At 54.1% G+C, this 86,978-nt stretch carries 87 protein-coding genes and 1 tRNA gene (1 of these 88 running past the window's edge); 28 read left to right on the top strand and 60 right to left on the bottom strand.

Going from position 1 to position 86,978, the window contains the following annotated elements; all coding sequences use genetic code 11:
• Positions 1-449 precede the first annotated feature (449 nt).
• Positions 450-1,667: an alanine transaminase AlaA gene (alaA, locus tag NMC31_RS11455; RefSeq protein ID WP_015963650.1), complete on the top strand. Its 1,218-nt coding sequence runs from the start codon at positions 450-452 to the stop codon at positions 1,665-1,667.
• Between the two features lie 77 nt (positions 1,668-1,744).
• Positions 1,745-2,344 (top strand): 5'-deoxynucleotidase, encoded by a 600-nt coding sequence (yfbR, locus tag NMC31_RS11450; RefSeq protein ID WP_253897984.1) that lies wholly within the window; start codon positions 1,745-1,747, stop codon positions 2,342-2,344.
• A gap of 114 nt (positions 2,345-2,458) precedes the next feature.
• Here yfbR and NMC31_RS11445 read toward each other — a convergent pair whose 3' ends face one another.
• From NMC31_RS11445 to yfbV, 4 genes are all read right to left on the bottom strand, one after another.
• Positions 2,459-4,291, bottom strand: coding sequence for an SLC13 family permease (locus NMC31_RS11445; protein WP_253897983.1), 1,833 nt, complete (start codon positions 4,289-4,291; stop codon positions 2,459-2,461).
• A gap of 85 nt (positions 4,292-4,376) precedes the next feature.
• A complete protein-coding gene (locus NMC31_RS11440; protein WP_253897982.1) occupies positions 4,377-5,036 on the bottom strand; it encodes a sugar phosphatase in 660 nt (219 codons plus the stop codon).
• 11 nt (positions 5,037-5,047) lie between these two features.
• Positions 5,048-5,542 carry a YfbU family protein gene (locus NMC31_RS11435; RefSeq protein WP_149462008.1) on the bottom strand — a complete coding sequence of 165 codons (495 nt, stop codon included), beginning with the start codon at positions 5,540-5,542 and terminating at the stop codon, positions 5,048-5,050.
• 82 nt (positions 5,543-5,624) lie between these two features.
• Entirely contained in the window at positions 5,625-6,080 is a 456-nt protein-coding gene (gene yfbV / locus NMC31_RS11430; protein ID WP_149462007.1) for a terminus macrodomain insulation protein YfbV, read from the bottom strand.
• Between the two features lie 337 nt (positions 6,081-6,417).
• Here yfbV and ackA point away from each other — a divergent pair, with 337 nt between their 5' ends.
• Both ackA and pta read left to right on the top strand, forming a co-directional pair.
• A complete protein-coding gene (gene ackA, locus NMC31_RS11425; protein ID WP_015963644.1) occupies positions 6,418-7,620 on the top strand; it encodes an acetate kinase in 1,203 nt (400 codons plus the stop codon).
• 78 nt (positions 7,621-7,698) lie between these two features.
• Positions 7,699-9,840, top strand: a complete 2,142-nt coding sequence (pta, locus tag NMC31_RS11420; RefSeq protein ID WP_149462006.1) for a phosphate acetyltransferase — start codon at positions 7,699-7,701, stop codon at positions 9,838-9,840.
• Between the two features lie 97 nt (positions 9,841-9,937).
• Here pta and yfcD read toward each other — a convergent pair whose 3' ends face one another.
• The 3 genes from yfcD to yfcF are packed head-to-tail and all read right to left on the bottom strand — an operon-like array spanning position 9,938 to position 11,797.
• Complete coding sequence (yfcD, locus tag NMC31_RS11415; RefSeq protein ID WP_015963642.1) at positions 9,938-10,489, bottom strand: NUDIX hydrolase YfcD; 552 nt, start codon at positions 10,487-10,489, stop codon at positions 9,938-9,940.
• A gap of 55 nt (positions 10,490-10,544) precedes the next feature.
• On the bottom strand, positions 10,545-11,096 hold the full coding sequence (gene yfcE / locus NMC31_RS11410; protein WP_015963641.1) for a phosphodiesterase: 552 nt from the start codon (positions 11,094-11,096) through the stop codon (positions 10,545-10,547).
• A 56-nt stretch (positions 11,097-11,152) separates the two neighbouring features.
• Entirely contained in the window at positions 11,153-11,797 is a 645-nt protein-coding gene (gene yfcF / locus NMC31_RS11405) for a glutathione transferase (protein WP_253897981.1), read from the bottom strand.
• A gap of 148 nt (positions 11,798-11,945) precedes the next feature.
• On the opposite strand from yfcF, the gene yfcG reads away from it, so the two are divergent.
• The 6 genes from yfcG to NMC31_RS11375 all read left to right on the top strand — a co-directional run bounded on the left by yfcG (position 11,946) and on the right by NMC31_RS11375 (position 15,499).
• Positions 11,946-12,575: a GSH-dependent disulfide bond oxidoreductase gene (gene yfcG, locus NMC31_RS11400; protein ID WP_253897980.1), complete on the top strand. Its 630-nt coding sequence runs from the start codon at positions 11,946-11,948 to the stop codon at positions 12,573-12,575.
• Between the two features lie 58 nt (positions 12,576-12,633).
• Complete coding sequence (folX, locus tag NMC31_RS11395; protein WP_149462003.1) at positions 12,634-12,996, top strand: dihydroneopterin triphosphate 2'-epimerase; 363 nt, start codon at positions 12,634-12,636, stop codon at positions 12,994-12,996.
• Between the two features lie 21 nt (positions 12,997-13,017).
• Positions 13,018-13,911, top strand: a complete 894-nt coding sequence (locus tag NMC31_RS11390; protein ID WP_253897979.1) for a TIGR01777 family oxidoreductase — start codon at positions 13,018-13,020, stop codon at positions 13,909-13,911.
• Between the two features lie 201 nt (positions 13,912-14,112).
• Positions 14,113-14,370 carry a hypothetical protein gene (locus tag NMC31_RS11385; RefSeq protein ID WP_253897978.1) on the top strand — a complete coding sequence of 86 codons (258 nt, stop codon included), beginning with the start codon at positions 14,113-14,115 and terminating at the stop codon, positions 14,368-14,370.
• Positions 14,371-14,373: 3 nt separating this feature from the next.
• Positions 14,374-14,937 (top strand): helix-turn-helix transcriptional regulator, encoded by a 564-nt coding sequence (locus NMC31_RS11380; protein ID WP_253897977.1) that lies wholly within the window; start codon positions 14,374-14,376, stop codon positions 14,935-14,937.
• A 55-nt stretch (positions 14,938-14,992) separates the two neighbouring features.
• Positions 14,993-15,499 (top strand): GNAT family N-acetyltransferase, encoded by a 507-nt coding sequence (locus NMC31_RS11375; RefSeq protein WP_253897976.1) that lies wholly within the window; start codon positions 14,993-14,995, stop codon positions 15,497-15,499.
• Positions 15,500-15,525: 26 nt separating this feature from the next.
• Here NMC31_RS11375 and hisP read toward each other — a convergent pair whose 3' ends face one another.
• The 23 genes from hisP to pdxB all read right to left on the bottom strand — a co-directional run bounded on the left by hisP (position 15,526) and on the right by pdxB (position 36,568).
• Positions 15,526-16,299, bottom strand: a complete 774-nt coding sequence (hisP, locus tag NMC31_RS11370) for a histidine ABC transporter ATP-binding protein HisP (RefSeq protein WP_015963634.1) — start codon at positions 16,297-16,299, stop codon at positions 15,526-15,528.
• Between the two features lie 7 nt (positions 16,300-16,306).
• Positions 16,307-17,023 carry an ABC transporter permease gene (locus NMC31_RS11365; RefSeq protein ID WP_149461998.1) on the bottom strand — a complete coding sequence of 239 codons (717 nt, stop codon included), beginning with the start codon at positions 17,021-17,023 and terminating at the stop codon, positions 16,307-16,309.
• Positions 17,020-17,706, bottom strand: a complete 687-nt coding sequence (locus NMC31_RS11360; protein ID WP_015963632.1) for a histidine ABC transporter permease HisQ — start codon at positions 17,704-17,706, stop codon at positions 17,020-17,022. Before NMC31_RS11360 ends, NMC31_RS11365 begins: the two co-directional genes overlap by 4 nt.
• 68 nt (positions 17,707-17,774) lie before the next feature.
• Positions 17,775-18,557, bottom strand: a complete 783-nt coding sequence (gene hisJ / locus NMC31_RS11355) for a histidine ABC transporter substrate-binding protein HisJ (protein WP_015963631.1) — start codon at positions 18,555-18,557, stop codon at positions 17,775-17,777.
• A gap of 232 nt (positions 18,558-18,789) precedes the next feature.
• A complete protein-coding gene (gene argT, locus NMC31_RS11350; protein WP_253897975.1) occupies positions 18,790-19,572 on the bottom strand; it encodes a lysine/arginine/ornithine ABC transporter substrate-binding protein ArgT in 783 nt (260 codons plus the stop codon).
• A gap of 294 nt (positions 19,573-19,866) precedes the next feature.
• Complete coding sequence (locus tag NMC31_RS11345; protein ID WP_253897974.1) at positions 19,867-20,436, bottom strand: UbiX family flavin prenyltransferase; 570 nt, start codon at positions 20,434-20,436, stop codon at positions 19,867-19,869.
• An 81-nt stretch (positions 20,437-20,517) separates the two neighbouring features.
• On the bottom strand, positions 20,518-20,766 hold the full coding sequence (hybG, locus tag NMC31_RS11340; RefSeq protein ID WP_253897973.1) for a hydrogenase maturation factor HybG: 249 nt from the start codon (positions 20,764-20,766) through the stop codon (positions 20,518-20,520).
• 12 nt (positions 20,767-20,778) lie between these two features.
• Positions 20,779-21,120, bottom strand: coding sequence for a hydrogenase maturation nickel metallochaperone HypA (gene hypA, locus NMC31_RS11335; RefSeq protein ID WP_149461991.1), 342 nt, complete (start codon positions 21,118-21,120; stop codon positions 20,779-20,781).
• Positions 21,113-21,604, bottom strand: coding sequence for a hydrogenase-2 assembly chaperone (gene hybE, locus NMC31_RS11330; RefSeq protein ID WP_253897972.1), 492 nt, complete (start codon positions 21,602-21,604; stop codon positions 21,113-21,115). The genes hypA and hybE overlap by 8 nt, the downstream gene beginning before the upstream one ends.
• Positions 21,597-22,091: a HyaD/HybD family hydrogenase maturation endopeptidase gene (locus NMC31_RS11325; protein WP_253897971.1), complete on the bottom strand. Its 495-nt coding sequence runs from the start codon at positions 22,089-22,091 to the stop codon at positions 21,597-21,599. Before NMC31_RS11325 ends, hybE begins: the two co-directional genes overlap by 8 nt.
• Positions 22,091-23,794, bottom strand: a complete 1,704-nt coding sequence (hybC, locus tag NMC31_RS11320; protein ID WP_253897970.1) for a hydrogenase 2 large subunit — start codon at positions 23,792-23,794, stop codon at positions 22,091-22,093. The genes NMC31_RS11325 and hybC overlap by 1 nt, the downstream gene beginning before the upstream one ends.
• A complete protein-coding gene (hybB, locus tag NMC31_RS11315) occupies positions 23,791-24,969 on the bottom strand; it encodes a Ni/Fe-hydrogenase cytochrome b subunit (RefSeq protein WP_015963623.1) in 1,179 nt (392 codons plus the stop codon). Before hybB ends, hybC begins: the two co-directional genes overlap by 4 nt.
• Positions 24,959-25,942 carry a hydrogenase 2 operon protein HybA gene (gene hybA / locus NMC31_RS11310; RefSeq protein ID WP_253897969.1) on the bottom strand — a complete coding sequence of 328 codons (984 nt, stop codon included), beginning with the start codon at positions 25,940-25,942 and terminating at the stop codon, positions 24,959-24,961. The genes hybB and hybA overlap by 11 nt, the downstream gene beginning before the upstream one ends.
• A gap of 2 nt (positions 25,943-25,944) precedes the next feature.
• Positions 25,945-27,063, bottom strand: a complete 1,119-nt coding sequence (gene hybO, locus NMC31_RS11305) for a hydrogenase 2 small subunit (RefSeq protein ID WP_015963621.1) — start codon at positions 27,061-27,063, stop codon at positions 25,945-25,947.
• 387 nt (positions 27,064-27,450) lie between these two features.
• Positions 27,451-28,968, bottom strand: coding sequence for an amidophosphoribosyltransferase (gene purF, locus NMC31_RS11300; RefSeq protein WP_108473563.1), 1,518 nt, complete (start codon positions 28,966-28,968; stop codon positions 27,451-27,453).
• A 33-nt stretch (positions 28,969-29,001) separates the two neighbouring features.
• A complete protein-coding gene (gene cvpA, locus NMC31_RS11295) occupies positions 29,002-29,490 on the bottom strand; it encodes a colicin V production protein (protein ID WP_015963619.1) in 489 nt (162 codons plus the stop codon).
• A gap of 265 nt (positions 29,491-29,755) precedes the next feature.
• Positions 29,756-30,457: a cell division protein DedD gene (dedD, locus tag NMC31_RS11290; protein WP_253897968.1), complete on the bottom strand. Its 702-nt coding sequence runs from the start codon at positions 30,455-30,457 to the stop codon at positions 29,756-29,758.
• Positions 30,447-31,715, bottom strand: a complete 1,269-nt coding sequence (gene folC / locus NMC31_RS11285) for a bifunctional tetrahydrofolate synthase/dihydrofolate synthase (protein ID WP_253897967.1) — start codon at positions 31,713-31,715, stop codon at positions 30,447-30,449. The genes dedD and folC overlap by 11 nt, the downstream gene beginning before the upstream one ends.
• A gap of 72 nt (positions 31,716-31,787) precedes the next feature.
• The gene (gene accD / locus NMC31_RS11280) at positions 31,788-32,702 is read right to left on the bottom strand and encodes an acetyl-CoA carboxylase, carboxyltransferase subunit beta (RefSeq protein ID WP_231828311.1); all 915 of its coding nucleotides are present in this window, start codon (positions 32,700-32,702) and stop codon (positions 31,788-31,790) included.
• A gap of 153 nt (positions 32,703-32,855) precedes the next feature.
• Complete coding sequence (locus tag NMC31_RS11275; RefSeq protein ID WP_149461982.1) at positions 32,856-33,515, bottom strand: DedA family protein; 660 nt, start codon at positions 33,513-33,515, stop codon at positions 32,856-32,858.
• A 28-nt stretch (positions 33,516-33,543) separates the two neighbouring features.
• Positions 33,544-34,356 carry a tRNA pseudouridine(38-40) synthase TruA gene (truA, locus tag NMC31_RS11270; RefSeq protein WP_015963614.1) on the bottom strand — a complete coding sequence of 271 codons (813 nt, stop codon included), beginning with the start codon at positions 34,354-34,356 and terminating at the stop codon, positions 33,544-33,546.
• A complete protein-coding gene (locus NMC31_RS11265) occupies positions 34,356-35,369 on the bottom strand; it encodes an aspartate-semialdehyde dehydrogenase (RefSeq protein WP_253897966.1) in 1,014 nt (337 codons plus the stop codon). The genes truA and NMC31_RS11265 overlap by 1 nt, the downstream gene beginning before the upstream one ends.
• Before the next feature lie 62 nt (positions 35,370-35,431).
• Positions 35,432-36,568, bottom strand: a complete 1,137-nt coding sequence (gene pdxB, locus NMC31_RS11260) for a 4-phosphoerythronate dehydrogenase PdxB (protein ID WP_149461980.1) — start codon at positions 36,566-36,568, stop codon at positions 35,432-35,434.
• A 111-nt stretch (positions 36,569-36,679) separates the two neighbouring features.
• Here pdxB and flk point away from each other — a divergent pair, with 111 nt between their 5' ends.
• Complete coding sequence (gene flk / locus NMC31_RS11255) at positions 36,680-37,684, top strand: flagella biosynthesis regulator Flk (protein WP_253897965.1); 1,005 nt, start codon at positions 36,680-36,682, stop codon at positions 37,682-37,684.
• A 46-nt stretch (positions 37,685-37,730) separates the two neighbouring features.
• Here the strand turns inward: flk and NMC31_RS11250 are convergent, their stop codons facing one another.
• On the bottom strand, positions 37,731-38,909 hold the full coding sequence (locus NMC31_RS11250) for an MFS transporter (protein WP_253897964.1): 1,179 nt from the start codon (positions 38,907-38,909) through the stop codon (positions 37,731-37,733).
• Positions 38,910-39,110: 201 nt separating this feature from the next.
• A complete protein-coding gene (gene fabB, locus NMC31_RS11245; protein WP_149461977.1) occupies positions 39,111-40,328 on the bottom strand; it encodes a beta-ketoacyl-ACP synthase I in 1,218 nt (405 codons plus the stop codon).
• Positions 40,329-40,488: 160 nt separating this feature from the next.
• Here fabB and mnmC point away from each other — a divergent pair, with 160 nt between their 5' ends.
• The gene (gene mnmC / locus NMC31_RS11240; RefSeq protein ID WP_253897963.1) at positions 40,489-42,489 is read left to right on the top strand and encodes a bifunctional tRNA (5-methylaminomethyl-2-thiouridine)(34)-methyltransferase MnmC2/FAD-dependent 5-carboxymethylaminomethyl-2-thiouridine(34) oxidoreductase MnmC1; all 2,001 of its coding nucleotides are present in this window, start codon (positions 40,489-40,491) and stop codon (positions 42,487-42,489) included.
• A 99-nt stretch (positions 42,490-42,588) separates the two neighbouring features.
• Here mnmC and NMC31_RS11235 read toward each other — a convergent pair whose 3' ends face one another.
• Genes NMC31_RS11235 through prmB form a run of 6 tightly spaced genes read right to left on the bottom strand, consistent with a single transcriptional unit; the run spans position 42,589 to position 47,136 of the window.
• Positions 42,589-42,864, bottom strand: a complete 276-nt coding sequence (locus NMC31_RS11235; protein ID WP_015963604.1) for a YfcL family protein — start codon at positions 42,862-42,864, stop codon at positions 42,589-42,591.
• Between the two features lie 26 nt (positions 42,865-42,890).
• Entirely contained in the window at positions 42,891-43,439 is a 549-nt protein-coding gene (locus NMC31_RS11230) for an elongation factor P hydroxylase (RefSeq protein ID WP_149461975.1), read from the bottom strand.
• Between the two features lie 3 nt (positions 43,440-43,442).
• The gene (locus tag NMC31_RS11225; protein WP_149461974.1) at positions 43,443-44,252 is read right to left on the bottom strand and encodes a sulfite exporter TauE/SafE family protein; all 810 of its coding nucleotides are present in this window, start codon (positions 44,250-44,252) and stop codon (positions 43,443-43,445) included.
• Positions 44,252-45,076 (bottom strand): penicillin-insensitive murein endopeptidase, encoded by an 825-nt coding sequence (gene mepA / locus NMC31_RS11220; protein WP_253897962.1) that lies wholly within the window; start codon positions 45,074-45,076, stop codon positions 44,252-44,254. Before mepA ends, NMC31_RS11225 begins: the two co-directional genes overlap by 1 nt.
• Positions 45,077-45,078: 2 nt before the next feature.
• The gene (gene aroC, locus NMC31_RS11215; RefSeq protein ID WP_253897961.1) at positions 45,079-46,164 is read right to left on the bottom strand and encodes a chorismate synthase; all 1,086 of its coding nucleotides are present in this window, start codon (positions 46,162-46,164) and stop codon (positions 45,079-45,081) included.
• A gap of 39 nt (positions 46,165-46,203) precedes the next feature.
• On the bottom strand, positions 46,204-47,136 hold the full coding sequence (prmB, locus tag NMC31_RS11210; RefSeq protein ID WP_041686401.1) for a 50S ribosomal protein L3 N(5)-glutamine methyltransferase: 933 nt from the start codon (positions 47,134-47,136) through the stop codon (positions 46,204-46,206).
• Positions 47,137-47,300: 164 nt separating this feature from the next.
• Here prmB and smrB point away from each other — a divergent pair, with 164 nt between their 5' ends.
• Positions 47,301-47,852, top strand: a complete 552-nt coding sequence (gene smrB / locus NMC31_RS11205; RefSeq protein WP_149461971.1) for an endonuclease SmrB — start codon at positions 47,301-47,303, stop codon at positions 47,850-47,852.
• A 109-nt stretch (positions 47,853-47,961) separates the two neighbouring features.
• Here smrB and sixA read toward each other — a convergent pair whose 3' ends face one another.
• The 4 genes from sixA to NMC31_RS11185 form a co-directional block, all read right to left on the bottom strand.
• Positions 47,962-48,447 carry a phosphohistidine phosphatase SixA gene (gene sixA / locus NMC31_RS11200; RefSeq protein ID WP_253897960.1) on the bottom strand — a complete coding sequence of 162 codons (486 nt, stop codon included), beginning with the start codon at positions 48,445-48,447 and terminating at the stop codon, positions 47,962-47,964.
• A gap of 209 nt (positions 48,448-48,656) precedes the next feature.
• Positions 48,657-50,807: a fatty acid oxidation complex subunit alpha FadJ gene (gene fadJ, locus NMC31_RS11195; RefSeq protein WP_253897959.1), complete on the bottom strand. Its 2,151-nt coding sequence runs from the start codon at positions 50,805-50,807 to the stop codon at positions 48,657-48,659.
• The gene (gene fadI, locus NMC31_RS11190) at positions 50,807-52,117 is read right to left on the bottom strand and encodes an acetyl-CoA C-acyltransferase FadI (protein WP_253897958.1); all 1,311 of its coding nucleotides are present in this window, start codon (positions 52,115-52,117) and stop codon (positions 50,807-50,809) included. Before fadI ends, fadJ begins: the two co-directional genes overlap by 1 nt.
• Positions 52,118-52,279: 162 nt before the next feature.
• Positions 52,280-52,564 carry a YfcZ/YiiS family protein gene (locus tag NMC31_RS11185; RefSeq protein WP_015963594.1) on the bottom strand — a complete coding sequence of 95 codons (285 nt, stop codon included), beginning with the start codon at positions 52,562-52,564 and terminating at the stop codon, positions 52,280-52,282.
• Positions 52,565-52,930: 366 nt separating this feature from the next.
• Between NMC31_RS11185 and fadL the strand changes: the two genes are divergently transcribed.
• A complete protein-coding gene (gene fadL / locus NMC31_RS11180; protein ID WP_149461966.1) occupies positions 52,931-54,256 on the top strand; it encodes a long-chain fatty acid transporter FadL in 1,326 nt (441 codons plus the stop codon).
• Positions 54,257-54,319: 63 nt separating this feature from the next.
• Here the strand turns inward: fadL and mlaA are convergent, their stop codons facing one another.
• Entirely contained in the window at positions 54,320-55,075 is a 756-nt protein-coding gene (gene mlaA / locus NMC31_RS11175) for a phospholipid-binding lipoprotein MlaA (RefSeq protein WP_149461965.1), read from the bottom strand.
• A 410-nt stretch (positions 55,076-55,485) separates the two neighbouring features.
• On the opposite strand from mlaA, the gene NMC31_RS11170 reads away from it, so the two are divergent.
• Both NMC31_RS11170 and NMC31_RS11165 read left to right on the top strand, forming a co-directional pair.
• Positions 55,486-56,415 carry a formate/nitrite transporter family protein gene (locus NMC31_RS11170; protein WP_253897957.1) on the top strand — a complete coding sequence of 310 codons (930 nt, stop codon included), beginning with the start codon at positions 55,486-55,488 and terminating at the stop codon, positions 56,413-56,415.
• Between the two features lie 75 nt (positions 56,416-56,490).
• Positions 56,491-56,565 (top strand) — tRNA-Arg (locus NMC31_RS11165).
• 31 nt (positions 56,566-56,596) lie between these two features.
• Here NMC31_RS11165 and pgtA read toward each other — a convergent pair.
• From pgtA to pgtC, 3 genes are read right to left on the bottom strand one after another with little or no spacing between them, the layout of a single operon-like run.
• A complete protein-coding gene (gene pgtA, locus NMC31_RS11160; RefSeq protein ID WP_253897956.1) occupies positions 56,597-57,844 on the bottom strand; it encodes a two-component system response regulator PgtA in 1,248 nt (415 codons plus the stop codon).
• The gene (gene pgtB, locus NMC31_RS11155) at positions 57,834-59,843 is read right to left on the bottom strand and encodes a two-component system sensor histidine kinase PgtB (RefSeq protein WP_253897955.1); all 2,010 of its coding nucleotides are present in this window, start codon (positions 59,841-59,843) and stop codon (positions 57,834-57,836) included. Before pgtB ends, pgtA begins: the two co-directional genes overlap by 11 nt.
• Positions 59,840-61,051 carry a phosphoglycerate transport regulator PgtC gene (gene pgtC / locus NMC31_RS11150; RefSeq protein WP_253897987.1) on the bottom strand — a complete coding sequence of 404 codons (1,212 nt, stop codon included), beginning with the start codon at positions 61,049-61,051 and terminating at the stop codon, positions 59,840-59,842. The genes pgtB and pgtC overlap by 4 nt, the downstream gene beginning before the upstream one ends.
• 413 nt (positions 61,052-61,464) lie before the next feature.
• On the opposite strand from pgtC, the gene pgtP reads away from it, so the two are divergent.
• The 3 genes from pgtP (at position 61,465) to NMC31_RS11135 (ending at position 66,139) form a co-directional block, all read left to right on the top strand.
• Positions 61,465-62,853 carry a phosphoglycerate transporter PgtP gene (gene pgtP, locus NMC31_RS11145; protein ID WP_253897954.1) on the top strand — a complete coding sequence of 463 codons (1,389 nt, stop codon included), beginning with the start codon at positions 61,465-61,467 and terminating at the stop codon, positions 62,851-62,853.
• Between the two features lie 266 nt (positions 62,854-63,119).
• Positions 63,120-65,525 (top strand): membrane-bound PQQ-dependent dehydrogenase, glucose/quinate/shikimate family, encoded by a 2,406-nt coding sequence (locus NMC31_RS11140; protein ID WP_253897953.1) that lies wholly within the window; start codon positions 63,120-63,122, stop codon positions 65,523-65,525.
• Between the two features lie 185 nt (positions 65,526-65,710).
• The gene (locus NMC31_RS11135) at positions 65,711-66,139 is read left to right on the top strand and encodes a DoxX family protein (protein WP_253897952.1); all 429 of its coding nucleotides are present in this window, start codon (positions 65,711-65,713) and stop codon (positions 66,137-66,139) included.
• 140 nt (positions 66,140-66,279) lie between these two features.
• Here the strand turns inward: NMC31_RS11135 and catA are convergent, their stop codons facing one another.
• From catA to NMC31_RS11075, 12 genes are all read right to left on the bottom strand, one after another.
• Complete coding sequence (gene catA / locus NMC31_RS11130) at positions 66,280-67,206, bottom strand: catechol 1,2-dioxygenase (RefSeq protein ID WP_253897951.1); 927 nt, start codon at positions 67,204-67,206, stop codon at positions 66,280-66,282.
• Positions 67,207-67,209: 3 nt separating this feature from the next.
• On the bottom strand, positions 67,210-68,538 hold the full coding sequence (locus tag NMC31_RS11125) for an MFS transporter (protein WP_253897950.1): 1,329 nt from the start codon (positions 68,536-68,538) through the stop codon (positions 67,210-67,212).
• Between the two features lie 20 nt (positions 68,539-68,558).
• Positions 68,559-69,059 (bottom strand): flavin reductase, encoded by a 501-nt coding sequence (locus NMC31_RS11120; protein WP_253897949.1) that lies wholly within the window; start codon positions 69,057-69,059, stop codon positions 68,559-68,561.
• 10 nt (positions 69,060-69,069) lie between these two features.
• Entirely contained in the window at positions 69,070-70,002 is a 933-nt protein-coding gene (locus NMC31_RS11115; RefSeq protein WP_253897948.1) for a PDR/VanB family oxidoreductase, read from the bottom strand.
• 9 nt (positions 70,003-70,011) lie between these two features.
• Entirely contained in the window at positions 70,012-70,752 is a 741-nt protein-coding gene (locus NMC31_RS11110; protein ID WP_253897947.1) for an SDR family NAD(P)-dependent oxidoreductase, read from the bottom strand.
• Between the two features lie 10 nt (positions 70,753-70,762).
• The gene (locus tag NMC31_RS11105) at positions 70,763-71,242 is read right to left on the bottom strand and encodes an aromatic-ring-hydroxylating dioxygenase subunit beta (protein WP_000186925.1); all 480 of its coding nucleotides are present in this window, start codon (positions 71,240-71,242) and stop codon (positions 70,763-70,765) included.
• Complete coding sequence (locus NMC31_RS11100; RefSeq protein WP_253897946.1) at positions 71,242-72,543, bottom strand: aromatic ring-hydroxylating oxygenase subunit alpha; 1,302 nt, start codon at positions 72,541-72,543, stop codon at positions 71,242-71,244. The genes NMC31_RS11105 and NMC31_RS11100 overlap by 1 nt, the downstream gene beginning before the upstream one ends.
• Before the next feature lie 11 nt (positions 72,544-72,554).
• Complete coding sequence (locus NMC31_RS11095; RefSeq protein WP_253897945.1) at positions 72,555-73,067, bottom strand: nuclear transport factor 2 family protein; 513 nt, start codon at positions 73,065-73,067, stop codon at positions 72,555-72,557.
• Between the two features lie 10 nt (positions 73,068-73,077).
• Complete coding sequence (locus NMC31_RS11090; protein WP_000081594.1) at positions 73,078-73,428, bottom strand: hypothetical protein; 351 nt, start codon at positions 73,426-73,428, stop codon at positions 73,078-73,080.
• Positions 73,429-73,448: 20 nt separating this feature from the next.
• On the bottom strand, positions 73,449-74,576 hold the full coding sequence (locus NMC31_RS11085) for an acyl-CoA dehydrogenase family protein (protein ID WP_253897944.1): 1,128 nt from the start codon (positions 74,574-74,576) through the stop codon (positions 73,449-73,451).
• 104 nt (positions 74,577-74,680) lie between these two features.
• Positions 74,681-75,802 (bottom strand): amidase, encoded by a 1,122-nt coding sequence (locus NMC31_RS11080; RefSeq protein ID WP_253897943.1) that lies wholly within the window; start codon positions 75,800-75,802, stop codon positions 74,681-74,683.
• Positions 75,803-76,134: 332 nt separating this feature from the next.
• Positions 76,135-76,608: a MarR family winged helix-turn-helix transcriptional regulator gene (locus NMC31_RS11075; RefSeq protein ID WP_149461940.1), complete on the bottom strand. Its 474-nt coding sequence runs from the start codon at positions 76,606-76,608 to the stop codon at positions 76,135-76,137.
• Between the two features lie 297 nt (positions 76,609-76,905).
• Here NMC31_RS11075 and hpaX point away from each other — a divergent pair, with 297 nt between their 5' ends.
• The 6 genes from hpaX (at position 76,906) to ypdK (ending at position 80,786) form a co-directional block, all read left to right on the top strand.
• A complete protein-coding gene (gene hpaX, locus NMC31_RS11070) occupies positions 76,906-78,279 on the top strand; it encodes a 4-hydroxyphenylacetate permease (RefSeq protein ID WP_253897942.1) in 1,374 nt (457 codons plus the stop codon).
• Positions 78,280-78,609: 330 nt separating this feature from the next.
• Complete coding sequence (locus tag NMC31_RS11065; RefSeq protein WP_253897941.1) at positions 78,610-78,855, top strand: histidine kinase; 246 nt, start codon at positions 78,610-78,612, stop codon at positions 78,853-78,855.
• Positions 78,856-79,017: 162 nt separating this feature from the next.
• Entirely contained in the window at positions 79,018-79,248 is a 231-nt protein-coding gene (gene yjdI / locus NMC31_RS11060; protein WP_015963563.1) for a 4Fe-4S mono-cluster protein YjdI, read from the top strand.
• A gap of 17 nt (positions 79,249-79,265) precedes the next feature.
• Positions 79,266-79,538: a GNAT family N-acetyltransferase gene (locus tag NMC31_RS11055; protein ID WP_015963562.1), complete on the top strand. Its 273-nt coding sequence runs from the start codon at positions 79,266-79,268 to the stop codon at positions 79,536-79,538.
• A gap of 173 nt (positions 79,539-79,711) precedes the next feature.
• Positions 79,712-80,053: a hypothetical protein gene (locus NMC31_RS11050; RefSeq protein ID WP_149461936.1), complete on the top strand. Its 342-nt coding sequence runs from the start codon at positions 79,712-79,714 to the stop codon at positions 80,051-80,053.
• 661 nt (positions 80,054-80,714) lie between these two features.
• On the top strand, positions 80,715-80,786 hold the full coding sequence (ypdK, locus tag NMC31_RS11045) for a membrane protein YpdK (protein ID WP_108473772.1): 72 nt from the start codon (positions 80,715-80,717) through the stop codon (positions 80,784-80,786).
• 49 nt (positions 80,787-80,835) lie between these two features.
• Here ypdK and alaC read toward each other — a convergent pair whose 3' ends face one another.
• A complete protein-coding gene (alaC, locus tag NMC31_RS11040) occupies positions 80,836-82,074 on the bottom strand; it encodes an alanine transaminase (protein WP_253897940.1) in 1,239 nt (412 codons plus the stop codon).
• A 386-nt stretch (positions 82,075-82,460) separates the two neighbouring features.
• Between alaC and NMC31_RS11035 the strand changes: the two genes are divergently transcribed.
• Together NMC31_RS11035 and NMC31_RS11030 are read left to right on the top strand one after the other, a co-directional pair.
• Positions 82,461-84,158: a sensor histidine kinase gene (locus tag NMC31_RS11035; RefSeq protein ID WP_253897939.1), complete on the top strand. Its 1,698-nt coding sequence runs from the start codon at positions 82,461-82,463 to the stop codon at positions 84,156-84,158.
• 12 nt (positions 84,159-84,170) lie between these two features.
• The gene (locus NMC31_RS11030; protein ID WP_149461930.1) at positions 84,171-84,908 is read left to right on the top strand and encodes a LytR/AlgR family response regulator transcription factor; all 738 of its coding nucleotides are present in this window, start codon (positions 84,171-84,173) and stop codon (positions 84,906-84,908) included.
• Between the two features lie 44 nt (positions 84,909-84,952).
• On the opposite strand, the gene glk is transcribed toward NMC31_RS11030, so the two are convergent.
• Positions 84,953-85,918 (bottom strand): glucokinase, encoded by a 966-nt coding sequence (gene glk, locus NMC31_RS11025; protein ID WP_015963537.1) that lies wholly within the window; start codon positions 85,916-85,918, stop codon positions 84,953-84,955.
• Between the two features lie 361 nt (positions 85,919-86,279).
• Here glk and NMC31_RS11020 point away from each other — a divergent pair, with 361 nt between their 5' ends.
• Positions 86,280-86,978, top strand: the 5' portion of a protein-coding gene (locus tag NMC31_RS11020) for an ion channel protein (protein WP_253897938.1). Its footprint extends 540 nt past the window's final position; 699 of the gene's 1,239 nt are visible here — the first part of the coding sequence; its start codon is at positions 86,280-86,282; its stop codon lies beyond the right edge, outside the window.

Here is an 86,978-nt window from a genome sequence, read left to right as displayed (position 1 = left end):
ACAATTCTTAATGATTACTTTGCAATTTAAAATAAAACATTAATGACCCTCAGAGCGGTTCATTAACAATGATTAACATTGAATTCACAGAGAAATGTATTAGTCATGATGTATATGTTTGATGAATTCATTCACAATTAATATTACTAAAGCATTGCTAAAGTATATCTCGACACTTTTTTTCGTCTGACTTAACTGTTTTGTTTTTAATCAGTCACAACCACTGAAAACCAACAACCACACAACACAAGAAGCTATAAAACCGTAAATTACCAACACATATAATCAGTAATTTCGCTGGATTATAGTTAAAAAGAATGTGCTGTAACATTTAAAATGACAAAATCTTCTCCTGTTGACCCTTCAAAACAGCGGTGATGCGGAGTACATTATTCCGAGCTGACTTCCATGGCTGGGAGTGGCGATAACAGCTAAAAGGTTAAAGGTTCATGTCTCCCATCGAAAAATCCAGCAAGTTAGACAACGTCTGTTACGACATCCGTGGCCCGGTTCTGAAAGAGGCCAAACGTCTTGAAGAAGAAGGCAACAAAGTTCTCAAGCTTAACATCGGCAACCCGGCCCCCTTTGGGTTTGACGCGCCGGATGAAATTCTGGTCGATGTGATCCGCAACCTGCCAACAGCGCAAGGTTATTGCGACTCCAAAGGTCTCTATTCCGCCCGTAAAGCTATTATGCAACACTACCAGGCGCGCGGCATGCGCGACGTGACGGTAGAAGATATTTATATCGGCAATGGCGTATCTGAACTGATTGTGCAGGCCATGCAGGCATTGCTGAACAGCGGCGATGAGATGCTGGTGCCGGCACCGGATTACCCGCTATGGACAGCAGCCGTCTCACTTTCCGGCGGCAATGCGGTGCATTATCTGTGCGACGAATCTGCCGGCTGGTTCCCGGATCTCGACGATATTCGCGCCAAAATCACCCCGCGAACCCGTGGCATTGTGATTATCAACCCAAACAACCCAACCGGGGCGGTCTATTCCAAAGAGCTGCTGCTGGAAATCGTCGAGCTTGCCCGCGAACACAACCTGATCATCTTCGCTGACGAAATCTACGATAAGATCCTCTACGATCACGCCCAGCACCACTCTATCGCCGCGCTGGCCCCAGACTTACTGACCGTGACCTTTAACGGCCTGTCAAAAACCTATCGCGTGGCGGGCTTCCGTCAGGGCTGGATGGTCCTGAACGGGCCGAAAAAACATGCGAAAGGGTATATTGAAGGGCTGGAAATGCTGGCCTCAATGCGCCTGTGCGCCAACGTACCGGCGCAGCATGCCATCCAGACGGCGCTGGGCGGGTATCAGAGTATCAGCGAATTTATCGTACCTGGTGGTCGCTTGTATGAGCAGCGTAACCGCGCGTGGGAACTGATCAACGAGATCCCTGGCGTCTCGTGCGTGAAGCCGAACGGCGCGCTCTATATGTTCCCGAAAATCGATGCTAAACGCTTTAACATTCACGATGATCAGAAAATGGTGCTTGATTTCCTGTTACAGGAAAAAGTGCTGCTGGTTCAGGGAACGGCGTTTAACTGGCCGTGGCCGGACCATGTGCGTATCGTCACGCTGCCGCGCATCGACGATCTGGAGATGTCGATTACCCGCTTTGGTCGCTTCCTCTCAGGTTACCGTCAGGCGTAAGACGTTGGCCGGATTTGCATCCGGCCCGCATCTCAGCGCACAATGACCTTTACTGATGTTACCGAGTAAGGGTCGCTATGAATCAGAGTCATTTTTTTGCCCACCTCTCCCGCCTGAAGTTAATCAACCGCTGGCCATTGATGCGCAATGTGCGCACGGAAAACGTCTCTGAACACAGTTTGCAGGTGGCGATGGTTGCCCATGCGCTGGCCGCGATTAAGAACCGCAAATTTGGTGGACAGGTCAATGCCGAGCGTATTGCACTGCTGGCGATGTACCACGATGCATCAGAAGTCCTGACCGGCGATTTACCGACACCGGTGAAATACTTCAACTCACAAATCGCCCAGGAATATAAGGCTATCGAGAAGATTGCGCAGCAGAAACTGGTTGAGATGGTGCCGGACGAGTTGCAGGATATTTTTGCGCCGCTGATTGATGAACATCAGTACAGCGACGAAGAGAAATCTATTGTTAAACAGGCCGATGCGTTGTGCGCGTATTTGAAATGCCTGGAAGAGTTATCGGCCGGGAATAACGAGTTTTTGCTGGCAAAAGGTCGGCTGGAGAAAACACTGTCAGAACGGCGTAGCGAAGAGATGGACTACTTTATGGAGGTGTTTGTGCCGAGCTTCCATTTGTCGCTGGACGAGATCAGTACTGACTCACCGCTGTAGTGCGGTCTGTTGTTGCCGGATGGCGCTGGCGCTTATCCGGCCTACAGGTGCATCCAACATTATCAACCCACGCAGGCCGGATAAGGCGAAGCCGTCATCCGGCTTTATCGCCACTCAAAACGGAAACAATACCGGTATCAGCAGCACGCTGACAATCATCACCAGAATGGTAAACGGTACGCCAATTTTCACAAAATCGCTGAAGCTATATTTTCCCGGCCCCAACACCAGCGTGTTCACCGGTGATGATACCGGCGTCATAAAGGCTGCCGAGGCCGCCATCGCTACTACCATGGCGAACGGATAAGGTGAAACCCCCATCGATTTCGCTGCCGCCAGCGCAATCGGTGCCATCAATACCGCCGTTGCTGTGTTGGAAATAAACAACCCGATAGTCGCGCACATCACAAACAGACAGCCCAGCATCAGGTAAGGCCCCTGCCCGCCACCGATATCCATCAGCCCTTTCACCACTAAATCAACGCCGCCGGTTTTTTGCAGCGCCAATGCGAACGGCATCATCCCCACAATCAAAATGATGCTCGGCCAGTGAATGGATTTATAGGCGCTTTGCGCATCAATACAGCGGAATTTCCCCATCAGCAGGCAGGCAATAATCGCCGCAATCGGGTTAGGAATTTCATCTGTCAGCATGAGGGCCACCATCAGTACCAGACAGAAAATCGCATGCGGCGCCTGGCTATGAGCGGGCGAGGCGTCGCTCACTTCAACCGGAAGATTAAGCACCACGAAATCGCGCCCTTTCTGCGCCAGCTGATTGATGAGTTTCCAGTTCCCTACCACCAGCACGATATCGCCAAGTTCCAGTGGGATGTCTACCACCGAGCCGTCCAGCGCTTCGCCGTTACGTTTCATCCCCACGACGTTCAGACCATAACGGGTACGAAACGCGATTTCGCGCACCGTTTTCCCCAGCAGTTCCGATTCCGGGATCAGCGACACTTCCGCCATCCCCACATCCAGCGCCTGATCGGCAAAGTATTCACCGCGCAGCACCATCGGCTCAAGCATCTGCTCGGCGCAAAAATCACGCAGATCAACGTCTGCGGCCGACATATCAATCAGCAACACATCGCGGGCGCGGAATTCAGATACCCCGTTCACATTCACAATCACCCGACGGAAACGGCGCCAGCGCTCCACGCCGATAACGTTCGCGCCGTAACGTTCACGCAGCTTCAGGTCATCGAGTCGCTGGCCAATCATTGGCGAGCCGGGGCGAATCGCCAGACGGCGCGCGCGTCCGGTTAGGCGATAAGCTTTAATCAGATCGCGAAACGTGCTGCGTTTACCGCCATCGCGAGACAATGACGGGTCTTCACCTTTGAACATGAAGCGCATCAGCAGCATATAAACAATACCGAGCAACAGCACGACCAGACCTATCGGGGTGACGCTGAAGAAGCCAAAGCCGTGTAGCCCTTCGCGAACTAATTCACTGTTGACGACCAGGTTTGGCGGCGTCGCCACCAGCGTCATCATCCCGCTGATAAGCCCGGCAAAACTGAGCGGCATCATCAGGCGAGACGGCGAGATATTCATGCGCATCGACACGCTAAGCACAACGGGAATAAAGATAGCTACCACGCCGGTTGAGCTCATAAACGCACCGAGACCGGCGACGGTGAGCATCAGATAGACCAGCATCTTGGTTTCGCTGCTGCCAGCAACCTGCACCAGCCACGCCCCCATCTTGGTGGCCACGCCGGTACGCACCAGGCCATCGCCGATGATAAACAGGGCGGCAATCAGAATAACGTTGGGATCGCTAAAACCTGAAAAGGCTTCGCTGAGGGTTAAGGTACCGCTTAATACAAAAGCGACAATCACTAACAGTGCGATAGCGTCCATGCGCACTTTGCCCATCGCGAACAGCACAACCGCGGTGGCCAGAAGAGAGAGCACCCAAATCAATTCACCGTTCAAAACACATCCTTGTCAGAAAGATAAGTGATAAGTATTGGCATGATGGCAGAAAAAAGCCCCGTGAATACGGGGCCAAATCATAAGATTATGCTTTTAATGTGACATCGACGATGCCGTCAGGCTGTTTAGCAATATTGAGCGCAGCAAGCGTCGTCAGCACAAAATCGGCTTCATTAAGACGTGGCGCATCTGCTGGCACGTTAACCGCTATCACATGACACCCTGCCGCCAGACCGGAGAGCACGCCCGCCGCCGCATCTTCCACGACGGTACAATCCTGCGGGGCGAGCCCTAACAGCTCCGCGCCCAGCAGATACGCATCCGGCTCTGGCTTGCCCCGTTTCACGCGCTCGGCGGTGACGAAGACTTCCGGCATCGGCAGCCCCGCCGCCTTGTGGCGCGCATGAGCAACCGGAATTGAGCCCGACGTCACTATCGCCCATGGAATGTGGTTTGCGTTCAGCGTTTCGAGCAACTCAAGCGCGCCTGGCAATGCGACCACGCCGTCCGTATCGCTGGCTTCAATCTGTTCAAGGCGGGTGAACTCGGCCTGGATCGTCTCTTCAGATTGCCCCGGCATAAAGTGGCGAAGCGAGGTGATCGCTTGTTTACCGTGGATAAAACCGAGGATCTCATCGTGCGGTATACCGAAACGATCGCCCCAACTGCACCATGAGCGTTCCACGACCGGCAGAGAATCTACCAGCGTACCGTCCAGATCAAACAGAAAACCTTTACACTGCACAGGCGCCTCCATCAGGCGTTGATGATTTGATTAATTTCGTTGCTGCTTAAATGATACTGGCGCGGGCAGGAGTGCCAGACGTTAAGCATGCGCTGATATTTTTCCCACATTGGGGTCTGGGCGTTAAAGCCGTGCGTTCCTGCGTCAAAATGGGTATAGCGACCTTCAACATTGACCATGAAGCGAACATAGCTCAGGAAGCGGGCTTCGGTCGCCGCATCAAAGCCAAGGAAGGTAACGCGACGTTCGTCGATAGTGTCGGCGTCTTTCAGATTGGTCCATGAAACGTGCAGCGCGTGATACATCTCCATGATGTCGATGACGATGCGGCAGGTTTCTTCTTTTAACTCACCGAAGTCGCGATCCAGTTCGCGCATTTGCAGGCCAAAACCGCGCTCAATGATGGTCTGCAGACGGCGATAGCGTTCCGCATTATCGGGATCAAGCATAGTCATCATTTTGTATTGGTTAGACAAAATCAGACGTTGAGCATGGGTCATTTCCATTTTTACGACTCCTGTTGCGCTTTGCAGCATAAAAAAAGACACAAACGTTGTGTCTTCTTTTATATGCGTTTTTGATGGTTAATTACAAATCATCAAGGAAAGTTTTATCCAGTTGTTTGAAGGCGCGCTTAAGCGTGTCAGCCAGAGCCTGATAATCGGGCTTTCCTTCTACCGGGGCGAGCGCCTGCCCGGCCTCCTGTAATTTGCCACGCACGTCGTAGAACCATTGCAAGGTGGATGGCGGTAGCGGCGTAACGGAGCGTTTACCCAACCACCATAGCCCCTGCATCGGCAGGCTCAGAGCAAACAGCGCGGTGGCAACGGCCGGGCCAAGTTGCCCACCCAGGGCAATTTGCCAGCACAGCGTAAAGACCGCTACCGGCGGCATAAAGCGGATAGCATAGCGAGTGATGCGGATCGCGCGGTTTTCGATAAACACCGGCGCAAGGCGTTTTTCCAGCGGCCACGTCTTAGAGTAGTGCTGCCCCCGGCGGAACAAACTAAAAAAACTGACCGAGCGATTTTCGGGCGTCGACATGGCTTACCTCAACTTCACATATAAAAATTAAAAAATTCGTGCAAATCCACAACTGGGTATGACAACGTTCAAAACATTTTGGCATACACCCTGCAATCGGGTATCCTGTGCCAGCCTGAGATGAGGGCTAGTCTATCTCGTCCAGTCCGTCAAATTATCGCATATTCTGCCATTGGCTGAAAAATATGCAAAATGACTTAGAATCAATATGTATTTCTTCCATCCTGCCTCAAAATCGATTCAGGCATGATGTTAATCATAAATGTCAGTCTCATCCTGCGCTACGCTTTGTGACTCCTGACGTTTTTTTAGCCACGTATCATAAATAGGTACTTCCATGTCGAGTAAGTTAGTACTGGTTCTGAACTGCGGTAGCTCCTCACTGAAATTTGCCATCATCGATGCACTGAACGGTGACGAGTACCTCTCTGGTTTGGCCGAATGTTTCCATCTTCCTGAAGCACGTATCAAATGGAAAATGGACGGCAGCAAACAAGAAGCGGCTTTAGGTGCAGGCGCCGCTCACAGTGAAGCGCTGAACTTTATCGTTAACACTATTCTGGCACAAAAACCAGAACTGTCTGCACAGCTGACTGCGATTGGTCACCGTATCGTACACGGCGGCGAGAAGTACACCAGCTCCGTTGTTATCGACGAATCCGTCATTCAGGGCATCAAAGACTCTGCCTCTTTTGCTCCGCTGCACAACCCGGCTCACCTGATCGGTATCGCCGAAGCGCTGAAATCCTTCCCGAATCTGAAAGACAAGAACGTGGCTGTATTCGATACCGCGTTCCATCAGACCATGCCGGAAGAATCTTACCTCTATGCTCTGCCGTACAGCCTGTACAAAGAGCACGGCGTTCGTCGCTACGGCGCGCACGGCACCAGCCACTTCTTCGTGACTCAGGAAGCGGCCAAAATGCTGAACAAACCGGTTGAAGAACTGAACATCATCACCTGCCACCTCGGCAACGGTGGTTCTGTTTCTGCAATCCGTAACGGCAAATGCGTTGACACCTCTATGGGTCTGACTCCGCTGGAAGGTCTGGTGATGGGTACGCGCTCTGGCGACATCGACCCGGCTATCATCTTCCACCTGCACGACACCCTGGGCATGAGCGTTGATGCTATCAACAAAATGCTGACCAAAGAGTCTGGCCTGCTGGGTCTGACCGAAGTCACCAGCGACTGCCGTTATGTTGAAGACAACTACAAAGAGAAGGCTGACGCTAAACGTGCAATGGACGTTTACTGCCACCGTCTGGCGAAATACATCGGTTCTTACACTGCACTGATGGACGGTCGTCTGGACGCCGTTGTCTTCACCGGTGGTATCGGTGAAAACGCTGCAATGGTTCGCGAACTCTCCCTGGGTAAACTGGGCGTTCTGGGCTTTGAAGTTGATCACGAACGTAACCTGGCTGCTCGTTTCGGTAAATCTGGCTTCATCAACAAAGAAGGCACCCGCCCTGCTGTTGTGATCCCGACCAACGAAGAGCTGGTTATCGCGCAAGACGCCTGCCGTCTGACCGCCTGATTCCACACCGCCAGCAATGCTGGCGGTGCTGTTTTGTGCCCGCCAAAATCGGCGGCAACGAGCAAAAGAGGATAAACCGTGTCCCGTATTATCATGCTTATTCCTACCGGAACCAGCGTCGGCCTGACCAGCGTCAGCCTGGGCGTCATCCGTGCTATGGAACGTAAAGGCGTTCGTCTGAGCGTCTTCAAACCTATCGCTCAACCGCGTACCGGTGGCGATGCGCCAGATCAGACCACCACTATCGTGCGTGCGAACTCTGCTATCCCGGCGGCAGAACCGCTGAAGATGAGCCACGTTGAGTCTCTGCTGTCCAGCAATCAGAAAGATGTGCTGATGGAAGAGATCATCGCTAACTACCACGCGAACACCAAAGACGCGGAAGTGGTTCTGGTTGAAGGTCTGGTGCCGACTCGCAAACATCAGTTTGCCCAGTCACTGAACTATGAAATTGCTAAAACGCTGAATGCCGAAATCGTCTTTGTGATGTCTCAGGGTACTGATACCCAGGAACAGATCAACGAACGCATTGAGCTGACTCGCAGCAGCTTCGGCGGCGCGAAAAACACCAACATCACCGGCGTTATCGTTAACAAACTGAATGCCCCGGTTGATGAGCAGGGCCGTACTCGCCCGGATCTGTCCGAGATCTTCGACGATTCCACCACTGCAAAAGTGATTAAAGTCGATCCTGCTAAATTGAGCTCTGCCAGCTCTCTGCCGGTTCTGGGTGCGATTCCGTGGAGTTTCGATCTGATCGCAACCCGCGCAATCGACATGGCGCGTCACCTGAATGCGACCATCATCAACGAAGGTGACATCAACACTCGCCGCGTGAAATCCGTGACCTTCTGTGCACGTAGCATTCCGCACATGCTGGAACACTTCCGTCCGGGTTCACTGCTGGTGACCTCCGCTGACCGTCCTGACGTTCTGGTTGCCGCCTGCCTGGCTGCAATGAACGGCGTAGAGATTGGCGCACTGGTTCTGACTGGCGGCTATGAAATGGACGCGCGTATCAGCAAACTGTGTGAACGTGCCTTTGCGACCGGCCTGCCGGTATTCATGGTGAACACCAACACCTGGCAGACCTCTCTGAGCCTGCAGAGCTTCAACCTGGAAGTCCCGGTTGACGATCACGAGCGTATTGAGAAAGTTCAGGAATACGTTGCTAACTACATCAACGCTGACTGGATCGAGTCTCTGACCGCGACCTCCGAGCGCAGCCGTCGCCTGTCTCCGCCAGCGTTCCGTTATCAGCTGACCGAGCTGGCGCGTAAAGCGGGCAAACGTGTTGTTCTGCCGGAAGGCGACGAACCGCGTACCGTTAAAGCGGCCGCTATCTGTGCTGAACGTGGTATCGCAACCTGCGTACTGCTGGGTAACCCGGATGACATCAACCGTGTTGCTGCTGCACAGGGCGTTGAACTGGGCGCTGGCGTAGAAATCGTTGACCCGGATGTGGTGCGCGAAAGCTATGTTGCTCGTCTGGTCGAACTGCGTAAAAACAAAGGCATGACCGAAACCGTTGCCCGCGAACAGCTGGAAGACAACGTGGTTCTCGGCACCCTGATGCTGGAACAGGACGACGTTGACGGTCTGGTTTCCGGTGCGGTTCACACCACTGCGAACACCATCCGTCCGCCGCTGCAGCTGATCAAAACTGCGCCGGGCAGCTCTCTGGTTTCCTCTGTGTTCTTCATGCTGCTGCCGGAACAGGTTTATGTTTACGGTGACTGCGCGATCAACCCAGACCCGACTGCTGAACAGCTGGCAGAAATCGCAATTCAGTCCGCTGATTCCGCAACAGCTTTCGGTATCGAACCGCGCGTTGCGATGCTCTCCTACTCCACCGGTACCTCTGGTGCAGGTAGCGATGTAGAGAAAGTTCGCGAAGCGACGCGTCTGGCGCAGGAAAAACGTCCTGACCTGATGATCGACGGCCCGCTGCAGTATGACGCCGCCGTTATGGCTGACGTTGCGAAATCTAAAGCGCCGAACTCTCCGGTTGCAGGTCGCGCTACCGTGTTCATCTTCCCGGATCTGAACACCGGTAACACCACCTACAAAGCGGTACAGCGTTCTGCCGACCTGATCTCCATCGGGCCGATGCTGCAAGGCATGCGCAAACCGGTTAACGACCTGTCCCGTGGCGCGCTGGTTGACGATATCGTCTACACCATCGCTCTGACCGCGATTCAGTCGGCTCAGCAGGACTAATACAGCCTGCCGCCCCGTCACCGGGGCGAAAAAAAATCCAGGGGGTTAACCTCTGGATTTTTTTATGGGCGCAACACGCCATCACATTTTCAGCACGCTACTCTTTGTCAGCAGTTTCCGGCTCGTGTGACTGATTCTTCGCATTGCGACTCATCCACAGAGCCAGCGCCTTCAGTGAATCTGCGGTAAATTCATCACAGCGTGCGGTGATCTCTTCCGGCGTCAGCCAGCACACTTCGCTGACCTCTTCTTCCTGCAACGCAAACGGCCCGTGAGAAACGCAGCTAAACAGGCTTCCCCAGACGCGGCAGTGCTTGTCTTCAAAGTAAAATTGCCCATGGTCGGCAAACGGCACGCCAGCAATGCCCAGTTCTTCTTCTGCTTCGCGACGCGCTGAGTCGAGCATCTGCTCATCAGACTGCACCACACCGCCTGCCGTCGCATCCAGCAAGCCAGGTTGGTAATCTTTGGTCTCGGTGCGACGCTGCACCAGTATTTTCCCCATACCGTCATGAACGACAATGTAGGTAGCGCGATGACGCAGACACTGAGCCCGCATCTGTTCACGGCTGGCCTGCGCGATTACTTCATTGTCTTCGTTGACGATATCTACCCATTCCGTGCTTGCCAAATGATTCTGCTCGACCATCAGAAAAGTTTCTCCAGGAGCGCTCTTGCGGCGCATTTTACGTTTGTCGGCTAAATTACGGGTTAATCACAACCTCTGCAATAACCTGTTGATCATTGAGTGCGAAAACTTGCAGTTTATCGCCGTCCAGCATGCCGTAACTGGCGACATTTCCGCCTTTCGGGATACTGACCGAGCCGGGGTTGAAAAGAAAAATCTCGCCGCGCTTCTCTGCTACCGGAAGATGCGTATGTCCGGACACCAGCACGTCACCTGCCGCCAGCGGCGGAAGGTTATCGGGGCCATAGAGATGACCATGTGTCAAAAACAGACGCTGATTTTCAGTCAGGATCTGCTGCCAGGGCGCGGTGATGGGAAAGTGCAACAGCATCTGGTCCACTTCGCTGTCGCAGTTGCCGCGAACGGCAATAATCTGGCTCGCCAGCGGGTTGAGGCGTTCGGCTACCTGAGCCGGTGCGTAGCCCTCAGGCAATGCATTTCGCGGCCCGTGATAGAGGATATCGCCAAGGATAACCAACCAGCGGGCACCGCTTTGTGCAAAGAGTGACAATACGCGTTCGGTCGCGGGCAGAGAACCATGAATATCCGATGCAAACATCAGCTTCATTTATCAAATCTCCACACATGAAAACCGTACTATCATAATGGATTCCGTTCGCGTTTTCAGCCTGCGCGTTTCGCTGAAAGCGCAACATAGCGCAGAACGGAAGAACGCTGCCACTGGAACTCGGCGTAGTCGGCAAGCGCCTGAGGAACATCATCTCCATTCAGCACCAGGCGATTAAGCATCAGTGCCAGATCCGTATCCGCGATACACCATTCACCAAACAAATTTTGCTGGCCGTGAGCCAGTAATGCGCTCGCCGTGTCAAACAGTTTAGCGGCGCTTGCTTCTCCTGCGCGGGTTAATGGCGTTTTTTTTACACCAGCAAATACCACATCCGTTGAGCGCTCTTCGCGAATCGGCATCAGGTCGCTGCGCAACCATGCCTGAATCTGCCGCGCTCTGGCGCGTTTTTGCATATCATGCGGATAAAGCCTCTCCCACTGCGGCGGGGCAAACCGCTCATCAAGATATTCGGTAATGGCCGATGACTCGCTCAGCTGGAAGTCGTCAATTTCCAGCAAGGGTACGCGTCGCGTCTGGCCATAGCCTTTCCAGCCTGACTGAAGATGTTCGCCGTTGTTCAGCGACACGGTTTTGAGCGTGAACGGCAGGCTTTTTTCCTGCAACGCCACGAAAACGGACAAAACATAAGGCGAGAAAAAATCGGAATCGGACCAAAGGGTAATAACCGGTTTGCTCATAACATGCTCACTGTCTGATGGCGATAAATCAACATATCCTGTCTTTTCATGCTTGTCACTTATCGCCGCCATGAGGATTTTGCATGTCATCCTCAAGTCGCAACAGAGGCCTATACTTAGGTAACAACCACCACGAATCGGAGAGACGATGATAGACCTCTACTATGCGCCCACCCCGAACGGCCACAAAATTACGCTCTTCCTTGAAGAGGCAGAGCTGCCCTATCGCTTGATTCGCGTCGATATCAATAAAGGCGAGCAGTTTAAGCCGCAATTTCTCGATATCTCACCGAATAACAAAATCCCGGCCATTGTTGATCATCAGCCGGAGGACGGCGGCGCCCCATTTAGCCTGTTTGAATCCGGGGCCATCCTGCTCTATCTGGCAGAAAAATCTGGCCAGTTGCTGAGCGGCGAACTACGTGAGCGTCATACGACGTTACAGTGGTTGTTCTGGCAGGTCGGCGGCCTGGGCCCGATGCTGGGACAAAACCATCACTTTAATCACTTCGCCCCGCAACCCGTTCCCTATGCCATTGAACGATATCAGGTGGAAACTCAGCGCCTTTATAGCGTGCTGAATCAACGCCTTGCCCATCACCCGTGGATTGCAGGCGATCGCTACAGCATTGCCGATATCGCCTGCTGGCCGTGGATAAATTCCCACGTGCGGCAACGTATCGATCTTGCCACCTACCCGGCGGTGCAAAACTGGTTTGAGCGCATCCGCCAGCGCCCGGCAACCGCGCGCGCCATGCAGCAGGCGCAGCCCCATTAAGTGGCCGATTGCTTTCGTGTATGATGGCTGGGAAAACGATAAAAGGGAGTAATCTGCAATGTCTCAGCCAGACGCTATTATCCGCATCAAAAATCTTCGCCTGCGCACCTTCATCGGGATTAAGGACGAAGAGATAGCCAACCGACAGGATGTGGTTATCAATATCGAAATTCGTTACCCGGCAGACCGCGCCCGCAACAGCGAAGATATTAACGATGCGCTGAACTACCGTACGATCACCAAAAATATCATTAGCCACATTGAGGGTAACCGCTTCTCACTGCTGGAGAAATTAACTCAGGATGTGCTCGATATCGCACGTGAACATCACTGGGTCACCTATGCTGAAGTTGAGGTCGATAAACTTCACGCGCTGCGTTATGCCGACTCCGTTTCCATTGCGATGAGCTGGCGACGTTAAGCGCTTCCTGACGGAGGTGGCATGAAGATTCTGATTACCGGAGGCACCGGGCTGATTGGCGGCCATTTAATCCCACGCCTGCTGGAGCTGGGTCATGCGGTGACCGTGGTTACCCGCAGCCCGGATAAAGCCCGACAGCATTTTGGCTCGCGAGTAGAGGTCTGGAAGGGGCTTGACGACAAACGCACGCTTGATGGCATAGATGCCGTCATCAATCTGGCGGGCGAGCCTATCGCCGATAAACGCTGGACCGATACGCAAAAACAGCGGCTGTGCGAAAGTCGCTGGCATATCACGGAAAAGATTAGCGCATTAATTCAGGCCAGCGAAACGCCGCCTGAAGTGCTGATATCAGGCTCTGCGGCGGGGTATTATGGCGATCTCGGTGAAGTTGTGGTGACCGAAGAAGAACCACCGCACAATGAATTCACCCACAAACTCTGTGCGAAGTGGGAACAGATTGCCTGCACCGCGCAAAGCGATCGTACCCGCGTTTGCCTTCTACGCACCGGCGTCGTGCTGGCCGCGAAAGGCGGTATTCTGGGAAAAATGCTGCCGCCGTTCAAACTTGGTCTCGGCGGGCCAATCGGTAGCGGCCGACAATATCTGGCGTGGATCCACATCGACGATATGGTCAACGGCATTTTGTGGCTGCTCGATAACCCGCTTCGTGGGCCGTTCAATATGGTTTCCCCGTACCCGGTGCACAATGAACAATTCGCCTATTCCCTTGGCCATGCGCTACATCGCCCCGCCATTCTTCGCGTACCCGCCACGGTCATTCGTCTGATGATGGGTGAATCGTCGGTACTGGTGCTTGGCGGGCAACGCGCCCTGCCGAAACGGCTGGAAGAGAGCGGTTTTGTCTTCCGCTGGCACGACCTTGATGAAGCGCTTGAGGATCTTTTAGCCTGAAACAGGGCACTCCTGTAAAGGGGAGTGCTTTCCTGAAGGCGCCTCGCATAACGTCACTATGCCTGGTTAACGACTTTCATCAACGTGAGGTCGCTTCCAACATCGTCAAAAAAGCTCTGTCATAACCCTCCCGTGATTATTTTATATCACAATCATGTTGACGAACGTCAACACCCTCTTCATACTCACGGGACCTCGCTGATGAAGGAACATCCAGATAAACATATCAGAGCAGCAATCCACTACGCGCTGGAACAAGGTTGGATATTTGTCGCTGGCGGTAAAAGCGCCCACTGTTTTGGCAGATTGAAATGCGGCACTCCCAAACATCAGGAACATATGATGAGCATCTGGTCTACACCTACCGTACCCGTACACCACGCACACCAAATTATCCGTATGGTGGAAAGGTGTAAGCCTGGCGTGATACTCATCCAAAACAACACAAAGGAGCAGTGAACAATGCCACTCTTTAATTTCACGTTAACGCTCTCTGGCGTCAACGCCAGCACACCCGGCCTTGAGGATGCGTTATATGCAGCAGGCTGCCAGGATGCGCTAGTCTGTTTTTACGGCACTTCCGTCTACATTGAATTTGACCGCGAAAGCCCCTCACTGGATGCTGCCATTTTATCCGCCATTCGTGACATCGAATCATCCACCTCGCTACATGCTCGTGTGGAATCCGTCGATTCTGCACTGGTTGGCTTAAGTGATATCGCCGGGTTAACCGGGCTGACCCGCCAGGCGGTTGCACTTTTAAAGGAAGGCGCGCGTGGTAGCGGTAATTTCCCTGGGCCTGTACAACGCATGAAAGGCAACTCCCCGCTCTGGCGCTGGAGCAGCATCGTTGACTGGCTGGTTTCTGAAGCACGCATTTCCGCTGATTCCCCGCTGGTCACCCAGGCACACATCATGGATAGTCTGAACCTTGCGCTACAGCTTCGAGCCTCACTGGAAAGCCAGACGGTGCTCAACTATTACCATGGTCTTAGCAGTCCCCACTCTGCGCTTAAGAGCCTGTAATCCCAAACGTTGAGGTGTTAAGGTAATCGCTTCTTTACCCGTTATGGCATTGAATATGATTATCCTCACCACGCCGCGTCTGTTGCTCTCATCCTTCAACGAATCTGACTGGCCTTTTTTCCTGCGACTCCGCCAGGATCCTCAGGTGATGCGTTACATGGGTGATGTATTGAGTGACGCAGCGTTGCGAACGGTTTTCGATGCGCGCTGCGCCGATAGTGGCGTATTCGTTATGCGTGAAAACAGCGGTGAGCCAATCGGTGATATTGGCTTACGTATTAGCAGCAAAAATCCACACGAAGCCGACGTCGGCTATGCGCTGTTGCCAGGCGCGCAGGGAAAAGGCTATGCCCGCGAAGCCCTGAGCGCTATCTGTCAGTACGGGTTTACTGAACTGGGTGTCAATGCCATCAATGCCTGGGTGTTGGGCGAGAACCGTAGCTCTTCGCGCCTGCTGGAAAAACAGGGTTTTGTGCGCATTCAGGTCCTGGAAAATGCCTATCATCTGAATGGTATCGATTACGACGACTGGGTCTATCGGCTGGAACGTCCAAACGAATAGCCCGGCAAAGAGCCGGGCTGAAAAGATTACTTCAGCGAACCTTTGAGGAACTGTTGCAATCTCGGGCTTTGCGGGTTATCGAACAGTTGTTCAGGGTTACCCTCTTCCTCAATTTTGCCCTGATGCAGGAAGATAACGTGTGACGAAACGTGACGAGCAAAGCCCATTTCATGCGTCACCACCACCATGGTTTTTCCCTCTTCCGCCAGTTGCTGCATGATGCGCAGCACCTCGCCCACCAGCTCCGGGTCCAGCGCGGAGGTCGGCTCATCAAACAGCAGAACTTCTGGCTCCATCGCCAATGCACGGGCAATCGAAACACGCTGCTGCTGGCCGCCGGAAAGATGCACCGGATATTTCGCCTGCTGACGCGCATCGATGCCCACCTTCGCGAGATATTTTTCCGCTCGCTCGCGCGCTTCCTGCTTGCTCAGGCCCAGCACCTGAATTGGCGCTTCCATCACGTTCTCCAGCACCGTCATGTGGCTCCAGAGATTAAAGTGCTGGAAGACCATCGTCAGACGGGTACGCAGCAGCCGCAGCTGATTTTTGTCAGCGACTTTCAACTGACCGTCTTTATCACGCACCAGCCCGATATTCTGGCCGCTCACCACAATCGTGCCTTCGCTGGGTTTTTCGAGGAAGTTAATGCAGCGCAGAAAAGTACTTTTCCCCGACCCGGACGAGCCAATAATACTTATCACATCCCCGGCGTCGGCCTTCAGTGATACCCCTTTCAGCACCTCGTGTTCGCCGTAGTGCTTATGCAGATCGATTACGTTTAATTTATTCTCAGGCATCGTGTTCTCAGTGCGAAGAAGAAGGTTTTACATGCTGCAACCAGCGTTTTTCCGCTTTGCGGAACAGAGAGATCAGCACATACGAGATAATCAAATAAAGCACCGCCGCAATCCCAAATGCCGTAAACGGCTGATAAGTGGCAGAGTTGATATCTCGGGCAATCTTCAGTAAGTCCGGCACGGTGGCGGTGAATGCCAGCGCCGTTGAGTGCAGCATCAGAATCACTTCATTGCTGTAAGCCGGCAGCGCGATACGCAGCGCCGACGGTAAAATAATGCAGCGGTAAAGCTTAAAGGAGGAAAAACCATAGGCGCGCGCCGCTTCAATTTCACCCGCCGGCACCGCGCGAATGGCACCCGCGAAAATCTCGGTCGTATAAGCGCAGGTATTCAGCGTTAGCGCCAGCACCGTACAGTTCAGGCCGCTGCGGAAAAAAGCGTTCAGCAGTTCGGTGCCTTTCACGATTTCGAGCGTATACATGCCGGAATAAAACACCAGCAGTTGCACATATAACGGCGTGCCGCGAAAAATATAGGTAAACAGCCACACCGGGAATCTGATGTATTTATTACTGGAGACGCGCGCTATGGCGAGAAACAGCGCCAGAATGCCGCCCATCACCACGGAAGAAATCAGCAGCCACAACGTAATGGCGACGCCGGTAAAGCGATAACCATCCGTCCACAGCAGGGATTGCCAGTATTCCTGAATAATCTCAATCACAGGTCAGCCCTCTTCACGCCCACGGAGTAACGGCGTTCGAGCAAGAGCAGCACACCATTGGAAACGGTTGTAAACACAAGATAAATCAGGCCACAGACGATGGCGAAGTAAAAGGGTTCCCAGGTACTTTTCCCGGCAAGCTGGGTGGCCTTCACCACATCTTCCAGCCCAAGCAGCGACACCAGTGCCGTCGATTTGAGAATAACCTGCCAGTTATTACCAATCCCCGGCAACGCGTAGCGCATCATCGCCGGGAACAGAATGCGGCGAAACGTCTGCCCGCCGGTAAAGCCAAAGGCGGTCGCGGCTTCAATGTGCCCTTTCGGCACCGCCATAAACGCGCCGCGGAAGGTCTCGGTAAAATAGGCGCCGTAGATAAACCCAAGCGTAATAATACCGGCGATCATCGGGTCGATGTCGAACTGGCTCAAACCGAGTGAATCGGTCACCACGTTCAGCGCCATCTGCAACCCATAGAAAATCAATAACATCAGCACGAGATCTGGCACGCCGCGAATCAACGTCGTATAGCCTTCAAATATCAGCGCCATCACGCGATTATTGGAAAGCTTTGCGCCAGCCCCAACCAGGCCGATAAGCACCGCCAGCACCACCGAACTGATTGCCAGCTCGAGGGTCACCAGCGCGCCCTGAAAAATGACTTGTGAAAACCCGTAAAGCATTCAGCCTGCCCTGTCTTATTATCACCGTCGCCCCATTCTGAGGCGGGGCGACGGGTGGTCAGCGAAAATTATTCGCCGTATACGTTAAAATCGAAGTACTTCTTCGCCAGCTTGTCGTACGTACCGTCGGCACGCATTTCAGCAAACGCTTTATTCAGCGCTTCACGCAGTTCGTTATCTTCTTTGCGCAGGCCCATACCGGTCCCCACGCCAAACAGTTTTTCATCTTTGATGGATGGGCCACCAAACGCGTAATCTTTACCAATCGGTTGTTTCAGGAAACCTTCGCTTGCCGCGACTTCATCCTGGAACGCCGCATCAATACGGCCCGCCGTCAGGTCAGAGTAGATGTTGTCCTGGCCCTGATAAGAGACAATCTCAACGCCTTTTGCCGCCCAGTGTTCATTCCCGTAAGTTTCCTGAGTAGTCCCCTGCAGCACGCCGACGCGTTTGCCTTTCAGCGTGGCGAGATCAGGCGTTACCGGGGAGCCTTTTTTCACAACCAGGCGAGAGTCTGCTGCATACAGTTTGTCGGTAAACGCGATTTCCTGCTGACGTTTTTCGGTGATCGACAGCGAAGACATAATGGCATCGATTTTCTTCGCTTTCAGAGAGGGGATCAGCGCGTCCAGCGGGTTCTCAACGAAGGTACATTGTGTCTGGATACGTTTACACAGCTCTTTTGCCAGATCGATATCAAAACCAATCAATTCACCCTTCGCATTCTTTGATTCAAACGGTGCATAGGTTGGGTCAGTGCCAATTCGTACTTTTTGTGGGATTGCTGCGAAAACACTCGAAGCGCTTGAAAGCGCCAATACCAGAGAAAAAGATAACGCCAGCTTTTTCATAATTATCCTCGACTGCCTTTGATTTCTGCGGGTTTGTCCAAAAAATCCTGAGCAGTTATCGTGCCACTTTTCAGCCCAGAATGGCAAAGCATTCTGCCCTGTCTGTTGGCTTTTTTCTCACTAATAATGCGTATTTATGCAGGAATGCACCACTTTTGTGCACAGGGTGCACAGCTTCGAAACATTGGCAGCATCAATGCACCATTTAAGTGCATTGATGCTGCCGGGGAAATTAATCCCCGTAGACGTTGAAGTTAAAGTACTTCTTCGCCATTTTGTCGTAAGTGCCATCGGCGCGGAGTTCAGAAAGCGCTTTATCAAACGCCTGCTTCAGCTCGACATCATCTTTACGCAGCCCAACGCCTGTGCCATCGCCAAAGAATTTTTTGTCCTTCACGGAAGGCCCGGCGAAGTCAAAATCCTTTCCGGCAGGTTGTTTAAGGAAACCTTCACTGGCGGCCACTTCATCCTGCAAAGCGGCATCCAGACGACCCGCCGCCAGGTCGGAGTAGATCAGATCCTGGTTCTGGTACGCGACGACATCAACGCCTTTGCTGCGCCAGTTTTGGTTAGCGTATGCTTCCTGAGTCGAGCCCTGCAATACGCCGACGTGCTTACCTTTCAACGAATCCAGCGTTGGCTGGATAGGCGAACCTTTTGCGGCAATCAGACGAGAATCTGCCGCGTAGAGCTTGTCGGAGAAGGCAATCTCCTGCTGACGTTTTTCGGTGATAGAGAGAGAAGAGATAATCGCGTCGATTTTCTTCGCTTTCATGGAAGGGATCAGGGCATCAAAATCACTGCCGACCCAGGAACACTTGACCTGCATGCGTTTGCACATTTCATTACCCAGATCGATATCAAAGCCGATGAAATCGCCTTTGGCATCTTTCGAGGAAAACGGTGCATAGGTGGTGTCGGTGCCGATACGGATACTTTCCGGGAGTGCGGCGAATGCGCTGGACACGCTGCCAAGACCGAGCAGTAAAGAGAGAGCCAGAACCGTCTTCTTCATACATACCCCTTTAAAAATCGTGATGCAGTGAGCTGCTATCTAATAGGTTGTGTTGTGTGTTGCAGACCAACAGTGCAGCTTTTATGCCATCTTTATCGTCAACGCGGACATTGACGTTAAATTTGTTAATAAAAAGATGCAATACGGTAACAAGATAGGAAGATAGCAGTTCGGACACATAATCCGCAGCAGTAAAACGCAAAATACGTGATTAAATATCGAGGATTTGATCGGCGTTACAAAATCGCCCTGCAACAGGGCGAAAAGCACAGATTAGCACCACATTGGTGCAGCTCAGGCACCTTGCCAGCGGGTAAAGAGATCCTGCGGCAGGTCGATATTGAAGAGATCGAGAACGCGGTTAACTGTCTGATTTATAATATCATCAATGGTTTGCGGCCGATGATAAAACGCCGGAACAGGCGGCATAATCACCGCGCCAATCTCGGCGGCCTGAGTCATTAAGCGCAGATGCCCCAGATGCAAGGGGGTTTCGCGCACACAGAGCACCAGCGGGCGACGCTCTTTGAGCACGACATCCGCCGCGCGCGTCAGTAACCCATCGGTATAGCTGTTCACAATGCCGGAAAGGGTTTTCATTGAGCACGGCAGAATCACCATGCCCATGGTTTTGAAGGACCCTGAGGAAATGCTGGCGGCGATATCGCGGGCATCGTGAACGACGTCCGCCAGCGCCTGCACCTCACGCAAGGAGAGATCTGTTTCCAGCGAAAGGGTTTGCCGCGCGGCCTGGCTCATCACCAGATGTGTTTCAATATCAGGTACTTCGCGTAAAACCTGAAGCAGGCGTACGCCATAAATTGCGCCGCTGGCACCGGATATTCCAATAATAAGTCGTTTCACTGTGACTGCCCTTTTTGCGTAATGCTGCAACTTAGCAGGATTATAGCCTCCTGGGCCAGTTCAACGAAATTAAACCGTTCCTTACGCTAACGTTTCGTCATACTCCATCTGCCGCAGCGCTGCCAGCGTCGCCTGCGCTTCGGCTTCATCAATAATGCTCATGGCAAACCCCACGTGCACCAGCACCCACTGCCCAACGAGGTCGGCGGTGTCGCCTTCGCAGATAAGCGCAATATTCACATCGCGCTTCACGCCACAGACTTCCACCTGCGCGAGCTGGTGAATATCTTCACCCACGGCCAGCACCTGGCCCGGTACGCCAATACACATAATTAACTCCGGTTATTCCACTTCAATACTTTTTACCCGCAACGAATCGCCCGTATCGACGCGCAAATTCGCACCATCACACTGCGGGCAACGCGCATCATGCTGGGTGATTTCAACCGCGCGGCTGCAATCCCAGCACCAGGCCTGCGCGGGGCGGTACTCAATATGCAATTCACAGCCTTGCGCGACGGTGTTCTGACAGACGATATCAAAGCTAAAGCGAACAGCGCGCTCTTCCACGCAGGAGAGCGCGCCGATCTCCAGCCATACGCCCGTTACGCGGTTAACACCGTGCTGCGCGGCCTGCTGCTGGATGATTTCCACTGCGCTCTGGCACAGCGACAGCTCATGCATCCGCGACACTCCGACGGCCAAACAGCAGCGAGCGACGGCTTGCCATACTCGGCGCATCCGGGTTACTTACCGGAAGAGAAAGCAGCATCCGCGCGCAATCATCCACCAGCCGAAGCCCTTCTTCCACCGAGAGCGTTTTAGGCAGCGGCGACATCAGCGAGCAAGAGAGATATTGCGAAACGCCTTCCAGTTCTCCGACCGTAAAGGTCATGGTGCCGTAAGGCAGTTGCAACCCCAGCTTTTCACTGAGGGTACGCAGCGGCCAGCGCTGGTCCGGGCCGGGAAAAATAACCGCACTCAGCATCCACGGAGTGATAACGCAGCCGGTCCATTGCCCTTCAAAGAGCGTGAAGTTCGACACGGAGACCGGCATTGACGGGTGCAGAAACGCCAGGTCATGCATTGAACGGCGAGCCACATCCTCAAACGCCGCCTGCACCAATAACTGCGGTGACGTTGAGAAACCGCTGATTTCTTCAGACATGCGTTCCCTCCCGGGCAATCACTTCAACCCCCGATTCGCGCAGCGCCAGCAGCACCTGCTCGAGCGCTGGCGTAATCATCGCCTCTATGGTTGGCGTTAAACCGATATGGGGCTCCAGCGATTCAGGGATTACGCCCACCAGGGTGAGTCTTTTCGGAAACTCGCCCGTGAAGCGCAGAGCCGACAGAACGTCGGCCAGCCCAAGCTGATGCGGGGAGATTTTATTGGTAAACAGCGCCGGTACCTCATCGTCGCGCAACACCATAATCGTGCCCGGCGTATTTTTGCGTGAGACGATAGCGTCAGCGATAATCAGATGATCGCGATCGGCCATATCGCCCAGTAGCTCCATGCCTGCCGTACCGCCGTCGAGCACCTCGACGTAATCCGGCAGGATGTAACGCTGCTCCAGAGCCTCCACAATACGCACGCCGATAGCCTCATCGGTGAGCAAAATGTTGCCAACGCCTAAGACTAAAATCCGCATCACAGCACCTTCACCGCGACAACATCATTGCCGTCGGCGTCCACCACATGCACCGCGCAGGACATGCACGGATCAAAGGAGTGAATCGTGCGTACCACTTCCAGCGGTTTTTCTGGATCGGCGACCGGCGTACCCACCAGCGAACGTTCATACGGGCCGACTTCGTCGTTGAAATTACGCGGGCCAGAGTTCCAGGTCGAAGGTACAACCGCCTGGTAGTTGCTGATAATGCCGTCTTTAATCACCATCCAGTGCGACAGCATACCGCGCGGCGCTTCGAGGAAGCCGACGCCTTTAAACTCACCGGTTGCCGGAATATTCGGTTTCACAAAGGTGGTATGGTCACCCTTGCCGATGTTCGTCACCAGCGCGCTGTACTGGTGCTGAAGAATATGTTGCAGTTCGCAGCAGTGAACGGTGCGCCCGATGATGCGACCAAGCGTTGAGTGCAGTTGTTCAACGCCCAGCGTTTTACCCGTCAGCTTAGTGTAAATGGCGATGATTTCGTTGAGCTTCGCGTGTGTTGATTCGCGTTTTGCCGCCAGTTTGCACAGCATATTCGCCAGCGGCCCCACTTCGACAGTTTTACCGTAGAAGGTCGGGGATTTCACCCAGGAGTATTTTCCGTCGTCTGACCAGCCGGTATAGTTCGGCACGGTAGTGCCCTCCCACGGCGCCTGTGGCGATTCGTCTTTATACCACGCGTGCTTCGCACTCTCCTGAATCCCTTTAATCAGGAATTCATCAGACTGAGAAGTGATAGGCCGATAGGTCGACAGGTCACTGTTGGTGATATAACCGCCCGGGAAGAGGAAGCTGCCGTTTTTACCGTCAGTCGGGAATTCCGGCGTTGCCAGATAGTTTACCGCCCCGCGACCGCGCTCCAGCCACTCCGGATAAAACGCCGCAATAACCGCCGTATCGACTTTATAAACCTGCTCCACAAAATCGCTCAGTTTGTCGATAAAGGATTTGATGTACATCAGGCGTTCAAGGTTCAGCACGCCCAGGCCATCCAGGTTGATCGGGTTCGCTACCCCACCGACAGCAAGATTCTGAATATGCGGTGATTTACCGCCCAGCAGCGCCACTACGCGGTTCGCGTCACGCTGGCACTCCAGCGCCTGTAAATAGTGCGCCACCGCAATCAGGTTCACTTCCGGCGGCAGTTTCATCGCCGGGTGCTCCCAGTAGCCGTTGGCGAAAATGCCTAACTGACCGCTGGACACCAGGTCCTTGATTTTGTTCTGGACTTTGGTGAACTCTTCCGCACTGTTCAGGTGCCAGCTTGAGACGCCGGTCAGCATCGCCGAGGCTTTCGCCGGGTCAGCTTTCAGGGCTGACGTGATATCCACCCAGTCGAGCGCTGAGAGCTGATAAAAATGCACAATGTGGTCGTGAGTGGTGTGCGCCGCCAGAATAATATTGCGGATATGCTGTGCATTCACCGGCACATCAATTTTCAGCGCGCTTTCCGCCGCACGCACAGATGCAATCGCATGCGTGGTGGTGCACACGCCGCAGATACGCTGCACAATCATCCAGGCATCACGCGGATCGCGATTTTTGACAATCTCTTCCATGCCGCGCCACATGGTGCCGGACGCCCAGGCCTTAGACACCACCCCATTTTCAATTTCGCAGTCGATGCGCAGGTGCCCTTCAATTCGGGTTACCGGGTCAATCGTAATTCTCTGGCTCATGCTTTACTCGCCTCATGACGCTTGTTGTCGTTTTGTTTTAAAGGGGGAAGTATCGGCAACAGACGAATGAGCAGGATGTATGCACAAATCTCAATTGCCACAAAACCCATAGAAATCAGCAGTTCTTCCCAGGTTGGGAAGTAGTGGTAGCCGCCACCGGGGTTGAATGCCACCAGCGAATAGGAGATACGCCAGGTCGCACAGCCCAGCAGCGCACTCAGTGCGGACAGGTAAAGCATGCGCGAATCATTGCGCAGTTTCCCGACGCGCAGTACCACCAGCGGGAAGAGCATCAGCAGCGCTTCCAGCCAGAACAGGAAGGAGTAGAAATCCCCCGCAAAGGCATACGACAGTTTGTGGCGATAAACCAGCTCGCCGACGCGCAATACCAGGAACAGCGCAAGCAATACGCTGGCGGTATTCATCAACTTCACAAACAGCGATTTCTCATCCGGCCCTCTTCCCCGTAACCCGGTTTGCACCAGCGAACCTTCAAACACCACAATGGCGAAGCCCATGATGAAAGCGGTCAAAACCGAGAAGAGCGGCAGCATCTCGTAGCTTTGCCACAGTGGATGCACTTTATAGCCCGCCGAGATCATCAATGACCCCATGGAAGACTGGTGCATGGTTGGCAGCAGCGCGCCAAGCGCAATGATGAAGAACATCAGTTTATTGAGGAACTTCAGCGGCACCTTCCAGCCCATCCGTTCCAGCAGCGCGGGCGCAAACTCCAGTGCCATTACGCCGATATAGATGGTCATACAGACGGCGGTTTCAAACAGCACCGAGTTAACGTTAAAGTGCCCCGGAATATAAAAGTACGGCAGGTTCCAGTAACGCCCAACGTCGATGGTGATCGACAGGCCGCCGAGCGAATAGCCAAACAGGCTGGCCAGCAGCGCCGGACGCACCAGCGGGTGATAACGCCCTTTGTTGAAGACATACACCGCCCAGGCCAGCGCCCAACCGCCGCAGGCAAAGCCGGTGCCGATCAACAAATCGAAGGCGATCCAGATCCCCCACGGGTATCCGCCGTTAAGATCCGAAACGGAACCCAATCCCCAGATCAGACGTTTAACGATCATGATCAGGCACAGTACTGCCAGCGGAGCGAAGATAATGATCGGCTTACTGATAATTTTCCCGCCCAGCGGTTTTGGATCATGACTCATGATCGTCTCCTCCGTCGTGAGGGCCGCTTTTGGTATTGCGACGCACCAGCACGGTTAACCCCGCCAGCAAAGCAAGCGGCAGCATCATGCCTTTATAAACGGTGTGTTGGACATGTTCAGAACGCGCCCCGGTAGAGAGCTCATCCAGCTTCGGCAAGCCCAGATTCTCATAAGGCACACCGGTCAACACCAGCACCTGCGTTCCGCCGCCCTCTTTCTCACCGTAAAGGTGTGGATGGTAGTTCGGTACCGTATGCAGGTAGGTATCCCCTGTTTTCAGGGTCTGACGCGGGTAGTGGTATTCGCTTCCCGGCTTGAGGGCCAGACGTTTTTTCGCCTCCGCCATCAGCTCTTCGCGTGTGCCAAAAATCACCGCACCCGCCGGACAAACAGAGACACAGCCGGGCAATCCGCCTTTATCTAAACGTTCAACACCCTTCTGATTACACAGTTCACATTTGTGAATCGCGCCAAACGGGTTGTTGTAATCGTATTTCGGCACGTTATAGGGGCATGCGACCATGCAGTAACGGCAGCCGGTGCAGACATCTTTGTTGTAATGCACAATGCCGGTTTTGGGGTCTTTTCGCAGCGCCTGGACCGGGCAAACAGAGACGCAGTTCGGGTCTACACAGTGCATGCACTGCTTTTTGATGTAGGCGTAGCCGTTCTCTTCCTTGTCTTTGTTGACACCTGTTCCGCTGCGCCACACCTGAATGATGTTATTGGTATAGGGCGACAGTTTGTCGTTATTGGACCAGGTTTGTTCGCCCTGCGGGTTGCGCGCCGGGAAGTTGATATTCTGACACTCGGTCACGCAGGCCTGGCAGCCGACGCAAAGCGTTGAGTCATATAACATCCCCAGCGAACCCGGAATCGGTGGGCGGTTTTCCGCCGCCTGAGCCACGGAAGGGGCAGCCCCCAGCAGCAAAGCGCCGCCGGAGGCAGCTTTAATAAAGTTTCGTCTGTTCACGGTTATTCTCCCCGTGAGTCAGTGTTATCTTTCTTCTGCTGACGCCCCAGCTCGCGAACGGCCATCACGCTGACGCCCGCCACCAGACCAACCACGCCTCCCAGTAAACCCACGGCGCCCGCTGAAATCTCGCCGCCCTCTTTCAGGTCTACATCGGGTTTTTCCGCGCGCGGTGTTTGATTTTCAACCGTTGCCAGTTGGTGGATACCTTTGTGGAAACCAACGCCCTCTTCATTACAGCCGTAACACGGATGACCAATCGCCACCGGCCATACGCCGCCAACATCGCAGAATTGCAGCGTTGAGCAGTTGCCGTACGTTTCCGGCCCTTTGCAGCCCAGGTGGTACAGACACCACCCCTGACGGTGACCTTCATCGCCAAACTCTTTGGCAAAGCGCCCTGCATCAAAGTGCGGACGGCGTTCGCAGTGTTCGTGGATCAAACGACCATAGGCGAAGGTTGGGCGATTTTTGGCATCGAGCTTCGGCGGTTTACCAAAGGTGATGATATGCGCGACGGTCGCGAGGAAGTTGTGCGGGTTCGGTGGGCAGCCAGGAATGTTGATTATTGTTTTGCCCGGCAAGGCTTCCTGAAGCCCTACCGCGCCGGTCGGGTTAACGCCCGCCGCCGCCACGCCGCCCCAGGCAGCGCAGGAGCCAATTGCAATAATTGCCGCAGCACCTTCTGCCGCTTTGCGGATATGGTCGATAATCGGCTCACCGGCGACCATGCAATAAATACCGTTATCTTTTAACGGGATCGAGCCATCGACCACCAGCACATACTGACCTTTGTATTTTTCCAGGGCATTGTGCTTGTTCTCTTCAACCTGATGGCCGAAGGCGGCGGAGAGCACTTCGTGGTATTCCAGAGAGATAGTCTCCAGCACGAGGTTTTCGACGGTGGGGTGCGTTGCGCGGAGCAGAGATTCCGTGCATCCGGTACACTCCTGCGCGCCAATCCAGATAACCGGCGGACGCTGCGGGCGGGTGATTGATTCGGCCATCTCGGCGGCCGCTTTACTACTGAGCCCCATCGTGGCGGCCAGTGCTGCACAAAGCTTCATAAAATCACGGCGGTTAACGCCATGAGAAGTGCTGAGGGTGTTATCTCCAGTCATCTTGTTGTTATTCCGTAACGAAGACTTGGGTTTCTTCTGCACCTCTCGCAGGTTGCAAAAGGCGCACCATTGACCACATTTATTTTATGGTTATTGGCAGCATACTACTCCGCCATATAGACAAAACGAAGGGTCGAGAGGGTTTTGTAACCAATGAAAGCAGTTTTTCTTACCACCTCATTAACCCCTAATTGGCATTATCCACACATTAAAAATGGTTAATGGACGCTACTATAAAATTTATGGCAGTGATGTTTATCCGGTTTGTTCACACTATTGAAAAACGGATTCTGAAAAATGTGAGGAAGACGAAATTACTGCGAAAAGAGAGGGATAGGATTGGGGGTATAGAAAAGAAAACGCCAGGTTTCCCTGGCGTTAGACGCGTTAACCTTCGTTATGCATCTCTAAGTTTTCCACTTCGTTCTGCAACTGCACCGCTTTGGCGTCGTCGTTACGTAGGGAATCGAGATAATCGAGGTACTGTTGATCGACATCTTTGGTGACGTATACACCGTTAAACACCGAACACTCAAACTGCTGAATATCCGGGTTTTCTGCGCGTACCGCGTCGATCAGATCGTCCAGATCCTGGAAGATAAGACCATCTGCGCCAATGATCTGGCGGATTTCGTCAACTTCACGACCGTGGGCAATCAGCTCGGTCGCAGTTGGCATGTCGATGCCGTACACGTTCGGGAAGCGAATTTCCGGTGCGGCTGACGCCAGATACACCTTCTTCGCCCCTGCTTCACGCGCCATCTCGATAATCTGCTCTGAGGTGGTGCCGCGCACGATGGAGTCATCAACCAGCAGGACGTTTTTATCGCGGAACTCGGCACGGTTGGCGTTCAGCTTACGGCGTACGGATTTACGACGCAGCTGCTGGCCCGGCATGATAAAGGTACGGCCAACGTAGCGGTTTTTCACGAAACCCTGACGATACGGTTTACCCAGAATACGCGCAATTTCCAGCGCGATATCGCAGGACGTTTCCGGAATCGGGATCACCACATCGATGTCCAGATCTTCCCACTCGCGGGCAATCTTTTCACCGAGTTTGGTGCCCATATTCACACGCGCGCTGTAAACGGAAATCTTGTCAATAAAGGAGTCCGGACGCGCGAAATAGACGTACTCAAACAAACATGGGTTGCTCACCGGGTTATCTGCACACTGGCGAGTAAAGAGCTGCCCCTTCTCGGTGATGTACACCGCTTCGCCCGGCGCCACGTCGCGCAGGAATTCAAAGCCCAGGGTATCGAGCGCCACGCTTTCGGAAGCGACCATATACTCGGTGCGGCCATCGCCAATATCGCGTTTGCCCAGCACCAGCGGACGAATACCGTTCGGGTCGCGGAAGGCGACCATGCCGTGACCGATAATCATCGCCACACAGGCGTAAGCGCCACGGATTTGGCGGTTAGTCGCGGCAATCGCAGCGAAGATGTTATCGGCTTCCAGCGGATAATGGCGGAAATTGTCGAGTTCGCTGGCGAAGATATTCAGCAGGATCTCGGAATCAGAAGTGGTGTTGATGTGGCGGCGCTTCTCTTCGAACAGTTTTTGACGCAGTTCGTGCGCGTTGGTCAGGTTGCCGTTATGGGCAAGCGTAATGCCATACGGGGAGTTGACGTAGAAAGGCTGCGCCTCAGACGCGCTGGAGCTGCCAGCGGTTGGGTAGCGCACGTGGCCAATCCCCATGTTGCCCTGCATACGCTGCATATGGCGAGCTTCAAAGACATCGCTGACCAGCCCGTTTGCCTTGCGTAAACGGAAGCAGTTGTTCGCATCAATGGTGATGATGCCCGCGGCATCCTGTCCACGATGCTGCAGCACCGTTAACGCATCATAAATCGACTGGTTGACCGGCATAACACCGGCGATACCGACAATACCGCACATACGTCTTTTCCTCGTTAAGCCACATCTCAGGACTTATGTCCTGGGCAAGAAACTTGACGAGCTTTGCAGATAGTCAAAGAACCATCTGATGATGAAACTGAACTGCGGAATAAGCTGCGATTTATGCCAGTCTTCGCTTTTCGCAACGCCCGTAAAGGTATCGAGGAAGAACAGAATGGCGGCGACGATTAACACCCCGCGCAGCGCACCAAAGCAGATGCCCAACACTCTGTCCGTTCCCGACAAACCGGTTTTTTCCACCAGTTGACCGATAACGTAGTTAACGATAGCGCCGACGATAAGCGTCGCGATAAACAGTACCGCGATAGCAATCCCGTTGCGAACCAGTTCATCATCAAAGCCCGTGAACCAGACGGACAGGTAAGTGTAGTAATGACTGGCGACAAAGAAGGCACAGCCCCATGTCACCAGCGATAACGCTTCACGAACAAAGCCACGGATAAGGCTAACCAGACAGGAAAAACCTATTACCGCGATAATGGCGTAATCAATCCAGACCATATGTGTCCCACGATGCTACGCCCTGTCATCCGGTTCGGGGCGCATTCTAACAGAAAAAGAAAACGTTTGCGTAGGGATTTCCTTTCCCTGCGAAAATAAAAAAGGCGCTGAAAAAATGTTCAACGCCATCGCTTCTGAAGGGGGTTTTTACCCCCTCACCCCGGCCCTCTCCCTCAGGGAGAGGGAGAAAGCACGCACCGAACTTTACATCGTGCTCGATCGGTTCCCTCTCCCTGAGGGAGAGGGTTAGGGTGAGGGGTCACCTTTAATTCGGCGAATACCCCATCACCACTCCGCTCAGCCCGGAGATCTGCTTAAGCTCGCCAAGTGAACCTTTCAGCTTATCTTTCGACGCATCAGGTCCCACCAGGATGCGGGTAATTTTACCCTGGACTGGCGTAGAAGGCGACGTGTAGACGCGATAGCCAGCACCGCGAAGCGAGGCGACAATCTCGTTTACTTTATCGGCGTTTTTCAACGCGCCAAGCTGCACAACGTACGCCTTCCCTTCCGGGGCCGGTTTTTCAGCAGGCGTCGGTTTGGCTGGCGGCGTTTCGGTCGCGGCAGCGATTTGCTCGCTGGCGACATCACGCGTTGGCTGCGGCTTCGGTTTCGGCGGTTCAACCGGTTTTGGTTTTGGCTTCGGTTGTTCCACCGGTTCCGGCGCAGGATCGATGCCGTTATTGTTTGCCGCGGCAAAACGCCCTGGATCGAGCGACGGTGCTGCCGCATCGCCAGCCCTCACCTCTTCCGCCGCGCCTTCCGGCGGCTGCGCAGGCAGCGCCTGCGTCGCCGTCGGCAGCATATCGGGCTCATCCCGGTCGCCCGGTTTTGGCACCAACGGGATCGCGGCAAACTCATCCTGGTAATGTTTTTTCTGCCCGTCGAGCAGCCCTGGCAACACGATGACGCCCAGCGCTACCAGTACAATTGTCCCGACTAAGCGGTTCTGAAACTTACTTGCCACCGGTTCTCCCCGCGTCTAACTCTTCCATTACATGCGCTACCGTGTGGAATGAACCACACACCAGCACCGTGTCTTCCGGCCCGGCATCGGCCATCGCCGCGTGCCACGCCTGCGCCACGCTGGCGTAGACGGTTCCTGCGCGTAAATGTTCCACCAGTTGTTCAGCGGTGGCCCCGCGCGGCCCCTCTAAAGGCGCACAATACCAGCTATCGACAATACCTTCCAGACACGCCAGCGTACCGGCGATATCCTTATCATGCAGCATACCAATAACCGCCAGAACACGCCCGGTTAGCGGCTCAGATTTGAGACGCCCGGCGAGGTACGCGGCAGCGTGGGGGTTATGCGCAACGTCCAGAATCACGCGTGGCGAGGTCTGGATAGTCTGAAAACGTCCCGGCAGAATCGCGCTGGCAATGCCTTCACGAATGGCCTGTTCGCTGACATTCAGTCCGCTGGCGCGCAGTGCCGCCAGCGCAGTGGCAGCATTCGGCTGCGGCACCTGTGGCAACGGCAGCGCGTCCAGGCGGCCTGTCGCATCGCTAAACCACCAGCTTTCAGCGCCCACGTCATACTGCCAGGCAATATCGCGTTGTAACAGCTGTGCGCCCTTTTCACGCGCCACATCAGCGATCGTCGTCGGCATATCCGGCTCACCTACGACGGCCGGACGCCCGGCACGGAAGATACCGGCTTTTTCACGGCCAATACTTTCGCGATCCGGCCCCAGCCAGTCGGTATGATCCAGCGCGATGCTGGTAATGACCGCCACATCCGGGTCCACCAGATTTGTCGCATCCAGTCGTCCGCCCAGCCCCACTTCAAGGATAACCACATCCAGCCCGGCCTGTTTAAACAACCACAGCGCCGACAGCGTGCCATATTCGAAATAGCTCAAAGAGATGTCGCCGCGCGCCTGCTCAATAGCGGCAAATGACGCCGTATGCGCGCTTTCAGCGAGCTCCGCACCCTGCACACGCACGCGTTCGGTATAACGCACCAGATGCGGAGAACTGTAAACACCCACCTTGTAACCCGCCGCCGTCAGCATCGCCTCCAGCGTCCGACAGGTGGTCCCTTTGCCGTTAGTTCCGGCAACGGTAAAGACAAATGGCGCTGGCTTTTGCACGTTCAGCCGGGCAGCCACCTCGCCCACACGCTCCAGGCCGAGGTCGATGGTTTTGGTGTGGAGGTGTTCCAGATAAGAAAGCCACGTAGCCAGGGGCGACGTGGCCTGAGGAATTAGTTTGTTGTCCATGGTGCCCGCGATTTCTTTAACGGTGATGAGAAGCAAAAAGGGCAGCGCCGTCTGGCCCTGCCCTTTGCATTATCAGGCCTCTGGTTCCTGATCCGGTACCGGCGGTACCACCACACTTTCGTGGGCTTCATCCGGATGTGGCGCCGGAAGATTCATGAGCTTCGCCAGGATGCTCGCCAGTTTCAGGCGCATTTCCGGACGACGAACAATCATATCGATTGCCCCTTTCTCAATCAGGAACTCACTGCGCTGGAATCCCGGCGGCAGTTTTTCACGAACGGTTTGTTCGATAACTCGCGGGCCGGCAAAGCCGATCAGCGCTTTCGGTTCAGCGATATTCAGGTCGCCCAGCATCGCGAAGCTCGCCGATACGCCGCCCATGGTTGGGTCGGTCAGTACGGAGATATACGGCAGACCGCGTTCCTGCATTTTCGCCAGCGCCGCAGAGGTTTTCGCCATCTGCATCAGCGACATCAGCGCTTCCTGCATACGCGCGCCGCCGGATGCAGAGAAGCAAATCAGCGGGCAGTTATCTTCCAGTGCCTGCTCAACCGCACGGACAAAACGCGCGCCGACTACGGAGCCCATCGAACCGCCCATAAAGGCGAATTCGAATGCCGCAGCCACCACTGGCATTTCGTGCAGCGTGCCTTTCATGACCACCAGCGCATCTTTCTCGCCCGTTTCTTTCTGAGCAGACGCCAGACGGTCTTTGTATTTCTTGGAGTCACGGAACTTCAGCACGTCTTTGGGCTCAAGCTCGCTTCCCAGTTCCACCAGTGAACCTTCATCCAGCAGGCTATGCAGGCGATTACGCGCTGACATACGCATGTGGTGGTCACACTTAGGGCAAACCTCCAGGTTACGCTCCAGCTCGGCGCGGTACAGAACCTGCCCGCAGCTGTCGCACTTGGTCCATACACCCTCAGGAATGCTCGCTTTGCGTGTAGGGGTGATGTTGCTTTTAATTCGTTCAATCCAGCTCATTGATAACCTTTCTGCCTGAACCTGGTCGATGCCAGTTTTGTCATAAGGGGCGCATGATGCCATTTTTGCCCCTTACAGACCATGAATGTTGCACATTAAAACATAACAGCCCGAAACTTTGGACAAAAAAGTGGTCGAACCGCGAATTCGCGCTTACTTCGCTTGTTTTGCCGCCGCGCGACGGTGGCGCACAATCTCGATGATACCCGGCAAAATAGAGACCACAATAATGCCGACAATCAATAACTTAAGATTATCCTGGATCATCGGAATCGTGCCAAAGAAGTAACCTGCATAGGTAAACAGCAGTACCCACAGCACCGCGCCAATCACGTTATAAGCGGCGAAATGACGATAGGACATATGCCCCATCCCGGCCACAAACGGCGCAAAGGTGCGCACAATGGGTACGAATCGCGCCAGAATAATCGTTTTTCCGCCGTGTTTTTCGTAAAACTGGTGCGTTTTATCCAGGTAGCTGCGGCGGAAAATTTTTGAGTTCGGGTTACTGAATAGCTTCTCACCAAACAGTCGCCCTATCGTGTAATTCACCGCATCTCCCGCAATCGCGGCAATCAACATTAATGCCACCATCAGATGGACGTTAATGTCATTGGTGCCCAGCGAGGCCAGCGCCCCGGCCACAAACAGCAGGGAATCTCCCGGTAAAAACGGCGTAACAACCAGGCCTGTTTCACAAAAGAGAATTAAAAACAGAATGGCATAAACCCAGACGCCGTATTGCGCGACGAGCTCTGCCAGATGCACATCAATATGTAGAATAAAATCAATAAGAAAGTGAATCAGATCCATAATTGTCTTCAGCCTTTGTGAACTGCTCTCAGTCCGCTAAAAATAGCGGCCCCATGGGTACGCGCGGTAGGTCAAAACGTTCCGGGTAATCAACAGAAACCAGATACAAACCTTCCGCTTTCGCCGTTGCTGCCGCCAGCGTTCTGTCTTTTGCGGCTAACAACTCAGCAATCCAGCTCTCTGGCTGGTTTTGGGCGCCGACTTCCATCAGACTGCCGACGATATTCCTTACCATATGATGCACAAAGGCATTGGCTTTGATATCCACCACCACATACGCACCATAGCGAGCAACATTAATATGCATAATATTGCGCCACGGCGTGCGTGACTGGCACTGCACCGCGCGGAACGAGGTGAAATCGTTCTCGCCCAGCAAACACTGTGCGGCACGGTGCATCCGCGCTTCATCCAGCGGTTGATGATAGTGGGTCACCCCCTGACTCATCACCGCCGGACGCAACCGATGATTGTAGATGATGTAGCGATAACGGCGAGCCGTGGCGCTAAAACGCGCATGAAAATCTTCCGGCACATGTTTCACCCAACGCACCGCAATGTCACCAGGTAAATTCGCATTTACTCCCAATGTCCACGCCGCGTCTTTGCGATCGGCGGTAGTTTCAAAATGCACCACCTGCCCGGTACCGTGTACGCCGGAGTCAGTCCGCCCGGCGCAAAACACCGTAATCGGTTCATTGGCGACCTGAGTGAGCGCTTTTTCCAGCTTTTCCTGGACACTGCGTACTTCATTTTGACGCTGCCAGCCATAATATTTGCTGCCGTCATACTCGATGCCCAGCGCAATTTTATAGACCGGCTGTTGCTGCACTTCCGACATTAGTACATGTACTCCTGCACTAATTTTTCAGCGATTTTCACCGCCATCAGTGCACCGCCAAAGCGAACGTTATCGGCGACCGACCAGAACTGCACCTGTTCCGGCATACCGTAGTCATTGCGCACACAACCAATAGACAAATGCGCACTACCGGAAGCATCGTTCACCTGCGTCGGGAATTCATTCTCTTCAGAGAGCACAACATCTTCGCCACGCGCGAAAGCATCACGGGCTTCGTCTGCAGCCAGCGGACGCATGGCTTCGAATCCGACCATCTGCGCATGACCATAGAAGACCGGCGACTGGACGCAGTTAGCGGAGATAATCAGGCCTTCGTCCTGCAAAATTTTGCGTGTCTGGTCAACAATGCGCTGCTCTTCACGCACGATCCCTTCACGATTTGGCAGCAGCGGCAGCATGTTGAACGCCAGCTGGCGACCGAAGAAATCGTCATCATCAATCGGAATGCCGTTGAGCAGTTTTGCACTCTGCCCCGCCAGCGCATCAACGGCTTTCTTGCCGTGAGCCGATGCAGAGATCAGGCACGTCACGTTGATACGCGCCAGGCCGCCCTGATCGATAAGCGGTTTCAGCGCGGCCAGCAACTGGCTGGTCTGGCTGTCCGGCACGGCAACCAGATTACGGTTACGATAATCGGCCAGCACAAACGGGTTCACTTCCGGCACCACCAGCGGCACGTCCGGTTCAAGCGCGAACAGTCCGCTCAAATCGATAACCAGGCAGCCTGAGTTAGTGGCTTCTTCCACGTAAGTGGAGGTAGCTTCCACACCCGCCACGAAGAACGCGAGTTGAACCTGCGTCCAGTCGAATTCCGCCGCATCCTGAACGCGCACGGTTTTCCCGCCAAAACGCAGAGATTCCCCGGCACTTTCGCTACGCGCCAGCGCATAGAGCTCACCGACCGGGAACTCTCGCTCCGCCAGTGTTTCCAGCAGGGCTTCCCCAACGGCGCCCGTTGCGCCCAGTACGGCAATATTCCAGCCTTCAGACATGGTGATTTACTCCAGAAATAGCGACGTGCCTCGCCGACAGGCAAGGCACAAAAGAAATAATCTTAACGAATTGGGTGATGCACAGCGTTAAACCCGAGCTTTTTCAAAAGCGTCGCCGCATCTGCGTCATCGCACTGGACATACAGTGACGACCACTCGCGGCGCTCAAGGTAATTCTTACGCAGCTTGTCGAATTCACCCGGAATGCCCGCTACTTTTCGCAGCGGCGCATCATCGCGGCGCACATCATACACCAAATGCACCAGCCTTTTCAGCGTTGGCTGGCAGAGCTTACCGTGCAGGGTGATACGACCGAATTCTGGCGGCGGCAGCAGCGTATCCAGCGCCACCTGCTGCGCCTGACCGATAAACTTGCTATAGGCTTCAAACACCTGGGTGGTACCACGCGCTTTGCCTTCCAGCGTATAGCCCGCAATGTGTGACGTGCCGATATCTACTTTATCGAGCAGCGCAAGGTTGAGATCCGGTTCTGGCTCCCAGACGTCAAGCACGACGCTCAGGTCCTGTCCGGCCTCAAGGCATTTTAACAAGGCTGCGTTATCCACCACCGGGCCACGGCAGGCGTTAATTAAAATCGCCCCCGGTTTCAGGCGGCGAATCAGCGCCTCATCCGCCAGGTGCAGCGACTTATACGGGCCATCTTTAAACAGTGGCGTATGGAAGGTCAGAATATCGGCTTCCTGTACCAGTTCATCCAGCGGACGGAAATCGCCTTCGTCACCGTTATCGGCACGCGGCGGATCGCACAGCAGCGTGCGCACACCTAACGCTTCGAGACGTTTTTGCAGGCGTGCGCCCACGTTACCGACGCCTACAATCCCGACTGTACGATCTGTGAGCGTGAAACCGTCGCGCTCAGCGAGATAGAGCAGCGAGGAGAAAACATATTCCACAACCGCAATGGCGTTACAGCCAGGGGCGGCGGAAAAACCAATGCCCGCCTGCGCAAGCCACGCCTGATCGACATGGTCCGTACCCGCGGTCGCCGTGCCAACAAATTTGATCGACTGATTCGCCAGCAGGGTCTCATTCACCTTCGTGACTGATCGCACCATCAGCGCGTCGGCGCCCGCCAGTTCCGCAACCGGAATGGGGCGTCCAGGAACAGCCTTCACCTCACCCAAACGGCTGAAGAGCTCACGGGCGTAGGGCATATTTTCATCAACAAGGATTTTCACGTTACGGTACCTGTCTGAGAACGAGAGTTAACCGGGGAAGTGTGCCATAATCTGGCCGCCAGGCATACTCGACTTCCTGGTTAAGTAAAGCAATAAGGTTAAGGATAAATCATGACGCAACCCATTTCAGGTATGCCCTCGCGCCCTCCGGGGGAAGGTTCCACCACAACGTCCATTGCTGGGGAACAACCGCTCTCCACGCAGCAGCGCACGGTACTTGAACGCCTTATCACACGTCTTATGGCGTTGACCTCGCAAACAAATGCGCAGGTGTGGGCTGGCGTACGTCACGATTTGGGGTTGAAGAACGATTCACCGTTGGTGTCGCGCAATTTTCCTGCCGCCGAGCAGAATCTGAAGCAGCGCCTCGACACGGCGCAACAGAATCTCAGCACCCGGCAAACCCTGTCACAACTGACGGAATTACTGAATCACGGAAATAATCGCCAGGCGGTCAGCGATTTCATTCGCCAGCAGTACGGGCAAACCGCGCTGAGCCAGTTGACGCCCGCTCAACTGAAAAACGTGTTGCAACTTCTACAAAACGGCGAATTGTCGATTCCGCAACCGCAGCAACGTCCGGCGACCGATCGCCCAATGCAGCCAGCCGAGCACAATACGCTGAATCAGCTGGTGACCAAACTTGCCGCTGCCACGGGCGAGTCGAGCAAGATTATCTGGCAGTCGATGCTGGAGCTTTCCGGTGTAAAAACCGGCGAGTTGATTCCGGCCAAGCATTTTACGGCACTGGCGACCTGGTTACAGGCGCGGCAAACGCTTAGCACCCAGCCCGCGCCGACGCTCAATGCATTGCAGGCCGCCCTCAAACAGCCGATGGAGCCGCACGAATGGCAGGCTCTGAAGGATTACGGTCAGCAAAACTGGAACATTACGCCACAGACGGTGCTGACGATGACACAGGTGCAAACGCTGCTGAATCAGCTGTTCCTTAAGCGCGTCGAGCGTTCGCAGGACACGCTGGATGTGCGATATGTGCAGCCTATCACCAGCCCGTTCGCACCGCTTATTGAGGTGTATAAAGCGGCCTCTGCTCGCCCTGGCATCATGCTGGTAGTGATAATAGTGGTGATGGCAATCATGTGGATTGTGCTTTAAAACGTAAAAGCCCGATAGATAATATCGGGCTAAAAAAGCAGTGAATTTATGGGCGTCGGAATGTAATCAGCGTCACCACAATGCCCAGCAGCGCCGAAATCGCCCCGGCAAGGAAGACGGAAGGATATCCCGCCATTGTCGCCAGCATCCCCGCCAGCGGGCCGGAGACACCGAGCGCGATATCCTGAAATGCCGCATAGCCGCCTAACGCCGTGCCGCGCACCTGCGGCGGTACACGCTTGACGACTTCGACGCCCAGCGCCGGGAAAATCAGCGAACAACCTGCTCCGGTGAGTGCCGCACCGGCGAGCGCCATCCACGCATCCGGTGCCAGCCACAGCAGCGCCAGGCCCACCGTTTCAACCAGCAGCGAGCCTACCGCCACCTTCACCCCGCCGAAACGGTCAGGCATCCAGCCAAACAGAATTCGCACCAGTACAAACGCGCCACCAAAGGCTGTTAAGGTAAAACCCGCCATCGCCCAGCCGTTGCTGGCAAAGTAGAGCGACACAAAAGTACCGATCACCGCAAAGCCCACGCCCTGCAGCGCCAGGCCAAGACCCGGCTGCCAGATAAGCCCAATAACGCTCCACAGCGAAGGCCGTTCGCCTGCGCTGGCAGGCACTTTGCGTACGCTACCGTTAAAGGCCCACGCCGCCACGGGCAACAGCATCGTCACCACCGCAAGCGTGGCAAAACTGTAATGGCTGTTGAGGAAAAGTCCCAACGGCGCACCAACCGCCAGCGCGCCAAAAATCGCCATCCCGTTCCACGACATCACCTTTCCGGAGCGTTTTGGGCCAACCAGCCCCATGCCCCAGGTGAGTGTTCCGGTTAGCAACTGGCTTTCACCAAAGCCCAGAATTAAACGGCCCACAATCAGCAGGCCAAACTTCACCATCGCATCGACGGGCAGCAGTGCCGCCGCCAGCCAGGCCGCTCCGGCCAGCGCACAGGCGGCCATTCCCTGAAGCGCCGAACGCTTCGCACCGTACTGATCGGCCAAACGCCCGGCATAGCCTCGCGTTAACACGGTGGCAAGAAACTGAATACCCACGGCGATACCCACCATGGTATTGCCATACCCCAGTTCCTGATGCACAAATAACGGAATAACGGGCAGCGGAATACCGACGGTCAGATAGGTGAGAAAAACGGCAAATGCGATACGGAACAGCGATCCGTTACCGGAAGATGCTGGAACAGATTGAGAAACTTCAGACATGCTTTACTCCAGAATGCAGAGTAAGGCGGGGAATAGACCACGCCTCCTCCACCTGATAATCAGGGTGTCGGCGCGTTGATTGACGTTAAACGCTTACGCACTCATATAAGAGTGTTGAGGGCAGATTTTGCCTTTTTTAACAGCAAGATGTCAACGCACAAAAAAGGAGCCTTTCGGCTCCTTTTTTATCACATTCAGCAATTACGCTTTCAGCTTGCGCATCACCAGTGTTGCGTTGGTACCGCCGAAGCCGAAGCTGTTAGACATAACGGTCGTCAGTTCACGCTCAGTCGGTTTGGTAACGATGTTCAGGCCAGCAGCCTGCTCGTCCAGCTCTTCAATGTTGATGCTTGGCGCGATAAAGCCATGTTCCAGCATCAGCAGAGAGTAGATAGCTTCCTGCACGCCAGCCGCGCCCAGAGAGTGGCCGGTCATGGCTTTGGTGGCAGAGATAGCCGGGCTGTTATCGCCAAACACTTCCTGGATAGCGCCCAGTTCTTTCACGTCGCCTACCGGAGTAGAAGTACCGTGGGAGTTCAGGTAATCGATTGGGGTATCAACGCCGTTCATCGCCATCTTCATGCAACGTACTGCGCCTTCACCAGACGGAGCAACCATGTCAGCGCCATCAGACGTTGCGCCGTAGCCCACGATTTCTGCATAGATATGCGCGCCGCGCGCCAGAGCGTGTTCCAGCTCTTCCACGACAACCATACCGCCGCCGCCTGCGATGATGAAGCCATCACGGTGCGCGTCATAGGTACGGGACGCTTTTTCCGGCGTGTCGTTGAATTTAGTGGACAGTGCGCCCATAGCGTCGAACTCACAGGCCATTTCCCAGCCCAGTTCTTCGCCGCCGCCTGCAAACACGATGTCCTGTTTGCCCAGTTGAATTTGTTCTACCGCATTACCGATACAGTGCGCGGAAGTGGCACACGCAGAGCTGATAGAGTAGTTCACACCATGAATTTTAAACGGCGTTGCCAGGCATGCGGAAACCGCAGAACCCATGGCTTTGGTCACCACATAAGGGCCAACCGCTTTCAGGCCGCGCGGGCTACGCATTGCGTCAGCGCCGAATACCTGCGCTTTGGAGGAGCCACCGGAACCGGCGATCAATCCCACACGCGGGTTATTCTGATAATCTTCTGCTTTCAGGCCGGAGTCTTCAACGGCTTGCTGCATGGAGAGGTAAGCGTAGATAGAGGCATCGTTCATGAAACGGACCACTTTGCGGTCAATAAGACCGGTGGTGTCCAGTTTGACGTTACCCCATACGTGGCTACGCATACCAGAATCTTTGAACTCTTGAGAGAAAGTGATCCCCGAGCGTCCTTCACGCAGAGATGCCAGGACTTCCTGCTGGTTGCTACCGATGCTGGAAACGATGCCCAGGCCAGTAATCACTGCACGTTTCATTCATAACCTCTGTAAGTCATCACTATTTTAAAGTTTCGAGAGGCAAGATAGCGTACACTTGTACGCCGAACAAGTCCGATCAGCCAATTTATGCATAAATTTGCGCCTTCCGGCACGCATCGCTAAGATCGGCGGACTCCTTGCCGCACGAGTAACTTACGTGAAACAAAACGCCATACAATCTGCCAACCTCGAATTCAACAGTGAGGGTACACCTGTTTCCCGAGATTTCGACGACGTCTACTTCTCCAATGACAATGGTCTGGAAGAAACACGCTACGTCTTTCTGGGGGGTAACCAGTTAGAGGCACGCTTCCCCACGCATCCGCATCCTCTTTTTGTGGTAGCGGAAAGCGGATTCGGAACCGGGCTCAACTTTCTAACGCTTTGGCAGGCGTTCGATGCCTTTCGCCTCGCCAACCCTGAGGCGACACTGCAACGGCTGCATTTTGTCAGCTTTGAAAAATTCCCACTCACCGCCGGCGACCTGCGCTTAGCACATCAGCACTGGCCGGAACTGGCACCGTGGGCGGAACAGCTTCAGGCCCAGTGGCCGCTGCCGCTGGCGGGATGCCACCGTTTATTGCTCGATGGCGGACGGGTGACGCTCGATTTATGGTTCGGCGACATCAACGAGCTGACTGATCAACTGGATGATTCGTTCAATCAGCAGGTGGATGCCTGGTTCCTCGACGGCTTCGCCCCGGCGAAAAACCCGGATATGTGGACGCCGCAGCTCTTTTCCGCGATGGCGCGTCTGGCCCGGCCCGGCGGCACGCTGGCGACGTTCACCTCGGCGGGTTTTGTCCGTCGAGGTTTACAGGACGCCGGTTTTACGATGCATAAAACCAAAGGCTTTGGCCGCAAGCGCGAAATGCTGGTCGGGGAAATGACGCAGCCAAACATCCTTCCCGCGCGTGCGCCCTGGTTTGCCCGCACCGGCGCCAGCACGCGTGAAACTGCGATTATCGGCGGCGGTATCGCCAGCGCCCTGCTCTCACTGGCCCTACTGAGACGCGGCTGGCAGGTGACGCTTTACTGTGCCGACGATGCCCCGGCGCAGGGCGCATCCGGTAATCGTCAGGGGGCGCTGTATCCGTTGTTGAGCGCGCACGATCCCGCCCTGGAAACGTTCTTCCCGGCAGCGTTCACCTTCGCACGTCGGCTTTATGATTCGCTCCCGGTGGCATTTGATCATCAGTGGTGCGGCGTTACCCAGCTTGGCTGGGATGAAAAAAGTCAGCAGAAAATCAACCAGATGCTGTTGCTGGAGCTGCCTGAAGCATTGGCACACGCGGTGAGCGCGCAGGACGTTGCCGAAAATATCGGCGTAGAAACAGGCTGCGGCGGCATTCAGTATCCGGCGGGCGGCTGGCTCTCTCCGGCACAGCTCACGGCAAGCGTATTGGCGCTGGCCCGGCAGCAAGGGCTGGCCGTGCACTGGAACAAATCCCTCACTTCGCTGGAAAAGCAGGATGACGCCTGGCAGTTGCATTTCGCTGATTATGAAAGCGCCCGCGCCGCGAGCGTGGTGCTGGCGACCGGGCATAATATTAACCAGCTTCCCCAAACTGCAGCGTTGCCTGTGTACGCTGTTGGCGGGCAGGTAAGTCATATTCCCACGGGCCCTTCGCTGGCGCAGCTTCGCCAGGTGCTGTGCTATGACGGTTACCTGACGCCGCAAAACCCGGCCAATCAGCATCACTGCATTGGCGCAAGCTACCATCGTGGCGAACGAGAGATGACCTTTAACGAGGAAGACCAGCAGCATAATCGTCAGCGATTGATCAACTGTTTCCCCGATGCCGAATGGGCGAAAGAGGTCGATGTCAGCGCCAACGAGGCGCGTGTTGGCGTGCGATGCGCCACGCGCGACCATCTGCCCATGCTCGGCAATGTGCCGGATTACGACGCCACGCTGACGCAATATGCCCATCTGCATGAGGAGCAAGACACAGCAGCCACAGCCCCGGGTTATCCGAATCTGTTTATGTTGGGTGGATTTGGGTCTCGTGGGTTATGCACCGCGCCGCTGGCGGCCGAAATACTGGCATCGCAAATGAGCCATGAACCGCTACCGCTGGATGCCCGGACATTATCGGCGTTGAATCCGAACCGGTTGTGGGTGAGAAAGTTATTGAAGGGGAAAAAGGTTAAGTAAGCTACCCCTCACCCCGGCCCTCTCCCGCAGGGAGAGGGAGAAAAACCAAACTGCACGAACGGTCCCCTCTCCCTGTGGGAGAGGGATAGGGTGAGGGCCCTACTGCTGCGCCTTCTGGAACAGCGTCTCCCACATCCCCAGCACCAGCGCCTGGTCGCGCGGTGACAGTTCGCCCGCCTGAATCGCTTTCTCCAGACTGCGCGTCACATTGTGCGACACCGCATCAGCCGAGTGGTCGTCGCCCTCTTCCAGCTCGGCAACCGCCAGCGTCAGGTGACCACGCAGATAACCGCTGGCAAACAGTTCATCGTCGCTGGCGTGCTCCACCATGTCATCAATTAACGCCAGAATGCGTGATTCAAACTCGGCGATCATCTTCTTTCCTCTTTTTGAACGTGGCGTTAGTTAAGATCTTCCGGCCACGGAAATTGTTCTGCCGCGAGCGGCGGCGTCTGATAATAGTTTTGTAATGCGTTGATAAATCTGGCCGGGCGTGCAGGAATGCCCTTCTCCAGATATTCCATCACCTGCGCATGCACGCGGCGCTGAAAAACGATGCGGTCCGGCTCGAAGTCGCCTTCAAGGTTGTCGCAGCTCACGTTAAACGGATAGCCCGCCGCCACGCAGAACAGCCAGTCAAAAGCCTGTGGTTTCACTTCCACATCTTCAAACTGCCCTTGTGTTTTGGCATCGCGCCCGTCCGGGCAGTACCAGTAACCGAAATCGACCTGTTCACGGCGCGCTTTTCCGGCGATACACCAGTGCGAAATCTCGTGCAGCGCGCTGGCGTAAAAGCCGTGGGCGAAGACGATGCGGTTATAGGGCACATCGGCATCAGCAGGAAGATAGATCGGTTCGTCGTCGCCTTTAATCAGACGGGTATTAAAATCATCGGCAAAACAGCTATCGAAAATAGCGATCAGCTGCTGCGCGTTATGCGTTGCGTTCATTAATTAATTCATCCCTAACCACTGAAGGATTTCCTGTCCATGGCTGTCATACAGAAGTTTGGCGCTCATCACCGCCGAGACGATGACAATCATCGGGCGAATAAGCGATTGCCCTTTGCTGAGAACCAGCCGTGACCCCATTCGGGCACCGAAGAACTGACCGACCATCATCACGAAGCCGGTTGCCCAGATAACTTTGCCGCCCAGAATAAACAGTAGCAGCCCGCCAACGTTTGAGGTGGCGTTCAGTACTTTCGCATGGGCGGTCGATTTGGCGAGGTTAAAACCTGCCAGGGTAACAAACGCCAGTGCGTAGAAAGACCCCGCGCCGGGGCCAAAGAAACCGTCATAAAAACCGACGCAGCCGCCCGCCACCAGGGCAAACGGCAGGCCATGCAGACGACGCGCGCGGTCGCCTTCGCCGATTTTTGGCATCAGCAGGAAATACAGACCAATACCGATAACCAGAAGCGGTAAGATTTGGCGCAGCACGTCAGCTTTTACATACTGAACCAGCAGCGCCCCAGCCATTGAACCAATGAAGGTCATCAGAATATTGAGCTTCTGATCGGCCAGGTTAACGACTTTCTGGCGGACAAAATAGAGTGATGCCGAAAGCGAACCGCCACAGGCCTGTAATTTGTTGGTTGCCAGGGCCTGTGCGGGTGACATCCCCGCCGCCATCAGCGCGGGAACGGTGAGTAAGCCGCCGCCACCCGCTAAAGAATCGATAAACCCGGCCAGCGCGGCGATAAAAAACAGCGCCGCCAACATGAGGGGGGAGACGGTGAATATCTCAACAAAACTGTCCATCAGAGTACATGCTCATCCAGTAACGCCTGGCAGGAAGGCGGTAATGGCGGCGGCGTCTTCTTCACAGGTTTGGTGGCACCCGGTTTGGGCGGTTCGAACCAGCTTTGTAACTCCGCACCGCAACCGTCACCTGCTGGCGGTAAAGCTTGATCTTCACATTCAAGGCTGTTCGCCGGGCAACGCAGACGCACGTGCATATGCGCACGATGCTGGAACCACGGGCGAACCTTACGCAACCAGTCACGATCGCTCCCTGCCTCCAGGCAAAGCTGTTGCTTAATTGCCGGGTTGACAAAGATACGCGTGACTTCGCTATCCTGCGCGGCAAGCTTAATCAGATTGCCTATTTCCGGCTGCCAGACGCGCGAGTTGATGCTTTTACCATCCGCCGCGACCAGATCCAGCGCCTGCGGTTTCAGCAGTTGCGCCGACGTCCAGCGGGTTTTCGGCAGTTGCAGGAAGATATCGACATCCAGACCGCTCTGGTGGCTGGCGTGACCGCCGTTAAAACGCCCACCGGCAGGCATGCCCATATCGCCAATCAACACCGTTCCCATGCCGTTGTTCTGCACCTGCTGACTGAGGCGCTGAATAAAGCGCACCAGGTCCGGGTGGCCGAAATAGCGACGCTGGTCGGTACGCATCACCTGATAAGTGTTCGATTGCAGCGGTAGCGCCTCGGCTCCGACGATACACCCATTCGCAAAAGCGCCGATAGACTGCGTGCTTCCGGGGATCGGCTGAACAACTTTTTGCCACGGCGTTGCCGCCAGGCTGGCGGTGCTGGCCACAAGGGCCAGCAGAGCGAGAACGGTTTTTTTCATGATTACCAGCGTGGAAGAGTGGTCGTCACATCGGCGTTTTGAGCGCGTTGACGCATAAAGTGATCCATCAGAACAATGGCCAGCATCGCTTCCGCGATAGGCACCGCGCGAATACCCACACACGGATCGTGACGGCCTTTAGTGATCATCTCGACTTCTTCACCAAAGCGGTTGAGCGTTTTACCCGGCACGGTAATGCTGGAAGTCGGTTTCAGGGCGATGTTCGCGACGATCTGCTGACCGCTGCTGATCCCCCCCAGAATGCCGCCTGCATGGTTACTCTGGAAACCGTCTTTAGTAATTTCGTCGCGGTTTTCACTGCCACGCAGTTTCACCACCTCAAAACCATCGCCGATTTCCACGCCTTTCACCGCGTTAATGCTCATCAGTGCGTGCGCGATATCGGCATCCAGGCGGTCAAAGACCGGCTCGCCAAAGCCCGCAGGCACGGCGTCAGCAACCACCGTGACTTTTGCGCCGATGGAATCGCCCTCTTTTTTCAGGCCACGCATCAGTTCATCCAGCACGTCGATTTTATCCGGATCCGGGCAGAAGAACGGGTTTTGCTCAACCTGATCCCAGTCTTTAATCGCCAGCGGAATCTCGCCCATTTGCGTCAGGCACGCGCGGATTTGAATACCGAATTTCGTCGCGAGGAATTTTTTGGCAATGGCGCCCGCCGCCACGCGCATCGCGGTTTCACGAGCAGAAGAACGGCCACCGCCGCGATAGTCGCGCAGACCATATTTCTGTTCATAGGTGTAATCAGCATGCCCTGGGCGGAACACATCTTTGATGGCACCGTAATCCTGCGAGCGCTGATCGGTATTTTCAATCAGCAGGCCAATGCTGGTACCGGTGGTCACGCCTTCAAATACGCCAGAGAGAATTTTCACCTGGTCCGGCTCGCGGCGCTGGGTGGTGTAGCGCGAGGTGCCTGGGCGACGACGGTCGAGGTCGTGCTGCAAATCGGCTTCCGTTAACGGGATGCCTGGCGGCACGCCATCGACAATACAGCCAAGTGCCAGACCATGCGACTCACCGAAGGTGGTTACGCGAAAGAGTTGTCCAATTGTATTTCCTGCCATCACGGCTCCGCTGTCGTTGTTGTGTTGTTGCGTGCTGGATTAATCTTTGTAAATCGCGAAATGATCGCGGGCAGCCACCAGCTGCGCTTTGGTCAGCATGAAGACGCCGTCACCGCCGTTATCAAACTCCAGCCAGGTAAACGGTACGTCCGGGTACTGGTCCATGAGATGCACCATGCTGTTGCCAACTTCACAAATCAGCACGCCATCGTCCGCAAGGTAATCCGGTGCACAGGCCAGAATGCGGCGCGTCAGCTTCAGCCCATCCGTACCCGATGCGAGGCCCAGCTCTGGCTCGAAACGGTATTCGCTCGGCAGATCGGACATGTCTTCAGCATCGACATACGGCGGGTTAGTGACGATTAAATCGTACTGCAACTGCGGCAGGTCACGGAAGAGGTCTGAGCGAATCGGCGTGACGTTGTGGATCATGCCGTGTTCTTCAATATTTTGTTCGGCGACGGCCAGGGCATCCAGCGAAATATCCACGGCGTCTACTTCCGCTTCGGGGAAGGCATAGGCGCTGGCAATCGCGATACAGCCGCTGCCGGTGCACATATCGAGGATGTGCTGCGGCTGATGATTGATAAGCCCGGCGAACTTATTGTTGATTAATTCGCCAATCGGCGAACGCGGCACCAGCACGCGTTCGTCGACATAAAATTCATGGCCGCAGAACCAGGCTTTATTGGTCAGATACGCAACCGGAATACGCTCGTTGACGCGGCGAATCACGCGCTCGACGATGCGATGCTTTTCACTGGAGGTCAGGCGCGCGCTGCGCATGTCTTCCGGGATATCCAGCGGCAGATAGAGTGAAGGCAAAACCAGCTGTACGGCTTCATCCCACGGGTTATCGGTGCCGTGGCCGTACCAGATGTTCGCCGCGCTAAAACGGCTCACCGCCCAGCGCAGCATGTCCTGAATGGTTTGCAGCTCATTGACCGCTTCATCGACAAAAATCTTATCCACATTATTCTCCAGGGCATGCGTCGGGGTAAATTCGGCGGCTAGTTTGCCACGAAGACGCCGATAAATCAGCATTCTTGCGCAGGCGACCGGGGAAAAAACCGTTTTCACTGCCAACCGCCGCATTCAGAAGGTAAACTAACGGAAATGCCAGATGAGAAGAATCGATGAAAAAGAAAGCATCACTTAGCGAGGAGGATCAGGCGCTGTTTCAGCAACTGATGACGGGGACGCGCAAAATTAAGCAGGACACCATTGTCCATCGCCCGTTACGTAAGAAAGTGAGTGAAGTGCCGGTGAAACGGCTGATTCAGGAGCAGGTGGACAACAGCCACTATTTTTCCGACGAGTTTCAACCGCTGCTAAATACTGAAGGGCCGGTAAGGTACGTGCGTGAAGGCGTCAGCCATTTCGAGCTGAAAAAACTGCGCCGTGGCGATTACTCCCCGGAGCTGTTTCTGGATTTGCACGGGTTGACGCAGCAGCAGGCCAAACAAGAACTGGGCGCGCTGATTGCCGCCTGCCGCCGCGAACATGTGTTTTGCGCCTGCGTGATGCACGGGCACGGAAAGCATATTCTTAAACAACAAACGCCGCTGTGGCTGGCGCAGCATCCGCACGTCATGGCATTTCATCAGGCATCGAAAGAGTATGGCGGAGACGCCGCGCTGCTGGTGCTGATTGAAGTGGAAGAGTGGCTACCGCCGGAGTTGCCATAGGCACGGAATTGCCGGATGGCGGCGTTGCCTCATCCGGCCTACGCGCGATCGGATATACCTGTAGGCCGGATAAGCGCAAGCGCCATCCGGCACAACATCAAGCAGAGTATTAAATCGCTTTCGCCATTTTCAGATTGCAGGGGCTCATTTGCCAGTTGAAAACGCCCAGCCCGTCAGCTTCCAGCGTGACGCAGGCGATCGCAGAGGTGGTGAACATTGGCGGCGTTTCGCCAGGGCAGAGTTCGGAGACCAGGTAGCCAACCAGTGGCAGGTGGGATATCACCAGCACGGACGCGATACCTTCGTTCGCCAGCGCTTGCAGATACGCGCCGACGAGGCCGATATCGCCGCATGGCGTCAGTTCAGGCAGCACTTCAACATCTTCTGGCAGGTACATGCACTCCCCTACCACATCCAGAGTCTGCTCCGCACGCAGGAACGGGCTAACCAGAACACGTTCAATATCCACTTTTTGGCCTTTCAGCCAGGTTGCCATCTGACGAGATTCATCACAACCACATCCCGTAAGAGGACGAACCGAGTCACTGGCTGCTTCAAGAGCAGCGTCGCCGTGACGCATAATAAAAACTTGCATATTGCACCGCTTTTGTTAAACAGAAGCACCGATCAATATCGCAGACAATAAGACCTGCGATGTTTCGGTAGCCGGGCATTGTGCCTGATCCATCCAATGAATGAAACGCTGTCTTTTACCTTAATGGCGTAAGTATAGTCAATCTTTGTTTACAAAATAACCAAGACTGACCCGGACAACGTCATTCGCCGAAAGATATACCTTTGACCTCAACCCTGTGAGCCAGTTTCCACGGGAGACCAAAAAGTTTCTCCCCGCTCTGCCATGGCGACTAACGCCTCACATGGCGTAAAACGTGGACCGTACTGCGTCGTCAGTCGTTGCAATCTGGCAACCACTTCACCCGCGCCCAGTGAATCCATATAACGGAACGGGCCACCTAAGAACGGTGGAAAACCAATGCCAAATACAGCGCCAATGTCACCATCGCGCGCGCTGCGGATCACACGTTCATCAAAGCAGCGCGCCGCTTCGTTGAGCATGAGCAACACGCAGCGTTCGGCTATCTGTTGCGGCGAAAGCTGGCTGTTACGCGACGCCATTCCCGGCAGCGAATAAATCGCGCTATCCGGTTGTTTCTTGCTTGTACGCCCTTTTGCACCATAAAGATAGAATCCACGACCGTTTTTTCTGCCTTTGCGATCGTCGTTCAAAATCGCTGAAATAAGGGTTGCAGGGGCGCTGAAACGATCCCCATACGCCGCTTCCAGCACCGGCATAATTTTGGTGCCTGTATCAATTCCCACCTCATCCAAAAGCTGGATGGGCCCAACGGGGAAACCGAACTTAACCAGCGCATTATCAATATCTTCGATGCGCTCGCCGTCAGTCAGCATACGCATCGCCTCGTTGATGTACGGCGCTAAAATACGGTTTACATAAAACCCAGCGCGATCGGCCACCACAATCGGCATTTTCCCCTGTTTCTTCGCAAGCTTAACGGTGGTGGCGATAGTCTGCTCAGAGGTTGATGCGTGTGGGATAACCTCTACCAGCGGCATTTTTTCGACCGGGCTGAAAAAATGCAGGCCGATGACCTGTTCAGGCCGTTGCGCCTGAGCGGCTATATCGCCAATTGGCAGCGATGACGTATTCGACGCAAAGACAGTATGCGGCGCGCACTGCTGCTCAATTTCACTGACCATTTTCTGTTTTAGCGCCAGATCTTCAAATACCGCTTCAATCACCAAATCCCGATGCGCAAATCCGCGATAATCGGTCGTTCCGGAAATCAATGCCAGTTGGTTGTCACGCTCGTTAGCCTTGATATGGCGGCGGCGCACCTTGTTATCAAGCAGCTCCCAACTGTACTTCAGCGCGTGGTTAATGCCTTTCGCATGGATGTCTTTGATACGTACAGGAAGTTTACCTTTGGTCGCGGTGACAAAGGCGATCCCCCCGCCCATCAGACCGCCGCCCAAGATCCCCACCGCACGCAATGGCCCGGGCTCAACGCTGGCCCCCGGATCTTTTTTGATCTCGGTACTGGCGAAGAAAATATGCCGCAGCGCTTTAGACTGCGAGGTCATCGCCAGCTCGCCAAATGCGCGTGCTTCCGCGTCATAACCGCTGCTGGTACCTTGCGCCAGCCCGGTTTCAATCACTTCCAGAATCCTTTTGGTCGCCGGATAGTTACCGTGCGTTTTCTGCTCGGTTTTCTTTCCGGCAAGCGTAAACAGGATATTGCGCCCCAGGGGGCCTGCGAGAACGCGCTCTTTTACCGGCAGATGGCGTGAGCGTGACGGCGCTTGCGTTGCCAGCTCCACCGCGGACTCCAGCAAAATCGTCTGCGGCACCACATCATCCACCAGCCCAACCTTCAGCGCCTGACGCGCGCGCAACTGCTTACCCGTCAGAATCATATCCAGCGCCGTACTCACACCAATCAGACGCGGCAATCGTTGGGTGCCGCCCGAGCCCGGAAGCAGACCAAGCTGCACTTCCGGTAACCCAAGCACGGTTTTCGGATCGTCAGAACAGATACGCCCATGACAGGCCAGCGCCAGTTCCAGCCCGCCGCCCAGACAGGCACCATGAATCGCGGCGATCACCGGAATCGATAAACCATTCAGCTCCGCCATGATCTGCTGCCCCTGCCGCGCGAGCCCTTCGGCTTCCTGTGCGCTGGCGCAGTTGCCAATCATGTTGATATCGGCCCCGGCAATAAAGTTGTCAGGCTTGGCAGAGATTATCACTACGCCCTGAAGCGCTTTATTGTCGCGAATTTGCTTGAGGATAGCCCGCACCTGCGTGCCAAACTCCGCCTTCAGGGTGTTCATTTTTTCGTCCGGCACATCAATGGTAATTATGGCGACGTTATCCGGGCGAACGGTGAGAGAAAATGCGGATATTGTCGTCATTATTCAGCCTCCAGTACCATTGCCGCGCCCAAACCGCCCGCCGCGCAGGCGGTGACCAGGCCAAAACCGCCTCCCCGGCGACGCAACTCATTAAGCGTTTGCGTGATCATTCGCGCGCCTGTGGCGGCAAAGGGGTGCCCATAGGCAATCGACCCACCCAAAACATTGAATTTGCTTTCGTCAACCTCACCGGTGGCCTGAGCACGCCCCAGCACGTCGCGGGCAAACCTATCGCTTGCGAGGCACTGAATGTTCGCCAGCGTTTGTGCGGCAAACGCTTCGTGCATATCAAACAAGGTTAAATCGGCGAGGGTGAGCCCCGCGCGATCGAGCGCCAGCGGCGTGGCCCATGCCGGGCCGAGCAGCATATCCTGCTGCACCCCAATGGCGGTAAATGCATAGCTGCGCAGATAGCCCAGCGGCGTTAAGCCCAGCTCGCGGGCGCGCGATTCGGTCATTAACATCACCGCCGCCGCGCCATCGGTCAGCGGCGTGCTGTTCGCCGCTGTTACCGAGCCATGTTTGCGGTCAAAGGCCGGGCGCAGTTTGGCGTAATCCGCCAGCGTCGAACTACCGCGTATGTTGTTGTCCTGCTCAAATGGGTCGCGAAACGGTGGCGCATAGGCCGTCATCACTTCATCCGTCAGTTTGGCTTCCGCCCACGCCTGTGCTGCCAGTTGATGCGATCGATGCGCCAGCGCATCCTGTTGTTCACGGGAGATATGGTACGTTTTTGCCATCTGTTCAGCCGTGTCGCCCATCCGCAGGCCAGTAGAATACTCCGCCACCGCCGGGGGAACCGGCATCAGGTCGCGCAGCTTTAAGCGGGAAAAGAGTTTCAGACGTTGCCCCAACGTGCGCGCTTTATTGGCATCCACCAGGGTCCGCGCCAGCTTTTTACTGACGCCAATCGGCAGCACTGAAGAGGAATCCGCCCCACCCGCAATCCCCGCGCGAATCGTTCCTGCCATCAGACTTTCCGCTACGTTGGCGACCGCCTGAAAACTGGTGGCGCAGGCACGACTGACGCTATAGGCGTCCGTGTGCACGTTCATCCCCGTACCGAGGACGATTTCGCGGGCAATATTGGGCGCTTCTGGCATCTGAACAACCTGGCCGAAAACCAGCTGTTCGATAATTTCAGGGGGAATTTCGCTACGCGCCAGCATTTCGCTCACAACCATCTTGCCGAGATCAATCGCCGGTACACCGTGAAAGGCGGTGGCCTGACGGGCAAATGGGGTACGTAAACCACTGACAATGGCAATGCGATCGCCCTGACGGGTGATAAGCGGTAGTGCCTGACTCATAAAACTCCCCTGTTAAAAGATAAACCTAAAGTGGTCTGACCTGATAACAGTCTTAACTAATTTTTTACATTAAGCCAATGAGGGAGAGAGAAAAATGGGAGCTAAAACACACTGAAGGAGGAAAAGAAAACGCCCCTGCATCGCAGAGGCGTTTAGAAGGGATTAACGCAGACCCAGTTGGAAAATCAGCGTTTCTGCTTCGCAAGCGAAAACAAAATCGATATCCATCTGTACGCCGCCCTCTACGTCTTTGAAGACCGGGGTGATGACACACGGATCGGATTCAACGCCGCGCGCGCGTTCAGTCAGCGCAGCGAGGGTTTCTTCAGCTTCAGCGCGAGTTGCAAAAACGCGGCTATAGGAGGCTGTGCAATCGGAGTTGTCCATGATGGTGCCAACATCCATACAGCAGCAAACCGGGGTTTCATCAGCACTGCATTTACTCATTGTAGATTTCCTCTGTATATGCACGCGAAGGTGCCAGATAAACGATGACGTTATTTTACGCTCCCAGGAAAGCTCCCTCCAGTTGTTAATTATGCCAATTGAGATAAGTGACCGAAATCACACTTAAAAATGATCTAAAACAAAATTCACCCAAACAGATGAAGCGCGACCTCACCAAATTTGCTAACCAGATCCCGTTTCGGTGATCATATATGTAAAATTCAAGAAACAATATTGCAACATCATATCTGGTCAGACCTATACTCTCGTCACTGGTCTGATTTCTCTGACGTAGTCCAGCCCCTACACTTCGCGCTTCTGTTACTACATGTAACATTTTTTGTATAAAAATAACTCAATGAGGTTATGGTCATGAGCCAGAAAACCCGGTTTACAAAGTCTGCTCTCGCAGTCGCAGTGGCACTTGTTTCCACCCACGCCTGGTCTGCAGGCTTCCAGCTTAATGAGTTTTCTTCCTCTGGTCTGGGCCGCGCCTATTCCGGTGAAGGTGCCATCGCTGACGACGCAGGTAACGCCAGCCGTAACCCCGCGCTGATTATGATGTTTGATCGCCCGACGTTTTCTGCCGGTGCGGTTTATATTGACCCGGATGTGAACGTTTCAGGCCGTTCGCCTACCGGCAACAGTCTCAAAGCGGATAACATTGCACCTACCGCATGGGTGCCTAATATTCACTTTGTTATGCCTATCAATGATCAGTTTGGTTGGGGCGCTTCTGTCACCTCCAACTATGGTCTGGCGACTGAATTTAACGATACCTATGCCGCTGGCGCATACGGTGGCACGACTGACCTCGAAACGATGAACCTGAACCTGAGCGGCGCTTATCGTTTGAGCCCTCAATGGAGCTTCGGCGCGGGCTTTAACGCCGTTTACGCGCGTGCAAAAATCGACCGTTATGCAGGTGATTTAGGCCAAATCGTTGCGGGATCGGGTGCGCTTCCTCCGGCTCTGGCAGGCCAGGTAAGCCAGATCCCGGCTAATACCAAAATTGCTCACCTGAAGGGTGATGAGTGGGGCTTTGGCTGGAATGCCGGTATTCTGTTCGAGCTGGATAAGAACAACCGTTACGGCTTAACCTATCGTTCTGAAGTGAAAATCGACTTTGATGGCGATTATAAGAGCGACCTGCCGTCCGCATATAACCAAATCCTCGGGAATTTTGGCCTTCCGGCAGGTACCAATGGCAGCACCACCAACGGTTCTCTGACGCTGAACCTGCCTGAAATGTGGGAAATCTCCGGTTACAACCGTGTGGCTCCGCAATGGGCTATCCACTATAGCGCAACCTACACCAGCTGGAGCCAGTTCGAAGAACTGAAGGCCACCAACAGCAGCGGCACGCTGTTCCAGAAAGACGAGAACTTTAAAGACGCATGGCGCCTGGCGCTGGGTACCACCTATTACTACGACGATAACTGGACCTTCCGTACCGGTATCGCCTTCGATGATAGCCCGGTTCCGTCTAACTACCGTTCTATCTCTATTCCGGATCAAGACCGCCTGTGGCTGAGCGCCGGTACGACCTATGCGCTTAACGAAGATGCGTCTGTCGATGTGGGCGTATCCTACATGCACGGACAAAGCGTTAAATTCCAGGAAGGCCCGTACACCTTTAAATCCGAAGGTAAAGCCTGGCTGTTCGGTACCAACTTCAACTACCGCTTCTAAGTTTTACCCAAATAGAAAAGGTGAGCCTCAGTGCTCACCTTTTCTTTATCTATACTCTGCGATTTATTCAGAATCGATATCTTTCAAATCATCCTGAATCGCCTGGGCGTTCGGGTTTTCTTCCGGTTTTAGCTTACCGCCATTGGCGATAAAGTCGTGGCGCTGGAAGTAGGCTTCACGCACCAGAATGTACGGGTCGGAAGACTGGCGCAGCAGGCCATCGGAGTCGAGCAACTGGGCTCGTGTTTCCACGCCTTCCACCGCCCATTTACCGATAGACATCGGCCAGGTCAGCCAGGAGAGCACCGGATACAGCGTATCGGCCATATCTCCGCCCTCATCACGCAGGGTGAAACTTCCATAGAACGGCAGTTGCATGTACGGGCCGTAACCCACGCCATAGTGCCCCAGCGTACTGCCGAAGCGATGCGGTTCTACACGTTGCAGTTTCGGGTTTGCCATACCGGCCACATCAATAAAGCCGCCCATCCCCAGAATAGTGTTCAGGAAGAATCGCGTGAAGTGCACCATCCCCTGATAGGGGTCGCCCTGCAGGAAATAGTTGGCCATCACCGCAGGTTCTTCCAGGTTGCTGGTGAAGTTGCCAAGGCCGGTACGTGCGGGCTGAGGTACATAGTCGCGCCACGCAACAGCCACCGGACGCAGCACATAAGGGTCCAGCACGTTAAAGTTGAAGTTGTACATCGAGCGGTTAAAACCTTCCAGAGGGTCTGACCGCCCTTGCTGTTCAGTGCCGGAACTCGCACAACCGACAAGCAGTGTGGTGCCCAGCGCAACCGCCGACAGGCGAAGCTTCATAAGTGTCTCCCTGTTAATTATGGCTATCGCTGATTGCCATCCATGACGGAACTCTTTGGGTCCGCCTGTTTAGTGTGAGCGATTCTAACAGCACGTCGAATGATGTCTATACACATCATCCTTCAAGCTGCCTCTGCGTTGGCTGCGTTCACTCCCCTGTCACGTACTTATGTACGCTCCTGGGGATTCGCTCGCTTGCCGCCTTGATGCAGCTTGAATGATTTTGTGCATATATTCGCGGTCTCGTTGTTTTGATTTTAGCCTGGTAACCGCCGTCTCGTGGGTTTGTATTCTAACGAAATTGTTGTCATTAAACGTTACCATTCTTGCCATTTCAGAATAAGTCCCGACATGACTGTTACAAAAGCCGCTACGCTTTAACAGGTTTGTGTACAGAAAAGGACAACACGATGGATAACCTCAAAGACGACAAAATTGACGATAACAGCGATGAGCTGGAAGTCGAAAGTGAAGAGAAACAAAGTGGTAAGAAGATAGAAATAGATGAGGACCGTCTCCCCTCACGCGCAATGGCTATCCACGAGCATATCCGCCAGGACGGCGAAAAAGAGCTGGAGCGTGACGCGATGGCGCTGCTGTGGTCCGCCATCGCCGCCGGGCTTTCAATGGGGGCGTCGCTGCTGGCAAAAGGCATTTTTCATGTACAACTGGACGGCGTGCCCGGTGGTTTTCTGCTGGAGAATCTCGGCTACACCTTCGGCTTTATTATTGTCATCATGGCGCGCCAGCAGCTTTTTACCGAGAACACCGTCACGGCAGTGTTACCGGTCATGCAAAACCCGACATCCGGTAATTTTGGCCTGTTGATGCGTCTGTGGGGCATTGTGCTTTTAGGTAACCTGTTGGGTACCGGTGTAGCGGCTTGGGCGTTCGAGTATATGCCGATATTTGATGAAGAGACGCGCGATGCGTTTGTTAAAATCGGTATGGATGTGATGAAAAACAGCCCCACCGAGATGTTTGCCAATGCGATTATCTCCGGCTGGCTGATAGCCACAATGGTCTGGATGTTCCCTGCGGCAGGTGCGGCGAAAATCGTGGTCATTATTCTGATGACGTGGCTTATCGCACTCGGCGACACCACCCACATCGTGGTCGGTTCGGTTGAGATCCTCTATCTGGTCTTCAACGGCACCGTACACTGGAGCGAATTCTTCTGGCCTTTCGCCCTACCAACACTTGCCGGTAACATCTGCGGCGGCACCTTTATCTTCGCGCTGATGAGCCACGCGCAAATTCGCAATGATATGAGTAACAAGCGCAAGGAAGAGTCGAAGCAGCGCGCTGAACAGGAAAAAATGTCGAAAAAACAGCATTAAATGGCGATGCTTTGAGCAGTTAAGCGGCACGAGACTTACCCGGCAGGGCAAAAAACGCTATACTCGTGCCGCTTTGTCCCCTTAGTTAAATGGATATAACGAGCCCCTCCTAAGGGCTAGTTGCAGGTTCGATTCCTGCAGGGGACACCATGTATCCCAACCTGCCATCGTTTTTGTTCCACTACATCTTGTAATGCTCTTTACTCAGGCCATGCTTTTTCATCCGTAGATACAGCTTTTTACGCGGGATTTGTAAATACTCCGCGACCTCATTAATTCTTCCCTGATGAATATTTAATGCCTCGGTAATGATCTGCCGTTCAATTTCGTCGATGCGTCGATCCAGCGGCGTCGGTTCGCTGACGTGCATATGAGGATTAGCCACTTCCGCCAGCGGTAAAACGCCAACCGCAAATAATTCGGCAGCATTTGCCAGCTCACGGATATTACTGGACCACCCTCTGCGCAGCATTCTTTTCAAAACCTCTGCCCCGACGTCAGGAACGGGATGATTAAGACGCTGGCAGGCCTTGTTTAAATAATAATGAAATAGAGGCTCAATATCGTCCAGGCGCTGTGACAAGGGCTGACAGAAAATCTGCGTCATGGCAAAGCAGTAATAAAGCTCAGCAACGATATTATTGGCAGCAGCTAACTCAACAAGGGAAGAATGGCTGATGCCAATCAAACGGAACGGGCGTGGTTCCAGGCTTTGAAGCTGTGCCAGTTGATATTGTTGCTCACGGCTTAAATTTTCAGGACGGTTCAAAACCAGCGTGCCACCCTGCGCCTGTGCAATTATTTCCTGAAATAGCGCCGGATTTTCAGTGATCACTTCATGATAAATAAACGGCCCGTTGACGTTGCGCCCCAGTTGATGAAGATATCGCGCACCGGTCATGCGTCCGGTTCCCGCTTCCCCGTGAAACCACACAGCAATGTCCGTTTCACTGAGTTGCTCCAGACGCTGTCGATAGCGTTGCATCCACTCGCTGCGCCCCACCAGCTCAACCTGTAATCTTTGCTGATGGCGTAAACGGCGGGCAATAACTGACTTCCGATGGCGTAACGCAGCATCAACCAGGGCCAGCAATTTACCCGGGTCTACCGGTTTTTGCAGAAAATCCCAGGCGCCCTTTTTCACCGCGTCCACCGCCATAGGGACATCGCCATGACCGGTGATCAATAAAATAGGCAACTGTTTGTCATCGCGATGCAATATGGTCATTAAATCAATGCCGGAACACCCCGGCATACAGACATCGCTCAGAACAATTCCCGGCCAGTCTTTCTGAATCCATTGCTGTGCATCCAGCGGATTATTACACACAAAAATGCGATACCCGGCCTGTTCAAGCAGAAGGGTATACGCATCTAACACGTCGGCATCATCATCGATCAACAGAATGGAAAAATCGTTACTCGACATCGTTTACTTCCATTAATTTGAATTGCAGCACTACGCAGGCATTTTGGGTTAAGGTGGATGCCAGACGCAGCTCTCCTCCCATTTGTGTCATGAGCGAGACACAAATCGATAAGCCAATTCCCAGGCCAATATCTTTACTGGTCGTGAAAGGTTTCAATAACATGGGCAGTAAAGACTCAGGCCATCCGGGGCCATTATCGGCAATCAACACGCTCAGCGAATTCCCCTCTGTTTGCCAGCTTACGGTAATTTCCGCGCCCCCCGGGCACGCATCCAGCGCATTTGCCAGTATGTTCACCAGGACTTGTTGCAGGCGAACGTCTTCCCCGGAAATCCATACGTTGTTCTCAGGCAGATGCATTACGGCTTGCTGCGGTTTATGGCGCATAGCAAGTAATTCCCAGGCTGCATTAAAGGTCTGCGTTAAGTCGACGGGTTTTAGCGCAATATGCTGATCCGCACGCCGCGTGAACTGTCGCAATGACCGTATAATGGCGCCAATCCGGCTGACCAGCCCCTCTCCTTTAAGCAAGGTTGTTTTGGCCTGATCCGTTTGCCCCATATCGATAGCGCGGCCCGCAGTATACAAATACATCGATAACGCATTCAGCGGCTGATTAATTTCATGAGCAAGTGTCGTCATCGTTTGCCCGACCATGGCAAGTTTTGCCGTCTGAATCAGTTCATCCTGCGTGGAGCGTAAATCTTCTTCGATAGCTTTACGCTCGGTAATTTCCTGCTCCAGTTGCCGTTTTTGTGAATGTAACAGGCCAAGCGTATGACGCAGTAAACCGGCAATTCGCCCGAGTTCATCCCGACCATACACAGGGATATCTGTGGTCGTAGTGCCTAATCCAATCTGTACAACCGCCTGATTCAGCGCGGTAAACCGCTTAACCAGTCGCGACCGAATAAAATAGTGGTTTAGCGCCCATGCCAGCAACAGCGCGAGAAATGTCGCCACCAGAATTAATCCGCCGCTCACACGAACGATTTGTTCCATTCGCTGATTAAAACGTTGCATTTGCTGATGGCTATTGCCGAGTTGTGTTTCAAGCAATATCCGAAATCGCCCAAGCGTTGCTTCACGGGTATGGCTGACATCGATAAGCGCTTTTTGCGCGGCCACATAATCACGCATGGTGTTGGGCATATTATTCTTCACCATGCCGATTTCCAGCAGTTCATCGATAGTTTGTCGCAGCGTAATGGTGCTGGGCCAGTCATCCAGCGCGCGGATATTTTCATCCGCCGTTTTCTTCAGGTTTTCAAGGTAACGAATATGCGTCTCGACCAACATTCCGTCGTCATTCCCGGATTTCAATTCATTTAAGCGGTCACGCAGATCGTCAACAATCTGATTTTCAATTCGCGAAAGCGTATAGACCTGCTGCTGCTCATTCTGCACTTCCCGAGAACGCTTCAGGTATTGTGTGGTATCGCCCTGGCGTGTTTCTATTTGATCGAGCAATGTTCCCTGCTGCCAGGTAAAATCCTGCACCAGCGAATTAAGTTCGGTCGTAAAATCATCATGCAGCCAATCAATTCTGGCGGAGAGCTCACTCACTTTTTCACGCACCAGGAACATGTTATAGAGCGCCCTGTCCAGCTCGGATAACAATTTCCGGCTATCCTGCAAAATCATCGCTAGCTGCTGATGCTCCTCGGGCGTCAGGCCCTGGCTGAGCCGCTCAATTTTATCTAATTGCTGGATAATCTGCTTTCGCAGCTGTAAACGTACCGTGGTATTGGGTGCCAGTAAAAACTCATTTAACTGATCGACGGCCAGATTTAAGCTGCCCTCAATCTGAAAAGCAGAATGAATACGCGGAAAATACTCATCAAGCGAATAGCGAATCTGCGAACTTTGTTCATACCAGGAGTAAAGGCTAACGCTGCTGACAATCAGGGTCAGAAACGCCCCCATTAAAAAAGCGCCGCGTAGGCTATTACTGATGCTCATTTGCCGCAAACGTTGCAGAAGCGACCTACCCTTCATTTCAGCTCTTCCAGTTTATTGATTGCCTGGCGTTGGTTATTCAGAAACCAAAGCTGCCATTCCATCATTTGTTGCTCTGCAAAACTTTTATTATCGAACTGCGCCAGCCAGGCTTCATTTTCACTGCTCGCAGAATCAACCGGCACACGGGTAAGCAGCGAACGAATTTCAGGTAAGGGACGCTTAAGTCGTGCTTCAGCACTATGAAGCGCCCGCCAGGCGTCTTTCAACTGCGCCAGACGAAAGCTAATCGCCGTATCAAACATACGCTGCACCAACTGCTGACGTTTCAGTATCAGGCGATAGTTCAATGGCGGTTGATTCATCAACACGGCCTGCTGCGCGGCTCTTGGATTATCAGAGTCTAACGGCGTGACCGGGTACTTGCCGGTGTTGGCATCTGCGAGGATGCGCTGGCCTTCAGCGCTAAGAAGATAACGGATAAAGCGCCTGGCTTCCCCTGCATGCTGGCTGTTTTTGAGCACCGCGACATAAGTCGGTGAAACCGCCGATTGAGGGAAATAGCTAAACATCAGATGCGGATCGTTTAACAGTAAATTGGCATAGTTATCAATTACCGGCCCGGCGACGCCCAGCCCACTTTTAATTTTATCGGCGACGCCAAAACTTCTCGATGAAATCGTCACTAAATTACCGGCGCTCGCCAGTAGTGTTTCCCATCCTTGCTCCCACCCCTTCTGCTGAAGAAGTGCTTCAATCATCAAATGGTTGGTATCAGACCTGGATGGGCTACTCATCAGCAAAGCCCCCTGATATCGCGGCTGCATCAAATCGTCCCAATCTGCGGGCGCGGGAAGATGACGCGCAGCCAGTGCCGAACGGTTAATCAACAGGCCAAACCCCGAAATCGCAACGGCAACGGAGGTGGAGCGAATTGACTCTGGTACCAGGCGCTGACTGTTCTGTGGAATCTCTTCCAACGGTGCAAGCTTTTGGTGTTCCTGAAGATGCTGTAACAGCATAGGAGAGGAGGTCAGAATAAGGTCGACATTCTCAGTGCCGGACGTATCCAGTAACTGCTCCAGAGAAGCGCTGGTACGGTTGAGTGTGCGAATGGTCACGGCGTTGGGCTGTGTTTGCCAGCGCTGAATAATCCACGCGGTAGCGCCGGGGGAAAAGGTTGTCGCCATCACCAGTTCGCCATGTTGTGCCAGCACCGGCCTGGAAAGCAGTATCAGCGATAACAAAACACCGATTTTGCAGAGTGTTTTGACCCGGTGACAAAACACGATTGTGATCCCTCTCATAAATCTCAACTTCCCGCGAAATAAAAATTGTGGCAAAACTTACCCGTTTTCAATTATCCGAAACGACTGCGATGAACACGGAGATATCTTCGCAAGCATTGATGAACCTTAATAAGGATACCAGATGATAGTTGCGGAATATGTTAATAACCGCACAAGACAAAGATAAATCTGATATCAAAAAGAACAGAACATCATTCACCCATTAATAATTGAGTCAAAAACATCCAGCCAGGCTGTTAATTTGAGTCACTTTTGACACATTTCATGAAGTTGAAGGCTCACGATAATTACCGCACTCTTTATGTCGATTACTCCTGCTGTCTATATCAATTAAAAGTACAGGTGACGACATGTTATCAATATTTAAAACAGGACAATCCGCAGACAAAGTTCCTGCGGAGAAAGTTCAGGCAACCTATAATCGATACCGGATGCAAGCGTTGCTTAGCGTATTTTTAGGGTATCTTGCATATTATATTGTACGTAATAACTTCACACTCTCGACGCCCTATTTAAAAGAGCAATTAGATCTCAGCGCGACACAGATAGGTTTACTCAGCAGCTGTATGCTTATTGCCTACGGCATCAGCAAGGGTGTGATGAGCAGCCTGGCGGATAAAGCCAGCCCAAAAGTCTTTATGGCTGCGGGGTTGGTGCTGTGCGCCATCGTCAACGTGGGCCTGGGTTTCAGTACCGCTTTCTGGATTTTCGCCGCGTTAGTTATTCTTAATGGTCTGTTTCAGGGGATGGGCGTTGGCCCCTCGTTCATTACCATTGCAAACTGGTTCCCTCGCCGGGAGCGTGGGCGCGTAGGGGCTTTCTGGAATATTTCCCATAACGTGGGCGGTGGTATTGTTGCGCCGATCGTTGGGGCCGGATTTGCTATTCTTGGCAGCGAGCACTGGCAAAGCGCCAGCTATATTGTTCCAGCCTGCGTGGCCGTTATTTTTGCATTGGTGGTGCTGGCGCTGGGCAAAGGTTCTCCGCGTAAGGAAGGGCTGCCCGCACTGGAAGAGATGATGCCGGAAGAAAAAGTGGTACTCAAAACCAATCATACGGCAAAAGCCCCTGAAAATATGACGGCATTCCAGATATTTTGTACCTACGTACTGCGCAATAAGAATGCCTGGTACGTCTCTCTGGTCGATGTCTTCGTCTACATGGTGCGTTTTGGGATGATCAGTTGGCTGCCCATTTACCTGCTCACGGTTAAACACTTTTCCAAAGAACAGATGAGCGTGGCATTCCTGTTTTTTGAATGGGCCGCGATCCCCTCGACGCTACTGGCGGGATGGTTATCCGATAAGCTCTTCAAAGGGCGTCGTATGCCGCTGGCGATGATCTGCATGGCGCTGATTTTCATTTGCCTGATCGGTTACTGGAAAAGTGAATCTCTGCTGATGGTGACTGTTTTTGCCGCCATCGTGGGCTGTCTGATTTATGTCCCGCAATTTCTTGCTTCGGTACAAACAATGGAAATCGTGCCCAGCTTTGCCGTAGGCTCTGCTGTCGGATTGCGCGGTTTTATGAGCTACATTTTTGGCGCTTCACTGGGTACCAGTCTGTTTGGCGTGATGGTCGATAAAATGGGCTGGCACGGTGGCTTTTATCTGCTGATGGGTGGGATTGTCTGCTGTATTTTGTTCTGCTATCTGTCACATCGCGGCGCGCTGGAACTTGAACAACAGCGTAAAAAAGATGCCGAGGAAGCTTCATCACTTCAACTCGCTGACGCCTGATTTTAGTCCCTCGCAGGGAGGCTCTCTACACCTCCCTGCATTTGCCTCTCTGCACCCCATTTCGATTTGTTATACATTTAATGCTCATAAGTTTTACATTTATCTTACAAATAAATAAACTTCCTTACGTTGTAGGCGCAGGCACTTCCCCTTCGGATTACCCACCATAACAACAGGATCTCAGGCGGCTAACGCCCTTAGCAGGATGATGCGCCAGCCCACTGAGCAAAAATGCTTCAAACGACTGACTTTGTATGGGATGCACAATGGACGAACATAAAAGCAGAGGTGGAGGCGTGTTCTTTACGCTCTACCGCTTACTCTTCGTATTGCTCAGTGTTGGCACTGGGCTTTTTTTAACCATCTGGGGCGGTAAGCTCCTGTCGCTGGGCGGCAGCGCCTGGTATCTGGTCGCTGGTCTGGCCTATCTGGTTATCGCGGTCGGTTATTTGCTGCGCCGTAAGTTTGCCCTCCCCCTTTCTATTATTACCTTTGTCCTTACCCTTATCTGGGCGCTCTATGAAGTGCAGTTCAGTTACTGGGGTCTGATTCCACGCCTGGTGGTTCCCGCACTCTTATTAATGCTCGCCCTGTGGCTCACCACGACGTTGCCCGTTCAGCGCACATCGGTGCGTGCGGCCAACCGCAGCGCCACGGTGATTTTTGTCGCGTTGCTGGCGACACTGGTCTCGGCATTTTTCCCACACGGTGGCATTCATAATGGTGTTGTCGATACCCATGCAGGTAAAGAGCCCACACTGGCATCAAAAAGTGATAACTGGGAATTCTTTGGCCGCGATGCCTCAGGTACCCGTTATGCGCCTTACACGGATATCACCCCGGAGAACGTAAAAGATCTGAAAGTGGCGTGGACGTATCACACCGGCCGCCGCTTAACCGGGCCGGGTATCGGTGTTGACGAAAACACGCCGCTGCAAATTGGCGACACACTCTACTCCTGTACCCCGCTAAACGTGGTAACGGCTATTGATGCCGATACCGGTAAAGCCCGCTGGCGTTTTGATCCGCACGCGCAGACTGCTGAACACGTGACCTGTCGCGGCGTGGGTTATTACGATGCGCAGAACGATGACTCGCTGAGCGCAGAAGAGAAAACCAGCCCGGCGCTTGAGCAGTGTCCGCAGCGTATTATCATCTCGACCGTCGATGCCCGTCTGATTGCCCTGAATGCCAAAACCGGCGAGCTGTGCGACAGCTTTGGCAACAAAGGCAGCGTCGATCTGAAACAGGGTATGGGCGATACGGAAAACAGTAAGCGCTATCACCCAACATCCATTCCGATGATCATGGGGCACATTGCGGTGATTGGCGGCTGGGTGCGCGATATCGTGCATGGTGAGCCCTCAGGCGTCGTGCGTGCGTATGATGTGCGCACGGGCGATGTGGTCTGGGCCTGGGATGTCGGTCAACCGGAAAACATTACCGACCCGGAAAAAGCGCGCGCGTACACGCTTGAAACGCCGAACGTCTGGACGGTCCCCGGCTTTGATAAAGAACTGAATCTGGTTTATTTGCCAACCGGTAACGGCCCGCCGGATTACTGGGGCGGCGACCGTAACGAAGCTAAAGAGAAATACGGCTCGTCTGTGGTGGCTGTCGATGCCAGCACCGGTGAAACCAAATGGGTCTTCCAGACCGTTCACCATGATATCTGGGACTATGATTTACCGTCTCAGCCCGTTCTGTTCCACATGAAGAACGAGCAAGGCGAAGAAATTCCGGTATTGATTCAAACCACCAAAACCGGGCAGATCTACGTTCTCGACCGTCGTACCGGGAAACCGGTCACCAAAGTGGAAGAAATTCCGGTGCCGCATCAGGGCGCGGAAGGCGAACGTCTTTCCACCACTCAGCCGTTCTCTACGGGCATGCCGCAGTTAGGCGTTGATCCGCTGACTGAGAAATCGATGTGGGGCGTCACGCCTTTCGATCAACTGATCTGTCGTATCGACTTTAAAGAATCGACCTATCTCGGCATGTTCACCCCGCCGTCTGAAAAACCGTATATTGAATGGCCAAGCCTACTGGGCGGCATGAACTGGGGCGGCATCACCATTGATGAACGTACCGGCACGCTGTTCGTTAACGATATGCGAATGCCGCTGCGGATGTCGCTGGTGCGTCAGAAAGATATGGCGAAATACCACGTCTCAACCGATGAAGTCCCGGGCTTTATGGGCACCGTTCGCCCACAGGTTGCTGGCCCTTATGGCGGTGTGCGTATCGATATCCTGCAATCCGCGCTGGGCGTGCCGTGTAACACCCCGCCGTTTGGCACCATGAGCGCCATTGACCTGAATACGCGCCAACTGGTGTGGCAGGTTCCGATGGGTTCGGTGGAAGATACCGGCCCGCTGGGAATGAAAACCGGCATGCATATTCCGCTGGGAATGCCAACGCTCGGTGGCCCAACCTCCACCGCTTCGGGTCTGGTCTTCTTTGCCGGTACTCAGGATAACTACCTGCGCGCACTCGACTCCTCAACCGGGAAAGAGCTGTGGCGTGCCCGTCTGCCGGTTGGCGCTGTTGCCGCGCCGCTGATTTATAAATCACCGAAAACCGGTAAAGAGTATGTCGTGATTTCCGCCGGTGGCGCCAGCCACTCGCCGGATGTGGGCGATGACATTATCGCTTACGCACTGGAAGATTAAGTTCTGATAGCAAAAGGCCGAAGAGTTTATTCCCTCTTCGGCCTTTTTTTTGCCTAAATATTTCTAACGACTTCGTTAATTTTTCTGCCTTTAATCGGCAACAATAGTTTGCCACTATGCTATCCGGGTTCGTTTGCCCAAATTTCTGTTTTATTCTTCTGGGTTCACTAAATAAGGACTGTTCTATGCTCAACGCGTTAACGCAACGGTTCGATCATCCGGATGGCGCTAAGCTCTTACTACGCCTGACGTTCAGTGGTTTACTGCTGTTTCATGGCATTCATAAAGCCTTACCGGGCGGCGATTTGGGGTTTATTCAGGACCTGCTGATGAAAGCCGGGTTACCGGGTTTTATGGCATGGGGTGTTTTTATTGGTGAAATTCTTTGCCCAATTCTGATTATTCTCGGCATCTTCACTCGCTGGGCAGCAATTATTGTTTCGTTCACCATGTTAACCGCAGTGGCGCTGGCAAACGGTACGCAAATATTCGCGCTAGCGCCGACGGGCGCGTGGATTATTGAAAGCGCTGCGTTCTATTTCCTGCTGGGTATTGTGATATTTTTACTCGGCGGCGGGCGTTACAGCGTGATGTCGAATCCTGATTATCGTTAAGCCGTAAATTGCCTGATGCGCTACGCTTATCAGGCCAATATATTGAATTTGCATGACGTTGTAGGCCGGATAAGGCGTTTACGCCGCATCCGGCAAGAACAAAGCGCACGTTGTCAGCAATTTGCGCCGACCCCGTTAATTTACTCCTTCACGCGTAACCGCTTCCCACGTTCCTCTTCACTGTTCTGCGTCGCTGCCACCAGCGTAAAATCAAAGTTCACTTCCGTATGCGGCTGGTGAATGCCACGCTCACAAGCCACCGCGTCGTTGTCCACTTTGACCGGGTCGGCAATCAGCCCATCGCGTGTGGCGAAAGCGAAATCATCCCACAGGTACGCATCGCCATTGAGGTTGATCTGCGTCGTGAGGTGTTTATAACCCGGCGCGGATACAAAGAAGTGAATATGCGCCGGGCGGTTACCGTGCCGGCCCAAACCGTTGAGCAGTTTCTGCGTCGGGCCATCCGGCGGGCAGCCGTAACCGCACGGCACAATGCTGCGTACCGCATAGTGACCGTTGGCGTCGGTCAGCACGCGGCGGCGCAGGTTGTATTCGCTCTGGGACTGATCAAAGAACGAGTAACCGCCCAGGGTGTTGGCATGCCAGATATCGACAACAGCATCCGCCACCGGACGCCCCTGCTTATCTTTCACCACGCCCTGTAACCACATGATTTCGCCCTGCTCTTTGCCATCATCCATGCGGGCAAAACCTTCACTCAACGGCGCGTTCGCCACGTACAGCGGCCCTTCGATGGTGCGCGGAGTGCCTGTTTCATTGCCCGCCGCCGCCTCTTTTTCATCAGCGCGAATGTCGAGGTAGTGCTCCAGCCCCAGCCCCGCCGCCAGCAGCGCCGTTTCTTTGCGTTCGCCCAGCTCGTTGAGATAGTTCACCGCCAGCCAGAACTCTTCGTCGGTGATATCAAACTTCTTAATGGTCTGACAGATATCGCCCAGCAGGTGATGCATGATCTCCTTAAAACGCTCGTTTCCCTGTTGAGAGAGAAAACCGCTGCTGACGGCGAGTAATTTTTCCACTTCTGATGTAGTAACCGGATTCACTGACATTGCTTAGACCTCATTGTAGGGTAAGGTTTTTGTAGGTTGACTCAGGACAGGTGTCTCCTGCGAAGGCAGGCTCCACAACGCAATCCACGCCAGTAGCGCATAGACAATCAACAACAGCGATACCGGCCAGGCGGCGTCAAATTCGATTAACAGCGCGACGGCGAGCATCGGCCCCAACCCGCCGGAGAAGATAGAACCCACTTCATGCCCCAGCGCCAGGCCGGAGTAGCGCACGCGCACCGGGAACAGATCGCTCATAATGCACGGCTGCGTCCCCGTCATCGCCCCATGGCAGACGGGCAGACCGAGGAACATCGCCACCATGATCCCGCTGAATTCTCCACTGGAAAGTAGCCAGAAGAACGGGAAGGCCATCAACAGCAGGCCGATGACACCAATGTAATAAACGCGTTTCAAACCGATGCGATCGGAAAGCGCGCCCCAGAACAGAATCGAGAAAAACTCGACCACCATCGCCAGCGTCACCGCACTGATGATGATGTCTGTTGAGATACCAATATGTTTGGCGTAGACCACTGAAAAGGTGAAAAAAATATAAGACGCGCCATTCTCAGGCAGGCGCAATGCAATGGCCTGCATCAGCGCTTTTGGATGCTCACGCAGCAGTACGATCAGCGGAATTTTTTCATGCTTCTCTGCCGGTTTAGCCTGGCGAAACGCTTCGCTTTCCCGAATGTTTTTCCGAATATAAACGCCCACCAGGAAGATCAGCAGACTGAGCAGAAAAGGTACCCTCCATCCCCATTGCATAAAGTCGGACTCGGGTAATTTCTGCACCAGATAAAAGGCAAACGCAGAGAGCACGAACCCACCAGCCACGCCCATCTGGCTCCAGGCGGTAAAGAAGCCGCGCCTTGAAGCCGGGGCATTTTCACTCAGCATCAACACGCCGCCGCCCCACTCGCCGCCCGAGGCTACGCCCTGCAAAAAGCGCAGCGTGATCAGACAAATCGGCGCCCAGATGCCAATCTGGCTATAAACCGGCAACAGGCCGATGACGAAGGTTGTCGCGCCCATCAGCGTTAACGTCATGATTAACGTCATCTTACGGCTGTAGCGATCGCCTAAGTGACCAAAGACAATGCCGCCCAGCGGGCGCGCCAGAAAACCGACCGCAAAGCCGGAAAACGCCAGTAATGTGCCCTGTAGCGGGTCGCCGCCGACCGGGAAAAAGAGCGGGCCGAAGACTAACGCCGCCGCCGTGCCATAGAGGAAGAAGTCATACCATTCCAGCGCATTGCCCAGAACGGAGGCGATCACCAGTTTACGCATTTGCTTTGGGTCGTGCGGTACTGCTGCGGTATTGCTCATAAGCCAGGCTCCTCAATGGGTTAGGCTTTCACCTCAATATCGCCGCCTACCGTATGGTAACGACGGTTAAAATAGACCAGCCCGCGCGGCTGCTCGCCGATGCGAATCGCCTGGACCTGGCAATAAAATACCGTGTGGCTGCCCACTTCATGGCAGTCGTCAATCACGCAGTCGAAGCTGGCGACGGCGGAACTGAGTACCGGCGCGCCGCTCGCCATCACCTGCCAGCGGTCGTAAGCGAAACGCTCTTCGGAACGCAGGGTGGCATTGGCAAAAATGCCCGATAACTCCTGATGCGTGCCGGAAAGCACGTTCACGCACAGCGCGCCGTTTTGCTTGAAGTGCGCGTTGGCAAAAGAGTTGCGGTTCATACACACCAGCAGGGTCGGCGGTTGATCCGTGACGCTGCACACGGCAGAGGCGGTAAAGCCAAATTTCCCTGCCGGGCCATCGGTGGTGATCACCGACACCGCGCTGCCCAGTTGCGCCATCGCATTACGAAACTCGGTCTGCAAATTCATGCTGAAATCCTCAGAGATCGATAATCAGACGGGCGCTTTTCGCCCGGGAACAACAGAGCAGGATCTGATCGCCATCGGCTTTCTCCTCGTCTGTCAGATAGCTGTCGCGGTGATCCGGCTCGCCCTCAATCACATCCGTCAGGCAACTGCCGCAAATCCCCTGCTTACAGGAGACGCACACCTTCAACCCGGCCTGCGCCAGCGCCTCGACGATGGTCTGGTTTTCCAGCACCCGCACAGTAATCCCGCTGGTGGCTGCGACCACGTCGAACGCCTTACCGTTCACTTCAACGTCCGCGCTGAAGCACTCCTGATGAACGTTTTCAGCCGCATAACCGGCGGCGTTTGCCTGCTCGCTCACCGCCTCCATCAGCCGTGTAGGGCCGCAAACATAGACATGCGTATTAGCCGGTACATCACTTAATACCGCGGGCAAATCAATGCGTTGTTCATCACTGAAATGCAGCCATACGCGATCCGCCCACGGCGCTTTTTCCAGTTCGGCAACAAACGCCGCCTGCGGGCGCGAACGGGCGCAGTAATGCAGCGAAAACGCGCGCCCGGCGGCGTGCAGCTCCGCCGCCATCGCCAGCATCGGCGTGATACCAATCCCGCCGCCGATCAGCAGGCTGTGCGCCGCGCGCGCATCAAGGGCAAACAGATTGCGCGGCAGGCTCACCGTTACCGATTCGCCTTCCTGAAGCGCGTGTGCCGCCAGCGATCCGCCTTTCGACTGGCTATCTTTGAGGATGCCCAGTTGATAGCAGTGGCGATCTGCCGGATCGCCACACAGCGAATACGGGCGCACCAGATCGTCAGTCAGATGCAGGTCGACGTGCGCCCCGGCGGTGAACGCGGGCAGTTCAGCGCCGGTTGCGTCGGCAAGCGTCAGCAGGACGACCTCCCCCTGTAACTCGCGCTTAATAATGTGCAGTGTCAGCATGGCGACTCCTTAACGCATGAACAGACCGCCGTTGATGTCCCAGGTCGCCCCGGTGACAAACGCCGCCTGCGGTGAAGCCAGCAGCGCCACGGCCTGAGCGACAAATTCGGCATCGCCCAACTTACCCACCGGGATCATCTGTAACAGCCCGGCCATTTTCTCTTCTGGCACCAGCGCGTGAACGGACGGGAGATCCATCGGCCCCGGCGCGATGGCATTCACCGTTACGCCGGATTTCCCCAGCTCGCGGGCGAAGATTTTGGTCAGCGTCAGGATGCCGCCTTTCGATGCCGCGTAATGCGCCCCGGAGGCCGTGCCACCGTTCTGTCCGGCCAGCGACGCCAGATTGATAATTCGCCCGTAGCCTTTTTTGGCGAAATAGCGCCCAATCGTCTGGCAGCCAACGAACGTGCCGCGCAGATTGGTGGAGATCACCCGGTCAAACTCTTCAACGTCAATCTCCATCACCGGTGTCGCCAGGGTCAGCGCGGCATTGTTCACCAGCACCTCCAGGCTGCCGAAGCGGGTTTCAATCGCCTGTAGCGCCTGCACAAACGCCTGCGGCTGGCGAATATCCAGCTCCAGCGCCAGCACATTGCCCGCGCCGTTATCAAGTTTGTCCGCCGCCTGTTGCGCGCACGCAAGGCTCACGTCCGAGAGCACCACCTGATACCCCTGCGACAACAGATGCGTGGCGATGACGTTGCCCAGCCCGGCGGCCGCGCCGGTGACTAATACGGTTTGCGTCATAACGCGCTCCTTACAGGATGTAGCCGATGCTGTGCAGCACATCGTCGCTGTTGATAAGACGAATCACCTTTTGCTTAATCAGCAACTTGTCGCCCTGCGGTTGCAGGTGCCAGGTGATATCCGCCGCGTAGTGACGGCTGTAGCCTTTGCGGTGTTCCCACAGCGACTGCGCGCCGCGCACCACGATGTCCTCCCCCTCGCTATCCAGCAAACGGAAGCGGGAGAGCGTGCGCAGCGTGCGGGCACGCGGCGTGGTGGAGATTGACTCACCGCTGTAAAGGCGCTTCACCCGACGCTCGCGCATTTCATGATCGTCGCAGGCGTAGTTGAGGGTATTTTTGAAATCCGTCTCCTGGGGGTCGATCGGCACGATGTACAGGCCATCGCGCTGCCACAGCTCCAGCCAGGCATTGAACTCGCCCTGATCGAGCAAGTCGCCTTCGAGATTGATTATTTCCATTGCGGAAATAAGAACCGTATCTGGCGTCATTATTCCGCCTCCGTCATCAGTTTTTTCCACTGTTGATACGCCGCGCGCATCCCTGTTTCGGCGCTCACGTCACTGCGCAGGCCGTCATCGCTGCGGTATTCACCCGCCAGCCCGCGGTTGAGCATGATCCACAGGTCGTTGCCCGCCGTTGCCCCGCGCTGCACGCGCTCCCACGCTTCGGAATCATCCGGCGTGCCAAAGCCCATCGGCCCCTGGAAATGCTCGTGCAGACGCAGCCGCGCCTGGTTGGCAATTTCCGGGCCACCGTCCATGGTGATCACCGCATGGTGAATTTCAGTTTCATGCACCGAGACGGGTTGCAGCACGCGGAAGAAGGCCATTGAACAGGCAATATTCGGGAAAATGTTGAGGTTAAAGCCGGAACCGCCGACGGCACGCACAATGCGACGTACCTGATCTTCATCGTGGTCTTTACGCAATTCGTCGGCCAACGCAACAAATCGCTCCGGGATTGGCGCATCAAGATTAGCGTCCAGATCCACCAGTTCCGGGATCATGACCATCACGCTGTGACCGTTGCCGAGATCTTCCACATAGCCGCTGCCGTCAACGAAGTTGAGCATCTCTTCGGTCTGCTTATCGACCGAACTTAAAAACGAGCGGTGAACAACCGGGAAGTGGTAGCCATCGGTGGTATTTTCCAGTTGGATCTTCCAGTTGCCGGGGAAGCGGAAACGGTGCGCCGGGCCGGTTTTAATCGGATAACCCGCGCCCTGCTTCATAAACAGATCCATCCACTTTTTCGCCGCGCCGAGGAAATCTTCCAGCGGTTCGATGTGCTCATTAAAGGTGGCGAAGATCATGCCGGCGTATTGTTCGGTTCGCAGCGACACCAGCCCCAGTTCGCCTTTTTCCAGTTGATCGGCATAGCTTTCCGGGTGCGGAACCCCGCGCAGGCTACCGTCCAGAGCATAGCCCCAGCCATGATACGGGCAGACAAAACTGTTGGTTTTGCCAGTGCGGTGTTCGCAAACGGTGGCGGCGCGGTGACGGCAACGGTTGAGCAGCGTATGCACGTTGCCTTTGCGGTCGCGCACGACAATCACCGGCTGCGTGCCGATCTCGGTGGTTTTGAAACTGCCGGTATCCGGGATTTCGCTGGTATGCGCCACCCATACCCAGGTTTTGCTGAAGATCCTGTCCAGCTCAAGGTTGAACAGGGTCTCGGAATTATAAAGTGAGGTATGCACCCGGTCAGACTGCACCAGCGCGGCGATTTCCGCGCAATCGGGAACATTCGCTTCGATATTTTTAACGGGGATCTGGTTATCACACTGCATCGCTCGACTCTCTATTTATTGTCAGGTACTGGCAGCACATCTGTGGCGTGCCAGTGGTCCACTGGCCTGCTGAACAGATTGCGCGTCGTGAAATGGTGCATTCGCATCACACCGGCTTCGCGGCGAAACTCCACGTTCAGTTCCGCCGCATTGAGATGCGATCCTCCGGCGGTAAAACTGGAGGTTTGCAACATCAGCCAGCGCCCGAAAAGCAGGCCATCCGGCTGCTGGATGAGGGCTTCAGAGCACAAAAAATGGGCGTTCATCGCAAAATGCGCGGGCGTTTTGACGTATCCGGCCATCATGCTTTCAATGGCGTTGCGTCCAACATGCCTGCCAAGGCGTGCGGCATACGGTTCGCCCACGCCTTCCCAGCAGGCATTGGTGGTAAACAGCGCGCCAATCGCCCGCACGGTCGCCGGGGTGTCAAGCTGGTCGCACAGGCGCATATAGTTGCTGATGCATACCCGCGCGTCCTGCTGGTCTTCAAGCTGTTGCAGACGCTGCGCATCCTGTGAGTTCATCGCCCTCTCCTTAACCCTGAATAATCAGTTCGCGACCCACGCGCGCTTCAATCTTGCAGTACTTCCACAGCTTGCTTTCACCGACCGGCGTGGTGCGGAACAGGTTGCAGACCGCCGCCACGCTTTCCAGGGTGTCGGCATCCGCCAGCACGTAGGTGGTCCACGGGGCGGTGGTCGACGGGCCGACCATCAACTGATCGTCATCCATGTTGCCGATGACGCGGATGCCTGGCGTCTCTTCCATGCCTTTCATCATCACGCCGAACGCGCCCCACACCTGTTTGGCTTCCGCCGGCGTGGCATCGAAAAAGTTCTGGTTCACACCGATACAAAACAGCACGCGTAATGTGTTCTGGCTCATTTGTTGCTCCTTTCAGAAATTCAGAGATAACCCGGCAGCGGTTTGCCGCCGAAAAAGACCGTACCGGCGTTCAGGTACGAGAGGTCGCCCATAAAGGCATGTTGAGTAATCACCATCGTGTCGCGCACATAACGCTGTAGCGGGCTGGTCATGGTGACGCCGCCCATCCCGTTAAGTGCCAGCGCCTGACGGGCAACGTCTGCCGCCACGCGGGTGACGTGTGTAGAAGAAAGCCGCAGGGCGTTGACGTGCTGCTGGCTCGGCTCATTTCCGACCAGCAGACGCTGCCAGACGTCATCAATGGCCTCGTAAAACCAGGCGCGCGCGGAGCGCAGTTCAGCTTCACAACGGGCGATTTGCATCTGCGCCTGCGGTCGGTCGGCCAGGCGCGGCGCGCCGGTAACCGACTGCTGACGATGGGCAATCTGATAGATTTCATTCAGTGCTGCGCGGGCTACCCCCAGCGCCACAACGGAAAGCACCTGCGTGGCGAGGGATAGCACCGGATAGCGATACAGCGCGCCTTCCAGATTCAGCGCACCGCCGCGAATAAAGGTCCACTCCTGCGGCACATACGCGTCATCCACCAGCAAATCATGGCTACCGGTTCCCGCCAGCCCGACCGTATCCCACACCGGGTCGATATGAATGCTTTCACGCGGCAGCACCGCCATGCGCGGCAGCGTGTTCTCCCCTTCCGGCTGAATGCCAACGCCAAACACCGATGCGCCCATACTGCCGCTGGCAAAGCACCAGCGTCCGCTTACGCGATAGCCGCCATCGGCCAGTTGCGCTTTGTGCGTCGGGTAGATGCCCCCCGCAAACACCACATCGGGGCCATTGCGGTAGAGTTCTTTCAGGGTATCCGGCGGCAGCGCGCCGAGATAAAACGGGCTCATACCAAAACTGGCGACCCATCCTGCCGAGCCATCTGCGGTGGCGATTTGCTCAATCAGTTCGCAAAACTGCGCCGGAGAACACTCGTCGCCGCCGTAGATTTTCGGCACCAGCGCACGGTAGACGCCTACCTGTTTAAAGCGGCTGATGATGTCGTCTGAAACATGGCGCTGGCGCTCGAAATCGGCGCTGCGCGCGGTCACTTCGGTCAATAACGGAACAAGCTCTTCACGGACATGTACGACGGACATAGCTGACTCCCGATTAACGTGGGCGGGCGGCAAAAAGGTGCACGATGCCGCAACGCCGAAAGGCATTGAGTGGTCGGTTCGACGGTTTTATGGCGCGGTGAGCGTCAGAGGCGGCGGTGCATCAGCCATTCGGCGGCCTGGACGAGAAGCCCCTCTTCGCCAAAGCCCGCCACCAGTTGCAACGCGACGGGTCGGCCCTGAAGTTCGCCCATCGGCAGCGATAGCGCCGGATGACCGCTCAGGTTGAAGGGGCGCACCAGCCGCGTCAGATTCACCACGCTAAGCGGATCTTCCGCCTCTTCCAGCGTCGGCGGCAGTTCCGGCAGCGTCGCCAGCGCCAGTAGCGGTGTGTCTTCCAGCAGGGCATTCACCTGAGCGGTGAACTGCGCGCGCACGTTTTCCGCGCTGGCGAGCTGCTCGCTGGTGATGGATTCTCCGGCCTGAATACGGCTGGCAACGTCCAGGGAGACCGCGCCGCTCGCCAGCAGCGCGTTAAACGCCAGCCAGTTTTCGCGGTTGATGATGGTCAGCCCGGCACGATGCGCTTCGCCCAACAGCGGAAGCGTCACGCTGTTTGCGGCAATGCCCAACGCTTCCAGCGCATCCACCAGCAGCGCGTCAATGTCCGGCTGCGCGGCAAAGATAAAACCGATTGAGGGCAGAGATGCCAGCGGCGCATCAACCGGTAACGCCACGCGGGCCAGCACGTCGCGCAGAATACGTGGCTCGCGGGCAAAAATCCCAACGCAGTCCAGTGAGCTGTAGGCAGGTAATACGCCTTGTCGGCTGAGCACGCCATAGCCCGGTTTCAGCCCCAGCACACCGCAGCAGGCGGCGGGCATTCGGACAGAACCTCCGGTGTCAGTGCCGAGGGCGAAATCGACATCGCCCCTGGCGACGACGGTTGCAGAGCCGCTCGACGAACCGCCGGGGATAAGCGTAGGGTATTGAGGGTTAACGGGCGTGCCGCTCCAGGGGTTGATCCCGGTGACGCCAAACGCCAGTTCGTGCAGGGTAGTTTTGCCCGTCAGTTGGCAGCCGCTATTGAGCAGCACCTTGACGATACGAGCATGCTGCTTCGCTTTCGGCGCATCGGCCAACGCCGGGCATCCGGCGCGGGTCGGGTGACCGGCGATATCCAGCGTATCTTTTACGGCGAACCGCAGTTCGCCCGCGCCGAGTGTTAACTCCTCGACAAAACCATTGCTCTCAAAAACTGGCTTCATGATTGACACCTTGACCAGAAAAAGTGAATCACATTCAGGCGAACAGTCATCGCTGTTTTTTTACCCTGAATGGCGATAAATCAATCATGAAAGATTTACGTGAATATTCAAGTAATATTTCACGTTGTTTTCACAATTCAATAACGCAAATATAACCATTTATTCGTTATGGCCATTGCGTTATGTCGATGAATTGCCGCAGAAAAAGAAAGGAAAGGCGTTGAAGTCGCCGTGAAAACTCAGGGCGACAGATAAGAATTAACGATAGTAATTACAGGGAGTTATAAGAAAAGTTTAGCGCGATCACAAATCTTAACGATCGCTCTATGAAGCTACAGTTCGTTGAGGTTACCCAGCACTTTCGACAGCGACAGGTTCATTTTTTCCACCTGCGCAGGCGTCATTCCCTTGAACCCTTTTTCGAAGACTTTCTGCGCCAGGCGGTGCGCTTCTTCAATTTTCGCCTTTCCGGCAGGCGTGAGCATGACCTCCGTCACCCTGGCATCCTGTTCGCTGCTGGCGGTGGTCACCATTCCATCGTCACGCAGGCGGCCGACAATTTTGGTGACGGTCGGCATTTTTGCCATCGCATATTCAGAAATTTGCGAGATGCTGGCCTTGCCGTACTGATGGGTAATCATCATCACCCGAAAGCGAGAAACGTCGAGCTGCACCTTTTTCAACGTCACTTCCATCACCTGGGTGTAGCGCGCATAGACGTTAACAATCCAGTAGAACGGGAACTCTTCACGATGAAAAGCCGCATCCGCGCTCTTCACATCCGCTGTTTTTTTGATTGAACTCATGAGCTTCCTTAGTCAAAAGACGTCGATACGCTGAGTATACCGGGTTATAAGTTCACGCTATAGCATCATCGCGCATTCGCTCTGTCATGAATGTTCTAAAACCCAGCTTATGATTCACAAAACGCAACACAGATAACAATTCCGTCTCATTTTTTACGGATTCCATTGACACCTTATCACGCTGTTACCTATACGTTAGCGCACGTGTTCGGATGGCCTCTGTCCATAAAACTTTCTGAGCATGATAAATATTCGCCTGCTAACAAAATAATATTACATTGCAATGTGGAGCCCGACATGAATGATTCTTCGAGCGTATTATCGCCGCCTTCCGGTACGCAGGACACACTGGACCCGCGACAACAAGCGGTGATTAAAAAGTTATTCCGCCGATTAATTGTTTTCTTGTTTATTTTATTTGTTTTCTCTTACCTCGATCGCATTAATATTGGTTTTGCCGGTTTAACGATGGGCAAAGATTTAGGTTTAACCAGCACTATGTTCGGTCTGGCAACAACCTTATTTTATGTTATGTATGTCATTTGCGGGATCCCCAGCAATATTATGTTAGGGATTGTCGGCGCCCGACGCTGGATTGCGGTGCTGATGGTGGTATGGGGAATTGCCTCAACGGCGACCATGTTCGCCACCGGGCCAAATAGCCTGTATGTACTGCGAATGCTGGTTGGCATCGCCGAAGCAGGCTTCCTGCCAGGGCTGCTGCTCTATTTAACCTACTGGTTCCCGTCGCAGTATCGCGCCCGTGCTAACGCCTTGTTCATGATAGCGATGCCGGTAACCATGGCCTTAGGCTCGCTGGCATCAGGCTATATTTTGAATATGGATGGTTTATTAAATCTGAAGGGCTGGCAGTGGTTATTTTTGCTGGAAGGTTTCCCCTCCGTATTATTAGGCCTGGTGGTCTGGTTCTGGCTGGATGACTCTCCGGCGAAAGCCAAATGGCTGACTGACGATGATAAAGCCTGTCTTCATGAAATGCTGGAAGCCGATAAACGCGCGGTTCAACAATCACAACAGGGGATCAGCAGCGGAATGATGTCGCAGCGCAGCATGCTGCGGGAGTTATTTACCCCGGTCATTATGCTCTACACGCTGGCTTATTTTTGCCTGACGAATACCCTGAGCGCATTAAGCGTCTGGACGCCGCTTATTCTGCGCAGTTTTAATCAGGAGAGTAATAACATCACCATTGGATTACTCAGCGCCATTCCACAAGTGTGTACCATCGTGGGCATGATTTGGTGGAGTAAGCGTTCCGACCGGTTGAATGAACGTAAAATCCACACGCTGCTGCCTTATCTTTTTGCCGCCGCGGGCTGGATACTGACCGCAACCAGTAGCAACCCGATGCTGCAATTCAGCGGGATCGTAATGGCATCCGCCGGGGCATTTGCCGCGATGGTGATTTTCTGGACTACGCCGGATCAATCCATCTCAATTCAGGCGCGCGCGCTGGGGATTGCGGTGATTAACGCCACCGGGATGACCGGCGCGGCACTGGGACCGCTGCTGATGGGTTGGATGAAAGATATCACCGGTAGTTTCAACGCCGGAATCTATATGGTTGCCGCATTCCTCGTGCTCGGCGCAGTCGTGATTGCCTTCATTCCGATGAAAAAAATGGCGCAAAAAAAGAGTCTGGCGCTGTAAAAAAACCAGGTTGCGGCGCTCACTACAGGCGGAGTCAGGCATAGCCACCACCTGGTGATTTGCGAGCGCCGTATCCTGCAACGGCTATCATCCGAAAGCGAAAATACTCAACATAGATAATGCGCGGCACAGTTAGCCCCGTCGTCGGAAGTCAGCATCTCGCATCTAATTTCCATGTAACATCTTTCATCCGGCTGGCAACGTAAGCGACCACGGAGAAGGGAGAGATAATAAAATACCGTTTCGCACGTTCATTTACCGAATGTTTAGGCTTCAGCGCTGATTGGCTGTGCTAGCATAAGATCAGACATATTTTCTGGGGATATATTCATGGAATGGAAGGTCATTGACATCTCAAAAACTGAAAAACAGGATATTTTTTCAGTGGTCACCCAGTGCGGCAAAATTAAAACCATTACTCAAATCAAATCGGCCTTCAGCATTAACAAAGGCGATATTCTTACGCCAACGCTTAATGCGACTTACTACATTAATAACAATAAAAACCGCACCATTGAGATTCTCTCTTCTGTCTGCTTTTCCAGCGAAGCGTGGGCCGCGCTAAAGCTGCGATAGTGCGATATAACTGAGTTGAGAATGATTCTTAAAAAGCTACACCCACTCTGCAATATTTGTTAGCAGGTCGTGTCCAATCAATCAGTAATTCCTTTCCCTCCTGACGCCATGACAAGCTATGATTAGCACAGCCAGTACTTTTATTTGAATTGAGGCAATGTCATGGATAAAGAACTTCTCGACGCCGGATACCGGGTGTACACCGGTGAAAAGATCGACGTCTATTTTAACACCACTCTGTGTCAGCACTCGGGCAACTGCGTGCGTGGCAATAGCAAGCTCTTCAATTTGAAGCGCAAACCGTGGATTATGCCCGATAATGTAGAGAGCACCGTGGTGCAACAGGTGATCGATACCTGCCCAAGCGGCGCGCTGAAATACCGTACCAAATAACCCATAGCGAGAAAAAAATGGAAATTCTGGAAGGTAACAACCGTTTTTACGTTAACGATGCTGACGGTAATCAACTGGCCGAAGTGGTTTTTGTCCCCACCGGTGAGCACCTCAGTATTATTGAGCATACCGATGTAGACCCTAGCCTGAAGGGTCAGGGCGTCGGCAAGAAACTGGTGGCAAAGGTGGTGGAAAAAATGCGTAACGAGAATCGCAAAATTATTCCGCTGTGCCCCTTCGCTAAACACGAATTTGATACCACCCCGGAATACGCCGATATTCGCGCCTAATCTACAGCGCTCTGCGGAGCGCTGCTCTTCATTGCCCCGACACAGATCGCAAAATAAAGAAAAACCCGCCGTAGCGAATTCAAAACGCCGTTTTAGTTGACCAGCATCAATTTTGTAAACTTTCCGTTACGGTAAAAAGCCCGTCCCGTATAAGAAAAGTCCTACACAATCCTATGAAAAAATTGTTTTTTATTGCTGTACTAACGACGCTGACCTTTCCTGCCCTGGCGCTTAATTTTAACTCGACAGTGCTGAAGCTGAAATGCCCCTCGCGTGGGCTAATTGAAATCACGCTGCATGCTTTTGGTCATATCTCCGAGTTGTGGAAGGGACATTATTACGTGGGTGCAGGGCATGAAGTGCATAACGGTACGGAATATTTCAAATTCAGTAACGGCGACACCTTAATGCACAACCCAAAGAGCGATAAGTTCATGTTCTATTTTGCAAAGAGCCACACGTTAAAAGCGTGCCACAAACTCTCTGAACAGCCGATTAAGGTCGCCTTCAATTAAGAGAAGAGCGACGAAACGGCAGCGGAGGTTTCCGCCGTTTCGCCACTATTTTCAATAGTCAGAGCAGTGATATTGCCGGATGCGGCTGCGCCTTATCCGGCCTACGGTTCGGCGTTTCTATCGGATAATGTTCAGCTTAATTGTCGGGTGGCGGCTGCGCCTTACCCGACCTACGCCCACGATGCAGCCATGCCTGATAAGCGAAGCGCCATCAGGCATGGTTCTCCTGCAACAACGTTTTAGAGGGTGTACCGAAGTTCTTCGCGCCACGGCACTCTCTGACAGGCCTTTATGAATTCCGAAAAGTTTGAGTGATGTGATTCAGGCGGGAGATGTAGGTCTCCCGTCTGAGTTTTAGACAAAATTAACCATTAAATCAATGTGGTTTACTTAGAATACATCTGAAAAAAAGCCCGTCGCTGAAAGGCAATATATTACCGTAAGAAATTAATGTGTCGCCGATTCACGACAGTTGTAAGTAACTAAAAATTAATAAAAAAATCTCACTTGTCACCCCCTAAAATTAAGCGTACATTAGCGCCATCTGGAGCAGTGATGCGCCGAATTTTGAGGTGATGCCAATGTGCGTCAGCTCACAATGTCACAACAGGACATGTTTTCGTTAGAGCGTATAAACGTGAAATACGCGGAGAGATGAGTCGTGAAATATTTATTTATGGGTGTGTCGTTCATGGTCATCGTTTGGGCCGGTACATTTGCCCTGATGATCTAATTAAGAATGCATAAAAAACAGGAGCCTTTTGGCTCCTGTTTGCGTTTCATCACTCGGCGTTTTCCGCCGTGTGCTTCGTGCCGGAGGGCAGCAGGCCATCGGCGCGGAACATCGCTTTAATGCCCCTCACCGCCTGACGAATACGGTCACGGTTTTCAATCAGTGCAAAGCGCACGTGGGTATCGCCGTAATCACCGAAACCAATGCCCGGCGACACGCACACTTTCGCGTCCTGAAGCAGCTTTTTGGCAAACTCCAGCGAGCCCATCGCGGCATACGGTTCCGGGATTTTCGCCCACACATACATTGACGCTTTTGGGCACTCGACCATCCAGCCCGCTTCATGCAACCCTTTCACCAGCACGTCACGGCGACGCTTATACTGCGCGGCAATGTCGCGAACGCACTGCTGATCGCCCTCCAGCGCCGCTATAGCCGCGACCTGTAAAGGCGTAAACGTACCGTAGTCGTGATAGCTTTTGATCCTGGCCAAAGCATTAACCAGCGTTTTGTTACCGACCATAAAGCCGATGCGCCAGCCCGCCATATTGTAGCTTTTCGACAGCGTGAAGAACTCAACCGCCACATCGCGCGCCTCCGGCACCTGCATAATCGACGGCGCTTTCCAGCCATCGTAGACGATATCGGCGTAAGCGAGGTCGTGCACCACCAGCACATCATAGCGTTTTGCCAGCGCGACCACTTTTTCGAAGAATTCCAGCTCAACACACTGGGCTGTCGGGTTCGATGGAAAGCCCAAAATCATCATTTTCGGCTTAGGATAACTTTCACGAATGGCGCGTTCCAGTTCGTTAAAGAAGTCGACGCCTTCCACCAGCGGCACCGAGCGCACCTGCGCGCCGGCAATGACCGCGCCGTAGATGTGAATCGGATAGCTTGGATTCGGCACCAGCACCGTATCACCATGATCGAGCGTGGCCAGCATCAGGTGCGCCAGCCCCTCTTTCGAACCGATGGTTACGATCGCTTCGCTTTCCGGGTCAATTTCAACGTCGTAGCGATCCTGATACCAGCGCGAAATGGCACGACGCAGACGCGGGATGCCGCGCGAGGTTGAATAACCATGTGTATCTGGACGCTGGGCGACGGTACAGAGTTTTTCGACAATATGCGGCGGGGTCGCACCGTCCGGGTTACCCATGCTGAAATCGATAATGTCTTCGCCGCGCCGACGCGCAGCCATTTTCAGTTCAGCGGTAATGTTGAAAACATATGGGGGTAAGCGATCAATACGCGTAAAACGACGTTCAGGACTGAATTCAGCCATAGGTTCCTCAGATTCACGTTAGCGCCCGGACCGTCCGAGCGACGCTGCCACGACAGTGGCGTGTTTAGAAAATAGCCTGAAAAAAAAGCTTCTGTCGAGGGGTAAGGCAAAAAATTGTTCTGGGTGCAAAAAGAGGAAGCTAAAAAAAATGAAAATTATCCCTGTGTCCGCAATGGTATTTTTAACAACATTTAATTAACTCAATTTTATCCTGTTGTTCTCATGAGAAATTCTTAAGCATCCCCTGGTTCCCATTGATTAGCCAATTATCGATTAATCCCCTTTTAATTTTGTGGATTATGAATTTTCATCCTCCTATCCAGACAACTGGTCATCTGGCGCGGGGTTTCTTATCATAAGACTTTCCTGATAAACCCGGCGTTCCCATGCACGAAATTTTCAACATGCTGCTGGCGGTGTTCGACCGCGCAGCGCTGATGCTGATCTGTCTGTTCTTTCTGATCCGCATCCGCCTCTTCCGCGAACTGCTGCATAAAACGGCCCACACCCCGAAAGAGCTGCTGGCTGTCAGCGCGATCTTCTCGCTGTTCGCCCTGTTCAGCACCTGGTCCGGCGTACCGGTGGAAGGATCGCTGGTGAATGTGCGTATTATCGCGGTGATGTCCGGGGGTATTCTGTTTGGCCCGTGGGTTGGGGCAATTGTCGGGCTGATTGCCGGAGTTCACCGCTATCTGATTGATATTGGTGGCGTTACTGCCGTGCCTTGTTTCATCACCAGTATTATTGCCGGGCTGCTTGCGGGCTGGATCAACGTCAAAATCCCTAAAGCGCAACACTGGCGCATCGGTATTCTGGCCGGGATGCTGTGTGAAACGCTGACCATGATTCTGGTGATTGTCTGGGCTCCAACCACCGCCCTGGGTATCGATATCGTCTCTAAAATCGGTATTCCAATGATTCTTGGCAGCGTCTGTATTGGCTTTATCGTGCTGCTGGTGCAGAGCGTTGAGGGGGAGAAAGAGGCCAGCGCTGCGCGGCAGGCCAAGCTGGCACTCGATATCGCCAACAAAACACTGCCGCTGTTCCGCCATGTGAACAGCGAATCTCTGCGGCAGGTGTGTGACATTATCCGCAACGATATCCACGCCGGTGCGGTAGCGATTACGAATACAGACCACGTGCTGGCGTACGTCGGCGTTGGGGAAAATAACTATCGCGATCAGGACGATATTGTTAGCCCAACCACCTTTGAGGCGATTACCAGCGGAAAAATCATCATTAAAAACAATGATGAGGCTTATCGCACGCCGGAAATTCACTCAATGCTGGTGATTCCTTTGTGGGAGAAAGGCGTGGTGACCGGAACGCTGAAAATCTACTACTGCCACGCGCACCAGATTACTTCATCCTTGCAGGAGATGGCGGTTGGTCTGTCGCAGATTATCTCCACGCAGCTGGAGGTCTCGCGCGCCGAACAGCTCCGGGAAATGGCAAATAAGGCAGAGCTGCGAGCCCTGCAAAGCAAGATTAATCCTCATTTTCTGTTTAACGCGCTGAACGCGATTTCCTCCTCCATTCGCCTGAATCCGGACACCGCGCGCCAGTTGATTTTTAATCTGTCTCGCTATCTGCGCTATAACATTGAATTGAAAGACGATGAGCAGATTGATATCCGCAAAGAGCTGTATCAAATCAAAGATTACATCACCATTGAGCAGGCGCGATTTGGCGACAAGCTGACGGTTATCTACGATATCGATGATGAGGTGAATTGCGTGATCCCAAGCCTGCTGATTCAGCCGCTGGTCGAAAATGCTATCGTCCATGGCATCCAGCCCTGTAAGGGCAAGGGTGTGGTCACCATTAGCATCACCGAAAGCGGCAACCGCGTGCGCATCAGCGTGCGTGACACCGGGCACGGCATTGACCCGCAAGTCATTGCCCGCGTTGAAGCCAATGAAATGCCGGGCAATAAAATTGGCCTGCTGAACGTTCATCACCGGGTAAAATTGTTGTATGGCGAGGGGCTGCACATCCGCCGTCTGGAACCGGGCACCGAAATCGCCTTTTACGTTCCCAACGCGCGCACGCCGGTGACGGCGCCCGCCACTCTGCTGCCGTAAAAGGGAGAGAAAATGAAAGTCATCATTGTTGAAGACGAGATTCTGGCGCAACAGGAACTGACCTGGCTGATAAAAGAACACAGCCAGATGGAGATTGTCGGTACGTTTGACGATGGCCTCGACGTGCTGCGTTTTTTACAGCACAACAAAGTGGACGCCATCTTCCTTGATATCAATATTCCTTCGCTGGATGGTGTGCTGCTGGCACAAAGCATCAGCCAGTTTGCCCATAAACCGTTTATCGTGTTTATCACCGCGTGGAAGGAACATGCGGTAGAAGCGTTCGAGCTGGAGGCGTTTGATTACATTCTTAAGCCTTATCAGGAATCACGCATTATCAGCATGTTGCAGAAACTGGAAAGCGCCTGGCAACAACAAGCAGGCGGCAGTAGTGCGATACCGGGAACGGCTGCGCGCGAAAATGACACCATCAATCTGATTAAAGATGAGCGCATTATCGTTACCAGCATCAACGATATTTACTACGCCGAAGCGCACGAAAAAATGACCTTCGTGTACACCAAGCGCGAGTCGTACGTAATGCCCATGAACATCACGGAGTTTTGCAGCAAGCTTCCGGCCACTCACTTCTTCCGCTGCCATCGATCGTATTGTGTGAATCTGGATAAGATCCGCGAGATTGAGCCGTGGTTTAATAACACCTATATCCTGCGCCTGCGCGACCTTGATTTTCAGGTGCCCGTCAGCCGCAGCAAGGTGAAAGAGTTTCGTCAGTTGATGCATTTGTAAGGATACCGGGTGAGTGAGTACCACCCGGTATAAAGCGGGAAAACTTACAGAATTTGCCCCAGCGTCTGGCGCAGGTGCGCCCCGGAGCCCAGCAGGCCGGGGTTATCGTGAACAATCAGATAGACCGGGATATCCTGCACGTAGGCTTTGAAACGGCCTTTATCCTCAAAACCACCCCGGAAGCCGGACGCTTTAAAGAATTCAAGGAAGCGCGGCACGATGCCACCGGCGATATAAACGCCGCCAAAGGTGCCAAGCGTCAGCGCCAGATTGCCGCCGAAGCGCCCCATAATCACGCAGAACAGCGACAGCGCGCGGCGACAGTCGATGCAGGTATCCTCCAGCGCACGCTGAGTGATGTCTTTCGGCTGTAAGTTTTCCGGCAGACGACCATCAGACTTCACAATAGCGCGATACAGATTGACCAGCCCCGGCCCGGAAAGTACGCGTTCCGCAGAGACATGGCCGATTTCCGCCCGTAGCTCTTCAAGGATAATCCCCTCTTCTTCGCTGTTCGGTGCGAAATCGACGTGACCGCCCTCGCCTGGCAGGCTGACCCAACGCTTATCAACGTGAACCAGATGCGCCACGCCTAACCCTGTGCCAGCGCCATAAACCGCAATCGGTTTGCCTTCTACCGGTTCCGCGCCGCCAAACTGAATCAGGTGCTCCTTTTTCAGCATCGGGATAGCCATCGACACGGCGGTGAAATCATTAATGATTTCCAGATGCGCGAAGCCAAGATTCTTCTTCATTTCAGCAATGGAAAAGGCCCAGGTGTGGTTGGTCATCGCGACCCAGTCACCGGTGATCGGGCAGGCAATGGCGATGCAGGCATCTTCCACTTCCACATTGTGTTCTTTGAGATAGACGCGGACCACCGCTTCGAGGCTGGGGTAATCCAGGCCTGAGTAGGTCTTCGCCTGCGAGATTTCACCCGTGGCGAGGTCACATAACGCTAAACGCGCGTTGGTGCCCCCGACGTCTCCTGTTAATGCAAACTTTGTCATTCCGTTACGGCTCCGCTAAAGTCAGGATAATTCTATATACCCAAAATAATTCGAGTTGCATGAAGGCGGCAAACGAGTGAATCCCCAGGAGCGTACATGAGTACGTGACTGGGGTGAGCGAGTGCAGCCAACGCACAGGCAACTTGAAGTATGACGTGTATATCACAGAGTAAATTCAAGGCGTGGTAACAACAATGACGATTGTGTCAGCGCCCCAGGATTATCGATCTACGTCACATAATTTTATATATCAACCTTAAGGATATCTCTGTTTCGCCGTATCGTTTCAGCATCTATTGCGCTGAAGGCATTTACAGAACCCGGCAAAGTGATGCCAGCTTTTAGCCAAAAGGAAATCATCATGCTCCATCCGCGAGCCCGCACGATGTTATTACTCGCCATTCCGGCGATGGTTATTGGTGTTGCCGCCAGCCTGATTTTAATTGTGGTGATGAAAATTGCCTCGGTTTTACAGCATCTGCTGTGGAGTACCCTGCCCGGCGCAATCGGCGTCTCGTGGGAGTCACCGTGGTGGATAATTCTGGTGCTGACGCTAACCGGCCTGGTGGTAGGGCTGGTGATTCGCTTTAGCCCGGGTCACGCGGGGCCTGATCCGGCAACCGAGCCGCTGATTGGCGTGCCCGTTGCGCCTTACTGTTTACCAGGATTGATTCTCGCATTGGTGCTGGGCCTGGCAGGCGGCGTTAGCCTCGGCCCGGAACACCCGATTATGTCGGTGAATATCGCGATCGCGGTGGTGCTGGGCGCGCGCTTTTTCCCCCGCGTCAGCGCCCTTGAATGGACCATCCTTGCCGCCGCAGGTACCATCGGCGCGCTGTTTGGCACACCGATCGCCGCGGCACTGATTTTCTCGCAAACCCTGAATGGCAATAACGATGCGCCACTCTGGGATCGCCTGTTTGCGCCGTTGCTGGCGGCAGCCGCCGGGGCGCTCACCACCAGCCTCTTCTTCCAGCCGCACTTTTCGCTGCCAATTCCCCATTACCAGCAGATGCGGATTATCGATATTTTCAGCGGCGCGGTGGTTGCCGCGATCGCC

Origin of the sequence: Pseudocitrobacter vendiensis (assembly GCF_943590815.1) — a bacterium.
In the GTDB taxonomy this organism is placed as follows: domain Bacteria; phylum Pseudomonadota; class Gammaproteobacteria; order Enterobacterales; family Enterobacteriaceae; genus Pseudocitrobacter; species Pseudocitrobacter vendiensis.
The sequence above is the reverse complement of the archived record's forward strand: the minus strand, read 5'-3'. Positions and strand labels throughout refer to the sequence as shown.

Excerpts from the sequence above, each read along its gene's own strand:
- alaA (WP_015963650.1), top strand. The coding sequence starts at position 450 with ATGTCTCCCATCGAAAAATCCAGCAAGTTAGACAACGTCTGTTACGAC.
- yfbR (WP_253897984.1), top strand. The coding sequence starts at position 1,745 with ATGAATCAGAGTCATTTTTTTGCCCACCTCTCCCGCCTGAAGTTAATC.
- NMC31_RS11435 (WP_149462008.1), bottom strand. The coding sequence starts at position 5,542 with ATGGAAATGACCCATGCTCAACGTCTGATTTTGTCTAACCAATACAAA.
- yfbV (WP_149462007.1), bottom strand. The coding sequence starts at position 6,080 with ATGTCGACGCCCGAAAATCGCTCGGTCAGTTTTTTTAGTTTGTTCCGC.
- ackA (WP_015963644.1), top strand. The coding sequence starts at position 6,418 with ATGTCGAGTAAGTTAGTACTGGTTCTGAACTGCGGTAGCTCCTCACTG.
- yfcD (WP_015963642.1), bottom strand. The coding sequence starts at position 10,489 with ATGGTCGAGCAGAATCATTTGGCAAGCACGGAATGGGTAGATATCGTC.
- yfcE (WP_015963641.1), bottom strand. The coding sequence starts at position 11,096 with ATGAAGCTGATGTTTGCATCGGATATTCATGGTTCTCTGCCCGCGACC.
- yfcF (WP_253897981.1), bottom strand. The coding sequence starts at position 11,797 with ATGAGCAAACCGGTTATTACCCTTTGGTCCGATTCCGATTTTTTCTCG.
- yfcG (WP_253897980.1), top strand. The coding sequence starts at position 11,946 with ATGATAGACCTCTACTATGCGCCCACCCCGAACGGCCACAAAATTACG.
- folX (WP_149462003.1), top strand. The coding sequence starts at position 12,634 with ATGTCTCAGCCAGACGCTATTATCCGCATCAAAAATCTTCGCCTGCGC.
- NMC31_RS11390 (WP_253897979.1), top strand. The coding sequence starts at position 13,018 with ATGAAGATTCTGATTACCGGAGGCACCGGGCTGATTGGCGGCCATTTA.
- NMC31_RS11385 (WP_253897978.1), top strand. The coding sequence starts at position 14,113 with ATGAAGGAACATCCAGATAAACATATCAGAGCAGCAATCCACTACGCG.
- NMC31_RS11380 (WP_253897977.1), top strand. The coding sequence starts at position 14,374 with ATGCCACTCTTTAATTTCACGTTAACGCTCTCTGGCGTCAACGCCAGC.
- NMC31_RS11375 (WP_253897976.1), top strand. The coding sequence starts at position 14,993 with ATGATTATCCTCACCACGCCGCGTCTGTTGCTCTCATCCTTCAACGAA.
- hisP (WP_015963634.1), bottom strand. The coding sequence starts at position 16,299 with ATGCCTGAGAATAAATTAAACGTAATCGATCTGCATAAGCACTACGGC.
- NMC31_RS11360 (WP_015963632.1), bottom strand. The coding sequence starts at position 17,706 with ATGCTTTACGGGTTTTCACAAGTCATTTTTCAGGGCGCGCTGGTGACC.
- hisJ (WP_015963631.1), bottom strand. The coding sequence starts at position 18,557 with ATGAAAAAGCTGGCGTTATCTTTTTCTCTGGTATTGGCGCTTTCAAGC.
- argT (WP_253897975.1), bottom strand. The coding sequence starts at position 19,572 with ATGAAGAAGACGGTTCTGGCTCTCTCTTTACTGCTCGGTCTTGGCAGC.
- hybG (WP_253897973.1), bottom strand. The coding sequence starts at position 20,766 with ATGTGTATTGGCGTACCGGGCCAGGTGCTGGCCGTGGGTGAAGATATT.
- hypA (WP_149461991.1), bottom strand. The coding sequence starts at position 21,120 with ATGCATGAGCTGTCGCTGTGCCAGAGCGCAGTGGAAATCATCCAGCAG.
- hybE (WP_253897972.1), bottom strand. The coding sequence starts at position 21,604 with ATGTCTGAAGAAATCAGCGGTTTCTCAACGTCACCGCAGTTATTGGTG.
- NMC31_RS11325 (WP_253897971.1), bottom strand. The coding sequence starts at position 22,091 with ATGCGGATTTTAGTCTTAGGCGTTGGCAACATTTTGCTCACCGATGAG.
- hybC (WP_253897970.1), bottom strand. The coding sequence starts at position 23,794 with ATGAGCCAGAGAATTACGATTGACCCGGTAACCCGAATTGAAGGGCAC.
- hybB (WP_015963623.1), bottom strand. The coding sequence starts at position 24,969 with ATGAGTCATGATCCAAAACCGCTGGGCGGGAAAATTATCAGTAAGCCG.
- hybO (WP_015963621.1), bottom strand. The coding sequence starts at position 27,063 with ATGACTGGAGATAACACCCTCAGCACTTCTCATGGCGTTAACCGCCGT.
- purF (WP_108473563.1), bottom strand. The coding sequence starts at position 28,968 with ATGTGCGGTATTGTCGGTATCGCCGGTGTTATGCCGGTCAACCAGTCG.
- cvpA (WP_015963619.1), bottom strand. The coding sequence starts at position 29,490 with ATGGTCTGGATTGATTACGCCATTATCGCGGTAATAGGTTTTTCCTGT.
- folC (WP_253897967.1), bottom strand. The coding sequence starts at position 31,715 with ATGGACAACAAACTAATTCCTCAGGCCACGTCGCCCCTGGCTACGTGG.
- accD (WP_231828311.1), bottom strand. The coding sequence starts at position 32,702 with ATGAGCTGGATTGAACGAATTAAAAGCAACATCACCCCTACACGCAAA.
- NMC31_RS11275 (WP_149461982.1), bottom strand. The coding sequence starts at position 33,515 with ATGGATCTGATTCACTTTCTTATTGATTTTATTCTACATATTGATGTG.
- truA (WP_015963614.1), bottom strand. The coding sequence starts at position 34,356 with ATGTCGGAAGTGCAGCAACAGCCGGTCTATAAAATTGCGCTGGGCATC.
- NMC31_RS11265 (WP_253897966.1), bottom strand. The coding sequence starts at position 35,369 with ATGTCTGAAGGCTGGAATATTGCCGTACTGGGCGCAACGGGCGCCGTT.
- flk (WP_253897965.1), top strand. The coding sequence starts at position 36,680 with ATGACGCAACCCATTTCAGGTATGCCCTCGCGCCCTCCGGGGGAAGGT.
- NMC31_RS11250 (WP_253897964.1), bottom strand. The coding sequence starts at position 38,909 with ATGTCTGAAGTTTCTCAATCTGTTCCAGCATCTTCCGGTAACGGATCG.
- fabB (WP_149461977.1), bottom strand. The coding sequence starts at position 40,328 with ATGAAACGTGCAGTGATTACTGGCCTGGGCATCGTTTCCAGCATCGGT.
- NMC31_RS11235 (WP_015963604.1), bottom strand. The coding sequence starts at position 42,864 with ATGATCGCCGAGTTTGAATCACGCATTCTGGCGTTAATTGATGACATG.
- NMC31_RS11230 (WP_149461975.1), bottom strand. The coding sequence starts at position 43,439 with ATGAACGCAACGCATAACGCGCAGCAGCTGATCGCTATTTTCGATAGC.
- NMC31_RS11225 (WP_149461974.1), bottom strand. The coding sequence starts at position 44,252 with ATGGACAGTTTTGTTGAGATATTCACCGTCTCCCCCCTCATGTTGGCG.
- mepA (WP_253897962.1), bottom strand. The coding sequence starts at position 45,076 with ATGAAAAAAACCGTTCTCGCTCTGCTGGCCCTTGTGGCCAGCACCGCC.
- aroC (WP_253897961.1), bottom strand. The coding sequence starts at position 46,164 with ATGGCAGGAAATACAATTGGACAACTCTTTCGCGTAACCACCTTCGGT.
- smrB (WP_149461971.1), top strand. The coding sequence starts at position 47,301 with ATGAAAAAGAAAGCATCACTTAGCGAGGAGGATCAGGCGCTGTTTCAG.
- sixA (WP_253897960.1), bottom strand. The coding sequence starts at position 48,447 with ATGCAAGTTTTTATTATGCGTCACGGCGACGCTGCTCTTGAAGCAGCC.
- fadJ (WP_253897959.1), bottom strand. The coding sequence starts at position 50,807 with ATGACGACAATATCCGCATTTTCTCTCACCGTTCGCCCGGATAACGTC.
- fadI (WP_253897958.1), bottom strand. The coding sequence starts at position 52,117 with ATGAGTCAGGCACTACCGCTTATCACCCGTCAGGGCGATCGCATTGCC.
- NMC31_RS11185 (WP_015963594.1), bottom strand. The coding sequence starts at position 52,564 with ATGAGTAAATGCAGTGCTGATGAAACCCCGGTTTGCTGCTGTATGGAT.
- fadL (WP_149461966.1), top strand. The coding sequence starts at position 52,931 with ATGGTCATGAGCCAGAAAACCCGGTTTACAAAGTCTGCTCTCGCAGTC.
- mlaA (WP_149461965.1), bottom strand. The coding sequence starts at position 55,075 with ATGAAGCTTCGCCTGTCGGCGGTTGCGCTGGGCACCACACTGCTTGTC.
- NMC31_RS11170 (WP_253897957.1), top strand. The coding sequence starts at position 55,486 with ATGGATAACCTCAAAGACGACAAAATTGACGATAACAGCGATGAGCTG.
- pgtA (WP_253897956.1), bottom strand. The coding sequence starts at position 57,844 with ATGTCGAGTAACGATTTTTCCATTCTGTTGATCGATGATGATGCCGAC.
- pgtB (WP_253897955.1), bottom strand. The coding sequence starts at position 59,843 with ATGAAGGGTAGGTCGCTTCTGCAACGTTTGCGGCAAATGAGCATCAGT.
- pgtP (WP_253897954.1), top strand. The coding sequence starts at position 61,465 with ATGTTATCAATATTTAAAACAGGACAATCCGCAGACAAAGTTCCTGCG.
- NMC31_RS11140 (WP_253897953.1), top strand. The coding sequence starts at position 63,120 with ATGGACGAACATAAAAGCAGAGGTGGAGGCGTGTTCTTTACGCTCTAC.
- NMC31_RS11135 (WP_253897952.1), top strand. The coding sequence starts at position 65,711 with ATGCTCAACGCGTTAACGCAACGGTTCGATCATCCGGATGGCGCTAAG.
- catA (WP_253897951.1), bottom strand. The coding sequence starts at position 67,206 with ATGTCAGTGAATCCGGTTACTACATCAGAAGTGGAAAAATTACTCGCC.
- NMC31_RS11125 (WP_253897950.1), bottom strand. The coding sequence starts at position 68,538 with ATGAGCAATACCGCAGCAGTACCGCACGACCCAAAGCAAATGCGTAAA.
- NMC31_RS11120 (WP_253897949.1), bottom strand. The coding sequence starts at position 69,059 with ATGAATTTGCAGACCGAGTTTCGTAATGCGATGGCGCAACTGGGCAGC.
- NMC31_RS11115 (WP_253897948.1), bottom strand. The coding sequence starts at position 70,002 with ATGCTGACACTGCACATTATTAAGCGCGAGTTACAGGGGGAGGTCGTC.
- NMC31_RS11110 (WP_253897947.1), bottom strand. The coding sequence starts at position 70,752 with ATGACGCAAACCGTATTAGTCACCGGCGCGGCCGCCGGGCTGGGCAAC.
- NMC31_RS11105 (WP_000186925.1), bottom strand. The coding sequence starts at position 71,242 with ATGACGCCAGATACGGTTCTTATTTCCGCAATGGAAATAATCAATCTC.
- NMC31_RS11100 (WP_253897946.1), bottom strand. The coding sequence starts at position 72,543 with ATGCAGTGTGATAACCAGATCCCCGTTAAAAATATCGAAGCGAATGTT.
- NMC31_RS11095 (WP_253897945.1), bottom strand. The coding sequence starts at position 73,067 with ATGAACTCACAGGATGCGCAGCGTCTGCAACAGCTTGAAGACCAGCAG.
- NMC31_RS11090 (WP_000081594.1), bottom strand. The coding sequence starts at position 73,428 with ATGAGCCAGAACACATTACGCGTGCTGTTTTGTATCGGTGTGAACCAG.
- NMC31_RS11085 (WP_253897944.1), bottom strand. The coding sequence starts at position 74,576 with ATGTCCGTCGTACATGTCCGTGAAGAGCTTGTTCCGTTATTGACCGAA.
- NMC31_RS11080 (WP_253897943.1), bottom strand. The coding sequence starts at position 75,802 with ATGAAGCCAGTTTTTGAGAGCAATGGTTTTGTCGAGGAGTTAACACTC.
- NMC31_RS11075 (WP_149461940.1), bottom strand. The coding sequence starts at position 76,608 with ATGAGTTCAATCAAAAAAACAGCGGATGTGAAGAGCGCGGATGCGGCT.
- hpaX (WP_253897942.1), top strand. The coding sequence starts at position 76,906 with ATGAATGATTCTTCGAGCGTATTATCGCCGCCTTCCGGTACGCAGGAC.
- NMC31_RS11065 (WP_253897941.1), top strand. The coding sequence starts at position 78,610 with ATGGAATGGAAGGTCATTGACATCTCAAAAACTGAAAAACAGGATATT.
- yjdI (WP_015963563.1), top strand. The coding sequence starts at position 79,018 with ATGGATAAAGAACTTCTCGACGCCGGATACCGGGTGTACACCGGTGAA.
- NMC31_RS11055 (WP_015963562.1), top strand. The coding sequence starts at position 79,266 with ATGGAAATTCTGGAAGGTAACAACCGTTTTTACGTTAACGATGCTGAC.
- NMC31_RS11050 (WP_149461936.1), top strand. The coding sequence starts at position 79,712 with ATGAAAAAATTGTTTTTTATTGCTGTACTAACGACGCTGACCTTTCCT.
- alaC (WP_253897940.1), bottom strand. The coding sequence starts at position 82,074 with ATGGCTGAATTCAGTCCTGAACGTCGTTTTACGCGTATTGATCGCTTA.
- NMC31_RS11035 (WP_253897939.1), top strand. The coding sequence starts at position 82,461 with ATGCACGAAATTTTCAACATGCTGCTGGCGGTGTTCGACCGCGCAGCG.
- NMC31_RS11030 (WP_149461930.1), top strand. The coding sequence starts at position 84,171 with ATGAAAGTCATCATTGTTGAAGACGAGATTCTGGCGCAACAGGAACTG.
- glk (WP_015963537.1), bottom strand. The coding sequence starts at position 85,918 with ATGACAAAGTTTGCATTAACAGGAGACGTCGGGGGCACCAACGCGCGT.